The organism is Pseudomonas baetica (assembly GCF_002813455.1).
In the GTDB taxonomy this organism is placed as follows: domain Bacteria; phylum Pseudomonadota; class Gammaproteobacteria; order Pseudomonadales; family Pseudomonadaceae; genus Aquipseudomonas; species Aquipseudomonas baetica.
Genome location: NZ_PHHE01000001.1, coordinates 3,674,044 through 3,786,044 on the forward strand (window position 1 = coordinate 3,674,044; position 112,001 = coordinate 3,786,044).

The following is a 112,001-nucleotide window of genomic DNA, read 5'->3' on the forward strand; positions in this document are numbered from 1 at the left end:
GTCACAGAACCCTCATTCCCGGCCTTATCTGTGTGAAGTGATGCAAGGGTAGCGGCAAACTCAGGATCGTCGCCTAATGCCGCTTTTAACGTCTTGTAGGACACGGCAAGATCGGAAGCCTTGAAGGTTTGACCGTCTTTTGTCATTGAATAAGCATCTTTGCCACTGTGGTGAATGTCGAAGCCAGCAGCATTGGCAAGCATCAAGAATTCAGAAGGATTCAACGCATTATCCAGAATGGCTTTTAATTCTTTCTTAAAGGTTTTTTTGTACTCATCTTCGTCTTTTGGCTTGCGATGTTCATTGTAAAGCCCATATTTCAATTCAAGCTTTTTGATGATCGGATTGTAATCAATCATCTTGTTATTGACCTTTTTGGTTTCGAGATCGGTCAAGTGGATCATGGCGTGAACGTGATGGTGCTCGGTGTTTCTTTCCACAACAAAAAGATAATGGCGATTATCGTTTAGGCTGTTTTTAACCCCATTCTTTAAATAGACTTCTTTCGCCATTTGGATCATTTGTGCATCGGTGAATTTGTCGCCTTCACTTGGGTGAAGCGACAGCATATTAAACTGATATAGATTTTTTTGATTGTGAACGCGGTCGCCTTCAAAAACATTTTTTATTCTTGTGGCGTATTCCATATTTGATTCACCTTCCAAACGGGGGATGGTGCAATCTATTGCGTCACCTTCTGGGTTAAGTTTTAAAAGGTAGTTGGCTGATGATCTGGTTCTATTTCCGCCTCCTTTTCTATACATCATTTTATTGATCATGGCTTACACCCCCTTTTTTTTCTTGGCCTTAATAACATCTTTGAGGGTCAAGTCTGTCAAACGCTTTACGTTTTCTTCGTAAAAGCAGTAACCTTTAACTGCACGATCTAGATTTGCAGAAAACGAAACTATGGCGTTTAAATTCTTTCCATCATCCTTTTCTAGGTAGTTGATCAGAGTTTGAAACTTTTCAGGCTTTTTTTGAATATGGTCTATGCCTTTCTTGATGTTGCTTCCAAGATCCTTGGCTTTTGATAAAACGGTACTGTATTTCTCGACCTCGCTCACTAAGACGATCCCGGAATTATTTATTGAATTTAGTACGAGTTCGACAACTGATTTTGAGTTGGTCGCAGCCATTGCGGCTAGTAAAAAATCTTTTTCTTCTTGCGTAACGCGGAGTGTAAAACGTTTGTCTCTGTTTCTTACTCTTGGTTTTTTATCATTACTCATGGTTCTCCTGATCGATGTGTTTTATTTGGTGAACAAAGGCCGGGGCCTGTTGTTCATAGTCTTCCTTCTGCTAAGTCAATGATAAAAATTGCCAGCATCTTTATGTCTAGTCTGTCTTGTCCGTGTATCTTGTGATCATGGTTGTTTTCAGCAGCAGACAACGCAATTGATTGTATATCGCTAGCGAGTCGGCAAATAATATCACCTAGTTTCTTGCTTCCATCTGGATAGCTATCTAAAAAGTCCTGCAAAATCACATTTTCATACCAATCCATCTCATCTGTTTTCTCATGATACCCCCTGACGAAATTTACAATTGGTTCCAATTCTTTTAGACGCTGTTCATCCTTCTGTTTTTTTTGTGCTCTCATTTCAAGCATGAAGCCTTTCGAGAACACGCCGCGTTTTATGTAATCCAGTTCTTTTGGGGTAAGTGCTGGTTTTGCAGGTAAGTCATCTCCGAAATCAAAGTCATCGAATAAGTCATCTATATTGTCTGTCATAATTTCCTTCTATTGTTAATTTTGTGAACAAAGGCCGAGGCCTATTGTTCGTGTTTGTTACACTATTCTTAAATCATTGCGAAGGCTTGCAGCAAGAAACATCTGAAACAACATCACGTAAAGCATGGTTTGGTGATTGTCAATTTTCTGAGAGCCTAACGCCAACATTGTCACTTCGTTAAATACTTTCATCGCTTGGGCATTATCACCACTGAAAACTAATTCGTGATCTATTTTTACCCTGGCCTTTAAATCTTTTTCAATGCCACTTGTAAACTCGTAAACCCTTTGCATCGCGTAATTGAGAGTTAAATCCATATTACCTAAATTTGAGCTGACGTAATTTACTATTTCTTGTAGTTCTTCAATACTCTTCATAATTATCCTCATGATATGTTTTTTGTTTTTCTGTAATGTCGAAGCATTACAGTGACCGGCTTTTGATTTTCTGTAATGTCCAAAGACATTGCAGCAACCGGCTTTTGACTTTCTGTAATATCCGAAGGTATTACAGCAACCGGCTTTTGACTTTGCTTTTGCCTTTGATCTTGATTTTAGTTTTCAAACGAAGTGCGAAAACCAAGCGGCCCGTCCCGAAGGGTGGACAGACATACCGTCAGGTATGGCAGTCCAAGGGCCTTGCTTGCAAAGTCTTGAAAGCTTACTAATACAATTACCATATTATAATGTGCTGTCAAATTAGTGGACTGCCAACTTTGTAAAAATATGGACTGCCAATTTAGGACTGCCAAAAAAAAGGCCATCCAAATTTGGACAGCCATTTTATTAAACGTTTGATGGTTAGACTTATATAACTGCGTTCATGTGTGCGTTCAAATTATCAATACCGAATTCTTTCAATGGATTGTGAAGCGTGAATTTTTTTCCTACCCGATAGATCTCTGCATCTTTTTTATCCCGAACGACCATGAATACTGTTCGAGTTTTGGCTTCATAGTTAAAAACGAACTTGAGGCCATTCGATTTAAAGAAGTGATTGAGCTTCAAACGGCCTTCATCAGTGCTGTATAACTCGATAATGTCCTTATAAGAATAGATTTCAAGGCTGCTTTCAGCGGTGTCTATCTGAGCACTTAAAGCATCTATATCAGCTTTTGCATTCTCATATGCTAGCTCTGCATCTGCCATTTGTTGAATGAAGAATGAAGGGATGCGGCCATCTTTATACTGTGAAAAAGATGCGGTCATGTTCTCATAAATTGATTTCGCTTTCGCAAGTTCATTTTCCGCTTCATAAAATTCCACTTTTATCGCTTCTGTTGCTGTTGATTTACTAAACAATGATAAAAATTGGTTTTCAAAGTTTTCCATGTCAATTTCATCATCTTCCATGTTGCTTTTGTAATCCGCTGGCATTTCATTCGCCCATGGATGAACGTCAAAGTCGTCGTCTTCACAGGTTAATTGCCTGACTAGCTGCAATAGAGTGCCGAAAGCAAAATCAAATCGAAAGCGGGGAACGTCGCAATGACTTAATGTCTCTTTTCGTGTGTAACAATGAAAATAACCGTATTTAATACCTTTTTGATTTATTGATTTTTCAAACATAAGGCTTTGACCACATGCGGCACATTTCACGCAATGCTTGAAAATGTTAAGATAGCCTTCTGTATTCCGTCCATAGTCTTTGACTTTTCCACGTTGCTTCATTGCTTGCAAAGCGTCTTGAAATTCTTTGTGCGTTAAGATTGCGGGATAATAGTTTTCAATATAACGCTCAAAAACCTTCTTTTTACCTTCTCGTTTTTGCGACATTAGCGATCCGATGGGGTAGCGACTAGTCAGCATTAAATGAACGGTTTTACGTGACCATTTTCTTTTTGATGTAAGATTTACTTTTTTAAGAGTGTTGGACACGCCTTCGTATTTCAAGCCTTCAAAGATTTGTTTAATTTCTTTGGCTTCTTCTTCTACGATTTCAAAGCCGTTGGTTTCGATGTTATGCCGTAGACCATATGGAAGGTTATGAGCATTGAAAGGCACACCGTCTGTTGCTTTGGTCTTGGCTTTATTCCAAGCGGAACGCCGACGCTTTGACTTGATTTCGCTTTCTTCGTTTGCACGTTTAGCAATGAGACTGATCATCAAAAGATTTTCAAAGTCTTTATCAGGGTCTTCATATGAATAGATTTTGTTGTCGGTGGTGGTGTAGAGCTTCACACCTTTTTTCAAGATTCCGTCTTGGATCAATGCCACACCGTCAAGCACACGCATGCGGGTTATTCGGTCGATACTCTCAACGACCAAAAAATCACCTTTCCTGATTTCCCCGGATTCGATCCGATCAAGAATGCCTTTGAGCTTCCCTACTTTTGAGTTTTCCCCTGTGAACGCTGATCGACCGGGATCAATGATGGTTTCAACGACTGGGACACCTGTGGACGATGTGAAGAACTCCAACGGGCTTGTCTGCCGGTCATAACTGTCTTTGTCGTCACCACCCTGCACGGTGCTAGACCAACGGACGTAGGCGATTGCCAGAGGCTTGGTTCGGTCGATTTTCAGGGTTTCCATGTGTCCTAGTCCTGATGTTCAAAAGTGCATGATACGTCTATCCGTTCTCCAGCGGCTCGCGCAGCACCTCCAGCACCTTGCGATCAAACTCCGGCAGTTCATCGAGAAACAGCACGCCGTGGTGGGCGAGGGTGATTTCGCCGGGTTGCGGTTTTGAGCTGCCACCCACAAGCGCCGGGCCGGATGCGGAATGGTGCGGCTGGCGAAACGGCCGCTGTGGCCAATGGGTCAATGGCACGCCGCTGGCGACAGATTGAATCGCCGCAACCTCAAGGGCTTCGCATTCAGACAGCGGCGGGAGCAACCCCGGCAATCGACTGGCCAACAATGTCTTGCCCGTTCCCGGTGGCCCGCTGAACAACAAGTTGTGTGATAATGCACCGCATATTATTTCAAGTTGATTAGCCATGACGTCCAAGCCCAAGGCATACAGCTATATTCGCTTTTCCAGTCCAGAACAGGCTCGTGGTGACAGTCGTCGGCGGCAGTCAGTGGCGGCCGTTGAGTACGCAAAAGAACACGGTTTGGAGCTCGTCAAGGACGCTGAATACGCTTTCGCTGACCTTGGCGTGAGTGCGTACAGGGGTGACCACGTAAATCGCTTGTCGAGCAATCTAGGGCGATTCTATGAGTACGTAAAAGCGGGCAAAATCGAACCTGGGTCTTACCTCCTTGTGGAATCGTTGGATCGGCTTAGCCGTGAACAAGTCCCAGAGGCACTAAGCCGGTTTTTACTATTGTTGAATGCGGACATTATCGTCGTAACATTCGGAGATGGCACGGTCTACAAGAAGTCATCCGATTCAATTCAGTTAATTATGTCCATCATTCATATGGGTAGGGCACATCAGGAATCGCACTGGAAAGGAAGTCGTGTCTCTGATGCATGGCAAGAAAAACAAGCATTGGCACGTTCCGAGGGTAAACCGATAGGTGCCGCATGTCCCCAATGGTTGAAGTTCGACGGTGAAAAATACCAAGTGATCCCGGAAAGGGTGGAAGTGGTAAAGCGCGTTTTTGCGTTGACCATACAGGGCTATGGGCAGCGGGCAATTGTTAAATTGTTTAATCATGAGGGCGTTCCTGTATTCGGAACCAAGAACAGGAACAAATCCGGGCTTTGGGGTAATAGCTCAATAGCAAAAATATTGGGCAATAGATCTGTTTTGGGTGAATACCAACCAAATATTTGGAAGAATAATAAACGTTCGCCGTCTGGCAATGTGATTGAAGGTTACTATCCGAGCATCGTTGATCAAGATGTGTTCTATGCCGCGTGGAATGAAAGGAAAGTCAGAGATGTTTCCAAAGTAACGAATCAATCCACGAACTTCAACTTGTGGTCAAAAATCGCAATCTGCTCGTATTGTGGGTCAGCGATGCATCTTGTTGATAAAGGTAGGCCGCCGAAGGGTCAAAAATACCTTCGTTGTTCTAAATCCTCCAAAGGCGCCTGTGATAATAAGTCGATTCGTCTTGATCAATCTGAACTGATCTTCAAAGAAATGCTTGCCAAGATTAATTTGATCGGGGTAGTAAAGAATGATGTGGTGGCGCTGCGAAACAACATTACAGAGTTGAGCGGTCGTATCAGTGCCACTAGTTTAAAGTTGCAAGATTTGAATGAGCTGATCAAGGAGTATCCATCAGCTTCTCTGGCTCAGTCGATAAAAGAAGTTGATTTACAGATCCAGAATTATATCAGCGAGCGTGATAGGTTGACTGGCTTGGTCGCCGCGCAACATGTAATTGATAAAGCCCGGTTTATGGCGGATTTGGACTTAAATACATATGAAGGTCGATATTTAGCTAATCAGCAGGTTCGGAGGCAGCAGATCAAGGTTCGTATGAAGCGTGACGAAGTGCGAATCCAATTCAATGTCCAATCGGATAGTATCCCCAAGCTTGCGTTCGTCTGGGATCATGGTAAAGATTGGATTATTGTACCCCTATCGAGAGAGTCTCTGCGCGCCAGCATTCGTCAGAATGATATGGCTAAAACAGCGTTAGTTGAGAGGCTTCCGAAATTGATGGAGGCAGTAAGGCTGGATGAAAGCATGCAGCCATACATAGAAATTCTATCGTCCGAAGGTGAACGGTATAAAGCCGATTACAAACTTTCTGTAAGAGACGTGCAGCGGGTGCAAGCAGCCACCGATAGATGGTTGGCAACACTTAATGAGAATTCTCCGACATCAGAGAATGATGAAGCGTTACTTATTGGGTGCGAAGACCCGAAGCTGGCTTAGTCGATGGTACCGACGGAGTCCCTTAAAATTACTGCACCCCCGCCATAGGGGTGGGTCAGCCGGTGGAAGTTTTTTTGATTCGATAGACCGTTGCAACACCAACCTCTGCAAGTTTTGCAATATCATTCGCAGACATCGTTGGGTGTTTGGCCATCAACAATTTTACTTTTGCCCATTTTTCGATGTTCTTGCCTTTTCCAACTGGCGTCCACTTCGGGTCTGCAAGGCGCTTGTTCTCCAAGCCTTGTCTGATTCGCTCAACACGTTTTTCTTGATCAAGGCGTGCCATCGTAGCCATGAGATCCAGCAGCATACTATTGATTACTGCCATGATCTGGCCGGTCATCCCCTTGTCGTCAATCAACATGTGAGTAGTAGGTAAATCTGCAATCACAAGGCGTAAGCCCTTTGCTTTGATCTTGGCTTTCAATGTTTCCCAATCCAATTGGGACAGACGGCTTAGACGGTCAACACTTTCACACACAATGCATTCACCGGGTTGGGCAGCATCCAGCAATCGCATTAGCTCTGGACGATCTAGCGTTGTCCCGCTGACGTGCTCCGAATAAACACCGAGAACGACAAGACCTTTGTCTTTAACGAATGCATCCAAGCTAGCTTTCGCTCTGAGTGCGTCTTGATCTTTGGTACTGGCTCTAAGGTACAGATGTGCGTTCAATTTTTTATCCTTTGTAGTTGTGTTTGATAGATCTATGATAAATCGATCATATATCTATCTGCAATAGGTTTTTGATAGGGGGGAGGTGACGCTTATCGAACTACCAGAAAAGTAGACTCTTTTGATAGTGTCAAAGGCTGCTGATCGAGCAGCAGTCGCACCTAGAAGCGAATGGCCACCATTCAACAGCAATAGCTAACTCGGTATCCTGCGCACCTCAGCAAATGACACGGAACACAGGGAGCGTTCAGCAGGTATTTGGGATTTATCCTACAGCCAGTGTCTGGGCTTCCCGGTAACGTCATCCTGCCCCAGCCTCAGGTTGGAATTCCCCAAGGACGAAAGGAAACCCATGTCTGGCTATGTACCCAACCCACCCAAGGGCTACCGCTACAGCGGCGTTGAGCCTGTTGACATCCATGCCCAGCGTTGGACGGAATACCCAGAACTCCCCACCGAAGAAGAAGCTAAGGCGAATAGCTCGGGCTGTGTGTTCGCCAAGAGCTGCGACCTCCCAAACGGCGTTATTGACCACATCAAAACAGCCGGATTCGTTCCCGTTGAAAAGGTGGGCAACTACGGTGAGTTTTCCATTCTCGGTGGCCGTGAAACGGATGCAGCCGGGAACATTCCCCTCAAGAAGATCAGTGGTAACTCGTTACCCGCTGCACTGGGCACCCTTCTATTAGGTGGTGCTGCTACGGCTGCTGGTGTGTCATGTGGTGGGTTATGCACTGCTGGCGCTGTAGCTGGTGGGAGCGTTGCAACCGGTGCAAGTGCTGGGGCCACTACTGGTGGAGTGGTTACGGCTGGTGTTGCTGCTGGGGCACTGGCCGGTGTCGTTGCATTGCTGTGGCCTTCCAGTTTGGGCGATAGCAGCCTGTACACAGAACAACAGCTTAAATCCCTTGAGAAAGCCCGTACACGTGTTCGAATCCACGTCGAACAGCAGGCGGATGGCACCTTAAAGGGATACGGATACAACACCCAGAAGCGCACCGACTGGGAGATGATTTCGGTGGTGCAATTCGTTGAACAAGGCTCTCAGCAAGTGGCGGACTTCGGCGACGGATGTAGTGGTCAACTAATCCCGGACACGACGTTAAGTTTTTTCTCGGCCTGAGCTGGGGCCAGTCCGTTGTTGAATTGGTGCGGTCTAATCCAGTTGTACCGATGCATCAGGTAATGACTGATGTCGCGGTGCGCTTCTTGAGCTGTCATGTAGCCCACGGTCGGTATCCATTCAGTTTTCAAGCTGCGAAACACACGCTCCATCGGCGCGTTATCCCAGCAGTTTCCACGACGGCTCATGCTTTGGCGCATGCGGTAACGCCAGAGCCGTTGGCGAAACTGGCGACTGCCATATTGCGAGCCCTGATCCGAGTGAAACAGAAGCCCTTGAGGCCTGCCACGCTGTTCGTAAGCCATGTCCAACGCCTTGATGACCAGATCCGCATCCGGCTTGTTCGACAGCGCCCAGCCCACCACTCGGCGCGCGTAAAGATCCATAACGACAGCCAGGTAATGCCATTTCCCTTGAGCCCAGATGTAGGTGATGTCGCCACACCAGACCTGATTCGGCGCCGGCACATCAAACTCTCGATTCAATATGTTCGGAATGTCAGGCCGCTCAACCGTCGCTTGTTTGTAGGCATGTGATCCAGGTTGTTTACTGACCAACTCCAGTTCCCGCATCAGGCCTCGCACCTTGAACCGCCCAATTTGCTCGCCGTCTTCCTGCATCATCGACACGATGCTGCGGCTACCGGCGGCGCTTCGACTTTGCGTAAACAGTTCGTTAACCCGGCTGCGCAACCGAAGCCGCTCAACGTCTGGAGTTCGGCGCCTGAGACGATGGGCGTAGTAACACGAACGAGTGACGTCAAAGACTGCGCAAAGCCAATCAACCGGCTCTTGGGGGCTCAGTTGATCAATCAGCGCGTGCGCTCGTGCTCTTCCGACATCAAGAGCGCGGTAGCCTTTTTTAAAATGGATTTCTCCCGCTCAAGTCGAGCGATTCGAGCTTCCAATTCCTGGATTTTCTGTTGCTCTGGCGTCAGCGCTTTACTCTGCGGAGTAACGCCAGTGCGCTCCTGCTGAAGCTGATTAACCCAGCGGCGCAACGCGGACTCAACCACACCAAGCGAGCGGCTGGCTTCGATATGGCTATAGCCTTGATCGAGCACGAGGCCTGCGGCCTCGCGTTTGAATTCAGCGGAAAAAGAACGACGTTGTTTGGTCATCAGACACCTCTATCTGGCGAGCATTCTCGCCTAAATGGGTGTCCGGTTTCATTAGACCACTACAGGAGTTACCCTGATATGGACACCAGCCGTTGACCCGTCCAGTACGTCAGGGATCCCACCGTTAGAGGGTGCACCCCAAGCTCCACAGATATGGATTTATCCGCCTACCGAACAAGCGGATAACATGATCGTCAGCCCTATCTACCCTGACGAATACAAGGATTTCATTCTTGTATTCCCGGCTGATTCTGGCATTCAGCCGCTGTACATCGTGATGAATGTCCGGCTTGATCCCGGCACCGTTACGGGACAGGGAAAGGATGTGACGGGCATTTGGCTCGCTGGGGCAACTTCTGGACTCGGTGCACCTATACCTACAGAGATTGCAGACCAACTCAGGGGCAAGAGCTTCGGCACCTTCGATAGTTTCAGGCGGGCACTCTGGAAAGCTGTAGGTGGTAGCGGATTGGTGGAGCAATTCACAGACAATAATGTTGATCGAATGCGTGAGGGTAAGGCGCCAAAGGCACGTTACAGGGACAGAGCAGGTAAACGCAGTTCGTTCGAGCTTCACCACGCGGACGAAGTTGCCAAAGGCGGGAAAGTCTACGATGTCGATAACCTGAACGTCGTTACTCCCAAACACCACATCGACATACACAGAAACGGATGACGCCAACAATGAAGACCGATATCACCGATTACACCGAAGACGAATTCATCAGCTTCATGCACAAGCTGTTAGCTGAAAACAAGGCAGCAACCGACGACGTGCTAGATGTCCTCCTAGACCAATTCTGCGAGTTGACTGGCCACCCAGATGGCACCGACCTCATCTACTACCCAGAGGGAGGCTCGAACGGATCAGCAGAGGACGTGACACGTGTTGTGAAGGCTTGGCGTGCTGCTCAGGGCTTACCGGGGTTCAAAGGCGACTAATCAAGTGCCTGGGAGGGAGTGTGCCGACTGAGGGTAGTGGGTTTCGGATGCGAACCTCGTTTTTCGGATACTTGTAGCTCGCCCACACCAATGGACTGTCATCCTGCACAAATTCGGGCGTGGGCGAGTGATCCAGATTCTACCAGTTGCCAAGCTGGCATGAATCGAGGGACGTTTCATTCTGGCTATTCCTGACGCAGTACCCGTATTGCGCTCGCAATCCCTTCAGCATTCAAATCGAGTGTTTGCAGCGCTGTGACAGCGTTATCGGCAACGTCTACCGAACCTCGTTCGGCGACCCATTTGGCAAGCTCTTCAATGGCAGCACCGATTCCGTTCTGATTCATCATCAGCAGCTCGATGGCGTTGGCTAGAGCTTCATCACGATCTGACATGGCAGGGTTCTTCATTGATGGGGTTAAATCATCCTAGCCGGAAAAAAGGACATCAGCTGATCAGCATCGAATTGATTCCAAATGAGTACAGATCTACCCATCTGAAATGAGATGTGGTTCATTTGTCGACAAATATAAGCCCCAAAATATGGGGCTTATATCATTTCACAAGCTGTAACGCAGGTCGTGATATCACTTGCGTTTGCTCTTCAGTACCAAATTTTACGGGCAGTATCTCTGATAGAAATTCGGTTGTTACACCTAGATGTTCCGCTAGCGCGTGATTCGTGATGCCATGATGTTCATAAAGCACCTTGAGTGCTGCGATGATCATTTCTGGTTGTTCACGAACGCAATAAGGATCCTCTTTTTCGACTATGCCCTCACCTTGGTTTTTCAAATAGATGACTGCCCCCCGATACTGGTAGTCGTCTATCAGCCCTAAAGACTTTGCACGGTAGATAATCGCCGCCTTGCTGACTTGAAAATCCATTTTCATCTTACTAATCCCTATCCAGTCCAAACGACTGCCGCGACGGGGAAAGGCTTTCAAAAATGTAGATCTTGGAATCAAGAATGCGGAAGCAAAGCGGTTGGCTTCAGATTCTGTTTTGCGATCACCAGTGACTTGCCCTTCATGCAGTACTAGATGGCCTAACTCATGAGCAATGTCAAACCGAAGTCTAAATGGGCTCTGTTTTGCTTCGTTTCGCACAATAACGGGTCTGCGAGACGTAATTGACAGGGCATCTACTTCTGTAGACGTGTCTTGAAATAGGGTGACAACCGCCCCGGCACGCTCGACAACTCTGACCATATGGGAAATCGGCCCGAAGCCTAACCCCCAGTATGAGCGCAGTCGTTCAGCGGCTTGTTCAATTTCCTCTGTAGTTTCAGCCCCAGATTCATCTGGAAAATCGACCGCAGGCAAGCGAACCTTAGTGTCGATGAACTCTACCAACTGGTCAAAAACCGTGCCTCTGGCTAACACTTTTTGTTTCATGCTGGCCTTGGTGGTTGCCAGCTTGCGGAAGTGTGCCTGTTCCTCAGATAACGAAACCCCGACGGGTTTGAAGAAAAACGTCGGGGCCACGTGAAGGGAGCACGCTAAATCCTGTGTTGTTGGGTCATCTTGTTTCAACTTCCCCTTGCCATTTTCTAATTGCGAAACATATTGGCGAGTTTTGCCAATATCTTCCGCTATATCGTTGAGGGTCTTGCCCCAGTAGTGGCGGGCCAGGCGTAGCTGACTACCCTTAAATACCCCGTCCATTTCTATCAACGGCTTCATCATCTTTACCTTCGGCCGTATCTTCGTCTATCGGAGACAGTTCAATTGGTTCTAGTTCCGCAGCAACCGGAATTATATTGTCCGCTGCCGCAAGAGTCCTGACGCGTTCGGCGTTGTATCGCCATTGCGCAATCAAAGTGCCATCGCGTTCTGCATGTGCTTCATACCCCACGAAATAGACTTGATGCTCATCTTCGTCGGTGATCGCTCGTTCGATGATGAACCGCCATAGGTATTCCGAATGGGCATCTTCCTCAAACAACTGCAATTGTCGGGCTTCAGAGCTCGTAGGATTTAGCACGCGCATTTTCTTTGGATTTTCGTGATCGTCAAGGAAAAAACGTACGGTTTCGCTACCGATGCCTATCAATAGGTCGTTCCCGGCATGCTTAATGGTCAGCCAAGAATGATCCCCCGATTGTGCAAGCTGGAGGAGCGCGTTTTTGATACGCGCCCACGACAAGGTTCCACGACTGTAGGAGCAGTCAAGGTCAGTACTGGCGGTACGCAAAGCATCATCGAGCACGTCGAGAATACGCTCTGCAATGATACTGAGACGACTGGATGTCAAGCTTGAGGAGATTTCCGATGGTTTGTTCATGCGCCCGCCATACTGTTCTTATGCCGTGATTTGTAAAGCATGATTGTGCCGAAACGAAAATTTGTCAAGCGCTAGGGGCATGTGTTGCTTTGTTCTTAAGTCTTTCTCTGTCGGGCATTGATGCATGGGCTTGGATCGGAGACCTTAACGCGCTTGTTCCCTCGCCTCTGAAGCACGGAATCTGCACGTTACGGGGTTTTTGCATCACTTTAGCTTGCGAATATCATCTGAAAATTCTTGGATCAATTCGACTAGCTCACATCGCAGCACGATGCACAGATCGTTTATCTGGATTATATCCAGTCGTCGAACCCCTCGCTCGACGTCACTCATGAACGACTGAGGTCTACCCAGTGCCCTCGAGCACTCAGCTTGCGTTAGTCCGGCTTTGACTCGGCGGGCTTTCAGCAGGGTCAAAAATACATCGTATTCACTTCGATAAATGGCCTTTGGCATGAGGGCTGTCCAGTATGAGCAGCCCTGAAACCTATATCTGATTTTCGGATATCTGAATTTCAGATATCCTGTTGATGTGCGCGCCGACTCACCCCGTCGAGCGTTTATTGACTAAGGGAATAGATATGAAGCTTTACCTTTCACTGTTTCTCGCAGCACTCTGTATGCCAGTCGCCAGTCTCGCAGGAATTTTTGCCATGGAGCTTGGATATGTCCTGAGCTTCCGCCAAGCGATTGGTGTCGGCGTTCTTGTCGGCTCTGTGATTCTTATCCTCGCCATCATCATGTTCGTGCTAAGCGTCCCATCAACCATGCAGCGTTCGCGCGCCCCATCGTGCCGCAGCAATTAAAGTCAAGGATGACGATGAAAAAGCTCTCAAAGCTTCCGTTGTTGCTGGTTGCTGCCATTGCAAGTGCATCGAGCCCGGTGATGGCAAGTCAACCAAACAACGCGAACTCAATGGCATCTAGCTTTTACAATGAACGTCTACAAGAAATGTTAACTACCACTGGCTGGCATTTTGAATCTGCTACGGATACCAAGCAGATCGCCAGAGAGTTCCGGGCGAATCAAGCAAGGGCAAAGATTCAATTCAGTAAGCCGGGCATTTACCATGGTCGGATCAGCAAAGTTGTAGTGGATGGTCTCGGCACAAATTTTATCGTTGACCAAGGTCTAGACACCGCTGTCACGGTGCTTTTGGACAAGTATCAAGCGTGGCCATGGAAAAACACCGCATCCAAAGCTGAAGTCGGTGGAGTTCAATCAGCCCTAGAGTTCGCGGCGAATTTCAATCCGAATCAGGAAATGTATTTCCAATGCCGTCGAGTGGAATTTGGATTGGGAATATACCTATCCAACTGCCTCGCCTTCCCGGCATCGATAACCGCAACTAAGCTTGCACCTGAATTGCCACGTAACATTTATGCAGCCGCAAACTTCGAAGAATTGATCAAAGCCAGAGCCTCGGAAGGTTGGGCGCATCCATTGTCGACACAAAGCAACATGTCCGTAACGTTGGAAATTTTTATCGACGTGGACGGGGCTATCGCCTCGGTCAACATTTCCAGATCAAGTGGTAATAAAGCTTACGATAATTCTGTGGTTGCAGCGATCAACAATATTGGTGCCTTACCCGAGATACAAGGTATCAACTCAAGTAATGAAAAATATCACTCATTCAAAATTTCGCTTACACCATCCGACTTGGCTTTATGATTGATACCATGGTAGATTGATGCAAGGTAGAACACCCCTCCATACATTGCTTCAGCTTAACGTCCTGGAGCCTTTCTGGGCGCAGTTAAGTTGCAGGCGCTACCATCGCACTACTAGCGAATCTAAATTCGTTCTGCGTGCTAATAGATGGCTTCCCGGGCATTCAAAAGCATTAGGCTGCCATCATTTCCTCCAGAACTGTTGATTCCTTACATTTGGCGAGTAATTTCGAAAAACCGAATCGCCGATGCGACTCGCCAGTACCAAATTGCTTATCCCGGATTTTCGCGAGATAACTCAGATGATGAAAACAGTTCGCGAAAGCGTTGTGGTCACCTCGCGTCAATCGATGCTGCTTCGTAAAGTGAACGGTACCACCTGTAAGTTCAATCCAGCGATTTTCAAGCAGCCTCCATACGCCGGAATGCCCATCACCCGAAATCAGTCCCAAATTGCGCTGCAAGGTCTGGAATGCGAAAAATAAATGGTAATGGGGCTTGCCAAATTCACCAACTTCCTTGACCCAGCCGTGAACAAATCGTTTATGGTTGCCCCATGAGTTTGAACCAAGATCAGCTTTGCATTTTTTGATGTATCGACTGAGCTTTGAATTTTCCAGCTTATTGTTGTTAACGTGCCCTTCCGGAAAATGCAGATCCAGCCGCACCACCGTAACGCGAGAATGGTATTCTTGCAGATTGGCAATTTGGGTGTACATCCGATCAAGAATTACTGGATACAGTCCGTAACCCTTGTCTTTATCGGCGTTTACTTTAATTCCTTTGAACGTATCACTGAAGCTTATTTTCATTTTCATCTTTCGTTTTAATTCCCGTTTACCTTGATTGTTTGTATGATGATCGCAATATATAAAATGTTATTCGCTGTTTCATTGGTGTTACTGATTGATATTAAAATGGTGCACGCAGCCGTATGCGCTCCAAGCATTGCTGTTGGTGGGGTTCAGAAGGGATTGCGGTCTGACAAAAGAGGTCGCGTCTTGTCGCTGTCCTCATAGAATAACGCGAGCAAGGCTGATTCTAAACATTGAAGCAAAAAATGTTCGGGTTTGATTCTGGTTCGCTGCGAGCAACATCGCCGGGAGGCGCAGTTTCAGCGGCCGGAAGGCCTGTCCTGATATGTTTATACCCTTGGAATGCGTTTACTGGGTTGTGGGTGGGATGTAGTAAAAATGATTGCTTTTTGCGTATTGCATTTGAAGGATACTAGAGGGCTTTTGTAAGTCATAAGCCATTCGGGTAAGCAGTCCGCCACCAAGATATCCTATACCAAACTCATCCCCCATTGACATTGTTAACGCCTTACCCTTTATATGGATATTCTCAACATCAACTCTTCTAGGGGGTGTAGTTAAGGTTATCATGCTAGGGTATATGCTGTTTGATAGGTCTAAAAATTTTTCAATATCCAAGCAGGCGACCATGATGATATCGCCTTTGAATATTTCGATCACAAACTCTGTCGGCATGTCTAGAGAGACAAGGGGTCTTGAAAGTGCGTCGTGAAAGCTGTCAGTTAGATTGTAAATTTTTGACTTGCATTCAATCATGGACATCCATGAGTTAAAGCCAACGTATGCCATTTCAAGGGTTTTGTACATTCCTACGTATAAGCAGTTATCGATTACTGTTATCGCATAATTTCCGTTTTCTTCAAGTCTTTTGCGACAGTCCATCAACTCATTGATGTAGAACGTTGGTGTTACTTTGGTTTCTTCGATCTTGAGGTTTAATCCTGTGAGCGAATCTTTTCCTAAGTTGCTACGCAAAGTGCTAGATAGGTTGTTGTTTCGTTCGATTTGATTTTTTGTTCGTTTCAGTTGTTGTTTGTCTTTGTTGTCAAAGTCGCGTGTTAAGATTTCGTTCGCAATCGCGCAGTTTAAGTTTTGTGCGATTTGTGCGGTTCGTGTAATTGATGTTCCTTTTTTACCACTCTTTAACTCAATAAAAACTACGCCCGAAGGTGATCGTTTAACAATGTCGCCATGATGAACAAATGTTGTGATATCACTCAATATAGCTATTGTTAAAGGGCATTCATTATATTCATCGATGGTGGGTCTAGCATCCTCTATATTTTTGATTGAAAGGTTATCGCCGGTGTTTTTAATCGGAAGTCTGCGTATCGTAGAGTGCTCGTTGTCCAGTATGCCCCAAACAATAGAATCGACGAATCTTCTAAAGATCAAGTTTTCTAACTTAAGTTTGCTTATTGTTTTTACTGTGTCTGCTTTTTCTGTCGGAAGGCGCATTTGATGTAAGCGAATTTTTTCTTTTTCTAATGCTTCAATTTCTCTTAAGTTGTGAATGAGCTTTTCGATTATTAAGTTTTGTGCAAGCTTCCAGCCGTCGTGCACCGCGCCTAAGAATCTTATATTGTTTGATTTGTCATCTTTTGAAGGTTTTACCTTGTAAATCCCATGTCCTCTGATCAAATGAATAAGCTTTACAGCCAACTCTCTTGAATCATCCCCGATGATAAGACCTAGACGGAAAAAGCGTTCAATACCAAGAGGCTGTTTATCACCTTTATTTTGTGTGCCCGTGCCCATACTGGTTCCCCTCCGAATGTTCGGTCAGCGTAGCAGAATGAATCAGGTGAACGACTGTGGTGTATTGTTGCACGACATCAGCAGGTTGTGCGCGCCTGCCGCCGCAATCAGCAAAGCGCGTTTGGCTGCCATTTGCCCTTGCACTTCGTTGAGGTCGGGATAGGGTCTGGCGGCATGGATCAAACCATCCGACACGTAGGGTTCCACTGGCGTATGCCCATTGAAATGCGCCACTGCTTCCAGCAGATGATCCACCGCAAACACCTTCAACCCTGAAGCCAGACACGCCTCCTCGGCATTCGCCCGAGGCACCACCAGCGCACGCCCGGCCTTGCGCGCCGCCAGTGCCGCCGGCAACACCCCGCGCACCGGCCGCACGGCACCGGACAACGCCAGCTCACCTAGGCATTCCACCTCATCCAGCGTCAGACACGGCACCTGCACACTCGCCGACAGAATCCCCAAGGCAATCGCCAGATCAAACCGCCCGCCATCCTTGGGCAGATCCGCCGGCGCCAGATTCAAAGTGATCCGCCGCGCCGGAAACTGCAGCCCGGAATTGATGATCGCACTGCGCACCCGATCCTTGCTCTCTTTCACCGCCGCCTCGGGCAGACCGACCATAGTCAGCGAAGGCAGGCCGTTGGCCAGATGGACTTCGACAGTAACGGCGGGAGCATCCACGCCAATCTGGGCGCGACTGTGGACGATGGAGAGAGACATGGTCGTTCCTTGAGCTGAATCGGGGAGCCGCTTCCTGCGGGTTTTTTAAGGGTAGTTGGGAGAACGAATGCAGGTGACACGGACGCGAGGGTAAACCGGGGGTGTCAGAAATTTTGTGTTCGGGCATAACATGAGTAAGAGGTGCATGTATGCCAACCAAAAAGAAACCCCTGCGTGACCTACCAAAAATCCCCAAGGAGCTGCTCGAAGAGTTCGGTGAGGGGCTGATTACCGCAGAGGCTATTGAAGACGCTTCTGCGGCCTTCAAGAAGGCCTTGATTGAGCGAGCATTGAGTGCCGAGCTCGGTCACCACCTGGGGTATCCGCCGGGCGCGCAGCGCCCAGAGGATGAAACCAACCAGCGCAATGGCAAAACGGGCAAGACGATTTTGACGGGGGATGGCCCGCTGCGGCTGGAGATTCCCCGTGATCGGGATGGCAGTTTTGCCCCCATTCTGATCCCCAAGCATGAGCGGCGTTACACCGGTTTTGATGACAAGATCATCGCCATGTATGCCCGAGGCATGACCGTTCGAGAAATCCGCGCTTTCCTCTCTGAGCAATACGGGACGGACGTTTCCCATGACTTCATCAGCTCAGTCACGCACGAGGTGATGGAGGAAATTGGTGCGTGGCAACAGCGACCGCTTGAGCCGATGTACCCAGTCATTTTCTTCGATGCGCTGCGGGTCAAGATCCGAGAAGAAGGCCTTGTCCGCAACAAGGCGATTTACTTGGCGCTGGGTGTTTTACCCGATGGAACGCGCGATATTCTTGGTATCTGGATCGAAAACACCGAGGGTGCGAAGTTCTGGATGAAGGTCTTCAACGACCTCAAGACCCGCGGCGTAGAGGACGTGCTGATCGCCGTGACTGACGGTCTCAAAGGCATGCCAGAGGCGCTAAGCGCAGTATTTCCGGCAACAACGCTGCAAACATGCATCGTCCACTTGATCCGCAACAGCCTCGATTACGCGGCGTGGGACAAGCGCCGTGAGCTGGCCAAGGCGCTAAAACCGATCTATCAAGCCATCAACGCAGAAGCGGCTGAGGAAGCACTGGATGCCTTTGAAAATGGCCCTTGGGGTAAGCAATACCCAACGGTGGTGGCGGCCTGGAGACGAGCCTGGGATCGAGTGATTCCATTTTTTGTCTTCCCGCCTGCCATTCGAAAAGTGATCTATACGACCAACGCTATCGAAAGCATCAACGCTCAGCTACGCAAGATCATCAAGACCCGGGGCCACTTCCCGACGGATGACGCAGCGACCAAGCTGATCTGGCTTGGGCTGCGTAACATCACGGCAAACTGGGGCTCGGCGGCTCATGACTGGAAGAGTGCGATGAACCAATTTGCGATTCTGTACGGAGATCGATTTATCAGGCCGACCTGGTAAAACCCGGCCTGCCTGACGGCAGGCCATTACCGGCCCGCACACAAAAAATCTGACACTCTCGGTAAACCTTCACTGGATGTTGCCAAGGTGCCCTCCCAAGTTCAGTAGAGGCGCCACATTAGTTTTCTTGTTTGGGATTTTTTATTTGGCTTCCTCCCCCGGCCAGCCAACCATCCGGTTCGAGTTCTTTGCCGTACTTGGCCGCTACCTCAATAAAACGACGCTGATTGGCTGAAATACCTCCGGCTAACCGAAGTGCTTCAGCGTGATATCCAACAATCTGTTCTAGCTTTGCCCTTCTCTTTTTGTCTTTCATTGAGGCCTCGTTTTTTGGGTGACAGATGCTTGGTTGGCCACCGTAGTACAAGGAGGAAGAGTCGCCTAATCAGGCGCAGACGCTGATTTTTGTAGGGCCATGCCCTAATGGTTGTAGGACGCCGGCGAAAGGGTTTCGACGGTCTTGTATCGCGGAGTCGGATGCTCCAGTTTGCCCGCTCAATGCAGTCTCTGAAGACGAGAAATGAACCGCAATGGTATGCGCCCGATTCATCCGGGCGAGGTTCTGAATAAGGAATTCATGGAGCCGTTGGGCATGACTGTCATGGATCTGGCCATGCCCATGAACTGGCCGGAAAGTGAGATCGAAAAGCTTGTGAAGTGCCAGCTGAGGATCTGCGCAGATCTGGCAATCAGACTTGCTGTTCATCTCAAGACTACGCCTGAGTTCTGGATGAATCTTCAGTCGACTTATGATTTGCGCAGGGCCCAGCTCAGGCAGGCGGGCTTATAGCGACTGCAGCATCCGCGAAGCTCTTTTCCACCAAGGCCCCGTTATTGGGCGCTTTGGCTCTTCACGTTCCACCACCATCAACGGCACATCCTGCAACCGTATCCACGGCTGGTTATTCCAGTGCAATAAACTCAACGTCATGTCCGGCCAATTGAGCAGGCTCAGGTGTGGGCGTTCGGTTGTGGTGGGGTGTTGGGCGTCGCGCAGGGTGGGGATGACTTGGTGGGTGAGCCATTCGCGCAGGGCTCGGTATTCGGGGCAGTAGTGGTAGACGAGGAGGGCATAGATGCCGGATTCGCTGATCAGCAGGGTGTTTTCGATCTGGTTGTGGATGAGGGTTTTGCGGGTTTGGTATTGGTCTGAGTCGAGTTTTCGCAGCATGCGTTCGTTGAGGTAGATGTGCAGCAGGCGACTCAGGTCTCGGGCGCAGAACCAGGGTTGGTTCTGGATCAGGAGGGCGTGGAGGGGGAGTTTGTGGCGGGTGAAGATGTGCGGGGTCAGATAAGTCTCTTCTTGATTCATTGAGCAGTTCCTCTTGCTTAAGGGGCTGCCCTCAATCGTCGCCAAACGATTGGGTGGCAGTTGTACGCGGGTTGGCGAACGGGGGTGTCAGAAATTTTGTGTTCGGGCATAACATGAGTAAGAGGTGCATGTATGCCAACCAAAAAGAAACCCCTGCGTGACCTACCAAAAATCCCCAAGGAGCTGCTCGAAGAGTTCGGTGAGGGGCTGATTACCGCAGAGGCTATTGAAGACGCTTCTGCGGCCTTCAAGAAGGCCTTGATTGAGCGAGCATTGAGTGCCGAGCTCGGTCACCACCTGGGGTATCCGCCGGGCGCGCAGCGCCCAGAGGATGAAACCAACCAGCGCAATGGCAAAACGGGCAAGACGATTTTGACGGGGGATGGCCCGCTGCGGCTGGAGATTCCCCGTGATCGGGATGGCAGTTTTGCCCCCATTCTGATCCCCAAGCATGAGCGGCGTTACACCGGTTTTGATGACAAGATCATCGCCATGTATGCCCGAGGCATGACCGTTCGAGAAATCCGCGCTTTCCTCTCTGAGCAATACGGGACGGACGTTTCCCATGACTTCATCAGCTCAGTCACGCACGAGGTGATGGAGGAAATTGGTGCGTGGCAACAGCGACCGCTTGAGCCGATGTACCCAGTCATTTTCTTCGATGCGCTGCGGGTCAAGATCCGAGAAGAAGGCCTTGTCCGCAACAAGGCGATTTACTTGGCGCTGGGTGTTTTACCCGATGGAACGCGCGATATTCTTGGTATCTGGATCGAAAACACCGAGGGTGCGAAGTTCTGGATGAAGGTCTTCAACGACCTCAAGACCCGCGGCGTAGAGGACGTGCTGATCGCCGTGACTGACGGTCTCAAAGGCATGCCAGAGGCGCTAAGCGCAGTATTTCCGGCAACAACGCTGCAAACATGCATCGTCCACTTGATCCGCAACAGCCTCGATTACGCGGCGTGGGACAAGCGCCGTGAGCTGGCCAAGGCGCTAAAACCGATCTATCAAGCCATCAACGCAGAAGCGGCTGAGGAAGCACTGGATGCCTTTGAAAATGGCCCTTGGGGTAAGCAATACCCAACGGTGGTGGCGGCCTGGAGACGAGCCTGGGATCGAGTGATTCCATTTTTTGTCTTCCCGCCTGCCATTCGAAAAGTGATCTATACGACCAACGCTATCGAAAGCATCAACGCTCAGCTACGCAAGATCATCAAGACCCGGGGCCACTTCCCGACGGATGACGCAGCGACCAAGCTGATCTGGCTTGGGCTGCGTAACATCACGGCAAACTGGGGCTCGGCGGCTCATGACTGGAAGAGTGCGATGAACCAATTTGCGATTCTGTACGGAGATCGATTTATCAGGCCGACCTGGTAAAACCCGGCCTGCCTGACGGCAGGCCATTACCGGCCCGCACACAAAAAATCTGACACTCTCTGGCGAACCGGAGCAAAAGGAACCCGGCAGACCCGAAGGCCTCCCACGCACAACCGCCATGAAACGATGTGGCGGTAAATGTAGCCGCCATCATGGTTGTCGTGCGCCTTAAGCTGCTCGGGTCGCCAAACCCGGTGCTGAACATTCAGCATCGGGTGAGCTTAGAAACCTGGACTTTTCGGCGCAATCGGACGGCGGTGGTGCAGGTTGTAGGACGTTGCCGGGATGGTTGAAGGGCTGGAGATCAAAAGATCGCAGCCTTCGGCAGCTCCTACAGGGGGGGCGGATTATTCAGCGGGCGGTGTCAGCTTTGCTTCCATCTCGGCCACTTTCGCTTCGAGGCTTTCGAGGCGAGCGCGAGTGCGGGCCAGCACGACCATCTGACTATCGAACTCTTCACGGCTGACCAGATCGAGTTTGCTGAAGGCGCTCTGCAGCAGCATCTTGAACTGGCTTTCGATTTCGGCTTTCGGCAGCGGGGTGTCGCCGCTGAACAGGCGGGAGGCGGTGCCGCTCAGGGCGTCGAGGAAGTCTTTGGGCGCGAGCATGGGAAGTGTCCTGTAAACAATGGCCGGCAGTGTATCACGCAGTGTCTATAGTCAATCTCGCAGGCAGGGATGCACGCTTTTCGCGCAGGCGGACGGACGGCGACGCACCGTTGTTGTGCGTATCCGCGACGCCTTTTGCACGGGAGCGCCTGCGGCAGCGGCCAAGGGATTGAAATCAGTGGGTTTTGGCGAGATGGCAAGGTTTCTGCTTAGTCACCTGTGACCCATGCACTGATGCAGTCGCTGTGACGAATGCAGTGCGGCAGGCGGAACGGGGAGTTTCGTCTGATGCGGTTAGCTGGCGTCAGTCGGGCGGTCAAGGCCGACGATGCGTTACAAAGCCAGGCACTGCGCTTAGACTTGAGTCGGGTTTGTTTTCCTGGGGCAAGTCCACCAATTCGGGAGAGAGTTTCATGAAGCTAGTCACTGCCATCATCAAGCCGTTCAAGTTGGACGACGTGCGCGAGTCGCTGTCCGAAATCGGCGTGCAGGGCATTACCGTTACTGAAGTCAAAGGCTTCGGCCGGCAGAAGGGTCACACCGAGCTGTATCGCGGCGCGGAATATGTGGTCGATTTTCTGCCCAAGGTGAAAATCGACGTGGCCATCGACGACAAGGATCTGGATCGGGTGATCGAGGCGATCACCAAGGCGGCCAACACCGGCAAGATCGGTGACGGCAAGATCTTCGTGGTCAATCTGGAACAGGCGATTCGCATCCGTACCGGCGAAACCGATACCGACGCGATTTAACGCCGCCACAAACCCCAACGCCCCAGGAGAAAACAATATGACTCTGCGTAAATTCGCAGGGCTAGGAGCCCTGTTGTCCATCGTAATGCCAAGCCTTGCAATGGCGGCAGACGAAGTGGCGGCCCCAGTCCTCAATTCCGGCGACACTGCCTGGATGCTCACCTCGACAGCCCTCGTGCTGTTCATGACCATCCCGGGCCTGGCGCTGTTCTACGGCGGCATGGTTCGCTCGAAAAACATTCTTTCCGTGATGATGCAGTGCTTCGCCATTACCGGTCTGATCAGCATCCTGTGGGTCATTTATGGCTACAGCATTGCGTTCGACACCACCGGCATGGAGCAGGGCGTCGTCAACTTCAACTCGTTCTTCGGCGGCATGGGCAAGGCGTTCCTCGCCGGTGTCACGCCTTCGAGCGTGACTGGCCCGGCCGCGTTGTTCCCTGAGGCGGTGTTCATCACCTTCCAGATGACCTTCGCGATCATCACCCCGGCGCTGATCGTCGGTGCGTTCGCCGAGCGGATGAAGTTCTCCGCGATGCTGATCTTCATGGGCATCTGGTTCACCCTGGTTTACGCACCGATTGCGCACATGGTCTGGTCCGGCAACGGCGGCCTGATGTGGGACTGGGGCGTGCTCGACTTCGCGGGCGGCACCGTGGTGCACATCAACGCCGGTGTGGCCGGTCTGATTGCCTGCCTGGTATTGGGCAAGCGCAAAGGCTTCCCGACCACCCCGATGGCCCCGCACAACCTCGGCTATACCCTGATGGGCGCGGCGATGCTGTGGGTCGGCTGGTTCGGCTTCAACGCTGGCTCCGCTGCGGCGGCCAACGGCACTGCCGGTATGGCGATGCTGGTCACTCAGATTGCTACTGCCGCCGCCGCGCTGGGCTGGATGTTCGCGGAGTGGGTCACCCACGGCAAACCAAGCGCTCTGGGCATCGCCTCGGGTGTGGTTGCCGGTCTGGTGGCGATCACTCCGGCTGCCGGTACCGTGGGCCCGATGGGCGCACTGGTGATCGGTCTGGCGGCGGGCGTGGTGTGCTTCTTCTGCGCCACCACCCTGAAACGCAAACTCGGTTATGACGACTCCCTCGACGCATTTGGCGTACACGGTATCGGCGGTATCCTCGGCGCAATCCTCACCGGTGTGTTCGCTGCACCTGCTTTGGGTGGTTTCGGCACCGTTACCGATATCGGCGCGCAAGTCTGGATTCAGGTCAAAGGCGTTGGCTTCACGGTGATCTACACCGCGATCGTCACCTTCATCATCCTCAAGGTTCTGGACGCCGTCATGGGTCTGCGTGTAACCGAGGAAGAAGAGTCGGTGGGCCTGGATCTGGCACAACACAACGAACGCGGCTACAACCTGTAAGTACGCGCACTAAAAAACTTGCCCGGTTCGCCGGGCATTTTTTTGTCTGGAATTTGTCATTCAAGACACTGCTGAAAGGATTTTTCGTACGCCTTTAGTCGCGTTTACGACGGGTGTTTTTCTGCGGGCAATGGCTTACATCATTGCAGGAATATTAGGGCCTTTGTTTTTTCCCAGAGCGCGCTAGAATGCGCCCCGAACGTGCGGAGAACTGTATGTGGCAACAGACTCTGATAACCCTGCGGGCAAGGCCCCGGGGCTTTCATCTGGTAACGGACGAGTTACTCGCCGGCCTGCCTGAACTCAAGGCATGTCGGGTCGGTCTGTTGCATTTGTGGCTGCAGCACACCTCGGCATCGTTGACCATCAACGAGAACGCCGATCCGGCGGTCCGTCGCGACTTCGAACGATTTTTCAATCGTCTGATCCCACAAGGAGCAGACGGCTATGAGCATAACGACGAAGGCCTGGACGACCTCCCGGCGCACTTCAAGGCCAGCGTGCTTGGCTGCCAGATCAGTCTGCCGGTTTCGGCAGGTCGATTGGCACTGGGTACCTGGCAAGGTGTTTATCTGGGCGAGCACCGTGATCACGGCGGTGCTCGTAAAGTCCTCGCCACCTTGCACGGTGAAGGGGCATAGCCGCTGGTCAGCAGCGGCGAACGATTTTTTAACGGCGACTTCGACAGTTGCCAAAGCTGGTCTATAACTAATCTGCTTTTCGCAAGTCATGAGGTAGAACATGAGCGACGATGATCTGGAAAACGACGACCTCGAAGTAGGCGACGAAGACGAGGCCGAGGAAGGCCTGGAAGCAGCAGCGGAAGACGTTGCTGACGACGATGGCGGCGAAGATACGCCGGCCCCGGCTGCCAAAGGCAAAGCCAAGGCTGCGGTGTCGGTAGACGATTTGCCGAGCATTGAAGCCAAGAACAAGGAGCGCGACGCCCTGGCCAAGGCCATGGAAGAGTTCCTGTCGCGCGGCGGCAAGGTGCAGGAAGTGGAGGCCAATGTGGTCGCCGATCCGCCCAAGAAGCCGGACAACAAGTACGGCAGCCGCCCTATCTGAGGCGTGCCGCTTGCTTGCTGAAAAAGCCCGCCGTCGCTGCGGGCTTTTTCATGTCTGAAATAAAGCAACTGAAGTAAATGCAATTCCCTTGTGGGAGCGAGCCTGCTCGCGAAAGCGGTGGGTCAGTCAACATCAGTATTGAATGACAGAATGCCTTCGCGAGCAGGCTCGCTCCCACAGGGGGTAGTAGATCAGTTCGAGGGGGCATTCCAGCGTGCGAGCACCGCTGGCAGGTCGCTCAGGCTGCGGATTTCGGCATCCGGTAGGCGATCCGCCTCCCAGACCTTGCCCGCCGGGTTGAACCAGATCGCCCGCATACCCGCTTGCTGCGCCCCGGCAATGTCATCGCCCGGATGATCACCGATGTGTACGGCGGTTTCGGCCGTGGCGCCACCGCGCTGCAAGGCTTCGTGGAACAACCGGGCATCCGGTTTGGCGATGCCGATATCTTCCGCGCACAACGCAAACTTGAAGTAGTCCGCCAGGCCCAATCGACGCACATCGGCATTGCCATTGGTGACTACGCCAAGCGAGTAGTGATTGGCAAGAGTCTCCAGCACCGGCTCGACTTCAGGGAACACTTCGATCTGATGCCGCGCATGCAGAAACACTTCAAAGCTCTTGTCCGCCAGTTCCGACGCCTCGTCATGGCTGTAACCAGCCTCTTCCAGCGCATGGAACAACACCCGCCGACGCAACGCGCTGATGCGGTGCTTGAGGCCCGGCTCATTGGCCAGCACTCGCTCGCGGATTCCCCACAAATGCTCGACCGGCACTGCGCCCAGATTCGGTGCATGTTCGCTCAGCCATTCACGCAAAATCGCTTCGGCGCTGACGATGACCGGGGCGGTGTCCCACAGGGTGTCGTCGAGGTCGAAGGTGATCAACTGGATGCTCATGAATCGTCGCCTTTCATGCGTTTGGCCCGTGGGTGGGCGCTGTCGTAGACCGCCGCCAGGTGCTGGAAGTCCAGGTGGGTGTAGATCTGCGTGGTCTTGATGTCCGAGTGGCCGAGCAATTCCTGCACGGCACGCAGGTCTTGCGAGGACTCCAGCAAGTGGCTGGCGAAGGAGTGGCGCAGCATGTGCGGGTGCAGGTTCTGCCCCAGTTCACGCTCACCGGCCAGTTTGACCCTTACCTGAATCGCCCGTGGCCCGAGACGCCGACCTTGCTGGCTGACGAATACGGCGTCGTCCGCCGGGTTGGTCATGGCCCGCAGCGGCAGCCACTGTTCAAGGGCTTCGCGGGCTTTTTTGCCGACCGGCAGCAGGCGGGTCTTGCTGCCCTTGCCGAGCACCTGCACCATGCCGTCGGCCAGATCGAGCTGATCGAGATTGAGTCCGGTCAGCTCCGACAAGCGCAGGCCGGAGGAGTAGAACAACTCCAGAATCGCCTGATCACGCCGCGCCAGAAAGTCATCCTCGACCGCACCTTCAAGCAGTTGCAGTGCGCGGTCGGTATCAAGGGTTTTCGGCAGGCGCCGTTCGCCTTTCGGTGGTGCCAGCCCGGTGGCCGGATCGTGATCGCAGAGGCCTTCGCGATTGAGATAGTGATAGAGCCCGCGCACTGCCGAGAGCAACCGGGCGAGGCTGCGCGAGGACTGGCCCTGAGCATGCAGGCGGGCGATCAGGCTGCGCAGGCGCTGGATGTCCAGCGCGGCCCAACTGCCAATGTTCTGTTTGACGCACCAGCCGAGCACTTTATCGAGGTCGCGGCGGTAGGCCGACAGCGTGTGCGGCGACACCTGTCGCTCACTGCGCAAGTGTTCGCAGTAAGCGTCCAGTTGTCGTTCCATGTTCAGCGTACCGAGCGCAGGGAGCTGTTGACCCGTGGCAGCACGCGGCCCATGACTTCGGCGATATAGCTTAAGAACAGCGTACCGACCGAACTCTTGTAGTGCTGCGGATCACGGCTGGCGATCGCCAGAATGCCGTGGATGCCTTGATGGCTGACCGCAACCACGGCGGTAGAGCCGATTTGCTTGCGCTGTTCTTCGCCGAAGAGGAAGTCCAGTTCATGCTCGCGCAGGCTGCCGCTGACGCTTTTGCCTTCGGTGAGCAAGCCGCCGATGGCGACTTGGGCGTCAGCGTGGGTAACCCAGCGACCGACCGGTGCCGGGTTGTCACCGAGCAGGATCAGGCTGACAAAAGGCACCTGAAAATCCTGACGCAGACTGTCTTCGACGCTGATCACCACGTCTTCCAGGCTGGAGGCGTCCATCAGGGCGAGGATCAGGCGACGAGTCTTGTCGAACAGGCGATCGTTGTCGCGGGCGACGTCCATCAAATGCGAGAGGCGGTGACGCATCTCGATGTTGCGGTCGCGCAGGATAGTCATCTGCCGCTCGACCAGCGAAACGGTGTCACCGCGCTGGTGAGGAATGCGCAAGGCGGGCAGCAGTTCTTCATGCTCGACGAAGAAGTCCGGATGAGCCTCAAGGTATGCGGCAACCGCTGCCGCCTCCAGGCTTTCGGACGCAGATTCGTCGGACTGTCGGGCGGGTACCTGAGGCTTATCGGTCATGGTTTCTGCTCACTCAAAGACGTACTTGTCCTTCGTATACACGCACTGCCGGGCCGGTCATCAACACCGGTTGGCCAGGGCCTGCCCATTCAATGGACAGACGCCCGCCGGGCAGGTCGATCAACAGCGGCGAATCCATCCACCCCTGACTGATGGCCGCAACCGCCGCCGCACAAGCGCCGGTGCCGCAGGCCTGGGTTTCCCCGGCGCCGCGTTCCCACACGCGCAATTGCGCGCGGTGGCGGTCGATGACCTGGAGGAAACCGACATTGACCCGCGCCGGGAAGCGCGGGTGATGTTCGATTTTCGGCCCCAGTTCATGCACTGGGGCGCTGTTGATGTCCTGCACGCGCAGCACGGCGTGTGGGTTGCCCATCGACACGGCAGCCAGTTCGACCGTGGTGCCGTCGACTTCCAGCTGATAGCTGGTGGCCTGCGCCGGTGCTTCGAACGGAATGTCCGCCGGCACCAGGCGCGGAGCGCCCATGTTCACGCCGATCTGGCCGTCGTTACGCACGTCCAGTTCGATGATGCCGCCCTTGGTCTCGACGCGAATCTGCCGCTTGGCGGTCAGACGCTTGTCGAGCACGAAACGCGCGAAGCAGCGTGCACCGTTGCCGCACTGCTCAACTTCGGAACCGTCGGAGTTGAAGATCCGATAACGGAAATCCACCTCCGGGTTGCTCGGCGCTTCGACGATCAGCAACTGGTCGAAACCGATGCCTGTGTGCCGATCACCCCATTGCTTGGCGTGTTTGGGTTGAATATGCGCGTGCTGGCTGACCAGGTCGAGAACCATGAAGTCGTTGCCCAGGCCGTGCATTTTGGTAAAACGCAGCAGCATGGGTTACTCCGGCAGCAGGCTTTCGCCGGCAAACAGCTCGGCCACGGTTTCGCGGCGACGCACTTCAAAGACCTGATCACCGTCCACCAGCACCTCGGCGGCACGGCCGCGGGTGTTGTAGTTGGAAGCCATCACGAAACCGTAGGCGCCGGCCGAATGCACCGCCAGCAAGTCGCCTTCTTCCAGCGCAAGCTCACGGTCCTTGGCGAGGAAGTCGCCGGTTTCGCAGATCGGGCCGACCACGTCGTATTTACGCGCAGCGGTGTCGCGCGGTTTGACCGCGGTGACGTCCATCCATGCCTGATACAGCGCCGGACGGATCAGGTCGTTCATCGCCGCGTCGACGATGGCGAAATCCTTGTGTTCGGTGTGCTTGAGGTACTCGACTTGCGTCAGCAGCACGCCAGCGTTGGCGACGATGAAGCGGCCCGGCTCGAACACCAGCGCCAGATCGCGACCGTCCAGACGCTCGCGCACGGCTTTGATGTAGTCGGCGGCCAATGGCGGCTCTTCATCGCGATAACGCACACCCAAACCACCACCGAGATCGATGTGGCGCAGGTGAATGCCGCAATCGCCGAGACGGTCGACCAGATCCAGCAGGCGGTCGAGGGCGTCGATGAACGGCGGTAATGTAGTCAGTTGCGAACCGATGTGGCAATCGACACCGATCACTTCCAGATTCGGCAGGTGCGCGGCGCGCACGTACACGTCTTCGGCGTCGGCAATGGCGATGCCGAACTTGTTCTCTTTGAGACCGGTGGAAATGTACGGGTGGGTGCCAGCATCGACGTCGGGGTTGACGCGCAGCGAGACCGGCGCGCGAACGCCCAGCTCGGCGGCCACCACTTGCAGGCGCTCCAGCTCGTCGCTGGACTCGACGTTGAAGCAGTGCACGCCGACTTCCAAAGCGCGACGCATGTCATCACGGGTCTTGCCGACACCGGAGAACACGATCTTGTCGGCGCTGCCGCCAGCGGCCAGCACGCGTTCCAGTTCACCACGGGACACGATGTCGAAACCGGCGCCGAGACGGGCCAGGACATTCAGCACGCCGAGGTTGGAGTTGGCTTTGACCGCGAAGCAGACCAGATGCGGCATGCCGGCCAGCGCATCGGCGTAGGCCAGATACTGGGCTTGGATGTGCGCGCGCGAGTAAACATAGGTGGGCGTGCCGAAACGGTCGGCGATGGCGGACAGCGCCACACCTTCCGCGAACAGCTCCCCGCCACGGTAGTTAAAAGCGTCCATGGCGATCCCTTATTGGTAGACGTCGTGCTTGTGTGCTTTGGACGGCTGCTTTTGCGAAGACTGGGCTTGTTCGGCCGGGTCCTGATCGTCATCGGGCAGGTACAGCGGGCCTTTTTGACCGCAGGCCGAAACAAGGCAGGCAACCGCGACGAGCGCAGCAAGGGAAGAGATCAGGCGCTTCATGGCGAAATCCTTGAAAATGCGTTAATTGCGCCGGAGTATACCGGCCACCCGGCAGCTTGCCTATGTGATGGCCCACCCGTCCGGCGGGGCTCCCGAGAAGCGCATGATTCCCTGTGGGAGATTCTATGGTTGAGGGGAAGCCCTCAACTGACTTTTGTCTGATATTCGCTTTGCCCTTTCAGCAAGGCGAATACCACCCGAGCAAGTTTGCGAGCCAGCATCACCAACGCCTGCGTGGTGCTGAAACCCCGTGCTCTCTGGGCTTCGTAAAACCCTTTCCAGGCTATCGTACGGCTAGCCGACATCGCTGCGTTGTGCAAAAGTCGGCGGGCCTCGGGGTCTCCGCGCTTGGTCAAGCTGCGGCGACCGTCCTTTTGCCCTGATTTCGATACCCGTAAATCCATGCCCAGGAAGGCGATAAACGCATCCGCGTTGCTAAATTCTCCCCGCTGAAACGCCGTGAGCAGGCGCGCTCCGGTCAGAAATCCAATGCCCTCAACTTTCAGGCAACGCTTCAATTGGCCGAGCAAACCGGCTTGTTTGAGCTGATCGTTGATCGTCTTTTCGATCATCGTTTCAAGCCGCTGCATGGATTTTATTTGTTCAGCAAAAGCTGCCTTCAACAGCGGCTCATTCGACCAGCTCTGCACCAGGCCGACCCTTGCCTGGACCAAAGCCGCGCGGCGGCGGAAAAGGCTCAGGAGCTGGCGGTACAGCGGTGATGGCGGGGTCCAGGGGTGCAACTCCTCGGCTTCGTTCTTCAGGTAACGGGCCAGCAGCTTGGCGTCCAAGGCGTCGGTTTTGGCGCGGATCTTCACGCCTTCGCGGTAGTGTTTGAGTTCATAGCCGCCCACCATGTAAATCGTGCAACCGGCCGCATAGGCCAAATCAGCGAATTCCAGGTGGTAGATGTTGGTTGCCTCAATGGCAATAGACACGGGGACGAGCAAGGCCTTCAGCCACTGCTTGATGGATGTTTTGGTATTGGGAATCGCTTCAAGCAGATCGCTATCGGCCTGATAAATCACCAGTTCATTTTTGGCGACATCCACGCCAACGATCGGATTTGATAGAGCGACTGGCATTGCCACAGGATTTCCTCCGGGATAAGGTTTGAGCACTTGAAGGGTTCACCCAGAGGCGCAGGCTTGTTCCTATCGTCGGTCTAGCCTGTAGTGGTCAACTAATCCCGGACACGACGTTAAGTTTTTTCTCGGCCTGAGCTGGGGCCAGTCCGTTGTTGAATTGGTGCGGTCTAATCCAGTTGTACCGATGCATCAGGTAATGACTGATGTCGCGGTGCGCTTCTTGAGCTGTCATGTAGCCCACGGTCGGTATCCATTCAGTTTTCAAGCTGCGAAACACACGCTCCATCGGCGCGTTATCCCAGCAGTTTCCACGACGGCTCATGCTTTGGCGCATGCGGTAACGCCAGAGCCGTTGGCGAAACTGGCGACTGCCATATTGCGAGCCCTGATCCGAGTGAAACAGAAGCCCTTGAGGCCTGCCACGCTGTTCGTAAGCCATGTCCAACGCCTTGATGACCAGATCCGCATCCGGCTTGTTCGACAGCGCCCAGCCCACCACTCGGCGCGCGTAAAGATCCATAACGACAGCCAGGTAATGCCATTTCCCTTGAGCCCAGATGTAGGTGATGTCGCCACACCAGACCTGATTCGGCGCCGGCACATCAAACTCTCGATTCAATATGTTCGGAATGTCAGGCCGCTCAACCGTCGCTTGTTTGTAGGCATGTGATCCAGGTTGTTTACTGACCAACTCCAGTTCCCGCATCAGGCCTCGCACCTTGAACCGCCCAATTTGCTCGCCGTCTTCCTGCATCATCGACACGATGCTGCGGCTACCGGCGGCGCTTCGACTTTGCGTAAACAGTTCGTTAACCAGGCTGCGCAACCGAAGCCGCTCAACGTCTGGAGTTCGGCGCCTGAGACGATGGGCGTAGTAACACGAACGAGTGACGTCAAAGACTGCGCAAAGCCAATCAACCGGCTCTTGGGGGCTCAGTTGATCAATCAGCGCGTGCGCTCGTGCTCTTCCGACATCAAGAGCGCGGTAGCCTTTTTTAAAATGGATTTCTCCCGCTCAAGTCGAGCGATTCGAGCTTCCAATTCCTGGATTTTCTGTTGCTCTGGCGTCAGCGCTTTACTCTGCGGAGTAACGCCAGTGCGCTCCTGCTGAAGCTGATTAACCCAGCGGCGCAACGCGGACTCAACCACACCAAGCGAGCGGCTGGCTTCGATATGGCTATAGCCTTGATCGAGCACGAGGCCTGCGGCCTCGCGTTTGAATTCAGCGGAAAAAGAACGACGTTGTTTGGTCATCAGACACCTCTATCTGGCGAGCATTCTCGCCTAAATGGGTGTCCGGTTTCATTAGACCACTACAGCCAGATGCATTCTTTATCGGCGCTTGGGTGAAAGGAGGAGGGGCGAAATCTCCCACGGTCTGTGCTGCGTCAACAGTCAGAATCGAGCCTTGTCCCTCCTCCTCCCTTCAAGTCCTACCATACAAGCGAGCCTGCTCGCGAATGCGGTGTGTCAGCCAGCAATAGTGTTGAATGTGCCGGCCATTCGCGAGCAGGCTCGCTCCCACAGGGTTCGGCGTTGTATGGGCCAACGGGTCCTTGGTCGTTAATCTTTGCAATCGGCCGGAAGCGTCCGTATCTTTCGGCGCTTGAGCCTGATCAGACATTTTTTGAGGTTGCCGCAATGAGTTTGTCCGAAGCCCGTTTCCACGATCTGGTCGATGAAACCCAGGAAAAACTGGAAGACATCTTTGACGAGAGCGACCTGGACATCGATCTGGAAAGTTCGGCCGGCGTGCTGACCGTCAAGTTCGAAAACGGCTCGCAGCTGATCTTCAGCCGTCAGGAACCATTGCGTCAGCTGTGGCTGGCGGCGGTGTCCGGTGGTTTCCACTTCGACTACGACGAAGAAAGCGAACGCTGGATGTGCGACAAGAGCGAAGAGCAACTGGGTGAAATGCTCGAGCGCATCGTCAAGCAACAGGCCGGCGCCGAATTCGATTTCGAAGGTCTGTGATTCCGTGACTGACACCGCTCCCGTTCGTCCGCCCAAGCCGCTTTACAGCAACGTCAGCCCGGCGGTGCCTTCGCCGTGCAGCGGCGTGTGCCGGCTGGATGAACACAAGGTCTGCCTCGGCTGTTTCCGGCATGTCGAAGACATTCGTGAGTGGCGCTCGGCGGACGATGAGCGGCGGCGGGTGATCGTTACCCAGGCACAGCAACGCGGTGCCAACAGGGCGTGACTTGTATATTTTTTGAGCTGTGATAGTGTCCGAACACGCCTCAACCCACCGAGGCTCGGTGAAAACCCCGTCTTTTTTGGCGGGGTTTTGCTTTTTTAGTGTGCAGAAGAAAGGAGTCTGCCCGGATCATGACCGCACCTTCCATCACCCTTACCCGTCTGGACGTGCAACGTCTGGAACGCCTGATTGACAGCCTGGATGACACGCTGCCGGGTGTTATTGCGCTGCAAACCGAACTGGACCGCGCCGATACAGTGGTCGGCCACGATGAAGTGCCCGCCGATGTCGTGACGATGAATTCCCGTGTGCACTGCCGCGAAGAAGGCAGTGGCAAGGATTACCACCTGACGCTGGTGTATCCCAAGGATGCCAACGCCGACGAAGGCAAGATTTCCATTCTGGCACCGGTCGGCAGTGCGCTGCTGGGCCTGAAGGTCGGTCAGCACATCGACTGGCCGGCACCGGGCGGCAAGACCCTGAAACTGACTTTGCTGGAAGTCGAATCGCAGCCAGCCAACGGCGGTGAATTTCGCGAGTAACCCCGCCTTAGACCTGGTCGAGCGCCGCGTTCAGGGCGCGCTCCAGATCCGCCTTGTAGCGCAGATACAGATTGCTTGAACTTTGCCCGTCACCGAGCAGGCCCGAGAGGTCCAGGTCGGTGATGTAGCAGCGATAACGTTCGGTTTCGCGGCGCTGCTCGACGATCTCCCGGGCGACCACGCTGAACAGCTGGTCGCCATGTTCCAGCTCGCTGAATTCCCGTTGATTGCAATACAGGGTGACCTGCACTTCCCCCGGTGCGGCTTTGCCGACAATCGCCTGCACGTCGTAGAAAGGTTTGTTGACCGGCGTCTGCGGCGCTGGCCGGGCTTCGACCCGTCGCGCCCGTCCCGGGCCCGAGGGCAACAACTGGTAATACAAAGTTTCGAGACGGGCCGAGGGGGCGGCATCCATCGGTAGCAACGCTTCGCGCCGGTACTGGATCGATTGCAGGAAGCGCTGTAGCGGTACCAGCAGACTTTGCTCGTCGTGATACGGCAAGTGCTGTTGCCACAACGCGTTGAATTCATCGAGCACGTACAGTTCGGCCTGCTGCTCGGTAATCCGGTAGAACACCTGAATGCAGTCCGGCTGGCCCATCGGCAGGATCAGCGCGAGGTCGTGATCCTCCAGCGCCATCGGGTCAAGATGCAGCGGGCTGTAGCGCGCCAGTTCTTCGCCGAGGTAATCGAGCAATGCCGGCAGGGTGGCGAGGGCAACATGGTTGACCTGGCCCGGTACCAATTCCAGCACGTGATAGTGCTGTTGCACCTGGATCAGATAGCGATGATTCAAATCGCTGAGCAGCAAATTCTGCGCAGTGTCGACCACCTCTTCGACACGCCGGGCGATGAATTGCGCACGGTTGTGGCAGAAGCAGCGCACCTTCAGCGAAGGTTGCAGCGCCCCGCGAGGCAAGTTGTTGAGGTAATCGCGCAGGCAATCGAGCAGGGCGTGGGGGCCGTCGAAGCGGTTGACCAGTACTTCGTTCCAACTGTTGAGCGTGACCTGATCCAGCGTCAGCACCAGATTTTCGCGCACACCGGCGTAGCTCAGCGAATCGGTGCGCTCGGTGGTCATCAGGATGTTCAGGTCGCGGTGATGCTTGAGCGGGTCGACACCGACATTGACCAGCATCAGCACCTCGCTCGGCACCGCAGCGCGCAGCAACGGCTCTTCGGCAACGGTGGGCAAGGGCAGGGCGATGCTTTGTTGCAGGCTGCCGAGCAGGTTGAACAGTTCGAACTCGCTCAAGTCGCTGTTGCCAGGATGCAGGGCCAGGCGGGTGCTGCTGTCGATCACACCGTTGCGATGGCACCAGGTCAGCAGTTCGAGCAACTCGCGGCTGCGTTTGATCGGCGCGAAATGTTCCCACTCCAGTGCCGTCAGGCTGCCGTTGTACAGGCCCCACTGGGTTTGCCCCGGCTCCTTCTTGTTGCGCGACTGCACCAGGGTCAGGGTGTCTTCGGCCAGATCCGGGGCGATGCCGGGGTTGATGAACTCGACCTTGTCAGCCTTGCGTTCGAACGCGGCATAAAGCCTGCGACCGAGGACGTTGAGGTCACGTTTGTTGATCAGGCTGACGGTCTGTTCGGTGCGGGCAAATTGGGCCAGGAAGCGATAGCTGTAGTTCAGCTCATTGACCAGCGCGCGGCGTTCGGCGCTGACCTGGCGGACTTTCCACTGGCTGCGGCTGTCGAGCAGCGCCAGTTGCCGCTGATCCCAATGCCATTCATTGGCCAAACGTTCGAGCAGCGAGCGCTGCCAGCCTTGGCTGCGACTGCTGCCGGTGAGCTTGCGGTTGACCTTCAAATACAGTGCGCGGCGCACCAGCTCCAGGCGCTCCGGCTCCTTACGCGCAGTGAGGTATTCCTCGATGCGCCGATACACGACCATGTACGGGTCAAGTTCATCCAGATCGAGCTGGTTGGCGAACACCGCTTGCTTGTAGCGCAGGCTCAGGCACTGCACTGTCGGGTGCTCGCTGGCGTAGACCTCGGTCAGCAGCAGCTTGAGCACCGATTTGTAGGGTGACTCGATGCCCTTGAACAACTGCCATAGTCCGGCACCGATGAACTCGCCCGGCGGAATCGTCGCCAGATGTCCGAGGTCGAGGGTTTCGTCCGCGCGGATGAAACGTTTGGACAGCAGCGTGTGGGTGTAAAGGTCGTAGGCGTTTTCTTCGTAGACCGGCACCAGCCACCAGATTGGCGTGCGCCCGGCCAGCCAGATCGCGGTGCGGTAGAACTCGTCCAGCAGTAGATAGTGCTGGGTGGTGCCGCAGTTTTCCGAACTGAGTTGGCTGTCACGTTCGCCTTTGACGAAACGCACCGGATCGATCAGAAAGAAATGCGCCTCGGCGCCCTGGCTCGCCGCCCAGGTTTCGAGCAACTGGCATTTCTTGTGCAATTCAGCGAGTTCACTTTCGCTCAGGTCCGGCGCGTGGCAAACCCACACGTCCATATCGCTTTGATCAGCTTGAGCCAGCGTGCCGAGGCTGCCCATCAGGAACAGACCGTGAATCGGTCGTGGCGGATTGCTGCCGTGGCGTGGCTTGTAGGAGAACGAGCGGGTCAGACGCTGGGCTTCGGCAAGGGCATTGGCATCCGGCTCGTAATTCGACAGACCGGCCGGCGTACTGCCCGAGACATAACCTGGCAACAGTGGATGATTGACGTGAAAGAACAGTGGCAGCAGCGTCAGCACGCCTTGTTGGCGCGTCGACAAGCCTTCCAGTGCTCGGCCCAGTCGACCTTCATTGAGTTTGAGAAAACGCGCGCGCAGTTGGCTGAGTACCTTGCGGTCGACTCCCTCGTCCAGGTCGGGGCGGATTTCGTGGGTGCGCGTCATGTCAGCTCAAACCGGCTCGCAGGCTCGGAGGTGAAGGGTCTCGGATTGTCGGCAGTTTAGCCTCTGCGCACCGGGACTTTTAAGCTGAATTTGTTTTTTGACGTCAGGTTTCTATCGCTGGGTGTCAGAGTGGGCCCGCGGAAATCCCGTGGCAGGAGTTCCCGTGGGCAAAGTCGAGGAGGATCAGGCTGTTTCTTGCTCTTTCAGAATGGTCAGCACCGTTTGCACATTTTGCGCGGCATCACGACCCAGGCTGGTCAGATAACCGCCATCGGGCTGATCGGTGAGTTCTTTTTCAAAGAGGCGTTGGGCGGCAGCAATGTGCTTCGGGGCAGCGGTCTGATGAATTTTCAAACCTTCCTGGGAACTGTCCAGGGGAAAGAGTGCAAGGACTTCCAGTTCGGCAACCAACTCAGGGGTAAGCGACATAAGGACTCCAGACTTTCTAGGAATTGGACGACAGCGCCCCTAAGGTGAACCTGCCGGCGCGGACTGTCCAGTGTGCGCGTCAGGGTTTTTGTCCGGGGGCGGATTCCAGTGTAGTCAGGGTCTGGCGGAAGGCTGGATGGATGGGTGACAAATTGTGTGGGAGCAGGCCCGCTCCCACGGTTAGCTGCGCGGTTACTGCTTTTCGGGTGGCAACTCAGGCAGCGCACGCAATGCGGTTTCATACCATTGGGTATCAAACGCACGGTCTTCATCGAGCATCGCGTCAATCTCGAAAGCCAACACATGGGCCATCAGATTGAGGATCTCTTCGCGCTCGACCCCCACCAGAGTGAGCTTATTGAACGTGGCTTTAGCCGCTGGCGGGTTGTCGCTTTCGATCTGGTTCTCGATCGCTTCGATCAGCGTGCTCTCGGTGAACTCTTCTTCGTCGTTGTCGATGTCTGTCGGCTCGCTCATGGCAGGCTCCTCAAGGAAAGGCGCCAGTTTACCTGCATTCAGCGGCGTGATGCTGCTGGCGGGAATCGGCCGTCCGATCTATAAAAAGACACTGCCCACCCCGCACGGCCTGGAGGCTATGTGATGCTCAAGCTCTACGGATTTTCTGTCAGCAACTACTACAACATGGTCAAACTGGCGCTGCTGGAAAAAGGCCTGCCGTTCGAAGAGGTCACGTTCTATCCCGCGCAGACCCCGGATTCGCTGGCGATCAGCCCGCGCGGCAAGGTGCCGGTGCTGGGCGTCGATGCCGGGTTCATCAACGAGACTGCGATCATCCTCGAATACCTCGAACAGACCCAGAAAGGTACACCGCTGCTGCCACGCGACCCGTTCGAACGGGCGCAGGTGTTGGCGATTGCCAAGGAAATCGAGTTGTATATCGAGCTGCCAGGGCGCGCCTGTTATGGCGAAGCGTTTTTCGGCATGACGTTGCCGGAGGCGATCAAGGAAAAGACCAAAACCGAATTGCTATTGGGCTTTGCGGCGCTCGGCCGCCACGGCAAATTCGCCCCGTATGTGGCGGGCGACAGTCTGAGCATCGCGGATTTGTACTTCCTTTACAGCGTGCCGCTGGCCTGTGCGGTCGGGCAGAAGCTGTTCGGGATTGATTTTCTGGCAGAGTTGCCGCAGGCGAAGGCGCTGCTGGAGCGGCTTGAACAGAATCCGCATGTGCAGAAGATTGCGGCGGACAAGGAGGCGGCGATGCCGGCGTTTTTGGCGATGATCGCTGCCAAGAAGTAAGATTTGTAGTGTTGTGAAGGACGCTTTCGCGAGCAAGCCCGCTCCCACATTTGGATTTATGTTGTACACAGAATCTGTGACCGACATAAATCCCCTGTGGGAGCGGGCTTGCTCGCGAAGCTTTTGCTGTTAGCGGCTGGCGATCAGCGCCTGACCGCGAACGACCGCTGCCCTGACCTGCGCCGGCGCAGTTCCGCCGATATGGTCACGGGCATTCACCGAGCCTTCCAGGGTCAGTACGGCAAACACGTCCTGTTCGATCTGGTCGCTGAACTGACGCAGTTCTTCCAGGCTCATTTCCGCCAGATCCTTGCCAGTGTCCACGCCGTACTTCACCGCGTGGCCAACGATTTCGTGGCAGTCACGGAACGGCAGACCACGACGCACCAGATAATCCGCCAGGTCAGTCGCGGTGGAGAAACCGCGCAGGGCCGCTTCACGCATGATCGCGTGTTTCGGCTTGATCGCCGGGATCATGTCGGCGAACGCACGCAGTGAATCACGCAGGGTGTCAGCGGCGTCGAACAGCGGCTCTTTATCTTCCTGGTTGTCCTTGTTGTAGGCCAGCGGCTGGCCTTTCATCAGGGTCAGCAGGCCCATCAGCGCGCCGAATACACGGCCGGTCTTGCCGCGCACCAGCTCAGGCACGTCGGGGTTTTTCTTTTGCGGCATGATCGAGCTGCCGGTGCAGAAGCGATCCGGCAGATCGATGAACTGGAATTGCGCGCTGGTCCACAGCACCAGCTCTTCGGAGAAACGCGACAGGTGCATCATCGCGATGCTCGCGGCCGAGCAGAATTCGATGGCGAAGTCGCGATCGGAAACGTTGTCCAGCGAGTTGCCGCCCACGGCATCGAAGCCCAGCAGTTGCGCGGTGTATTCGCGGTCGATCGGGTAGGTGGTGCCAGCGAGTGCGGCGCTGCCCAGCGGCATGCGGTTGGTGCGCTTGCGGCAGTCGACCAGACGTTCGTAGTCGCGGCTGAGCATTTCGAACCAAGCCAGCATGTGGTGCCCGAACGTCACTGGCTGCGCGGTCTGCAAGTGCGTGAAGCCCGGCATGATGCTGGCGGCTTCGCGCTCGGCTTGCTCCAGCAGGCCTTTCTGCAGGCGGGTGATCTCGGCCAGGATCAGGTCGATCTCGTCACGCAGCCACAGGCGGATATCAGTGGCCACCTGGTCGTTACGGCTACGCCCTGTGTGCAGCTTTTTGCCGGTGACACCGATGCGGTCGGTCAGGCGCGCTTCGATGTTCATGTGCACGTCTTCGAGGTCGATGCGCCAGTCGAACTGGCCGGCCTCGATTTCGCCCTGAATGGTCTTCAGGCCATCGATGATGGTGTCGCGCTCGGCATCGGTCAGCACGCCGACCTTGGCCAGCATGGTGGCGTGGGCGATCGAGCCCATGATGTCGTGGCGATACAGGCGCTGGTCGAAAGTGACGGAGGCGGTGAAGCGGGCGACGAAGGCGTCGACGGGTTCACTGAAGCGGCCGCCCCAGGACTGATTGGTCTTGTCAGTGCTCATGAATTCGCTCGTATCGGCTTGAAGAAAAAAGGCGTGAAACGCTGGCGCGGATAATAACAGGGTTGCCAATCCTGTCGCTGACACCGGTCGATACGTTTTTTTCTCATCGCGTCATGCATAGTCGGCGCGTTCTCCCGGGAATTTGCGCAACGATATTTTTCGATTGAGCAATATCGGCCCGACGAGCGTCTACAGTTGGACATAAGGGTTGGCGCAAGTCAGATCGCGCAAAGGTCTGGCTGCCGACTATAAGAAGAGGGGGTGGGTGTATTGTCCTTGGGCAAACACCGCGCAAAGCGCAGGAAACAGCGGGCATCGAGCAGTACGACCCGGGCACTGGCAAATATTGCTGGCCGACGTACGGCACTTTTTGGCGCTCGGGCTAGTCTTAGCGTGGATCGCGGTGACGGACGTCACTTCACCTGTCTACGCTATCCTTGTGCGAGACTCACGCAGGAATCCAGCGCAATATGAATGTCCTGATCGTTGATGACGAACCACTGGCTCGCGAGCGCCTCAGCCGAATGGTGAGCGAGCTCGAGGGTTATACAGTCCTGGAGCCCAGCGCCACGAATGGCGAAGAGGCGTTGGCACTGATCGACAGCCACAAGCCGGATATCGTGCTGCTCGATATCCGCATGCCGGGCCTCGATGGCCTGCAGGTTGCTGCCCGACTGTGCGAACGCGAAACGCCGCCCGCCGTGGTGTTTTGCACCAGCCCCGATGAATTTGCCGTGGAAGCCCTGCAGGCCAGCGCCGTGGGCTATGTGGTGAAACCCGTGCGAACCGAACATCTGCATGACGCCTTGAGAAAGGCTGAACGCCCCAATCGGGCGCAACTCTCGGCCCTGACCCGTCCCGCTGCCGAAAGCGGCACCGGCCCGCGCAGTCACATCAGTGCCCGCACCCGCAAAGGCATCGAACTGATCCCGCTGGATCAGGTGGTCTACTTTATCGCCGACCACAAATACGTGACCCTGCGCCACGAGGCCGGTGAAGTGCTGCTGGACGAACCGCTCAAGGCCCTCGAAGACGAATTCGGCGAGCGCTTCGTACGTATCCACCGCAACGCGCTGGTCGCCCGCGACCGCATCGAGCGCCTGCAACGCACACCGCTGGGGCATTTCCAGCTGTTCCTCAAAGGACTCAATGGTGACGCGCTGATTGTCAGCCGCCGGCATGTGGCGGGTGTGCGCAAAATGATGCAGGGCCTTTAACCCGGTCATTCCGGGTGGTTTTCACTTCTCGTTACCAGGCGTTGCAGGCCAGGGAGGCCACGCCGTTCTGATTCAAGTCAAAGTGGATTTGGCTGAGCTGTTATTATCCGCCGTATCTATTCAGTACGGATTGATCCATGTCCTCTCGCGAAATCCGCATCGCCACCCGTAAAAGTGCGCTGGCCCTCTGGCAGGCCGAATACGTCAAAGCCCGTCTGGAAGCGGCCCATCCGGATCTGCTGGTGACGCTGGTGCCCATGGTCAGTCGCGGCGACAAGTTGCTTGATTCACCGCTGTCGAAAATCGGCGGCAAGGGCCTGTTCGTCAAGGAACTGGAAACCGCGCTGCTGGAAAACGAAGCTGATATCGCCGTGCACTCGATGAAAGACGTGCCGATGGACTTCCCCGAAGGCCTCGGTCTGTTCTGCATCTGCGAGCGCGAAGACCCGCGTGATGCCTTCGTTTCCAATACCTACGCAAGCCTTGAGGCGTTGCCGGCCGGCAGCATCGTCGGCACTTCCAGCCTGCGTCGTCAGGCGCAGTTGTTGACCCGCCGTCCTGATCTGCAAATCCGCTTTCTGCGCGGCAACGTCAACACCCGTCTGGCCAAGCTTGATGCCGGTGAGTACGACGCGATCATCCTCGCCGCGGCCGGTTTGATCCGTCTCGGTTTCGAAGACCGTATCACTTCGGCCATCAGCGTCGACGACAGTCTGCCGGCCGGCGGTCAAGGTGCAGTCGGTATCGAATGTCGCAGCGTCGACACAGAAATCCACGCCTTGCTGGCGCCGTTGCACCATGCCGATACCTCCTCGCGCGTCACCGCTGAACGCGCCCTCAACAAGCATTTGAATGGCGGCTGCCAAGTGCCGATCGCCTGCTATGCCGTGCTCGAAGGCGAGCAATTGTGGCTGCGAGGTCTGGTGGGCGAGCCGAGTGGCGGCAGGCTGATCAGCGCCGAAGCCCGGGCACCACGCGGCGATGCCGAAGCGTTGGGGGTGAAGGTCGCCGAAGACTTGCTTGGCCAGGGCGCGGAGGAAATTCTCAAGGCAGTTTACGGCGAGGCAGGTCACGAGTGACTGCCTGGCGCCTGCTGCTGACGCGCCCTGCGGATGACTGTGCGGCGCTCGCCGAAAACCTGGCCGGGCAGGGGATTTTTAGCAGTTGCCTGCCGCTTTTGGAAATTGCGCCGTTACCGGTTTCTGAGAAGATCGCCCGGGCGATAGGGCAATTGTCGGGTTGCAGCGCGGTGATCGTGGTCAGCAAACCGGCAGCGCGTATTGCGCTGCAACTGCTCGATGCCTATGGGCCGCAGTCACCGGCGATGCCATGGTTCAGCGTCGGTGCGGCGACGGCGCAGATTCTCAAGGATCACGGCCTCGACGTGAGCTTCCCGGTCGATGGCGATGACAGCGAAGCATTGCTGCAATTGCCGCGTCTGCGTGAGGCCGTGACCCGGCCCGGTGCGCAGGTGTTGATTCTGCGCGGCGAGGGTGGTCGTGAGTTGCTCGCCGAGCGCCTGCGCGAGCTAGGTGCTAGTGTCGAGTATCTGGAATTGTATCGACGTGACCTGCCAGCCTATGCGCCGCAAACACTGCCGCGGCGGATCGAAGCGGAACGCTTGAACGGGCTGGTGGTCAGCAGTGGACAGGGTTTCGAGCACTTGCGCCAGATGGCCGGCGATGGCTGGCCGACGATTGCGCGGTTGCCGTTGTTTGTTCCAAGCCCAAGGGTCGCCGAGCTGGCACGTGCCGCCGGGGCCCAAACAGTTGTGGATTGCCGCGGCGCGAGTGCCGCGGCTTTGCTGACGGCGTTACGGGAGCATCCCGTGCCCGTTCTCTAATGCAAAGGATGGATACGTGAGCGAAACAGCCTTGCCAAAAGATGACGTCCAACCAGTGATTGATGCGCCGGTTGAAACTCCACCGCCGGCCAAAGAGCCACGCCGAGGCAATGGCCTGGCCATCGTCGCCCTGTTGCTCGGCGCTGCCGGTGTCGCGATCGGTGGCTGGGGAGTCTGGCAGGTGCGTCACCTGCAAACCAATACTCAGCAACAGTCGGGTCAGGTTCAGGCGTTGAACGATCAGGCGCAGAGTCTGAAACTCAACGAACAGCGCCTGACCGAGCGCCTTGCGCAGTTGCCAGGTGCCGACGAACTCGCCGAGCGCCAGCGTCTGGTCGCGCAGCTTCAAGGCGATCAGCAACGCCTCAATCAGCGTCTGGAAACCGTCCTTGGCGCCAGCCGCAAGGATTGGCGTCTGGCCGAGGCCGAGCACCTGCTGCGGCTTGCCAGCCTGCGTCTGTCGGCGTTGCAGGACATCAGCAGTGCTCAGGCCCTGGTGCAGGGTGCTGACGAAATCCTCCGTGAACAGAACGATCCCGGTTCGTTTGCTGCCCGTGAGCAAGTGGCCAAAACCCTGGTCGCGTTGCGCAGCACCGAGCAGCCAGATCGCACCGGGTTGTTCCTGCGTCTGGGGGCGCTGCGTGATCAGGTCATCGACCTCACCGAGCTGGCGCCGGAGTACAAGGATCGCGGTGAATCGCTGCTCGGCCTGACCGCCGATGGTGATGGCGCCAGTCGCTGGGCGCAGTGGTGGGATAAGGTCTCGCGCTACATCCGTATCGATTTCGACGCAGACAAGAATGTGAAGCCGCTGTTGGCCGGGCAAAGTCTGAGTCAGGTGCGTCTGGCCCTGAGCCTGGCGCTGGAGCAGGCGCAGTGGGCAGCCCTCAATGGTCAGGCGCCGGTGTACACCCAGGCACTGGCCGAGGCGCGCGACGTTCTCAAAGGCAACTTCAATCCGGACAATGCGCAAAGCAAAGTGATGCTGGAACAGGTTGGCGAGCTGAGCAAGGAGCCGGTCACCGTTAATACGCCGGATCTGACCGGCACCCTGAGTGCGGTCCAGGCTTATCTCGAGCGGCGTAACGTCAACGCCCAAGAGTCGGTGAAACCCTTCGCCAAGCCTGCCGCCAGCACCGCGCAGGAGGCCACGCCATGAAACGCCTCTATGTGATCGTGTTTCTGGTGATCGCGGCGACGGCGGCGCTGGGCCTGGCGATTGCCGAGCATTCCGGTTACGTGCTGGTCGCTTACAAGAGCTTCCGTTACGAGTCGAGTCTGTGGGCGACGTTGGCGCTGATCGCGGTGTTGTGGTTGTTGATCTGGGGCATCAAGGCCCTGGTCGAGTTGGTCATGACGTCCAGTGGCGTGGTCAATCCATGGTCCCGGCGTAACCGCAGCCGTCGTGTGCAGGTGGCGATCGAGCACGGTCAACTGGATCTGGCCGAAGGTCGCTGGGCCAGCGCCCAGCGTCATCTGTATCGAGCCGCTGAAGCCGAACGCCAACCGCTGCTGTATTACCTCGGCGCTGCCCGCGCGGCGAACGAGCAAGGCAATTACGAGGAGTCCGATCGTCTGCTTGAGCGCGCTCTGGAGCGTCAGCCCCAAGCGGAACTGGCGATTGCCTTGAGCCACGCACAGTTGCAGACCGATCGTGGCGACACCGACGGTGCGCTGGTGACCTTGCAGGCAATGCACGAGCGCCATCCACACAACGTACAGACGCTGCGTCAGTTGCAGCGTCTGTATCAGCAGCGCGGCGAATGGTCGGCGGTGATTCGCCTGCTGCCGGAACTGCGCAAGGACAAAGTCCTGCCGCCCACCGAACTGGCGGAGCTGGAGCGCCGTGCCTGGGGCGAAAACCTGTCGCTGGCAGCACAACGTGAGGAGGACGGCACGGTGGGTCTGCAGTCACTCAATCGCGCCTGGCAGCAGTTGACCTCGGCGCAGCGTCAGGAACCGCCACTGGTACTGGCTTACGCCGAGCAACTGCGTCAGCTGGGTGCTCAGGTCGAAGCAGAGGAGGTGCTGCGCACGGCCCTCAAGCGCAAGTACGACAGTCATCTGGCGCGGCTTTACGGTCTGGTGCGTGGCAGCGATCCGGCGCGTCAACTGCAAACTGCTGAAGGTTGGCTCAAGGATCATCCGGGCGATCCGAGCTTGCTGTTGACTCTGGGTCGGTTATGTCTGCAATCGAGTCTGTGGGGCAAGGCTCGCGACTATCTTGAAAGCAGCCTGCGTGTGCAGCGTAATCCGGAGGCCTGTGCAGAACTGGCACGCCTGCTTGCGCAACTCGGCGACACAGGGCGCAGCAACCAACTGTTCCAGGAAGGCCTGGGCTTGCTGGATGAACGCCTGCTTGCCGCGCCTTTGCCGGCACCGGCTAACGTGTGAAACGACGAGGGAGTTCGCTCCCTCGTATCTGTTTCGCGAGCGAATATTTACCCATTTTCAGCGGCTCGGACAAAGTCCTACAAGGGGCTACACCGATTCCTCGTCAACCTGTCGGGATTTCCCTACACCTCTGGTGAAGTGTCGGCAGGCACTCGCCTTGAAAGGCTGACACGCTTTCCTCTACCGTAACTGTCTGTCTCTACTGTTACGGATAAGCCATGTCGTTGGCCTGCTCACGCTCCTTGTTTTTCATGGCTTTCACCGCAGGGGCTCTGGCCCTGGGAGCTTCCTATTATCTTGAATACGCGATCGGGCTGACACCGTGCAGCCTGTGTCTGGTGCAGCGGTTTTTCATGGTGTTGCTGACGGTCTGCTGCGGGCTGGCTGCGGTGCATGGTCCCGGGCGTGTCGGTCTGTCGGTGTACTGGGTCGCAGCCTTTGGCGCGAGCCTGGGAGGCACCACGGCGGCCTGGCGGCAGGTGTTGCTTCAGGGCGATACATTGTCGCAACTGGCCAGCTGTGCTCCGGACTCCGAAGCCTTGTTCAGCAGCCTGCCCTGGCTGTGCGCGACCGCGCGGATGTTTAAAGGCAGTGCCGACTGCGTTGAGATCTCCTGGACGCTGTTCGATTTGAGCATCCCGGAGTGGAGCCTGCTGTTCTTTGTCGCGATGTCGATTTTTGCGGTTTATCAATTGCTGCGTCTGGTCTGGAGCGCTCTGCAACGACCGCTCAGCGGCGAAGCGTCGCACCGGGTGCTGGTCGAGGATTAAACACTTGTATGAACTTTTACTCCTGCGTACCTTGAAGCCATAAGCGTGCGGGCATAATCTGGCCCGCACGTGTCATTGGATTTATGTTGCTCGATGACGCTCTGCCCGACCGTCCCCCAGGCCAAAACCAAAAGCGGGACGCGGGTGTAGAGCAGCATGACCCACAAGGGAAGAGAGATTGCCATGCTCGAAAGTTGTCAGAATGCTCAGGAACGTTGGGGTGGGGTTCATCTGCTGATCGACCGCTGGTTGCAAGAGCGTGAAGATCTGATCGGTGCCTACGACAAACTCGGCGCGGAGCCTCAGACGTTGTCCGAGAACCGCAAGCCCTTGCAGGAGTTCTGCGGTGTGCTGGTCGATTACGTCTCGGCCGGGCACTTCGAAATCTACGAACAGCTGACCGGTGAGGCCAAGGCGTTCAACGACAAGCGTGGCTTGGAGCTCGCCGAGACGATCTATCCGCGCATCGATGTCATCACCGAAAAGCTTCTCGCGTTCAACGACCTTTGCGATGAAGGCAAATGCGTCGCGGAGAAATTCAAGGAGCTTGGCGGCCTGCTTCACGAACGATTCGAACTGGAAGACTGCTTGATTGAAGTGCTGCACACGGCACACAAGGAAGAAGATTCAGTTCAGGTCTGACTGACGCTTTGAACAAAAAACGGTGCGCTCAGGCGCACCGTTTTTTTTTGCCCGATCAGCTCGTCGCACCACGCAATTCGACTTCAAAAACCAGCGGTGTGAACGGCGCGATCAGGTCGCCGGCACCGTCTGCGCCATAGGCCTGATCGGATGGAATCACCAGTCGCCATTTCGCACCCACCGGCATGTTTTGCAACGCGGTGCGCCAACCCGCGATTACGCTGTCGAGGTTGAACCACTGCGGCTGACTGTTCTGGTCGAACACGGTGCCATCCGGCAGGCGCCCGATATACAACACCTGGACTTGTCCATCGGGACCGGCTTTCGCGCCAGTGCCTGGCGTCAGCTCGGTCAGCAAGATGCCGTCGGCCAGTTCCTTCACGCCCGGTCGGGCTTTTTCCGCCGTCAGGAAACGCTGCTCGTTTTCCATCGCGGCATCGCTCGAAGGCTGCGCATTGTGTTCGGCATTCTGTGATTCGTGATCGGCCAGAATCTGCTCAATGCGCGCTTCGCTCAGCGCCAGCGGCTTGCCTTGATAAGCCTGCTGCAACCCATCGATCAATGCCTGAATCTGCAATTGCGGGACTTCCTGACGCAGCCGTTCGCCCAGGCTTGCACCGAGGCTGTAGGCCAGATCATGAGCGTCATTCGCCGTGGTTTTTTCGTCTGCGTGGGTAACTGAAAAAATCATGCAGAGGGATAAAAAAAAGTAGCGCGACATCGGCACTCTCCGTCCTGAGGTGCGGTGGATTATGCCAGCGTGAACGTCTGCAACGGTGAACTGCTTTTGACTTCATGCAGAACATTTTCAGTTCGGTGCAACGCAACGCAATTGATACTGTCAAGATGACCTAGCGGCGGTAGCAGCAGAGGTCTAGTATGAGCCGCACTCACGTCAGCCAGGAGGTAAACCATGTCGGCCACCAAGAAGCCTGTAAACACTCCGTTGCACTTACTCCAACAACTCTCGGGCAGCTTGCTCGAGCATCTGGAAAACGCTTGCTCCCAAGCCTTGGCTGATGCTGAAAAACTGCTCGCCAAACTGGAAAAGCAACGCGGCAAGGCGCAAGAAAAACTGCACAAATCCCGCACCAAATTGCAGGACGCAGCTGCCGCCGGTAAGGCCAAGGCGCAGACCAAAGCCAAAGGCGCAGTGAAAGAACTCGAAGACCTGCTCGATGCCCTGAAGGATCGTCAGTCCGATACCCGCAGCTACATTCTGCAACTCAAGCGCGATGCTCAGGAAAGTCTGAAATTGGCCCAGGGCGTGGGCCGCGTGCAAGAAGCAGTGGGCAAAGTGTTGTCCTCGCGTTCGGCCAAACCTGCTGCTGCGCCAGCTAAGAAAGCGGCAGCCAAGCCTGCTGCAAGCAAGGCACCGGCGAAAACTGCGGCTGCCAGACCAGCTGTAAAAGCCAGCGCAAAACCTGCTGCAAAAGTCGCTGCCAAAGCTCCGGTGAAAGCGGCGGCAAAACCGGCGGCGAAAAAACCGGCTGCGGCGAGCGCTGCGAAACCTGCGGCTAAAACCACTGCTGCGAAACCTGCGGCCGCTAAACCTGCTGCTGCCAAACCAGTCACAAAAACAGCTGCGACCAAAGCAACTCCGGCGAAAACCGCAGCAGCCAAACCGGCCGCTAAACCGGCTGCCAGAACTGCGTCCAAAACTGCCGCTGCAAAACCTGCAGCCAAGGCGCCCGCCAAACCTGTTGCCGCCAAAGTTGCAGCGAAACCGGCTGCTAAAGTTGCAGTAAAACCCGCTGCAAAACCTGCTGCGAAACCAGCCGCCAAGCCTGCAGTGAAAGCCGCCGCCAAGCCAGCTGCGGCTAAGCCGGCTGCCAAGCCAGCCGCCAAACCAGTTGCGAAAAAACCGGTGGCGGCTAAACCTGCCGCAGCCAAACCGGCGACTGCTCCAACTGCCAAGCCTGCCGCACCGGCAACCCCGGCTTCGCCAGCAGCCTCTGCGCCAGCCGCTTCCACCTCGACCACCACGACTGCGCCAACGCCAGCCGCTTCATCGAGCGTCAGCAACAATCCAACCAGCGCCTCCTAAGTGCCGGTTGCCGCGACGCGCAGCACTTGCAGCGCGTCGCGGCTCAGGCTGTCCGCCGGACCGGCCAACGCCTCCAGCCAGATCTCCGCCCCGGCTTCATTTCGCTCCCACACCTGAGCAACACCCTCCAGTCGCGACAACAACGCGCGCTCGGCTTCAAGCTCCAGCGCTTTGACTTGCTCACGCATGCCTTTCAACACTGGATCATCAACCGCCCGGGTTTTCCATTGCATGCGCAACGTTCGCAACGGTTGCACAACCTCGATATCCCATGACTCGGTCAATGCCTGAAGCGGCTGCACGCGCTGTTGATCGCAGGCCACACCACGTTGTTCCAGCCATAAACCGCACAACAGCAGGCACACATTGGCCCCTGCCGTTTGCAGTTGCAGGCAGGCGTCTTCCACGCCCGGACGGGCGTAGGTGGCAAGGGAAAAGCTCCACAGGTCAGAGGACATCGTGCTACTCGCGCCAGTTGTGAGCGAAGCTGGTAGACTCCGCCGCCATTATGATCCGACTTCAGAACCTGACTTTACAGCGTGGCCCGCAACGTCTGCTAGAAGACGCCGAGCTGACCCTGCACGCCGGCCACAAAGCTGGCCTCATCGGTGCCAACGGCGCCGGCAAATCCAGCCTGTTTGCCTTGCTGCGCGGCGAGTTGCACCCGGATTCGGGCGATTGCCTGCTGCCGGCCGACTGGCGAATCGCGCACATGCGCCAGGAGGTCGACACCCTCGAGCGCCTGGCGGTCGACTATGTGCTCGATGGCGACCTGCGTCTACGTGAGGTGCAGCGTGATCTCGCCGCAGCCGAAGCGGCCCATGACGGTGTCGCTCTGGCCCGCCTGCACGCCGAACTCGACAGCGCCGACGGCTACACCGCCGACGCCCGCGCCCGCAAATTGCTGGCTGGCCTGGGGTTCACCAACGAACAGATGGATCGTCAGGTCGGCGATTTCTCCGGTGGCTGGCGGATGCGCCTGAACCTGGCGCAGGCCCTGATGTGCCCATCGGACTTGTTGCTGCTCGACGAACCGACCAACCACTTGGACCTCGACGCCATCATCTGGCTCGAAGAGTGGCTCAAAAGCTACCCGGGTACCCTACTGCTGATTTCCCACGACCGCGATTTCCTCGATGAAGTCGTCGACCATGTGGCCCACGTCGATCAGCGCAAAATCACCCTCTACCGTGGCGGCTACACCGCGTTCGAGCGTGCCCGTGCCGAGCGTCTGGCCCAGCAGCAACAGGCCTACGAGAAGCAGCAGGCGCAGCGTGCGCACATGGAAAGCTACATCGCCCGCTTCAAGGCCCAGGCCACCAAGGCCCGTCAGGCGCAGAGCCGGATCAAGGCACTGGAGCGGATGGAGGAGCTGTCGGCAGCCCACGTCGATTCGCCGTTTGACTTCGTGTTCCGCGAGTCGACCAAGATCTCCAGCACGCTGATCGATCTGTCCGATGCGAACCTGGGCTACGGCGACCGCACCGTGCTGGAGAAGGTCAAGCTGCAACTGACCCCTGGCGCGCGGATCGGTCTGCTCGGGCCCAACGGCGCGGGTAAATCGACGCTGATCAAGAACCTCGCCGGTGAGTTGCAACCGCTGGCCGGGCGTCTGACCCGTGGCGAGAATACCGTGGTCGGCTACTTCGCTCAGCATCAACTCGACTCACTGGACTCCAAGGCCAGCCCGTTGCTGCACTTGCAGCGCCTGGCGCCGACCGAGCGTGAGCAGACCCTGCGTGACTTCCTCGGTGGTTTCGACTTCCGCGGTGCGCGGCTTGATGAGCCGGTACTGAATTTCTCCGGCGGCGAAAAGGCCCGTCTGGCCCTGGCGTTGATCGCTTGGGAACGGCCGAACCTGTTGCTGCTCGACGAACCGACCAACCACCTCGACCTGGAAATGCGCCTGGCGCTGACTATGGCGCTGCAGGAATTCAGCGGCGCGGTGCTGGTGGTTTCCCACGATCGTCATCTGCTCAAGAGCACCACCGATAACTTCTACCTGGTGGCCGACGGCAAGGTCGAAGAGTTCGATGGCGATCTCGAAGACTACGCGCGCTGGCTGGTGGAATACCGTCAGCGCAATGCGCCGGTCAGCAATACTCCGGTAAACCCGGACAAGACCGACAAGAAAGCCCAGCGTCAGGCTGCTGCTGCGTTGCGTCAGCAACTGGCGCCGCACAAGCGTGAAGCCGATAAGCTTGAAGCCGAACTGGGCAAGCTCCACGAGAAACTCGCCAAGGTCGATGCCAGCCTCGGCGACAGCGACATCTACGAGCCGGCACGCAAGAACGAATTGCGTGATCTGCTGGCTGAACAAGCCAGGCTGAAAGTGCGCGAAGCCGAGCTTGAAGAAGCGTGGATGGAAGCCCTGGAGACGCTGGAAAGCATGCAGGCGGAGCTGGAGGCGCTGTCCTGATGGAAGCGTTCAAGCTGCCGCTGCCAGCGATGTGGGTCGAGCCGATCTGGCTCGGCGTGCAGATTCTGCTGATTCTGCTGGCCGGTTACATTGCCCAGCGCTTTGTCGCCAAATGCCTGACCCGTCTGGGTGAGCGCTACCCGTTCCCGCCGCAGCTGTTGATGCCGCTGCGTGGCGTGCTGCGCTGGCTGATCATGGGCAGTGCGGTGATTTTCGTCCTGGAGCGCCTCGGCGTGTCGGCCACAGTGTTGTGGACGGCACTCTCGGGTTTTGTCGCGGTGGCGGCGGTGGCGTTCTTCGCGATGTGGAGCGTGCTGTCGAATCTGCTCTGCGCGATTCTGATTTTCACTGTCGGGCCGTTTCGTTTGGGTGATGTGGTCGAACTGGTGGACACCACGGATAAACCCGGCGTCAAAGGTCGGGTGGTGGCGATCAATCTGCTCTACACCACGTTGATCGAGGCTGAAGAACTGGGCACCGGCAGCGCGATGGTGCAGGTGCCGAACAGCTTGTTCTTCCAGCGTTCGGTACGGCGTTGGCGTGGGACTGATGTGTTCCCGTCGAGCGGCTTCGAGAAGTAATTTCTATGTCGTCTGTTCCGACGCCTTCGCGAGCAGGCTCGCTCCCACAGTAGACCGCGATCAAATGTGGGAGCGAGCCTGCTCGCGAAGGGGCCCTCAGCTTCCCGCAATATTTAGCAAAAAACTGGTAGTCATCCATTCAAACCCGCATTAGCTTAGGCATTTGTCACGAGCATGAGCCGAGGTGTGCGATGGAGCTACAAACATGGCTGGCGTTTTTCGCCGCCTGCTGGGTGATCAGTCTTTCCCCGGGCGCCGGCGCCATTGCGTCGATGTCCAGCGGTCTGCAATACGGTTTCTGGCGCGGCTACTGGAATGCCCTGGGCCTGCAAATCGGCCTGGCCGTGCAGATTGCGATTGTCGGCGCCGGTGTCGGCGCAATTCTCACTGCTTCGGCCACCGCGTTCCACGCGATCAAATGGTTCGGTGTGGCGTATCTGGTGTATCTGGCGATCAAGCAATGGCGCGCCCTGCCCATGGACATGAGCGATGACGCGGCGGTGCGGCCGATCGGCAAGCCGCTGGCGCTGGTGTTCCGCGGTTTTCTGGTGAACATCAGCAACCCCAAGGCATTGGTGTTCATGCTGGCGGTGCTGCCGCAGTTCATCAATCCTCACGCGCCGCTGCTGATCCAGTATCTGGTGATCGGCGCGACCATGATCTGCGTCGACCTGATCGTCATGGCCGGCTACACCGGTCTGGCGTCGAAAGTGCTTCGCTTGCTGCGCACGCCAACGCAGCAGAAACGCATGAACCGTACGTTTGCCGGGCTGTTCATCGGCGCCGCGGCGTTCATGGCGACGTTGCGTAAAGCAGCGGCGTAAAGCGCGCGGGCACAAAAAAGGCGACCTGATGAGGTCGCCTTTTTTATTCGCGGCATTCCCACGCAGAGCGTGAGAACGATGCTTAGTGCAGGATTACCGGCGCGGTATCACGCGGCAGATTGTTGCGTTGCGGCGCTTCGCGCGGCTGCTCGTAACTGCCACCACCGAGCTGCTGGCTCAGCTGCCCGGCGACGTCCTCGCCCAGCGCCTTCGACACCTCGCGCACCACCCGTGGGCGGTTCAGCGAGATCTTGATGTCACGGCCGTTCACCAGTTTGGTGTCCTGCGCTTCACCCATCGCCGTGAAGGCCGAGGTGATTTCGAAGGTCTTGGTGTTGATCAGGCTGAAATCCGCCACCAGCGTCAGGCCCAGCACCGCCGAATAGCTGTCGGTGTGCGCCAGGTCGTTCACGTCTTGGGTGAAGTCGATGTCCGACACGGTGCCGAACAGCACATAGTCGGCGCCCTTGAAGTTGCCGGCCTTGATGCGCTTGATCACGTCGTAGACATCACCCTTGGACGACGCGGTGTACGGCGTGCCTTGCACCAGCTGGAACATGCCGGTGCGCAGAATTTCACCCTTGATGTCGCCGGTGAATTTGCGCAGTTCGCCCTGTTCGATGTAACTGGTGGTGGCTTCGATCTCGTTGTAGCTCGAAGAACCGCTGGCGCTGTAGTAACTCTCGCGGTGGTTGCTCTGCGCCGAAACGATGTGGATGTATTGCTCCACACGCTCCTGATACGCCAGATCCGTCACCGCGACTTTCGGGGCCGCTTGCGCGCCGAACGCGCAAGCCAGGGCCATCATGCCAATCCATGCACGCATCGATTAACGCTCCGTGGTTTTGCGAATCTCTTTTTCGTCCATCCACTCGGCCAGACCGCTTTCAACGTCGATCAATTGCAGGCTGAATTTGTAGAAGACGTCCTTGTAATCGCTGCTGCGCTTGACGATCGAGCTGATCGAGCCTTCGATGCGGTACTTGGCAGCCACCATGTTGCCGGTCTTGGCCACGGTGCTCTTCTTGTACAGACCGCTCTGGTTTTGCAGCTTGAGCTGGTCAACCTGGCTTTGCATCGCGTTGTTGTCGCTGGCGAAGCGGGCAACACCGGTTTTCATCAGCTGAGTCTTGATGCTGGTGGTGATTTCGCGGGTATCGATGTACTCGCTGGTCTTGTTCTTCACGTCGTAGACCTGAACCACCGGGCGGCCCTGCAGAATGCCGGACTGGGCCAGGGAGCGGGTCATCGACTCGGCGATCATTTGCAGGTCGGTCGAACCGAATTCGTTGGTGACGGTTTCAACGGCCTTGGTGTCGCCGTAGCTGATGTTCTTGCTGCCCAGGGTCGGCGAGGTGTTGGCGCAACCGGAAGCGAGCAGGGCGATAACGGCGATGCAGGAAAAGCGTACAAACATGACAGTGCTCTCTAAAACAGGAATAGGGGAGGCGGACTTAAGGCGTCTTGATTTCCAGACGGAAATCCACGGCTTTCGGCGTCGGGGCGATAGCCTGGACGAAGCTGGTCTGCGCGCCGTACATCATCTGGCTTTTCCAGACCTCTTCTTCGGCGACCGGGAAACCTTCCGGGCCAAGCCAGGCGAAGCGGTAGTAGAAAATCTTGTTGCTGTTGAGGGTGTTGCTCAACTGCACGTTGACCGTCATGAAGCCGTTTTCGCGAGCGACGCGCATGGCGCCGACGACGATGTGCTTTTGCGGGCCCATGGCCACGACTTTGCTCGCGGCGCTGCCCGGCTCAGGAGGTGGCGGGGTGGCGCAGCCGCTGGCCAACAAGGCGAGGGCGGCGACGGCGATGAGTTTGAAGCGCATGCAAAGACTCCGTTCTTAAGGTTGTTTGAGGCTGGCGACGTTGGTCGCAGCGGCGCTCGGGATCACGTGGGCGGCGAGACCGCCAGCAAACACCTGATTGCCCACGGCACGCAGGCTGATCACCTGATAACGCTGATCGACGGTGACCTTGACCACCGAACCGCCCACGGCGCTCGGCAGGGTGACTTGGTGTTCACCTTTCTTCAAGCGCAGACGCACCACCTGGGTGTTGTCCGGCAGGGTGCGCCACGTACGGGTATCGGCACCTTCGAGCACAGCTGAAGAGATACCCACGGCCAGACCGGCCAGTGGGTTGGTTTCGTTAATCTGCTTCTGCGCCACGCCTTTGCTGATCGCGCGCACGGTGGTGCGCAAGATAATCCCCGGCATGTCGTCGCGCAGGGCGCGGCGGGACATGGCAGTGGTGCTGTTGAGGGCGGTCAGATTGACTTGCTGGCCGTCGACACCGATCTGCGCGAACGGCGCGGTGGAGGTGTCCGGCTTGATGATCGGGAACGACAGCGGGGTGATCACCACGTTGTTGGAGATCGGCAATGGCAACGGTACGCGGATCGAATCGCGCGACGGCGCCAGGCCGCTTTGCACCACGATCAGGATGTCGCTGTCATCGCTCTTGGTCGGCTTGTCGAGGTTGACCAGCGCCTGTTCCAGCAGCGGCGTGTTCGGGCGCAGTTCGGCGGCCTTGCGGTAGCCCGGTGCAGCCAGATCTTTTTCGCCGAGGGCTTCATAGACGAAACCGGCCAGGTAATGGCTGAACGCACTCTGGTAGCTGTTCTTCAGACCGACCACTTCCGGCGCGTCGAGGCTGGCGACCGGATAACCCTGCAGGTCTTTGTACTGAGTCTTGATGCCTTCTTTCTCGGCCTCTTCCTCGCTCTTGAGGTACTCCTTGTCGCGCAGGTCGGCAATTACCGCTTCACGTTCGTGAGTCTTCTTGATCGCCGTGCGCGCGCCGTCGAAGTCGTTGACCGCCAGCAGATTGAGGGCCATCTGCGTGGTCAGCATGACCTTTTCGTAGTCGTAGCCTTCGTAGCGGCGGACTTTGTCGTTAACGATGAAGCTACCGAACTGGGCCAGGTACTTGCCGGTGTCGAGTTTGACCGCATCTTCCCACTGACCGACCACCTGGTCGGCGCTGGTCCAGGCGTTCTGGCTGCCAGACAGGTCGCCCTTGGCGCGCAGCAGTTCACCTTTCTCGAAGTAATAGAGCAGGTCTTTGTCGGGGCCGGTGTTGTTCTTTTCCAGCAGGGTCAGCGCGGCATCGACGTTGCCGGAAGCCAGTTGCTGGTTGGTCTGGGCCAATTCGGAATCGTAGTTGCGAAACGCCGAACAACCGGACAGCAGAGTGACGGCGCTGAGCGCAATCAGAGTGGGGGCGCGGAATGCCATGGGGGGTACTTCTTCCCTGGAGTAACTACAGCCGCGGATGCTGGTCGGGCTGGTGTGACCCATCGACAGTGGCGCTGGCCTCCTGCCAATTCCTCATAACCAGAGGAGCTTTTATGCCGCATCGCGATAGCGAGGGCGCGGCATTATAAGCGGGGGCTGATGGCTATGTAATAGCTTTTTAATTGCACCAGTTAGTTAGGTGCCATTACCGCCCGGGACTGCCAACGGCAGCAGGCTCTGATACTTCGGGTAGCACCAGCGCAGACCCCACGTAGTGGTTCATGCCCATGAATACCCGCAGGTTGAACACCTGATGGTTCTGGTCGACACGCACGGTGAACCCGTCCGCTGCACGCAAGTATGGGAAGCTCACGCGATGCAGGCCTTTTTTCAGGCGAAGCCGGGCGACCAGGGTTTTGTCCGGCAGGGTGCGCCAGGTGCGCGTATCCGCTTCTTCGAAAGGATCGTGTTCAGTAACCACCAGCGAAGCCTTGGCCGGATCGCGTTCATTCTTTTGAGCCTGACTGATGGCGGCCATGTTGGCGCGGAACATGGCGCGCGAGATGATCGCCGGCATGTCATCGCGCAAGGTGCGCATGGCCATGTCAGTAACGCTGTTGATCATCGTCAACGGGTATTGTTTTCCGTCGACGAGCACACTCGGTACAGGCGGTGTGAGGGTGTCGGGCACCATCACCGGAAACGAGATCGGCGCGACAATCGTCAGGTTTTCGTTCAGCCGCACCGGGATGGGTACTTGCACCGAACTGCGCGCCGGAGCAAAACCGGCCTGGACAACGACTAGGACTTCGCTTTCATCGGCGGCGGGCGCCGGCTTGTCCAGATTGCGCAAGGCTTTCTCGAGAAACGGTACGCCTGGGCGCAACTCAATGGCCTGGCGATAACCCGGTGCCGCGAGCGTGCGTTCGCCCAAAGCCTCATAGGTGAAACCTGCCAGGTAATGGCTGAACGCACTCTGGTAGCCGTTCTTCAGTTCAATCACTTGCGGGGCGTCGAGGACGGTGACCGGATAGCCTTGCAGATCCTTGTAGTGCAGGGTGACTCCCTGACTTTTGGCCTGCTCTTGAGCCTCTTCGTATTGTCGCTCCCGCTGGCGGGCAATCAGGGTTTCGCGCTCGTGGGTCTTCTTGATGTCGGCACGAGCACCGTCGAAATCGCTTTCCGCCAGTTGGTTGAGGGCCATCTCTGTGGTCAGCATGACTTTTTCGTAATCGTAACCTTCGTAGCGCAACAGCTTGTCGTTGACCAGCATGGTGCCCATTTCATTGCCGAACCGGGCCAGCAGCTTCATGCCTGCGGAGGGATCGGCTTCTTCGCGCTGGACAATCATCCGGTCAGCCGTGCGCCAGGCTTCCTGACTTTTTGGCAGGGCCGTGCCGGCACTGAGAATGGCGCCTCTTTCCAGGTAATACAGCAGATCCTTGTCTTCCCAGGGATTATTCAGCTCCATCAGATAGAGCGCTTCGTTGAGGTTGCCCGCCGCCATCTGATCGATGGTCTGCTGCATCTCTGCATCGTAATCGCGGTAAGCGGCGCAACCGCTCACCTGAATGATGGCGCTGAACAAGATGCAAAACGGCAGGCAACGGCGCATGGAGTCAGGTTCTTCCTTGAACGGCAAGGGCGGGAGGTGAGGCAGTATAGGGGCTGTTTGTCTCGGCATGTCGCCTTCACGGTGCGGGCGTTCGTCCAGTTCATGCAGGGACACTACCGAGCATCGGCGGCACCGTTACACTGAAAAAACGACCGCCGCGCCGACAAAGCTTGAGGGAATCTCACTGGAAGTGAACAATGTGTTACTTCGTATTACCAATTGAGATTCGTTCATGACTGCGCCGTCCCGTTTTCTGGCCTGGCTGTTGTTCCCGTTGTGCGCCCTGAGTTGCTCGAACCTGCTGGCCGATGCGGTCGAAGGCGCGCCGCAAGCGCTGCACATGCTCGATTACATCAGTGCCGACTACCCGCCGACTGTGGAAGCGGGCAAGGTCGTCGACGACTCCGAATACCGCGAGCAACTGGAGTTCATTCAGGTGTTGCAGGGGCTGATCGCGGATTTGCCAGCCAAACCGGAAAAGGCCGGACTGGAGCAGGGTGTGGTCGCCTTGCGCACGGCGGTCACCGCCCGACAGGACGGCGCGGAAGTTGCCCGTCAGGCCCGGCAACTGGGGGCGAAACTGGCTGTGGCCTATGAAGTCAGCCAGGCGCCGATCATCACCCCGGATCCGGCGCGAGCCGCGCCACTCTTCGCCCAGCACTGCTCGGTGTGCCACGGTGACACGGGCGCTGGCGATGGCCCGGCCGGCGTCGGCCTGACGCCGCCACCCGCCAACCTGCGCGATGCTGCGCGTCTGGATCACCTGAGCCTCTACGCGATCTACAGCACCCTCGGTCAAGGCGTCGAAGGCACCGACATGCCGTCCTTTGCCGATCAACTGGATGATCGCCAGCGTTGGGACATGGCCACTTATGTCGCCGGGCTCAGCGCCGATGCCTCGGCCGCCAAGTCCGAGCAGACTTACAACATCGCCGATCTGGCCCGCCAGACTCCGGCCGAAGTGCAAATGGCCGAAGGCCCGCAAGCCGCCGCGACGTTCCGCGCCCAGCGTGCGCAACCGCCGCAGGTCAAGCGCGGCCCGGCGCAGTTGCTCGACTACACCGCCGCGACCCTGGACAAGAGCCTCGCGGCCTACCGTGCAGGCGAACACGATCAGGCCTACGACCTGTCGGTGGCGGCGTATCTGGAAGGCTTTGAACTGGTAGAGAGCTCGCTGGATAACGTCGACGCCAATGTGCGCAAAGACACGGAAAAATCCCTGATGGCTTATCGGCAGTCGTTGCAGGACGGCTTACCGGTGGCCCAGGCCGAGCAGCGTCTGGATGCGGCCAAGGCCAAACTCAAGGAATCCGCCGGTCTGCTCGGCAGTGATGGCTTGAGCTGGTCGCTGAGCTTTATCTCGGGCCTGCTGATTCTGCTGCGCGAAGGCCTGGAAGCGATTCTGGTGCTGGCGGCAATCCTCGCGTTCCTGCGCAACACCGGTCAGCAATCGGCGGTGCGCAGCGTCAACGTCGGTTGGGGGCTGGCGCTGCTGGCCGGCCTGGCGACCTGGGCGCTGGCGGCGTATGTGATCGATGTCAGCGGTTCGCAGCGTGAACTGCTCGAAGGCGCTACGGCGCTGTTCGCCAGTGTGATGGTGTTGTGGCTCGGTGTGTGGATGCACGATCGTCGCCACGCAGCGGCCTGGCAGGATTACATCAAGAGCAGTCTGGTCGGCGGTGGCGGGCGTTTTGGCTTCGCGATCCTGGCGTTCTTCTCGGTGTATCGCGAGTTGTTCGAAGTGATCCTGTTCTACGAAACCCTGTGGTTGCAGGCCGGTCCAGCCGGACACAACGCGGTGCTGGCAGGCGGCGCGACGGCGCTGGTGCTGCTGGTCGGTCTGGCGTGGGTCATCCTGCGCGGTTCGGCGAAACTGCCGCTGACGCTGTTCTTCAGCATCAACGCCGCGCTGCTGTGTGCGCTGTCGGTGGTGTTTGCCGGGCATGGCGTGAAGGCGTTGCAGGAAGCCGGGATCTTCGGCACGCGGCCGGTGGCGTTCTTTGATTTCGACTGGCTGGGCATTCATGCCGATGCCTATTCGCTGACGGCGCAGGCAGTGGCGATTGTGGCGATCATCGTGCTGTATAGCCGTAGTCGGTTGGCTGAGAAGAAGCGGGTCGCGGCTTAAAGGCATTCGCTGCGCTCATAATCGCGAGCAGGCTCGCTCCCACATGGATGGCTATATCCTGTGGGAGCGAGCCTGCTCGCGAATTTTTTGGAGGTTGAAAATGCGTGTATGGATCGATGCCGACGCCTGCCCACGGGCGGCGAAGGATCTGGTGGTGAAATTCGCGCTCAAGCGCCAGTTCGAAGTGGTGCTGGTGGCCGGGCAGCCGCAGACCAAACCGGGGCTGGCCATCGTCAAACTGATCGTGGTGCCAAGCGGCCCGGATGCAGCGGACGATTATCTGGTCGAGCACGCCGTGCCCGGTGAACTGGTGATCTGCAGCGATATTCCGCTGGCCGATCGGCTGGTGAAAAAGGGCGTGTCAGCGCTGGATCCGCGAGGCAAAGAGTTCGACGCGCAGAACATGGGCGAGCGCCTGGCGGTGCGCAACCTGTTCACCGATCTGCGTGAGCAGGGCCAGATGAGCGGCGGCCCGGCGCCATTTGGTGATCGCGAGAAGCAGGCGTTTGCCAATGCGCTGGACCGGATCCTCACACGGCTGACCCGTAAACCCTGAAAATTACAAAAAGCCCTTGTGGGAGCGGGCTTGCTCGCGAAGGCGGTGTGTCAGTCAACGAAGAGTTGTCTGACCTGACGTCTTCGCGAGCAAGCCCGCTCCCACATTGGTTTTGTATTCGGCCAGGAAATCAGGCGTCGTTTTCGTGGGTCAGTTCGAGCACGCGGTCGACCAGTTTATTGATCCCCGAAGCCGCTTCACTGATGTTTTGCGCCAGCATGTAAGCCGGAGTCGTCACCAGTTTGCGCGCCTTGTCTTCGACGATGTCGCTGACCGCGCAGTCTTCGTGGGTGGCGCCCATCTTGTTCATCGCCGTGGCGGTGTCGGCATCGTTGCCGATGGTGCAGATCACGCCCGGGCCGTAGATCTTCGCCGCGAGTGCCGGCGAGATGCAGATCAGTCCCACCGGTTTGCCCGCCTCGGCAAAGGCCTCGGCCAAGGCCAGAACATCTGGCTGCACGGTGCAGCCAGCGCCTTCGATGGCGAAGTTCGACAGGTTCTTCGCGGCGCCAAAACCACCCGGCACGATCAGCGCATCGAAGTCTTCGACGTCGGCGTCGCGGATGTCCTTTATGTTGCCCCGGGCAATGCGCGCCGACTCCACCAGCACGTTGCGCGACTCGGGCATTTCTTCGCCGGTCAGGTGATTGATCACGTGCAATTGTGCGATGTTCGGGGCGAAGCACTGTACCTGCGCACCGCGTTGATCAAGGCGGAGCAGGGTGATGACGCTTTCCTGGATTTCGGCGCCGTCGTACACGCCACTGCCGGACAGGATCACTGCAACTTTTTTGCTCATGGGTTTCTCTCCAGATTCATGGCGCTAAATGTCCACTAAATTGTCGCGCGTTGCCATAGGGTAAATTCGCCGCAGGCCTACGATCTGCTGCATGGGACAGGCCTGGGACACGTCATGAACTTCATTCTGTATGCGGTGCCGTTTTTCTTCGTTCTGATCGTCGTCGAACTGATCGCCGACCGTTGGCGCGGGGTCAGCCACTATCGCCTGGCCGATGCGGTGAACAGCATCAGCACCGGCGTACTGTCGACGACTACCGGGCTGCTGACCAAAGGCGTCGGGCTGGTGACCTATGCCTTTGCCCTGGAACATCTCGCGTTGCTCAGGCTGCCGGCGCAAAGCCTCTGGGTCTGGGTGTTTGCCTTCGTCCTCTATGACTTCTGCTACTACTGGCTGCACCGCATGGGTCATGAGCGCAACATCCTCTGGGCGGCGCATTCGGTGCACCACCAGAGCGAGGACTACAACCTCTCGACGGCGTTGCGCCAGACCAGCACCGGTTTTCTGCTGAGCTGGATCTTCTACCTGCCGATGGCGGTGCTCGGCGTGCCGCTGCTGGTGTTCGTCAGCGTTGCGGCGCTGAATCTGCTTTATCAATTCTGGGTGCACACCCAACACATCCCCAAGCTTGGCTGGTTCGAGTGGTTCTTTGTCACGCCGTCCAATCATCGGGCTCACCATGCACAGAACGCTCTCTACATGGATCGCAATTACGGCGGGGTGTTCATTATTTGGGATCGGCTGTTCGGTACGTTCCAGGAAGAGGACGACAACGAACCAGTGATTTTCGGCGTGACCACGCCACTGGCGAGCTGGAATCCGCTGTGGGCCAACCTGCAGTTTTATGCGCAGCTATGGGACGACGCACGCCGTGCGCAAAGCAAATGGGACAAGCTGCGGATCTGGTTCATGCGCACCGGTTGGCGGCCGGCAGACGTCGCCGCGAAGCACCCGATGAACAAGCCGGACCTGAGCCGGTTCCGCAAGTTCGAAGTAGTGCTCGATAGTCGTCAGCAGTGGTATGTCGCGGCGCAGTTCTGCGTATACATCGCGCTGGGCAGCTATCTGATGAATCTGGAGCAGGGTCTGCCGACCGCCGCGCTGGTGCTCGGCTGGAGTGCGGTGGCGTTCGGTCTGTTTGCGTTGGGCGTAACCCTGGAGAATCGCCCTTGGGCGCTGAAGGTGGAACTGCTGCGGCTGGCATCGAATGTGCCACTGGTGTGGCTGGCGCCGGTGGTCGGGCTATGGCCGGCCAGCCCGGTGGCATGGGCTGGCTTGCTCGGTTACAGCCTGCTCAGTGGTATCGGGCTGTATGGCGTTCGCCAGCGAATTACTCGTTTGGCGTCTTAGGGGCGACGACGACTTTGGCCTGTTCGGCCTGATGTAACTGCGCGGCTTTTGCGGCTTGCTCGTCGGCGTAGACCTGCTTCGCCAGACGCGCATTCTTGAAGCGGCGGCGCAGCCACAGGCCAACGCCCAGTACCAGCAACGCGCCGAGTACCCACAACTCGTATTTCTTGATGCTGCCGAGCATGCCTTCCAGCACCGCGCCGAAATGGTAAGCGGCAGCGGCCAGCGCAGTGGCCCAGATCGCGGCGCCAATGCCGTTCAGCAGCAGGTAACGTCCCGGTGGATAACCCGACAGGCCGATCGCCACCGGCATTACCGTGCGCAAGCCATACACGAAGCGGAAGCTCAGGACCCAGATGTCCGGATGCTTGCGAATGTGCTCCAGTGCCCGGTCGCCCATTAGTTGCCAGCGCGGTTTGCGTGCGAGCAATTTGCGCCCGTGCTTGCGCCCCATGAAGTACCACAACTGATCGCCGGCATAGCTGCCGAAGAACGCCACGACCACCACCAGGTTGATATCCATGTATCCACGAAACGCGAGGAAGCCCGCGAGCACCAGGATGGTTTCGCCTTCGAAGAACGTGCCGAGGAACAAGGCAAAGTAGCCGAAGTCATGCAGAAATTGTTGGAGCATTGTCTGGGTGCTGGCGAAATGAACGCGCAGCCTAACCCTTCGGACACATTCATGAAAGTGTCGAAATGTGTCTCGACGTGAACAATTCCTACACTGAGAATGGAATGCGGCTACGTGACACAGGTCTCACACAACTGTCATCTGTTGGTCATAATGGCCGTCTATAACTGTCACGCTCGCCCGTTTGCGCGGGCTCAGGAGTCCGCCGTGAGCTTTACCCCCGCCAACCGTCTGTTCCCTGCCACGCGCCTGCGCCGCAATCGTCGTGACGATTTTTCGCGCCGTCTGGTGCGGGAAAATGTGCTGACAGTCGATGACCTGATCCTGCCGGTATTCGTGCTCGACGGTGAAAACCGCCGCGAAGCTGTTGCTTCGATGCCCGGTGTAGAGCGCTTGACTATCGATCTGCTGCTTGAAGAAGCGGCGCACTGGGTCGAGCTGGGGATTCCGGCATTGGCGCTGTTCCCGGTCACTCCCGCAGAACGCAAATCCCTCGACGCCGCCGAGGCCTGGAACCCTGAAGGCATCGCCCAGCGTGCCACTCGCGCCCTGCGTGAGCGCTTCCCGGAGCTGGGCGTCATCACCGACGTCGCGCTCGACCCGTTCACCACCCACGGTCAGGACGGCATTCTCGACGAAGATGGCTACGTGCAGAACGACATCACCGTCGACGCACTCGTCCGCCAGGCGCTGTCCCACGCCGAGGCTGGCGCTCAGGTCGTTGCCCCGTCGGACATGATGGACGGGCGCATTCAGGCGATCCGCGAAGCGCTGGAAATCGCCGGTCACGTCAATGTGCGGATCATGGCCTACTCGGCCAAGTACGCCAGCGCCTATTACGGGCCGTTCCGCGATGCGGTGGGTTCGGCTTCGAACCTCGGCAAGGCGAACAAGGCTTCTTATCAGATGGACCCGGCCAACAGCGATGAAGCGCTGCACGAAGTCGGCGCCGACTTGTCTGAAGGCGCGGACATGGTCATGGTCAAGCCGGGCATGCCGTATCTGGACATTCTTTTCCGGGTAAAAGATGCCTTCAAGGTGCCGACCTTCGTCTATCAGGTTAGCGGCGAATACGCCATGCACATGGCGGCGATCCAGAATGGCTGGTTGAGCGAGGCGGTGATTCTCGAATCACTGACCGCCTTTAAACGTGCCGGCGCTGATGGCATCCTGACTTACTTTGCTGTCCGCGCCGCTCAATTGTTACGAGAGCAGAAATAGCCCTCCCAGGAACATTCAATGAATACCGAAGGACTCACTGAAGTTGCAGTAAAAGAAGCTCAGCCGGTGGTGGAACAAATCACCGAAACCCCGCCGGAACTGGAGCCTGCGCCACCTGCGCCGGTCACCGAACCTGCTGCGGCGGCGCCGGTGATTGCGATTCCGGGCCTGGATGACAGCAGCCTGTACATCCATCGCGAGCTCTCGCAACTGCAGTTCAACATCCGCGTGCTGGAACAGGCGCTGGACGAGTCCTATCCGTTGCTGGAGCGGTTGAAGTTCCTGCTGATCTTCTCCAGCAACCTCGACGAATTCTTCGAGATCCGCGTCGCCGGCCTGAAAAAGCAGATCACCTTCGCCCGTGAACAAGCCGGTGCCGATGGCCTGCAACCGCATCAAGCCTTGGCGCGGATCAGCGAACTGGTCCACGGTCACGTTGATCGCCAGTACGCGATCCTCAACGATATCCTGCTGCCAGAGCTGGAAAAGCATCAGGTGCGTTTCATCCGTCGCCGTAACTGGACGACCAAGCTCAAGACCTGGGTGCGCCGTTATTTCCGCGACGAGATCGCGCCGATCATCACCCCGATCGGCCTCGACCCGACGCACCCGTTCCCGTTGCTGGTGAACAAGAGCCTGAACTTCATCGTCGAGCTCGAAGGCATCGACGCCTTCGGTCGTGACTCCGGTCTGGCGATCATCCCGGCGCCGCGTCTGCTGCCACGGATCATCAAGGTGCCGGAAGAAGTCGGCGGTGCTGGCGACAACTATGTGTTCCTGTCTTCGATGATCCACGCTCACGCTGATGACCTGTTTCAGGGCATGAAGGTCAAGGGCTGCTACCAGTTCCGTCTGACCCGAAACGCCGACCTGGCGCTCGATTCCGAAGACGTCGAAGACTTGGCCCGCGCCCTGCGTGGCGAGTTGTTCTCCCGTCGTTACGGTGACGCGGTGCGTCTGGAAGTCGCCGACACCTGCCCGAAACACCTATCGGACTACCTGCTCAAGCAGTTCAACCTGAGCGAAACCGAGCTGTATCAGGTCAACGGCCCGGTCAACCTGACGCGTCTGTTCAGCATCACCGGTCTGGACAGTCATCCGGAGCTGCAATACACGCCGTTCACCCCGCAGATCCCGAAACTGCTGCAAAACAGCGAGAACATTTTCAGCGTGGTCAGCAAGCAGGATATTTTGCTGCTGCACCCGTTCGAGTCGTTCACTCCGGTGGTCGATCTGCTGCGCCAGGCCGCCAAGGATCCGCATGTTCTGGCGGTGCGCCAGACCCTGTACCGCTCCGGCGCCAACTCGGAAATCGTCGATGCGCTGGTCGATGCCGCGCGCAACGGTAAGGAAGTGACTGCGGTCATCGAGCTGCGAGCGCGTTTCGACGAAGAATCCAACCTGCAACTGGCCAGCCGTCTGCAAGCGGCCGGTGCGGTGGTGATCTACGGCGTGGTCGGCTTCAAGACCCACGCCAAGATGATGCTGATCCTGCGTCGTGAGGCCGGCGAAATCGTGCGTTACGCGCACCTCGGCACCGGCAACTACCACGCCGGTAACGCCAAGCTTTACACCGACTACAGCCTGCTGACCTCCGACGACGCCTTGTGCGAAGACGTCGGCAAACTGTTCAGCCAGTTGATCGGCATGGGCAAAACGCTGCGCATGAAGAAGCTGCTGCACGCGCCGTTCACCCTGAAGAAGGGCATGCTCGACATGATTGCCCGCGAGACCCAGTTCGCCGTCGAAGGCAAACCGGCGCACATCATCGCCAAGTTCAACTCGCTGACCGATCCGAAGATCATCCGCGCGCTGTACAAGGCCAGCCAGTCGGGCGTGCGTATCGATCTGGTGGTGCGTGGCATGTGCTGCCTGCGGCCGGGCATTGCCGGGGTTTCGCACAACATCCATGTGCGTTCGATCATCGGCCGCTTCCTTGAACACACCCGGGTGTTCTACTTCCTCAACGGCGGCGAGGAGCAGATGTTCCTCTCCAGTGCCGACTGGATGGAGCGCAATCTCGACAAGCGCGTCGAGACTTGCTTCCCGGTGGAAGGCAAGAAACTGCTGACCCGGGTGAAGAAAGAGCTGGAGCTGTACCTGACCGACAACACCCACAGCTGGAGCCTGCAATCGGATGGCCGTTACATCCGCAACACGCCAACCGGCAACCAGAACCCGCGCAGTGCGCAGGCGACGTTGCTGGAACGGTTGGGCAGCCCGATTTTGCCGGTGAGCAGCTGATCTTCAGCCCAATAATAAAGGCGATCCCACGGGATCGCCTTTTTTGTACCTGATACACCGACCTGTGCGGCAGCTCCTACAGGGCGATTTGCGGTGTATTAGTGGACGGTTAGAACGATGCCAACCCGCGTCAACCAATCCGCCTCAAGCCCGAAATCCGCCTGAGTCAGTTGGTTCTCATCCAGCCAGTTTTCCGGGAATTCCACATCCAGAGTGTTGCCCTTGGCGTGCAGCACCACCTGCGGCATCGCCTGGGTGCCACGGATGTGGTGGAACAGGATCGCAAAGCGCAGCAACACACACAGGCGGATCAGCTTGTCGCCGTCCTCGCCAAAATCGGCGAATTTGTCCTTGGGAATGTTGCGGCGGTGGCCACGTACCAGCAGGGCGAGCATTTGCTGGTCTTCGCGGGAGAAGCCGGCCAGATCCGAGTGCTCGATCAGGTAGGCGCCATGCTTGTGGTAGTGATAGTGGGCGATATCGAGACCGACTTCGTGCACTTTCGCTGCCCAGCCAAGGAGTTCGCGCCAGATGCCGTCATCCAGCTCCCAGTCCGCAGCGACTTGGTCAAAGGCATGCAGGGCTTTGCGTTCAACCCGCGCGGCCTGTTCCAGGTCGACGTGGTAACGCTCCATCAGCGAGGTCAGGGTACGTTCGCGCACATCTTCATGGTGATGGCGGCCGAGCAGGTCGTACAGCACACCTTCACGTAGCGCACCGTCGCAGTGGTCCATGCGTTGCAGTTCGAGGGCGTCGAAGATGGCTTCGAGAATCGCCAGACCCGCCGGGAAAATCGTCCGGCGGTCAGGTTTGATGCCGTCGAAATCGATCTTGTCGACGTCGCCGAGCTTGAACAGTCGACGCTTGAGCCAGGCCAGGCCTTCGGCGTTCACTTCACCGGTGCCGTGGCCGCCGGCCTTCAGCGCCAGACCGATGGCGCGGATGGTGCCCGAAGAGCCGATGGCCTCATCCCAGGTCAGGCGATGCAGGGCGTGTTCGATGCTCATGATTTCCAGCCGCGCCGCGGTGTACGCCTGGGCGTAACGGGCCGGGGTGATCTTGCCGTCCTTGAAGTAGCGCTGGGTGAAGCTGACGCAGCCCATTTGCAGGCTTTCGCGCAGCAACGGCTCGAAGCGCTGGCCGATGATGAACTCGGTACTGCCGCCGCCGATGTCGGCGACCAGGCGTTTGCCCGGGGTGTCGGCGAGGGTGTGCGACACGCCCAGATAAATCAGACGGGCCTCTTCGCGGCCGGAAATGACTTCCACCGGGTGGCCGAGGATTTCTTCGGCGCGATGGATGAACTCCAGACGATTGCGCGCTTCACGCAGGGCGTTGGTGCCGACGATGCGCACGGCGCCCAGCGGCATACCGTTGATCAGTTGGGCAAAACGTTTGAGGCAATCAAGGCCACGTTGCATCGATTCTTCGTTGAGCTGGCGCGCGTCGTCGATGCCGGCGGCCAGTTGTACCTTCTCGCCGAGGCGCTCGAGAATGCGGATTTCGCCGTTCTGGGCCTTGGCCACGACCATGTGAAAGCTGTTCGAGCCCAGGTCGATTGCGGCGATCAGGGACAGATTCTTGGCTTGGGATTGCGGCATGGTCAGGGGGTCTCGGTCGATAACCCCGACATCGTGCCACGATCAAACGCTGACGCCAACGCGCATGGTTCAAACGCTTGATTCAGCGCATAAAAGCTTGAGACCGTGGCGCGGCCATTCGCGAGCAAGCCCGCTCCCACAGGTGACCGCGTTCCAATGTGGGAGCGGGCTTGCTCGCGAAGAGTGCATCACAGGCAATGAGGATCCATCAGGCAGTCGCTTCGACGGAACCAATGAAGTTCGCCAATTCCGCCGTCTGCGGGTTGGCAAACAACACCCTCGGATCGCCCACCTCATGCACCTTGCCGTGATGCATGAATACCAACTTATCCCCAACCTCGCGGGCAAAACGCATTTCGTGGGTGACCATGATCAGCGTCATGCCTTCCTTCGCCAGTTGGCGCACCACGCTGAGCACTTCGTTGACCAACTCCGGATCGAGCGCCGAGGTGATCTCGTCGCACAGCAGCACCTTCGGCGACATTGCCAGGGCACGGGCAATCGCCACCCGTTGCTGCTGCCCACCGGACAGCCGATCCGGGAACGCATCAAACTTTTCCCCCAGGCCTACGCGCTCGAGCATCTTGCGCGCCAGCTCCGCCGCCTTGGCTTTCGGCACTTTCTGCACCACTTGCGGTGCGAGCATCACGTTTTCGCCGACCGTCAGGTGCGGGAACAGGTTGAACTGCTGGAACACCATGCCGACCTTCTGCCGCAGGCTACGCAAGTCGGCGCGGGCGGCATCAAGGTATTCGCCGTCGACTTCGATCACGCCGTCGTTGATCGACTCCAGACCATTGAGGGTACGCAGCAGGGTCGATTTGCCCGAACCACTGCGGCCGATGATTGCCACGACCTGGCCTTCCTCGACGCTGAGGTCGATGCCTTTGAGCACGTGGTGATCGCCGTAGTATTTATGCAGGGCGGAAATTCTAAGCAGAGGCATGCAGTCTCCTTTCCAGGTAGCGCGCACTGAGGGACAAGGGGTAGCAGAGCAGGAAATAGCCGAGGGCGACGAGGCCGTAGACCATGAACGGTTCAAACGTGGCGTTGGCGAGCATGCCGCCGGTCTTGGTCAGCTCGGTGAAGCCGATGATCGAGGTCACGGCGGTGCCTTTGACCACTTGCACCGAGAAGCCCACGGTCGGTGCCACGGCGATGCGCAGGGCCTGCGGCAGGATCACGTAGCGCAATTGCTCCAAAGGATTGAGCGCCAGGCTCGACGAAGCTTCCCACTGACCGTTGGGTATCGCCTCGACGCAGCCGCGCCAGATCTCCGCCAGATAAGCGCTGGTGAACAGCGTCAGGGCAATCGCCGCCGCCATCCACGGCGAGATTTCGATTCCGGCCAGCGCCACGCCGAAGAACACCAGAAACAACTGCATCAACAGCGGCGTGCCTTGGAACAGCTCGATCCAGGTGCGGGCGATGTTGCTCGACAGAGGGTTTTTCGAAATGCGCATGATCAGGATCAGCAGCCCGACGAGCCCGCCGCCGATAAATGCCACCAGCGATAGCGCCAGTGTCCATTGCAGGCCGATCAGCAGGTTGCGCAGGATGTCCCAGAACGTGAAGTCGCTCATTGGCTGCTCCTGGAAATGTAGCGGCGCCCGAACCAGTTGAGCAGTTGGCGAATCAGCAGCGCCATGCACAGGTAGATCAGCGTGGTCAGTGCGTAGGTTTCAAAGGCGCGGAAGTTGCGTGACTGAATGAAGTTGGCGGCGAAGCTCAACTCTTCGGTGGCAATTTGCGAACACACCGCCGAGCCGAGCATGACGATGATGATCTGGCTGCTCAGGGCCGGCCAGACCTTGCCCAGTGCCGGCAGCAACACCACGTGGCGGAACGCCTCGAAGCGACTCATCGCCAGCGCCGCAGCGGCCTCCAGTTGCCCTTTTGGAATCGCCTGAATGCCGGCGCGGATGATCTCGGTCGAATACGCGCCGAGATTGATCACCATCGCCAGCACCGCCGCCTGCCACTCGGAAATCTGCACGCCAAGCGACGGCAGGCCGAAGAAGATGAAGAACAGTTGCACCAGAAACGGTGTGTTGCGGATCAACTCGACGTAGACGCCGAAGATCGCCGAGAACGGACGGATGTTCCACGCCCGCACCAACGCCCCGACGATCCCCACGCCCACCCCGAGCACCGCGCCGATGGCCGTCAGCTCAAGGGTGAACAGCGCCCCGCGCAACAGCAGGTCGGTGTTCTGCACCACCGGCATGAAATCGAACTGATAAGCCATGAAGGTCTCCCGCGCAGTCGATCAGAGATCGGCCGGCAGCGGCTCTTTCAGCCAGGTCTGCGAGTTCTTTTCCAGTGCGCCGTCGGCCTTGGCGGTGGTCAGGATGTCGTTGACCTTGGCCAGCAGCGCCGCTTCGTTCTTGTTCACGCCGACGTAGACTGGCGAATCCTTGAGCTTCACTTTCAGCGCCGGCACACGCTTCGGGTTCTTCTCGCTGATCGCAACCATGACCACGTTGCCGCTGGCGATCAGGTCAACCTGGCCGGCGAGGTAGGCGGCGATGGTCGAGTTGTTGTCTTCGAAGCGCTTGATGGTCACGCCTTCGGGGGCGACTTTGCTCAGCTCAATGTCTTCGATGGCGCCACGGGTGACGCTGATGGTTTTGCCCTTGAGGTCATCGAGGCTGGTGATCGCCGCGTCAGGTGGGCCGAACACAGCCAGATAGAAAGGCGCGTAGGCGCGGGAGAAGTCTATGACCTTCTCGCGCTCGGGGTTTTTGCCGAGGCTGGAAATCACCAGGTCGACCTTGCCGGTGGTCAGGAACGGGATGCGGTTGGTGCTGTTGACCGGGGTCAGTTCGAGTTTGACCTTCAATTGATCAGCCAGCAGTTTCGCCGTGTCGATGTCCAGGCCACGGGGCTTCATATCCGGGCCGACCGAGCCGAACGGCGGGAAGTCCTGAGGCACGGCGACTTTCAGCGTGCCGCGTTTGACCACGTCGTCCAGACCGTCGGCGTGGGCGGGGGCCTGGCACAACAGCAGGCCGGCAAACAGGGAAGCGAGGAGGGCGCTGTAACGCTGGGTCATGGACAATCTCCGGATCGGCGGGAAGTGATTTCTGCGATCGGACAGAGCATGGGCCGTGCCAATACCCGGGTTTTGCCTCGGCAGGCCGCGGTTTCAGTGGTTTTGTTCGGTCTTACTGGTCTGAACAGTCAGGTTGTTTTTCGCACTGCGATGGCGCATCGCAAGGGAACATCGAACCCCGCTGGGGCACGACTTGCCGGACTCGGCGAATAGCTTTACAACTAGCCGCACATTGGCCTGACGCGTCTGGAAAAACATGAATTCGATTTCCCGCGCGGTACCCGAAGTGGCACTGCAAGCGATCCGCAAACTGATTACCGAACAGGGTTTCGGCGCGGGCGATGCCTTGCCGTCGCAACGGGATCTGGCGTTGCAGCTGGGCGTCAGCCGGGCTTCACTGCGTGAAGCGCTGTCGTCGCTGAGTGCGCTTGGGGTGGTCAGCATTCAGCCGGGCAAGGGCGTTTTCGTCCAGTCGCCAGTGGAATTGTCGCGAGGTGAGAACGCGCCAGGCTGGTCGTTCGCGGCGCAGGCGTCGCCACTGGATATCTTTCAGCTGCGCTATGCGCTGGAAGGCTTTGCGGCGGGGCTGGCGGCGGTCACGTTGAGCACGTTCGATCTGGATGCGCTGGAAGACAACGTCGCGGCGATGCGCGAGCAACTGAAGGCCGGCGACTTCGAGGCGGCGGCGAAGCTGGACTTCGACTTCCACCGGCGAATCCTGCTGGCCAGCGGCAATCAGGCGATGCTGAGCATCCTCACCGCCAGTGCCGAGATCTTTCTCGAGAGCCAGAAACTACCGTTCATCCGTGCCGAGCGGGCCATGGAAACCTGGCAGGAACACCGCAAGATCCTCCGTGCGCTGGCTCGCCGTGCCTCGGGTGCCGCGCAAAAAGCCATGCAGGAGCATGTGCGCAACGCCGCGCTGCGCACCGGGATTGCCTTCATCGCCCCCGCCACGGCGTGACTTGAGCTATACCCAGACTCATGGGGCACCATAGCAAGACTCAATCATCTGCGGCTTCCTGAACCGGAGCGGGGCGGATATGATGGGCCACGTTTTTTTGCTTACAACCTGGAGAATTCCATGAGCAGCGATCTTATCAAACACGTTAGCGACGCTAGCTTCGAAGCCGACGTACTCAAGGCCGAAGGCGCTGTACTGGTCGACTACTGGGCTGAATGGTGCGGCCCTTGCAAAATGATCGCTCCGGTTCTGGACGAGATTGCCGAGACCTACAAAGGCAAGCTGACCGTTGCCAAACTGAACATCGACGAGAACCAGGAAACCCCGGCCAAGCACGGCGTGCGTGGTATTCCGACGCTGATGCTGTTCAAGAACGGCAACGTTGAAGCGACCAAAGTCGGCGCGCTGTCGAAGTCGCAACTGGCTGCTTTCCTCGACGCCAACATCTAAGCGTCGCAGTAAAGTGCCTGAAAAAAAGCCCCGCAATTAGCGGGGCTTTTTGCGTATTCAGGGCTAGACGCTCCGAAACTCAGGTGGTACATTCGGCCCCGCACTGGTTTCTCCATTGCCCCCTGCTAGCCGTCGCCGACGCACTCCTTTTCGAATTAGTTCGCGATCCTGTCGCCTTCTCCGCGGCGCGGCCTCATTAAGCCAAAAGCTTAATTTCCCCCCCTCCATAAATGATTACGTCATTCCTATATGAATCTGACTGAACTCAAGCAAAAGCCGATTACCGAACTGCTCGAATTGGCCGAACAGATGGGCATAGAAAATATGGCCCGTTCGCGCAAGCAGGACGTGATTTTCTCCCTGCTCAAAAAGCACGCCAAAAGCGGCGAGGAAATCTCCGGTGATGGCGTGCTGGAGATTCTCCAGGACGGCTTCGGCTTCCTGCGCTCCGCTGACGCTTCCTACCTGGCCGGCCCGGACGATATCTACGTCTCGCCAAGCCAGATCCGCCGTTTCAACTTGCGCACCGGTGACACCATCGTTGGCAAGATCCGCCCTCCAAAGGAAGGCGAGCGGTATTTCGCCCTGCTCAAGGTCGACACGATCAACTTCGATCGTCCTGAGAACGCGAAAAACAAGATTCTCTTCGAGAACCTGACCCCGCTGTTCCCGACTGTGCGCATGAAGATGGAAGCCGGTAACGGTTCCACCGAAGACTTGACCGGTCGTGTGATCGACCTGTGCGCCCCGATCGGCAAAGGCCAGCGTGGTCTGATCGTTGCTCCGCCGAAAGCCGGTAAAACGATCATGCTGCAAAACATCGCAGCGAACATCGCCCGTAACAACCCTGAAGTTCACCTGATCGTATTGCTGATCGACGAACGTCCGGAAGAAGTGACCGAAATGCAGCGCACCGTGCGCGGCGAAGTGGTTGCCTCGACCTTCGACGAGCCGCCGACCCGTCACGTCCAGGTGGCCGAAATGGTGATCGAGAAGGCCAAGCGCCTGGTCGAACACAAGAAAGACGTGGTGATCCTGCTCGACTCCATCACCCGTCTGGCCCGTGCCTACAACACCGTGATCCCGAGCTCCGGCAAGGTGCTGACCGGTGGTGTTGACGCCCACGCCCTGGAGAAACCAAAGCGTTTCTTCGGTGCTGCGCGCAACATCGAAGAGGGCGGCTCGCTGACCATTATCGCCACCGCGCTGGTTGAAACCGGCTCGAAAATGGACGAAGTGATCTACGAAGAGTTCAAGGGTACCGGCAACATGGAGCTGCCTCTGGATCGCAAGATCGCCGAGAAGCGTGTGTTCCCGGCCATCAACATCAACCGTTCCGGCACCCGCCGCGAAGAGTTGCTGACTGCCGACGACGAACTGCAGCGTATGTGGATTCTGCGCAAGCTGCTGCACCCGATGGACGAAGTTGCCGCCATCGAGTTCCTGATCGACAAGCTGAAAACGACCAAGACCAACGACGAGTTCTTCCTGTCGATGAAACGCAAGTAACATCGCCAGTTGAGCTCAGAGAAATGGCGTCCCGTCAGGGGCGCCATTTTTTTTGCCGGTTTTTCGTGCGAAGAATGGGAGATTCGCGATCTGGTAAGGTCTGTGAGTTGGCAAAACAACAGGCAGCGTTCGTGACTCTCGCATCAAACGTGGCGACGCTGTACAAAAAACAACCTAATGATTTGGCACTAACGATTTATGAGCACACTTGCTTATCGAAGGGATATCGACGGCTTGCGAGCAGTCGCGGTCATTGCCGTGGTGCTGTTCCACTTCGGTGTCCCGGGGTTCACCGGCGGTTTTGTCGGCGTGGACGTGTTCTTCGTGATCTCCGGCTACCTCATCACTTCGATCATCTGGAACCAGCGTCAGGCCGGCCGTTTCAGTTTCGTCGAGTTCTGGGCGCGGCGTGCACGGCGAATTCTGCCGGCGCTGTTTGTGATGATCATCGCGGTGCTGGCGGTGGGCTGGTTCCTGCTGGCACCGAAGGATTACGAAGAGCTCGGCCGCTCGGTGCGCTACCAGGTGCTGTTCGTCTCGAACATCCTGTTCATGCGCCAGGACGGCTATTTCGACGTCGCCTCCGATCTCAAGCCGATGCTGCACACTTGGTCGCTGGCGGTAGAAGAACAGTTCTACATCATCTTCCCGTTGCTGCTGACATTGTTGTCGAGCCGCCTGAAACACTGGCGGATGGCGCTGTTCGGCGTCTTGCTGGTGTCTTTCGGTCTGAGCGTGTGGGCAGTCAGTCACCACCCGGAAAAAGCATTCTTCCTGCTGCCAATGCGTGCCTGGGAGTTACTGGCCGGCGCGATGTTGGCGGTCGCGCCCAAGCAGGCCTGGCGCTTGAAGCCGATGGCCGCGCAACTGCTCAGCCTGCTCGGCATGGGAATGATCCTGCTCGCGGTGTTCGGCTACAACAAATCCACGCCATTCCCCGGTGCGGCGGCGCTGCTGCCGGTGCTCGGTGTGGTGTTGCTGATTTTCGCCAACGGCCATCGCGAGACCGTTGTTGGTCAATTTTTGAGCAGTCGGCTCATGGTCGGTTTCGGCCTGATCTCTTATTCGTGGTACCTGTGGCACTGGCCAGTGTTCGTGTTTTCCAGCTACGCCCGCGTCGAAGAGCCGAGTGCGCTCGACAGTGCCGGGCTGATTCTGCTGACGCTGGTGCTGGGTTATCTGTCGTGGAAATTCGTCGAAACGCCGTTGCGCGAGCGTCGTCTGCTCGCCGGTCGTCGGCCGATTTTGCTGGCCGGGGCCTTGGGTGTGCTGGTGCTGGCGCTGGCCGGACAAACCCTGCGCTGGACCGATGGCTTGCCGTGGCGCTTGTCCGATCAGGCACTGCAATACGCCAAGGGCCGCGAGTGGCGTCCCGAGCTGATGGCATGTCTGGCCGATGACAAGACACCGGACGACAAACTGTTCTGCCATTACGGCGTGGAAAAAATGCCCCGCCAGGCAATGGTCTGGGGTGACAGCCACGCTACAGCATTGATCCCGGTGTTCGATGACGGTGCCAAAGCCCACGGCGTCAGCGTGATCCTCGCCAGTTCTCCCGGTTGCATACCGGTCGAAGGTCTGGAACATGATGCGCGCTGTGCACGCTTCAATCGGCGGGTCGAGGCGGGTCTTGGCGAGCAATCGGTCAGCGATGTGGTGCTGGTCGCGCGCTGGAGTTTGTACCTGTATGGCGACGTCAAAGGTGATCTGGGCCATGTATTGAGAACGCCAGACGGGCAATACGACCGTGCTGCCGCCGAACAGCGTCTTGCCGAGGGCTTGCGCGCCCGTGTTGCGCAACTGCGTGCCGGCGGGCATCGCGTGTGGTTGGTGAAAGAGGTGCCGCTGCAAACCTTTAGTCCGCCGTATCGCCTGACGCGTCTGGCGATGCTTGACCGTCCGGTCGACGATGTCGGATTGGCGGTCGCCGAACACCACAAGCGTCAGGTCTTCATTAGCCAGTTGTTCGCGCAATTGGCCAAAGACCCGGCGGTGCGGGTAGTCGATCCGGCGCCGAAACTCTGTGATGAAAACGGTTTTTGCCGCGCTGAACTGGGCGGCTACTCGCTCTACACGGACGACAATCACCTCTCGGAAGTCGGTGCGCGTTTTGTGGCGCCGATCCTCGAACCCCTGTTTATTGGTCTGCAAGACCGGCAAAACTCTGGGAAAGGCCAGACGAATGCAGCCAAGTAAGCCGCGACGTGCTGCCACAGGGCTGCATAGCAGGTAGGATGTACGCCTATTTTGAGGGTGCCATCGTCAATGAAATTCAAGGATCTTCGGGATTTCGTGCAGCAGCTTGAGCAGCGCGGAGAGTTGAAACGCATCCAGATTCCCGTCTCGCCGGTGCTGGAGATGACCGAGGTGTGCGACCGCACGCTGCGGGCCAAGGGCCCCGCGCTGCTGTTCGAGAAGCCGACCGGCTACGACATCCCGGTGCTCGGTAACCTGTTCGGCACCCCTGAGCGGGTGGCGATGGGCATGGGCGCCGAGTCGGTCAGCGAACTGCGCGAAATCGGCAAGCTGCTGGCCTTCCTCAAGGAACCGGAGCCGCCGAAGGGCTTGAAAGACGCGTGGTCGAAGCTGCCGATCTTCCGCAAGATCATCTCGATGGCGCCGAAAGTCGTCAAAGACGCGGTGTGCCAGGAAGTGGTCATCGAAGGCGACGACGTCGACCTGGCCATGCTGCCCGTGCAGACCTGCTGGCCCGGCGACGTCGGCCCGCTGATCACCTGGGGCCTGACCGTCACCAAAGGCCCGAACAAGGACCGCCAGAACCTCGGTATCTACCGCCAGCAAGTGATCGGCCGCAACAAGGTGATCATGCGCTGGCTCAGCCACCGTGGCGGCGCGCTCGACTTCCGTGAGTGGTGCGAGAAGCACCCGGGTCAGCCGTTCCCTGTCTCTGTAGCCCTCGGCGCCGACCCGGCGACCATCCTCGGCGCCGTAACGCCAGTCCCGGACAGCCTCTCCGAATACGCTTTCGCCGGTCTCTTGCGCGGTAACCGCACCGAACTGGTGAAGTGCCGCGGCAACGACCTGCAAGTGCCGGCCACCGCCGAGATCATCCTCGAAGGCGTAATCCATCCGGGCGAAATGGCCGATGAAGGCCCCTACGGCGACCACACCGGTTACTACAACGAAGTCGACAGCTTCCCGGTGTTCACCGTCGAGCGCATCACCCATCGGATCAAACCGATCTACCACAGCACCTACACCGGCCGTCCGCCGGATGAGCCGGCGATCCTCGGCGTGGCGCTGAACGAAGTGTTCGTGCCGATTCTGCAGAAGCAGTTCCCGGAGATCACCGACTTCTACCTGCCGCCGGAAGGCTGCTCGTATCGCATGGCCATCGTGACCATGAAAAAGTCGTATCCGGGGCACGCCAAGCGCGTGATGCTGGGTGTCTGGTCGTTTTTGCGACAGTTCATGTACACCAAGTTCGTTATCGTCTGTGACGACGATATCAACGCCCGCGACTGGAACGACGTGATCTGGGCCATCACCACGCGCATGGACCCCAAGCGCGACACGGTGATGATCGATAACACGCCGATCGACTACCTCGACTTCGCCTCGCCGGTCTCCGGCCTGGGGTCGAAAATGGGCCTGGATGCCACCCACAAGTGGCCGGGCGAAACCACTCGCGAGTGGGGCCGCGTGATCGTCAAGGACGACGCCGTCACCCAGCGGATCGATGCCATCTGGAATCAGTTAGGAATAGATTGATGCGTGTAACCCTGCAGCCCTCCGGAGCGGTGCTCGAGATACAGCCCGGTGAGCGGATTCTCGATGGTGCGCGGCGCCTGGGCTACGACTGCCCGCAAAGCTGCCGCAATGGCAATTGCCACGTGTGTGCGGCGCTACTGGTCGAAGGCCGGGTCGAACAGGCCGGCAAGGTGCACGACCACGGCGAGTTCTACACTTGCATAGCCGAGCCGCTGGAAGACTGCATCCTGCTGTGGGATGGCGTGCTCGCGTTGGGAGAACTGCCGGTGCGCAGCCTGTCGTGCCAGGTCATCGAATGCCGGGACGTCGGCGGCGACACCTGGCGTGTGCGTTTGCGTGCTCCGGCTGGCAAGCCGCCGCGCTATCACGCCGGGCAGTATTTGATGATCGAGCGCGAGAGCGGCGAGAAATCGGCGTTCTCCATGGCCTCGGCCCCGCACGGTGGGCGCGACCTGGAAATCCATGTTTTGGCGCGCGAAGCCAGTGCGTTGAGCCTGATCGAACAGCTGCAACGCAACGCGCTGGTGCGCGTCGAACTGCCGTTCGGCGACACCCACCTTGCTGAACTGCCTGACGGACCGCTGGTGCTGATCGCCGCCGGCACCGGTATGGGCCAGATTCACAGCCTGATCGAGCATTGCCGCGCCAACGGCTTCAAACACCCGGTGCATCTGTATTGGGGGGTGCGCCGTCCCGAAGATTTCTATGACATCGAACACTGGGACGAATGGTTGAAACTGCCCAATCTGTTCCTTCACAAAGTCGTCAGCGACCAATGCGGCTGGGAAGGGCGTTGCGGGATGCTGCACGAGGCGGTCTGCGAGGACTTCCCTGATCTCAAGCCCCTGCATGTCTACGCCAGCGGTTCACCGGCCATGGTCTACGGCACGCTGGACGCGCTGGTGGAATCGGGGATGGATGCTCATCAAATGCGGGCGGATGTATTCGCTTACGCCCCCCGTTCCTGAATTCGTTATAACTCTCTATATAGCCGATCGATATTTATGTAACGGCATAAATATCGGTAGATTATATATCCATCAGGCAATTTATTAAGAACTGTGCCATGGCACTTAAATTGCCTTAAAACATATGTGCCTTATTGTTACAGCGGTGCGTTCTATTAAGTAATTCTTCACCCGCGGGGAGCTGAACGCTATTCGCCATGAGCGCCATTGAAAACGCTTTTCTGAATCTGAATTACCCTCCGCGGCTCGATCTTGGGCCGCAGCTGACGCACGAACAACTTCTCGCCTCGATGCAATCGACCATGGCGCGCCACAAGGGCGGGCCGGTGTGGCTGTTTGCCTACGGTTCGTTGATCTGGCGCCCGGAATGCTCGGCGGTGGAGCGAGTACGTGGACGCGTGCATGGCTACCATCGCGGTTTGTACCTGTGGTCGCACGAGCACCGGGGTACGCCGGAATTGCCGGGGCTGGTGTTTGGTCTGGATCGTGGCGGTTCGTGCAGCGGCTTCGCCTACCGGTTACCGGAAGACAATCTCGATAGCGCGCTGTATGCCCTGTGGAAACGCGAGATGCCGGTGCCGTCGTATCGGCCGCACTGGCTCAATTGCCGGCTCGAAGACGGCACGCAGGTACAGGCATTGGGATTTGTTCTGGAGCGACACCTGCCCAGCTATGCCGGCAACCTGCCGGATCATGTGCTGAGCCAGGTGTTCGAAAGCGCCTGCGGGCGTTACGGCACCACTCGCGATTATGTCGAGCAGACCGCCCACGCCCTGCGTAGCCACGCCATGCCGGATCGAAATCTGGAGGCGCGGCTCAAGCGCTGCCAATCAAAAGCCGATCAGGCGATGGCTTCGCGGCTCTGACTGATGGCTTTCTTGTGCCACAAGGTGGGAGCCAGGCAAACCATTGCCATGATGCAGCCGCCCACCAGCAGCACGAAACCACCGTCCCAACCGAAATGGTCCACGGTGTAGCCCATCGCTGCACTGGCTGCGACCGAACCACCCAGATAACCAAACAGACCGGTGAAGCCTGCCGCAGTGCCGGCGGCTTTCTTCGGAGCCAGTTCCAGCGCCTGCAAGCCGGTCAGCATGACCGGCCCATAGATCAGAAAGCCGATGGAAAACAGCGCGATCATGTCGATGGTCGGGTTGCCAGGCGGGTTGAGCCAGTAGACCAGCGTCGCCACGGTGACAAGCGCCATGAACACCATGCCGGTCAGGCCACGGTTGCCACGGAAGAGCTTGTCCGACATCCAGCCGCACAGCAGCGTGCCTGGAATACCGGCCCACTCGTAGAAGAAGTACGCCCACGACGTGGTGTCCACGGTGAAGTGTTTAGCTTCTTTCAGATACGTCGGAGCCCAGTCCAGTACGCCATAACGCAGCAGGTAGACGAAGACGTTCGCCATGGCGACGTACCAGAGCATTTTGTTGCGCAGCACGTACTTGACGAAAATCTCCTTGGCGCTGAATTCGTCTTCGTGGCTGGCATCGTAGCCTTCCGGGTAATCATTCTTGTATTGCTCGATCGGTGGCAGACCAACCGACTGCGGGGTGTCGCGCATGGTGATGAAAGCAAACGCCGCCACACCCAAAGCCACTGCCGCGGGCACGTAGAAGGCCGCGTGCCAATCGTTGAACAGCCCCATACCGAGCAGGAACAACGGGCCGATCAGGCCGCCGCCAACGTTATGCGCCACGTTCCACACCGACACCACGCCGCCACGTTCCTTCTGCGACCACCAGTGCACCATGGTCCGGCCGCTTGGCGGCCAGCCCATGCCCTGAGCCCAGCCGTTGATGAACAGCAAGATGAACATCATCGTCACGCTGGACGTCGCCCACGGCGCGAAGCCGAAAACGAACATCACGCCCGCTGAAATCAGCAAGCCGAACGGCAAGAAGTAACGCGGGTTGGATCGATCAGACACCAGGCCCATCAAGAACTTCGACAAACCATAAGCGATCGCGATTGCCGACATTGCCAGGCCCAACTGACCGCGGGTATATCCCTCGTCGATCAGGTACGGCATGGCCAGGGAGAAGTTTTTGCGCAGCAGGTAGTAACCCGCGTAGCCAAAGAAGATACCGGCGAAGATCTGCCAACGCAGGCGCCGATAAGTGCTGTCTATTTTTTCTTCAGGCAATGGAGCCTGATGTGTGGCAGGACGAAAGAAAGCAAACATTCAAGAGCTCCAAATTTCTTGTTTTGACTGCGGATGCGAATGTTACAGTTTCGTTACCGAAAATAGCACCGGTTCTCATCGGCCAAATAGCGGAAAATGTTGGAATTCGCGTGTTCTTTTACGAACCTGTCGCTCAGCTGTAAGAACAGGGCGTTTTCAACACTTATGAACAGGGGGTGACTTAGACTCGCGGCCACTAGTCCAGACTGATTGCGCAGAGTTGAATGATGACCCTGAAAGTTCGCAGGTTGGTGCCCAGATTGGTGGTGGCGATCGTATTGACCGTTTCAGTGATGGCGCTGAGTGTTGCGCAGAGCAATACCGGGCAGGGATTGCGCAATGTCACCGTGCTGATCATTCGCCACGCGGAAAAGCCTGATGTCGGTAGAGAGCTCAACGCCCGCGGAGAGCAGCGTGCCGTGGCCTACGCCGATTATTTCGACCCGTTGAAGCTGGCGGGCCAGACACTCACTCCCCAGCGCCTGATTGCCGCTGGCGACAGCCCTGAGAGTGTTCGTTCGCGGTTGACCCTGACCCCGCTGGCCGAGCGTCTGCGCTTGCCCATCGAGCAGCCCTACGACAATGGCGACTTCCAGCAAGTCGTCAAAACACTGCGCAGGAGCAATCAGGCGCAAACGGTGCTGATCGCCTGGCACCACAGTCACATCAACAAGCTGATCACGGCGTTCGGTGGCGATGGCCCAGCGCTCACCGGCCAGCAGAAGTGGCCGGATAACGTCTATGACTGGCTCATCGTGCTGCGTTTCGATGGCAAGGGGCGACTGATCCAGTCGCACAGTCAGAAGGTTCAGGAGCACCTGCTGCCGGGTGATGTGGCCGACACCAGCGGTGGCTAAGAGTCCGTCAGAAAAGTTACCTCTGGACATTCGCCCAGTGCTTTTGACTGGTTTCCGTCTCGGTTTGGGAAATGTCCTGCATCCAAAGGCGAAGCGGCGCCATTCAGTTCAAAGCCATTGTTCCGTAACCTTTGTGCTGTTGCCGGGAAGGGCGAATCACTAAGGAAGGGGGGATCATGCGCTGGTTTTTTGCTTGGCTTTTGTTGGTGTTCGTAGGTTCTACGCTGGCCTCCGAGAAGTTTTTGATCCCGGAAAACAATCCCAAACCTGTCTATCCTCGAATGCTGCAACGGGCGGGCATCACGGGGGAGGTGAAGGTCAGTTTTATCGCCAGGGCGGATGGCTCGGTCAGCGACATCAGAATTCGGGAAAGCACTCACCCTGACTTGGCCGAAGCGGTTCGAGTCGCGATAGCGCAGTGGCGGTTCAAACCTTGGGTGGTTGAAGGGGATAAACCTGAAGAGCAGGAAATCGTCGCGCCAATGATTTTTCGCCTCGAAGACCACCCGCTTCATATCAACCAATGGCTGAAAACAGTTAAATGCCGGGCCGTTAACGAAAACCTTCGAAATATGAGTGAGTTCGATTGGGTCGACTCAAGCGTATTTGCGTATACGCGGGCCTATCTTTCAAATTCACTCACCAGGCATCAATTATCGGATGAACAGCGTTTGGCGATGATTGCGAAGATGAACAGAAAAGTCCCGGCAATTGTCAGGAACTGCCGGGACAATCCGACACGTAAATATATGAGTTTTTTGCCCTTGGAGATTCGGGAGTTGCTTTGATCTGAAACTAAACAGCGCCACAGTTTGTGACGCTGTTTCATTGTATTACTCTGGTTTAAAGCCAGGTTTACCGTTTGCTTTGCGCCATTCTTTAATTTCTTCGAGCGCCCCTTCTGGACTATCTTCGCGCCCTATTGGACGAGTTAAAACAAGCCGTTTCCTTGGATGTTCTGTTACTTTCTCAAAATGCCGCATCCGCTTAGAGGAGTATTCGCTATAGGCTTCGCCCGAAAGACCACTGTCATTCTCGAAAAAACCTTTTAAAAAAGTTAAGAATTCTGCCTCTGTGTAATCCTCTAACCTGTCTTTTAGATTCATTGTTGAGTGCCTTTTTTATGCAGTTCTATATGGGCCTTTGGCGTTAGGATACTCAGGTTTTCCAGATCGTATACATCTCCGCCATCAGCGATTCGTTGCTTGTGGTGTATTTCAATTTTCTCTCTGCCGCCAACGGTGTCCAAAGGCTCCGCATAAGGTGCTGCGCCATTGGCCATCTGCTCTAAATCGACCTTACCAAACTGCCGCCGTAGCGATCCATCCACAGCTACCGCTTTCCAGAAACTTTCCCTGAATCTATCAAAGTTTCTGAAATCCTGACCACGCAACTGATCCGCAATCTGTGCAGGAACCGGCGAGCCACTTGGTTGTGTCGCGCTACCCAACCAATTTTCGCCAACCACCTGCCCTGTGCCTGCCACCGTACCCGGTTCATAACGCGGGCCGCCGCGAGTGGCCATCATGTAGATGGATTGTAAGCGTATGGGGAATACGCCTTGCGTAGATCAGCCAGGCATCCATTGATGCGGCAGTAGATGCTCGATCTCACTGGCTTTCTGCGTCGGCAATCGCGTCAGTACATCCTTGAGATACGCGTACGGATCATGCCCGTTCATGCGTGCCGACTGGATCAAACTCATGATCGCTGCCGCTCGTTTGCCACTGCGCAGAGACCCTGCGAACAACCAATTGGAGCGCCCAAGCGCCCATGGCCTGATCGTGTTCTCCACCGGGTTGTTGTCGATGGGCACGGCACCATCATCCAGGTAGCGCGTCAGCGCTACCCAGCGTTTCAAGCTGTAATCCAGAGCCTTGGTCGTGGCCGAGCCCTCGGGCACGAGGTCGCGCTGAGCCAGCATCCACTCATGTAATTTCTGTGCAATGGGCACCGCTATTTCTTGGCGTAATCGCCATCGTTCTTCATCACTTATGTCTTTGGCCTGCCGTTCAACTTCGTACAGCCCGCCGATTGAGTGCAGCGCTTGCTCGGCCAACTGGCTTTTGTTCGTCACATGCAGGTCGAAGAACTTACGGCGGGCATGCGCCATGCAGCCGATTTCGGTGATGCCCAGCTCGAAGCTGGCCTTGTAACCCGCGAAGTCATCACAGACCAGCTTGCCGTTCCACGTGCCAAGGAAGTTCCGTGCATGTTCGCCAGCACGGCTGGGGCTGAAGTCGTAGACAACGGCCTTCAGTGCCGAGAACGGCGTGGTGCAATAAGCCCAGACATAAGCTCGGTGCGTTTTCTTCTCGCCGGGCGCCAGCATCTGCACCGGCGTTTCATCGGCATGCACGACTCGCTGAGCCAGCACCGCTTCGCGCAGTGCATCCACCAGCGGTTGTAGCTGTACGCCAGTTTGGCCCACCCACTGAGCCAGCGTTGAACGCGGGATCGCCAGGCCTGCACGGCCAAAGATCTTTTCTTGCCGGTACAGCGGCAGATGATCAGCGAATTTGGCCACCATCACATGCGCCAGCAGGCCTGCGGTCGGGATGCCCTTGTCGATCACCTGGGCCGGCACCGGTGCTTGGATCAGTGTTTCGCACTGGCGGCAGGCCCACTTTCCACGTACATGCTGCTCAACGGTAAACACGCCCGGCGTGTAATCCAGCTTCTCGCTGACGTCTTCGCCGATGCGCTGAAGCTGACACCCGCAGACACACTGGGTGTTCTCTGGCTCGTGACGAATGACGGTACGTGGGAACTGCGGCGGCAGCGGCGCGCGCTTGGGTTTTTGGCGGGTTTCGTCCGACGTTGGGGCGGGACGAAGCGCGTTCAGTTCTGCCTCGATAGCCTCAAGGTCAGTGGTGAGCAGGTCATCGAGCAAGTTGCCTTGCGCCAGGCTGATCTGTTCGCTGCGCTTGGCGAACTTGTGCCGCTTGAGGATGGCAATCTCGTGAGAGAGCTGCTCGATGATCGTCTCGTCACGATGGATTTTTCGGCCCATGGTGTCGACCTTCGACAGCAACTGCGCAGCGAGTGCGCGCAGTTGTTCGGGTGTCATTTGGTCGAGATTGGGAGAGGAAGTCATGCCGTGGATTTTACCAAAGCGATCCACCTGCCACAGCTGAAAAGCAAGGCTAAATCATTGTGATTGCGCCGTTAGCGCCAACTCGCTGCCATGGCAAACCGAGCACCAGCGCTTGAAGTTGTTCAGCGTCGAGCCCGACTTCCAAACCGCGATGAGTGCCAGGCCAGTGAAACTTGCCTTGGTTCAAACGCCGTGCGGCAAGCCAGATGCCCACGCCATCGTGCACCAGCACCTTCATCCGGTTGGCCCGGCGGTTGGCGAACAGATAAGCGCAGTGCGGCTTCGCCGCACCGAACACGGCGACCACGCGGGCCAACGCAGTTTCGGTGCCGGCGCGCATGTCCATGGGCTCAGTGGCGAGCCAGATGGCGTCGATGCGTATCATTGCGAGAGGCTGCGGATAAAACGTGCGCAGCCGTCCGGGTCGGTGATGGGCCATTTGACCGTGATGGCTTTGTCGCCCAGCGGCAGTGCGATCACCACCGCTTCATCAGCGTGCCGTTTAGGCATTGGTTGCAGCGGTACAAACGCGGGAAGTGGCGCGACAGGTTTATCACGGTAAATCGGCAGCCACTTGCGAATCACGTTGGCATTGATGCCGTGGCTGATGGCGACGCTGGAAACTGAGGCACCGGGTTTCAGGCATTCCTGCACAACCTGGGCCTTGAAGGGTTTGGGATAGGAGCTTCGTTGGCGCATGGAAATCCTGGCGATAAGGGTGATCGCGTCCGCTTAAAAATAGGCGGACACCATCGCCCTTAATTCCGGATTTCTGAAGGTGTGTTCGCTGGCCGCTTACGATGGATTCGATCCCCGACTCTATCGGAAACTCCAGGATGTAATCATCAGGATTGTCAAAGTCGCAGGAGGGGTGTTCGTCTACTCGCCCCTCGATTAGTGTGACTCTCGCTCCGGGATAAATTCGGATACCGGGGTCGGTAGCCGGCAGGTCGGTGCTGTTCAATAATTCACCACCTGGCGGTGAATCAGGAGTCCAGGTCAGCGTAATCGGGATCAAGCCTTCGGTAGTGAACGTGTAAAGTTTTGTTTGGGGGTCAAAACGGGCTTGCCTGACCCTCACGCCAAAGCTGTTTTTGGGCGACTCAAGATAAAGTCGTGTGTGTCCTTCTCGGGCGGATGCCACTACGCGGTGCCGCAGCCAGTAGAGGAGAACAGGTGTTCGAGATGGGGAGTATTTACGCTCTGGGTAAAACTGAGACTGTAGTGGTCAACTAATCCCGGACACGACGTTAAGTTTTTTCTCGGCCTGAGCTGGGGCCAGTCCGTTGTTGAATTGGTGCGGTCTAATCCAGTTGTACCGATGCATCAGGTAATGACTGATGTCGCGGTGCGCTTCTTGAGCTGTCATGTAGCCCACGGTCGGTATCCATTCAGTTTTCAAGCTGCGAAACACACGCTCCATCGGCGCGTTATCCCAGCAGTTTCCACGACGGCTCATGCTTTGGCGCATGCGGTAACGCCAGAGCCGTTGGCGAAACTGGCGACTGCCATATTGCGAGCCCTGATCCGAGTGAAACAGAAGCCCTTGAGGCCTGCCACGCTGTTCGTAAGCCATGTCCAACGCCTTGATGACCAGATCCGCATCCGGCTTGTTCGACAGCGCCCAGCCCACCACTCGGCGCGCGTAAAGATCCATAACGACAGCCAGGTAATGCCATTTCCCTTGAGCCCAGATGTAGGTGATGTCGCCACACCAGACCTGATTCGGCGCCGGCACATCAAACTCTCGATTCAATATGTTCGGAATGTCAGGCCGCTCAACCGTCGCTTGTTTGTAGGCATGTGATCCAGGTTGTTTACTGACCAACTCCAGTTCCCGCATCAGGCCTCGCACCTTGAACCGCCCAATTTGCTCGCCGTCTTCCTGCATCATCGACACGATGCTGCGGCTACCGGCGGCGCTTCGACTTTGCGTAAACAGTTCGTTAACCAGGCTGCGCAACCGAAGCCGCTCAACGTCTGGAGTTCGGCGCCTGAGACGATGGGCGTAGTAACACGAACGAGTGACGTCAAAGACTGCGCAAAGCCAATCAACCGGCTCTTGGGGGCTCAGTTGATCAATCAGCGCGTGCGCTCGTGCTCTTCCGACATCAAGAGCGCGGTAGCCTTTTTTAAAATGGATTTCTCCCGCTCAAGTCGAGCGATTCGAGCTTCCAATTCCTGGATTTTCTGTTGCTCTGGCGTCAGCGCTTTACTCTGCGGAGTAACGCCAGTGCGCTCCTGCTGAAGCTGATTAACTCAGCGGCGCAACGCGGACTCAACCACACCAAGCGAGCGGCTGGCTTCGATATGGCTATAGCCTTGATCGAGCACGAGGCCTGCGGCCTCGCGTTTGAATTCAGCGGAAAAAGAACGACGTTGTTTGGTCATCAGACACCTCTATCTGGCGAGCATTCTCGCCTAAATGGGTGTCCGGTTTCATTAGACCACTACAGACAGCGGTATCGTGACTACCACGGGATTGCGCTGTAGCTCGCCGTTTCCAAGTGTCGGAGTGTAGAAAATTGAAGCTAGAAAGACGCCGATTGGCCCACTGGTGAGGGTTGTGCGAAGGTCATTCAGGGAACCGAGTGCTTTAGCGAGTGAGAAAGGTGAGTCTTCATACCCGGAAATCAAGCCGTCTGCGGTGACGACAAGTGGTCGAACGGCAGTAATTGTGCCGTCAATCAAGGGTATTTGTACTTTATCAATTTTGTATTTCTGGCGAGTTAACGCCTTGATTTCGTCTTGAGCATTATTCAATACGCTCCAACGCTTTTCGCTTCCCGCAGTTTTGTAGCCGCCACCGACCTCTCTTTCCGCTTTGGACACTGCGAGGTATCCGGCATAGAGCGCTTGATAGTGGTCTTTTATCCAACGCAGTTTCTCATCGATACCCTCTGGTTGGTTCTGAGAGAATTGACGCAGCTTCGAATCAAACTCGGTGGCAACGATCGAAGCTACGATCTGTTTTCTTCTCCGCTTGGCTTGTTGTGCTGCTTTACGTTGCCTGGCTTCCTTTTGTCTCGCTTCCCACAGTGCGTCTTCTCTAGCATCCCGTTCAGCTTGCGCGATCTGTGCTGCGACCTTGGCCGCATGCTCGGCTTCGGCCTTTGCTTGCGCAATCTGCGCCGCGACTTTCGCCACATGCTCAGCTTCAGCCTTTGCTCTCGCAGCCTGAGCTTCCTGCTGAGCTGCAATCTGTGCTTGTCGCTGAGCCTCTTGCTGCGCCGCAACACGCGCCCGCTCCTGAGCTTGCAGACTCACGAGATTGGCATCGAGGCTGTTGGATCTGTGGTTCAAAATCTGGATAGCAGTCGTGAGCAGTCGAGCCTTATAAGCCGCTTGGACAGAGTTTGCGTATGTTTTTAATTGGTGGGCTGCCGATTTCTCAAATTGAGCTGGATCTTTTGCAAAGCGGCGTGTTGTAACGTTTATAAGTTCCTGGTGGTTTAACGTCAGCGGCTCACCCCCTGAAAAATTAGTGGCTTGTTGCTGGACTGCTAGCAGTTGTGCATATCTATTCTGGATGAAATGGGTGACGATGGCTTTGTCTCGATTTAACGTTTGAATCGTTTTTGCGATGCCTTCGTTTGAGTGCCCAGCAACTATCAGCTCTGATTTAATGTCCGTTTCGATAGTTTGTAATGTGTTTTTATATTTAGCGTCGAGGTGGTCGCGGACTTTGTCGTATTGAGTCGGTAATGCATTTATCATCATGCGTTTGAAAGTGTTCGCCATGGCGAGGTCCGCATTATCAATGGGGCGGAAAGTGCCTGTTTCTCGATATCCTCCTCCATTGCCAAACTCGGAATAAGTTTGTTTTTCATGCGGGTTCACTTCAGTGAGGGCTATTGGAAGAGGCTGGCCGGGGCGCCAGCTTTGATTGCTCATACAGTTACTCCTTGTGTCTGTATGTGCTCAAGCTAACGTAGTTTTCTTTTGGTATTGCGGTAGATAGTTACCGCCACAACTTGGAAAGTTGTGACTGAAGGGAAGCAGTAAATGTAGGAATAAAAAACGCCAGAATCGATTCTCAGCGATTCTGGCGTATTGAACGTCGTCAAAAAACTCAGCGCACCTGCACCACAACCTTCCCGACAGCCTTGCGCTGCCCAAGATCATTGATCGCCTGCGCTGCATTGTTCAGCGGATAGACCTGCGACACCAGCGGTTTCAACTTGCCCTCGGCAAACCAGCCGAACAACTGCTGGAAGTTCGCTGCATTGTCTTGCGGCTGGCGCTGGGCGAAGGAACCCCAGAACACGCCGAGCACTGCCGCGCCTTTGAGCAGGGCGAGGTTGACCGGCAGTTCCGGAATACGCCCGCTGGCGAAGCCGACGACCAGCAAGCGGCCGTTCCAGGCGATGGCACGGATGGCTTGATCAAAGAGGTCGCCGCCAACCGGATCGTAGATCACGTCGGCGCCCTGGCCATCGGTGAGTCGTTTGATTTCGTCCTTGAGGCTGGACTCGCTGTAGTTGATCAGCTCATCGGCGCCGGCCGCCTTGGCCACGGCGAGTTTTTCCGCGCTGCTGGCAGCGGCGATGACCCGCGCGCCCATGGCTTTGCCGATTTCCACCGCTGCCAGACCGACACCGCCGGAGGCACCGAGCACCAGCAGGGTTTCACCCGGTTGCAGGTTGCCGCGTTGCTTGAGCGCGTGCATCGAGGTGCCGTAGGTCATGCTGAACGCGGCGGCAGTGTTGAAGTCCATCGATGGCGGAATCGGCAGGACGTTATAGCCCGGCACTGCGACTTGTTCGGCGAAGCTGCCCCAGCCGGTCAGGGCCATGACCCGGTCGCCGATTTTCAGATGGCTGACTTTCTCGCCCACGGCGCTGACCACACCAGACGCTTCTCCCCCCGGAGAGAACGGGAAGGGCGGCTTGAACTGGTATTTGCCCTCGATGATCAGCGTGTCCGGGAAGTTGACCCCGGCGGCGTGCACGTCCAGCAGGATTTCGTTCTTCTTCGCAACAGGACTGGCGACGTCTTCCAGCACCAGCGATTCGGCAGGGCCGAAGGCTTTGCACAGCACGGCTTTCATCAGGGCTATTCCTTTGGGAGTGATGGCCGATAAGTGTAGGTGTGTCAGTCAACGGGTCAACGAGCATGCCCGACCCTGATAGTCAGCCATAAGCTTGTGCTTGCGCGGCGGGTCGCTATGCTAGGCCGCAAACCGGATAAGGAGCGAATTGTGAAAGCGTGGATCATGTTGTTGCTGGCCCTGTCTCTGCCTGTGGCAGCGCAGGCCGAAGAAGCCAAAGAGGGCGAGGCGCCGAAGGTCAACTACATCACCCTGAGCCCGCCTTTCGTGGGCAATTACGGGTTGGACGGCACGCCGAAACTGAAGGTCTACAAGGCCGACGTGGCGCTGCGTGTGACGGGCGATGAGGCGACCAAACTGGTCAAGGCCAACGAGCCGCTGATCCGCAATCAACTGGTGGCGCTGTTTACCCAGCAGACCACCGAGGCGATGGGCAGCATCGAGGGCAAGGAAAAGCTGCGTCAGGAAGCCTTGAAGCAGACCCAGCAAGTGATGAATGACGAGACCGGCAAGCCGGTGGTTGAAGACCTGTTGTTCAACAACCTGATCATTCAGTAAGCATGCTGGCCGCTGTTCAGGACGCCAGGCTTTTGCGAAAGCGTGCCAGCGCGATGAGGAAGAACAGCAGGCCGATGGCCGTCAGCGCCAGCAAGTCCGGCCAGACCACGCTCAGCCCGGCGTCGCGAAACAGAATCGCGGCGCTGAGGCTGACGAAGTGCGTGGAGGGCGAGCCCTGCATGACCCACTGCAGCCACTGCGGCATGCTGTCCAATGGCGTGCTGCCGCCGGACAGCAGCAGCATCGGGATGATCACCGGGATCGCCAGCAGGCCGAACTGTGGTGTCGAGCGCGCCAGCGTCGCCAGAAAAATCCCCAGCGCGGTACTGGCAAACAGATAAACCGCAGTCACCAGCAAAAACAGGCTCATCGAGCCAGACAGTGGCACCCCGAGTGCGCCTTTGACCACCACTTCCAGCGACAGCCAGGTGCACAGCACCACCACCAGCAGGTTGCTCCAGATTTTCGCCAGCATGATTTCCAGCGCCGTCAGTGGCAGCACCAGCAAATGGTCGAGCGTGCCGTGTTCGCGTTCGCGCAGCAGGGCCGTGCCAGTGAGGATGATCGCCAGAATGGTGATGTTGTTGACGATCTGAATCACCGCCAGAAACCAGCCCCCCTCCAGATTGGTGTTGAACAGGGCGCGGGTAGTCAGTTGCACGGGCGCCTTGGCCGCGGCTTCGCCCTGGCCGGCATAGTCCTGCAGTTCACGTTGGAAGATCCGGCCGATATAGCCGGCCCCCATGAACGCCTGGCTCATGGCCGTGGCATCGACGTTGACTTGAATAGCCGGTTGCCGCGCAGCGAGCAGGTCGGTTTGAAAGCGTGCCGGGATGTTGATGACGAAGGTGTACTGGCCGTTGTCCATGACCTGATCGAGTTGCGCATAAGGCAACAGCACCGGCGTCTGAAACTCCGGCGGTTGCAGGGCCTGGGCCAACTGGCGGGAGAGGGCGCTGTGGTCTTCGTCGACGATCGCCACACTGGCGTTGTGCACGCCGATCACCGAGCCGGCGGCGGGCATATAGATCGCCACGGTGAAGGCGTAGAACAGGAACAGCAGCAACACGCTGTCATGGCGCAGGCTGGTCAGTTCCTTGAGTCCCAGGCGCAGGATGTGCGCGAACTTGTGCATCAGGCCTCCTGCTTTTTCAGCATGACCAGGCTCACCCCGGTGAACCCGACAAAGAACCCGAACAGCGCCAGGCACTGCGGCCACAGCTGACGCACGTCCAGCGCTTTGGTGAACGTACCTACGGCAATGTCGAGGAAGTGCCCCGCCGGAAACAGCATGCCCATCACCGCTGCGGCGCCTTCCAGAGATGAGCGCGGCACGATCAGCCCGGAGAACTGGATGGTTGGCAGGCTGGTGATGATCATCGTGCCGAGGATCGCGGCGATTTGCGTACGAGTGAAGGCCGAGATCAGCAAGCCCATGCTGGTGGTCGCCAACACATACAGCGTACCGCCGAATGCCAGGGTCAGCAGGCTGCCCTTGAACGGCACGCCGAACAGCCAGCGGTTCATCGCCACCAGCAGCGCAAGGTTGATCAGACTGACCAGCAGGTACGGCGCCTGCTTACCCAGCAGAAACTCCAGGCGGGTCAGGGGCGTGGCGTAGAAATTGGTGATCGAGCCCAATTCCTTTTCGCGCACGATGCCGAGCGCCGTGAGCATCGCCGGAATGAAGGCGAGGATCAGTGCCATGACCCCGGGACCGATGGCGTTAACGCTGACGACATCCTGGTTGTAGCGAAAACGGGTTTCCAGGCTGGCGGCCGCCGGGGGGGCCAGTGCAGGGCTGCTCTGCTCGGCCAACTGTTGAAGATTGGCCAAATGGACGGCTTCAACATAGTTGCGACTGGTTTCGGCGCGAAACGGCATGCCGCCATCGAGCCACGCCGCCACGGCGGGTTGGCGCCCGGCGTACAGATCGCGGCCGAATCCGGGGGGAATTTCCAGCGCCAGTTTGATTTCCGAGCGTTGCAGGCGCCGGTGCAGTTCCTGTGCGTCATTAATGGCCGGCTGTTCATCGAAGTATCGCGAGCCGCGAAAGGCCTCCAGATAAGCCCGGCTCTGCGGCGTCTGATCCTGGTCGTACACGGCGAACGCGAGGTTTTCCACATCCAGGGAAATCCCGTAGCCGAAAATCACCATCATGAAAATCGCCCCGGCCAGGGCAAACGCCATGCGCACTTTGTCGCGCAACAGCTCCTTGCCTTCGCGACTGGCCACGGCCAACAGGCGACCGAGGCTGAAACCGTGACGGGGCACCGGTGTTGCCGATGCAGTCGGCGATGCCATCTGCGGCTCGGCCACAGCAGCTGCCTGCTGAGTGCCCTGAGCCTGTTCCAGGCATGTCACGAAAGCCGCTTCCAGCGTCTCTCCGGCGAACTGGCGTTGCAGCGCCGCCGGTGTATCGCACGCCAACACTTTGCCGGCGTGCATCAGCGAGATGCGATCGCAGCGCTGGGCTTCGTTCATGAAATGCGTGGAGAGGAAAATCGTCACGCCTTGTTCGCGGGACAGTTCGATCAACAGCCGCCAGAAGTCATCGCGGGCTGCCGGGTCGACGCCGGAAGTCGGCTCATCAAGGATCAGCACTTCCGGGCGATGCAAGACCGCCACTGCCAGCGACAGGCGTTGGCGCAGCCCGAGAGGCAGGGCACCGGAAGGCTGATCGGCAACGCTGAGCAGATTGAAGCGCTCAATCAATGCATCGATACGTTGCGCGCTCTCGGTTTTGGGCAGGTCGAACAGTCGGGCGTGCAGCTCAAGGTTCTGCCGCACACTGAGTTCGCCATACAGCGAAAAACTCTGCGACATGAAACCGACCCGCTTGCGCGTGGCCAGATCCTTGGCGTTTACCGGGTTACCCAGCAGCGTCGCACTGCCTTCGCTGGCTGGCATCAGCCCGGTCAGGACTTTCATGGTGGTGGTTTTGCCGCAGCCGTTGGAACCGAGAAAGCCGAAAATCTCGCCGCGACCGATGGCAAAACTGACGTGATCCACTGCGGTGAAATCGCCGAAGCGCAGCGTCAGGTCGTGGGCTTCGATGGCAATGTCGCTGCTGTTGCCGGTGCGGGGTGGAATCACCAGCGGTTGAGCGTTGTGAAGACTGTCCCCCTGGAAATGGGTGAAGGCGTCATCGAGTTTGCCGCTGGGGGTGATGGCCGCCAGCTCGCGGCTCAGGCCGCTGGCAATCAACTTGCCGGTGTCGAGCATCAAGCAATGCTCGAACTGTTCGGCTTCCTCCATATACGCCGTGGCAACCAGCAGCGTCAGTTGCGGTCGCTGGCGCCGCACGTCGTCGATCAACTCCCAGAAGCGGCGGCGCGAGAGCGGGTCGACGCCGGTGGTCGGTTCATCGAGGATCAGCAGATCCGGTTCATGGATCAGCGCGCAGCACAGCCCCAGTTTCTGCTTCATGCCGCCGGACAACTTGCCGGCGGGGCGCTCGGCGAACTTCAGCAGATCCGTGGCGAGCAGCAGGTTGTGCATCCGTTGCTCGCTTTCAGCCTTTGACAGGCCGAACAGCGTCGAAAAGAACTGGATGTTCTCGCGGATCGACAGTTCGGGGTACAGGTTGCCGCCCAGTCCCTGTGGCATGAAGGCGATGCGCGCATAGAGTGTGTCGCGATGACGGCGATCCTGGATCGCGCCACCCAGCACGTCCAGTTGCCCTTGCTGCAGGGTCTTCACGCCGGCAATCAACCCCAGCAGGCTGGACTTGCCCGCGCCATCGGGGCCAATCAGCCCGCAGCGGGTGCCGGCGGGCAGGCTGAAAGCGATCTCGCTCAGCGCTTGCTGATTGCCGTAGCGGTGCGCGATACCCTTCGCCTGAACCGCGAGGCTGCTCATTGCAGATTGGCCGGCCATTCGACAGGCGCGATCCGCACATAGCCGGCCCCCGGCATGCCGGGCTTGGCTTGTGGTACGGCGCTGGGTTGCAGCAGGCGCAGCTTGACGCGGAACACCAGTTTTTGCCGCTCGTCGCGGGTCTCGACCTCTTTGGGGGTGAACTGCGATTTGGCCGCGACGAAGCTGATTTTTGCCGGCAGCGGTTTATCGGGCAAAGCATCAAGCAGGACTCGCGCCTCGTCGCCTACCGCCAGACGCCCGGCCACCGAGGCTGACAGATAGAGGTTCATGTACTGGTCATTGGGGTCGATCAGCAGCAATACCCGGCCACCGGCACCCAGCACTTCGCCGGGTTCGGCCATGCGCAACTGGATCACGCCATCGATGGGTGCGCGCAACAGGCTGTCGTCGATTTCGCTGGTCAGCTGCGCCACCTGCGCCTGTGCCGCGCCGATCGCCGCGCTGACGGCGGACACTTGTGCCCGGGCAGCCGCCACGGCCGCGTTACCGGTGCCGATACGTGACTGCAATTGATCGATCACCTGGGCGCTGACGAAGCCGTGCTTGAACAGCGATTGCGAGCGGCCCAGTTCCTGCTGGGCCAGCAATAGTTCACTCTGGCGCAATTGCACATTGGCCTGGGCGGCATTGAGATTTTCCCGGGTACGCAAGACTTCGGCTTCGGCCTGGTTGCGCTGGGCTTCAAGGGTGCGGGTGTCCATGCGCGCCAGCAGTTGCCCTTGGCTGACCTTGTCGCCTTCATCGACCAGCACCTCGGCGAGGCGCCCGGGTGTTTTGCTGGCGATCTGCACTTCGGTGGCTTCAAGGCGTCCGTTGCCCATCGACAGCCCTTCGACCAGACGGCTGCTGATCGACATCCAGTAACCCAATCCGCCAGCGGCGGCGAGTAACACCAGGAGCGAACCGGCGTATAAAAGTGAAGAGCGGCTGTGCGTCGACATGGGGGGCATCCTGCGGCTGTGGCGTCCAGTCTGACGGTTCAAGCGTTCGAGTCGCTTGATGTCAATCAAATGAGCGCCAAGCCTAGCCCCTTTTGCCGGTAAAAAATCGTGACCGGGGAGTTCTCAGCGCAATCCGAGCACGACGCCCCATTGTTCGGCTGTCACGGGCATGACTGAAAGGCGGCTGCCTTTTTGCACCAGCGGCATCTCGGCCAGCGCGGTCTGCTGTTTCAGGTAGTCCAGCTTCAATATCCGGGCAAACGTCTCGACATGCGCAACATCGATCGCACTCCAGGCGTTTTTCTCAGCAGTGGCCTTCGGATCGAAGTAATGGCTCTCTGGCTCCAGTGCGGTGGGATCCGGGTACGCCGCCTCGATTATTTTTCCAATCCCGGCAATTCCCGGCTCCGGGCAGCTGGAATGGTAGAAAAAGAACTCATCCCCGACCGCCATCGCTCGCAGGAAGTTGCGCGCCTGATAGTTGCGAACCCCGTCCCAGCGCGCTCTGCCGAGTTTCTCCAGGCCTTTGATCGAGAGTTCGTCGGGCTCGGATTTCATCAGCCAATAGGCCATGGTTTTTGCTCCTGAAACGTTCTTTGGGCAAGTTGTCGGGCAATTTTATGACAAACCGACAGTCGGTTGACGTCAGCGTTTGCGCGCAGGTTCACGTTGTCGCAAAATGCCGGCCTTTAAAGCTTGACGCTGCTGCACGGCCTACGAACGGAAACCGCTGCTGTCATCGTGATGATGTGCCTTGAGGGGGGCAATCGATGAAACGCAAACCGGATTTGCTATGGACTTTGGTTATTTTGTTTGGCCTTGGCGTCGTGACCACGGGTTATGCGCAAAGCCTGTGGTCCAACAAGACCGACGCACCGATTGAAGTGGCGCAACAGGTTCAACAGTCGACAGCCTTCAAGCGCTGAAACTGCCTTTTCGACGCCGCTGATCTGCGCGGCGTCTATCCCGCGAAATACCAGGCCTTGTCAGTGACCGTGCCTTGTAACGGTACATCCCAGCTCGCCTGCGCCAAGCGTTCGACCTTCTGACATTCATGGGCAAGACCCAATAGCGTCGGCTTGCGCCAGTTCTTGCGCCGCGCCAGATACGCCAGGCTGCGATCATAGAATCCACCGCCCATCCCCAGCCGTCCGCCGACGTCGTCAAAACCCACCAACGGCAACAACACCAGATCCAGCGTCCAGATCTTGCGCTGGCGGGCCAGACTGGCGCGCGGCTCAAGAATGCGAAAACGGTTGGGTTTGAGTTTTTCGCCGGGACGAAGGCGCTGAAAGACCATTTTGGTTCGCGGCCAGGCGCTCAGCACCGGCAGGTACGTGGCCTTGCCTCGGCGCTGCGCTTCACGCAGCAGCAGGCGCGGATCGATTTCACCGTCGGTGGGCAGGTACAGGGAAATATGTTTTGCCCGGCGAAAGTGCGGGTCTTGCGCCAATTGCCGGAACAGCCCTTTGGCGGCCTGGCGTTGCTCACCGGGAGTCAGTGAACGGCGCGCCTTGCGCAGCAGGCGGCGGAGTTGCGGGCGGGGTAGCAGCGCGGGTTCGGTCATGGTTCGGCTTCGGCAGGATGGGTGCAAAAACGTACGCATAAAAAATCCGATGGCGGTTTTCACCGCCATCGGATTCGAATCAGGCTCCCCGGATGAACCGCTGTCAACTTAGCCCTTGAACCCGAAAGTTCAAGGTGGAAGATGCAGTAGACTTTAAGGCTTTCCGTCTGGCGGACATGCACACCAGCCCAACGTGCAACTTCCAGGGTAGTGCGAATCGGCTCAGGGACATCGTCAACTGGCAAGCACCCCAGGGAGTGCCGCGAGTATACCTCAAGCGACCTGGCGAATCAGCCCTTGCTGATGTCCGGATCGTCGGCGAGGACCAGATCGACACGATCGAGCAAGTCGCGCACCTGTTCACGGGTCGAGCCGCTGGCCTGGACGTCCGGGCGCTCTTCTTTGTGCAAGAGGTCGTGGGTGATGTTCAGCGCGGCCATTACGGCAATCCGGTCGGCGCCGATGACTTTGCCGCTGCTGCGGATCTCGCGCATCTTGCCGTCCAGGTAGCGCGCGGCACTAACCAGATTGCTGCGTTCTTCCTGCGGGCAGATGATCGAATATTCTTTGTCGAGGATCTGCACGGTAACGCTATTGCTTGAACTCATGAGTCTTGCTCCAGGGCCTTGAGGCGCGAAATCATCGATTCGACCTTACGCCGGGCGATTTCGTTTTTTTCAATGAGGTGCGCGCGTTCCTCGCGCCAGGTCTTTTCCTGAGCTAGTAAGAGTGCGTTTTGACTCTTTAGTTGCTCGACTCGACCAATCAGCAGTTCGAGTCTGGCCATCAGCGCTTGCAGGTCGTTGTCTTCCATTGGGTTCACTGTCTGATGGGTTAGCTGGCGGACAGCCTTTAATAGTCTTGGCGAGTCTGTCGATGTAGGATACAAGGCCTTCATTCTAGACATAGCGCCGTCTGGCGCCTAGCTGCCCATGACCATTGCGAATTCCCCGTACCAAGCCTTTGCCACCCTGCTGACTTCCAGCGGCCACAACGTCTCGCCTGCCGAACTGCATGGCCAGTTGCTCGGACGCAGTTGCGCCGGTGCCGGCTTCGATAACGAAGGCTGGTTGATCGACGCCGCCGAACTGCTCGAAGGCGACATCCAGGACAACGTCCGCAACGCCCTGATCGGCCTGCAAGAGATGGTCAAAGGCGAGCTGACCGGCGACGACGTCACCGTTGTCCTGCTGCTGCCAACCGATGACGCGCCTCTCGCTGACCGCGCTGCTGCACTGGGCGAGTGGTGCCAGGGCTTCCTCAGCGGGTTCGGCCTGAACTGCCGCGACAGCAGCATGCTCAGCACCGAAGCCACCGAAGTGTTGCAGGATCTGGCCGCCATTTCTCAGGTGCAAGATGCCCTGGAAGAATCCGAAGACGGCGAAACCGACTACATGGAAGTCATGGAATACCTGCGCGTCGCGCCGCTGCTGCTGTTCTCGGAAACCAAGAAAGCCGACGTGCCGCCAGCCGCCAGGCCGTCGCTGCATTAATCGCGACCCAGGGAAAGCCATCAGCCCATGACCCATATCCCGAAAGCGGAATACAGCCGTCGCCGCAAGGCCCTGATGGCGCAGATGGAACCCAACAGCATCGCGATCCTGCCCGCCGCCGCGGTTGCCATCCGCAACCGCGACGTCGAGCACGTCTACCGTCAGGACAGCGATTTTCAGTACCTTTCCGGATTCCCCGAGCCGCAAGCCGTCATCGTCTTGATGCCCGGCCGCGAGCATGGCGAATACGTGCTGTTCTGCCGTGAACGCAATGCCGAACGCGAATTGTGGGACGGCTTGCGTGCCGGCCAGGAAGGCGCGATCCGCGACTTCGGCGCCGACGACGCCTTCCCCATCACCGACATCGACGACATCCTCCCGGGCCTGATCGAAGGCCGCGACCGGGTGTATTCGGCGATGGGCAGTAACCCGGAATTCGATCGGCACCTGATGGACTGGATCAACGTGATCCGCTCCAAAGCGCATCTCGGCGCCCAGCCGCCGAATGAATTCGTTGCTTTGGATCATCTGCTGCACGACATGCGCCTGTATAAATCGGCGGCAGAAGTGAAGGTGATGCGCGAAGCCGCACGGATCTCGACCCAGGCCCATATTCGCGCGATGCAGGCCAGTCGCGCCGGGCTCTACGAATACAGTCTGGAAGCGGAGCTCGACTATGAGTTCCGCAAGGGCGGCGCGAAAATGCCGGCCTACGGCTCGATCGTCGCTGCCGGGCGCAACAGCTGCATCCTGCATTACCAGCAGAATGACGCGTTGCTCAAGGACGGTGATCTGGTGCTGATCGATGCTGGCTGTGAGATCGACTGCTACGCCAGCGACATCACTCGCACCTGGCCGGTCAACGGCAAGTTTTCACCCGAGCAGAAAGCGATTTACGAATTGGTACTCGCCTCGCAGGAAGCCGCGTTTGCTGAAATCGCCCCGAACAAGCACTGGAATCAGGCGCACGAAGCCACGGTTCGAGTCATCACCGCAGGTTTGGTGAAGCTGGGTCTGTTGCAGGGCGACGTCGACGAATTGATCGCGACTGAGGCTTATAAAGCCTTTTACATGCACCGCGCCGGCCACTGGCTGGGCATGGATGTACACGACGTCGGCGAGTACAAGGTGGGCGGCGAATGGCGTGTGCTCGAAGTCGGCATGGCGCTGACCGTGGAGCCGGGCATCTACATTGCCCCGGACAATCAGAACGTAGCGAAAAAATGGCGCGGCATTGGCGTGCGCATCGAGGACGACGTGGTAGTGACCAAGACCGGCTGTGAAATCCTCACCAACGGCGTACCGAAAACCGTCGCTGACATCGAGGCGCTGATGGCGCAAGCACGGACACACGCAGCATGAGTCGAGTCAATCTGGCAATCATCGGTGGCGGTCTGGTTGGCGCGAGTTTGGCGTTGGCCCTGCAGGCCGAGGCCAAGGCCCGTGGCTGGAAAATCGTCCTGATCGAACCGTTCGCCCCCGGCGACAGTTGGCAGCCGAGCTATGACGCTCGCTCGTCGGCGCTGTCCTTTGGCTCGCGACAGATCTACCAACGGCTGGGCGTGTGGCAGGAAATCTCCCGCCGTGCCGAGCCGATCAAACAGATTCATGTGTCTGACCGTGGCCGCTTCTCCACCGCGCGTTTGTCGGCGATGGAAGAGGGCGTGCCGGCACTGGGTTACGTGGTGGAAAACGCCTGGCTCGGCCAGTGCCTGTGGCAGCACATCGACAAAGACGTGATCAGTTGGCGGTGCCCGGCAGAAGTCACGCGCATGGAGCCACTGCCCGGCGGCTACCGCCTGACGCTTAATGATGAAGCCACGATTGAATGCGACCTTGCGGTGCTCGCCGATGGTGGCCGTTCGGGGCTGCGCGAGCAGTTGGGCATCAACGTGCGCAAGCGTCCGTACAACCAGAGCGCGCTGATCGCCAACATCACCCCGAGCGAAGCGCACAACGGCATGGCTTTCGAGCGCTTCACCGACGAAGGCCCGATGGCCCTGCTGCCGCTGCCGGAGAACCGTTGCGCGCTGGTCTGGACCCGTTTGGGCATGGACGCGCAGCGTCTGGCCGACTTGAGTGAGCGCGATTTCCTCAGCGAATTGCAGGGCGTGTTCGGTTACCGTCTCGGCACGCTGAAACAGGTCGGTGCGCGACATCTGTATCCGTTGACGCTGGTCGAAGCCGAAGAACAGGTGCGCTCGCATCTGGCCGTGCTCGGCAACGCGGCGCACAGTCTGCACCCGATTGCCGGGCAGGGGTTCAACCTGTCCCTGCGCGATGCCGATGCCCTCGCCGCTGCGCTGCTCGCCAGCGACAAGCCGCTGGGCGACTTCGCCACGTTGCAGGCTTATCGCGAGCGTCAGCGCCTTGATCAAGACCTCACCGTGGGCTTCTCCGATCAGGTGACGCGCCTGTTCGGCAGCACCCAGCCGCTGGTTTCGCTGGGGCGCAACATCGGCCTGCTCGGTCTTGATCTGCTGCCACCGGCCAAGCGCTGGTTTGCCCGTCAGGCCATGGGCCTGGGAACGCGCCCGGATGCGTAACTGGCTGATCCGTTCGTTCGGCAAGGCGCGGTTGATGCGCTGGGTGATGACGTTCTACCCGCCGTACCTCGGCGCCGGTGTTCGGGTGCGGCACATCAGCGACGACTTTCGCGATGTTCAGGTGTCGATGGGACTGGGCTGGTACAACCGCAATTACGTTGGCACGCAGTTCGGTGGCAGTCTGTACTCGATGGTCGATCCGTTCTTAATGCTGATGCTGATGCTGATGGAAAACCTCGGCTCGCGGTACATCGTCTGGGACAAGGCCGCCGACATCGATTTCATTGCACCGGGTAAAGGCCCGGTGTTCGCCCGGTTCAACATCGACGAGACCTTGCTCGACGAGATCCGCCGGCAGACCGCCACTGGCGAGAAATACCTGCCGCAGTTGCAGGTCGACATTCATGACGGCGCCGGCAACCTTGTCGCGCGGGTCGGTAAAACCCTTTACGTGCGGCTCAAGCCGCAAGCGAGACAGGCTTAAAGCATGGAAATGCGCGCAGATCTGCTGATTGTCGGAGCCGGAATGGTCGGCAGCGCCCTGGCGCTGGCGTTGCAGGACAGCGGGCTGGAAGTCCTGCTGCTCGACGGCAGCCCGTTGAGCGTCAAACCGTTCGATGCTCAAGCGCCGTTTGAGCCGCGTGTCAGTGCGCTGTCGGCCGCCAGCCAACGAATTCTCGAACGCCTCGGCGTGTGGGACGGCATCGCCCAGCGGCGCAGCAGTCCTTACACCGATATGCACGTCTGGGACGGCAGCGGCACCGGGCAGATTCACTTCTCGGCGGGCAGTGTGCATGCCGAAGTCCTCGGCCATATCGTCGAAAACCGCGTGGTGCAGGATGCCTTACTCGAACGTTTGCATGATTGCGATCTGGGCATGCTGGCCAACGCGCGACTGGAGCAGATGCGCCGTTCCGGTGACGACTGGCTGCTGACCCTGGCCGATGGTCGCCAATTGCGCGCGCCGCTGGTGATCGCGGCGGATGGCGCCAACTCGGCAGTGCGTCGCCTGACCGGCGTGGCGACCCGTGAGTGGGATTACCTGCATCACGCCATCGTCACCAGCGTGCGCAGCAGCAAGCCGCACCAGTCGACCGCATGGCAGCGCTTTACCGATCACGGGCCGTTGGCGTTTTTGCCGCTGGAACGCGACGGGCAGCAGGATTGGTGTTCGATCGTCTGGTCGACCACCCCGAGCGAAGCCGAGCGTTTGATGAAGCTGGATGAGGCGGACTTCTGCCGCGAGCTGGAGCGTGCCTTTGAGGGTCGCCTCGGCGAAGTAATTAGTGCTGATCCGCGCCTGTGCGTGCCGCTGCGTCAGCGCCACGCCAAGCGTTATGTCGCCGAGGGTTTGGCGCTGATTGGCGATGCCGCGCACACCATTCATCCACTGGCCGGGCAGGGCGTGAACCTTGGTTTCCTTGATGCCGCCGTGTTGGCTGAAGTGTTGCTGCAAGCCGCTGAACGCGGCGAGCGGCTGGCGGATGTGAAAGTGCTGAGTCGGTACGAGCGTCGACGCATGCCGCACAATCTGGCGTTGATGGCCGCGATGGAGGGCTTCGAGCGTTTGTTCCAGGCTAACCCGTTGCCGGTGCGCTGGTTGCGCAATGCCGGTTTGAAGCTGGTGGAGCAGATGCCGGAGGCGAAGGCTTTGTTTGTGCGGGAGGCCCTCGGGTTGACGGGTGATCTTCCGGCTCTCGCCAAAGCCTGACATCTTCATTAAGGCTGATGCCCTCTTCGCGAGCAGGCTCGCTCCCACATTTGAAATGCATTCCAATGTGGGAGCGAGCCTGCTCGCGAAGGGGCCAGAACAGCCACCACAAATTTCAGGCTGTGCAACATCTGGTAACTCCTTCAAAAAGAGTTCGATTGAGGTGGTAAATGTGAGTCCTTATCATTTGGCCTACATTTCCCGACCGAGAGACCACTCCCATGTTGGCACCCAAGCGTCTTCTGACCGCACTGGCCTTGACCCTGATCGGCAGCACCACTGCCCAGGCCGCCGATGAGGTGGTGGTTTACTCGTCGCGTATCGATGAACTGATCAAACCGGTATTCGATGCCTACACCGCGAAAACCGGGGTGAAGATCAAGTTCATCACCGACAAGGAAGCGCCGCTGATGCAGCGCATCAAGGCCGAAGGCGAAAACGCCACAGCCGACCTGCTGCTGACCGTCGATGCCGGCAACCTCTGGCAGGCCGAGCAGATGGGCATTCTTCAGCCGTTCACCTCGAAAACCATCGATACCAATATTCCTGCGCAATACCGCTCGTCCACTCACGCCTGGACTGGCTTGAGCCTGCGCGCGCGGACCATCGCCTATTCCACTGATCGGGTGAAGCCGGGCGAGTTGACCACCTACGAAGCGCTGGCCGACAAGAACTGGGAAGGGCGTCTGTGCCTGCGCACGGCGAAGAAGGTCTATAACCAGTCGCTGACCGCGACCATGATTGAAGTGCATGGCGCCGAGAAGACCGAAAAGATCCTCAAAGGCTGGGTCAACAACCTGTCCACCGACGTGTTCTCCGACGACGTCGCGGTGCTGGAAGCGATCAACGCCGGGCAATGCGACGTCGGCATCGTCAACACGTACTACTACGGTCGCCTGCACAAGCAGAAGCCGGATCTGCCGGTGAAACTGTTCTGGCCGAATCAGGCCGATCGCGGCGTACACGTCAACCTGTCGGGCATCGGCCTGACCCAACATGCACCGCACCCGGAAGCGGCCAAGGCCTTGGTCGAGTGGATGACCACGCCTGAGGCGCAGAAGATTTTTGCTGACGTGAACCAGGAATTCCCGGCCAACCCGGCGGTGGCGCCTTCGGAAGAAGTGGCGGCGTGGGGCAAGTTCATTGCCGACACCTTGCCGGTGGAAGTGGCGGGCAAGCGTCAGGCTGAAGCGATCCGGATGATGGATCGGGCGGGTTGGAACTGAGGCTTTTCTGAGTGTTTTGATCGTTCCCACGCTCCGCGTGGGAATGCATCCCTCGACGCTCCGCGTCGATTCGCTGAAACCGTGACGCAGAGCGTCATTTAGTCCCCCCAGAGACCCAAAAGTGGCCCACCCCGCCCAACGCCGCTGGTACCCCATCGTCTTCGCCATCGCCGCGCTGGTGCTGTTGCCCCTGAGCGTTCTGCTGCTCTCATGGCAGACCATCGATCAACAGATCTGGTCGCACCTGTGGGAAACCCAGATGCCGCGCCTATTGGGCAACACTCTGACGCTGGTACTCGGCGTCGGCATCGGTGTGACGCTGCTCGGTGTCAGCCTCGCCTGGCTCACCAGCCTCTGCGAATTCCCCGGCCGACGCTGGCTCGACTGGGCGCTGATGCTGCCGTTCGCCATCCCTGCTTACGTGCTGGCGTTTGTCTTCGTCGGCCTGCTGGATTTCGCCGGCCCGGTGCAAACCCTGCTGCGTGAATGGTTTGGCACCGGCCTGCGCCTGCCGCGCGTGCGCTCCACCGGTGGGGTGATTGTGGTACTGGTGCTGGTTTTCTATCCCTACGTCTACCTGCTGGCGCGCACTGCATTTCTTGCTCAGGGCAAAGGCCTGATGGAAGCCGCGCGGGTGCTCGGCCAGTCACCGTGGCAAGCGTTCTGGCGCGTGGCGTTGCCGATGGCGCGGCCGGCGATCGGGGCCGGTGTAGCGCTGGCGCTGATGGAAACCCTCGCGGATTTCGGTGCGGTCTCGGTGTTCAACTTCGACACCTTCACCACGGCGATCTACAAGACCTGGTACGGCTTTTTCAGCCTGTCGAGCGCCGCGCAACTGGCCAGCCTGTTGCTGCTGGTGGTGATGCTGGTGCTCTACGGCGAGCGCCGCGCCCGTGGCGCCAATCGGGCAAGCAACGAGCGGCCGCGGGTCAAGGCGCTGTATCACCTGCGCGGGCTCAAGGCGTTCGCGGCAATGAGCTGGTGCGGATTGGTGTTCGCCTGCGCCTTCGTCATTCCGCTGCTGCAACTGATCGTCTGGTTCTGGCAGCGCGGGCGCTTTGATCTGGATGAGCGTTACGCCGGGCTGATCCTCCACACTCTGTACCTGGGCGCAATGGCGGCGTTGATCACCGTCAGCGTCGCGTTGCTGCTGGCATTCGCCCGACGGTTGGCGCCGACCCGGGCGATCCGCTCGGGCGTCAGTCTGGCCAACCTTGGCTACGCCTTGCCCGGCTCGGTGCTGGCAGTGTCGATCATGTTGGCGTTCAGTTATCTGGATCGCGAGCTGGTCATCCCGCTCTCCGGCTGGCTCGGGGGCGCAGGCAAGCCGCTGCTGCTCGGCAGTCTGGCGGCATTGCTGATGGCGTATCTGGTGCGCTTTATCGCCGTCGCTTATGGCCCGCTGGAAAACAGTCTGGCGCGTATACGGCCATCTTTGCCCGAAGCGGCACGAAGCCTGGGTGTCAGTGGGCCGCGACTGTTTTTCAAAGTGTATCTTCCGCTGTTGCTGCCCGGCACCTTGAGCGCGGCGTTGCTGGTGTTCGTCGATGTGCTCAAGGAAATGCCCGCGACACTGCTGATGCGCCCGTTTGGCTGGGACACGCTGGCCGTGCGCATCTTTGAAATGACCAGCGAAGGTGAGTGGGCAAGGGCTTCGCTGCCGGCATTGACGCTGGTATTGGTCGGGCTATTGCCGGTCATTGGCCTGATCCGTCGTTCCGCGCACAGAAACACTTAGTCGTCAGTCCTGAATCATGCGGCTACAATGCGCGGCATTCGGTGCGGTTCGTCTGACAGATCTGTTCGCTGAGATTGGCTGAAAGCCTTCTATTACAGGGCTTTCACGCTGTACAGCGGCTGTCCGCACCTTCGCCACGCCCGGAAGGAGAAACCCATGGGACAGCGTACGCCTCTGTATGACCTGCATCTCGCCCTTGGCGCGAAGATGGTCGATTTTGGCGGTTGGGACATGCCACTGCATTACGGCTCGCAGGTCGAGGAGCACCACGAAGTGCGCCGCGATTGCGGGGTGTTCGATGTTTCCCATATGACCGTTATCGACGTTGATGGCCCTCAGGCCAAAGCCTGGCTCCAGCATTTGCTGGCCAACGACGTCGAACGCCTGCACCGCCCCGGCCGTGCTCTGTACAGCACCATGCTCAACGAGCGCGGCGGCATCGTCGACGACATGATCGTCTACCGCCTCGACGACGGTTATCGCCTGGTGGTCAACGCCTCCACCCGCGATCAGGATCTGGCCTGGATGCAGGCACAACTCGGCGGTTTCGAGGTGCGATTGCACGAGCGCTCGGAGCTGGCGATGCTCGCCATCCAGGGCCCGCAGGCCCGGCACAAGATTGCCGAACTGGTGACCCAGTCCCGCGCCATGCTGATCCAGCACCTCAAACCTTTCGAAGCCTACGTCGACGGCGACTGGTTCATTGCCCGTACCGGTTACACCGGTGAAGACGGTCTGGAAATCGCCCTGCCGGCGGATCAGGCCCCGGCGTTCTTCAACGATCTGGTGGGTGCCGGGATTTCTCCGATCGGCCTCGGCGCTCGCGACACGCTGCGGGTTGAAGCCGGCATGAACCTCTACGGTCAGGACATTCATCAAGACGTTTCGCCGCTGGCTTCGAACATGGCCTGGAGCATTGCCTGGGAGCCGACTACGCGTCAGTTCATCGGCCGCGCGGCACTTGAGGCTGAAAAAGCCGCTGGTGTGGCGCACAAACTGGTCGGTCTGGTGCTGGAAGAACGCGGCGTTTTACGCGCTCATCAGGTGGTTCGCATCGCCGATGTTGGCGAAGGGGAGATCACCAGTGGTAGTTTCTCTCCTACGCTAAGCAAATCGATTGCTCTGGCGCGTGTTCCGATGGCCACCGCCGACCGCGCCGAAGTGGAAATCCGTGGCAAGTGGTATCCAGTGCGAGTGGTCAAACCGACCTTCGTACGCCATGGCAAAACTTTGATCTAACCTTTTCCGGCGGGCAGACCGCTGACAATTTCTCGAGGACACCGAAGATGAGCGATATCCCTGCCGAACTGCGTTTTGCCGAAAGTCACGAATGGGCACGTCTGGAAGCTGACGGCACCGTCACTGTGGGCATCAGCGATCACGCGCAGGAAGCGCTGGGTGATGTCGTGTTCGTCGAGCTGACCGAAGCGGGCAAAGTGTTTGCTGCGCAAGATCAGGCCGGTGTGGTCGAGTCGGTGAAAGCCGCTTCCGATATCTACTCGCCAATCGCCGGTGAAGTCATTGCCGTCAATGAAGAGCTGAGCGGCTCGCCGGAACTGCTGAACTCCGACCCGTACGGTGCGTGGATCTTCAAACTGAAGCCAAGCAACACCACTGATCTGGAAAAACTGCTCGACGCCGCTGCCTACAAGGCTGCCATCGGCGAGTAAGCTTCAAGCAATACCCCCAAAGCCCCGACTCGTCGGGGCTTTTTCATGGGCGATGATTTTCCCCTGTGGGAGCGAGCCTGCTCGCGAATGCGGTCTGTCAGAACCATTTGAATTGACTGACACACCGCATTCGCGAGCAGGCTCGCTCCCACAAGGGGAAAGGGGTTGCTCTGAAAATTGGCGGCGATGTGGGCTGCTATGCTGGTTTGACCGTGTTGCATTGACGCCGAGCGCCAGCCAAGAGAGAGCCCGTCATGTCCCAGTTGCCGTCCCTGAGCCAGTTACGCGATCCCGATGCTTTCCTGCGCCGCCACTTGGGCCCTGATGCTGCCGAACAACAGGCGATGCTCGACAGCCTCGGCCTCGGCAGCCGGGCCGAGCTGATTGAACAAACGGTGCCGCCGGGCATCCGCCTCAATCGCGCACTGGATCTGCCGCCAGCGCAGGATGAGCAAGCCGCGCTGGCGAAACTGCGCGGGTATGCCGAGCAGAATCAGGTCTGGACCAGCCTGATCGGTATGGGCTACCACGGCACCCTCACGCCGACCGTTATCCTGCGCAACATGCTGGAAAATCCCGGTTGGTACACCGCGTACACGCCGTATCAACCGGAAATCGCCCAGGGCCGGCTCGAAGCGTTGCTCAATTTCCAGCAACTGACCATCGACCTCACCGGCCTCGAACTGGCCAATGCCTCGCTGCTCGACGAAGCCACTGCCGCTGCAGAGGCCATGGCGTTGGCCAAGCGCGTGGCGAAGTCGAAGAGCAATCTGTTTTTCGTCGACGAGAACTGCCATCCACAGACCATTTCCGTGGTGCAGACCCGCGCCGAAGGCTTCGGTTTCGAGGTGATCGTCGACGCTGTGGATAACTTGAGGCAGCACCCGGTGTTCGGCGCGCTGCTGCAATACCCCGACAGCCATGGCGAGATCCGCGATTTGCGGCCCGTGATCGGTCATCTGCATGCGCAGCAGGCGCTGGCCTGCGTCGCCACCGATTTACTGAGTTTGCTGTTGCTGACGCCACCGGGCGAACTGGGCGCCGATGTGGTGTTCGGTTCATCCCAGCGTTTTGGTGTGCCGATGGGTTACGGCGGCCCGCATGCGGCGTTTTTTGCCAGTCGCGAGGAATACAAACGGGCAATTCCGGGGCGGATCATCGGCGTGTCGAAAGACGCTCGCGGCAACGTGGCGCTGCGTATGGCGCTGCAAACCCGCGAGCAACATATCCGCCGCGAGAAGGCCAATTCGAACATCTGCACCGCGCAGGTTTTGCTGGCCAATATCGCCAGTTTCTACGCGGTGTATCACGGGCCGGAAGGTTTGAAGCGGATCGCCCAGCGCGTGCATCGGCTGACCTGCATTCTTGCGGCAGGCCTTGAGCGCCATGGCATCAAGCGGGTCAACGAGCAGTTTTTCGATACGCTGACGCTGGAGGTTGGCGGTGCGCAAACCGCGATCATCGAAAGTGCCCAAGCCGCGCAGATCAATCTGAGGATTCTCGGTCGTGGTCGAGTCGGCCTGAGCCTCGATGAAGCCTGTGATGAAAGCACTGTGGCGAAACTCTTTGATGTGCTGCTCGGTGCCGATCATGGGTTGATTGTCGATGATCTTGACGCTGAAGTGCTGGTTTCAGGCATTCCCGCCAATCTCCAGCGCAAGACTCCTTATCTGCGTCATCCGGTATTCAACGCTCATCACAGCGAAACCGAGATGCTGCGTTACCTCAAGCAACTGGAGAACAAGGATCTGGCACTCAACCAGTCGATGATCCCGCTGGGCTCTTGCACCATGAAACTCAATGCCACCAGCGAGATGATCCCGATCACCTGGCCGCAGTTCGCCAATCTGCATCCGTTTGCGCCGCGAGAGCAGGCGGTCGGTTACACCTTGATGATCGAAGAACTGGAGCGCTGGCTGTGCGCGATCACCGGGTTCGATGCGATTTGCATGCAGCCCAACTCCGGCGCGCAGGGTGAGTACGCCGGGCTGCTGGCGATCCGCAAATATCACGAGAGTCGCCAACAGGGCGCGCGGGATATCTGCCTGATTCCATCGTCAGCGCACGGCACCAATCCGGCCTCGGCGCAGATGGCCGGGATGCGTGTGGTGATCGTCGAGTGCGATGACGCGGGCAACGTTGATCTGGCGGATTTGAAGGCGAAAGCCGCTGAGGCCGGTGCCAGGTTGTCGTGCCTGATGGCGACCTATCCATCGACCCACGGCGTGTACGAGGAGGGCATCAGCGAAATCTGCGAGGTTATCCACAAGCACGGCGGTCAGGTCTACATGGACGGCGCCAACCTTAACGCGCAGGTCGGGCTGGCGCGGCCGGCGGACATCGGCGCCGACGTATCGCACATGAACCTGCACAAGACTTTCTGCATCCCCCATGGCGGGGGTGGGCCGGGCATGGGGCCGATCGGCATTCGCGCGCATCTCGCACCGTTCGTCGCTAATCATCCGGTGGTGCCGATCGATGGACCGCTGGCGCAGAACGGCGCGGTCAGCGCAGCGCCCTGGGGCAGCGCAAGTATTCTGCCGATCAGTTGGATGTACATCGCCATGATGGGCCCGCAACTGGCGGACGCCAGCGAAGTGGCCATTCTGGCGGCGAACTACCTGGCGCAGCATTTATCCGGCGCGTTTCCCGTGTTGTATACCGGGCGCAACGGGCGGGTGGCGCATGAATGCATTCTTGATCTGCGGCCACTGAAGGCGCAGACCGGCATCAGCGAAGAGGACGTCGCCAAGCGTCTGATGGATTACGGCTTCCATGCGCCGACCATGTCCTTCCCGGTGCCGGGGACATTGATGGTCGAACCGACCGAGAGCGAATCCAAGGCTGAGCTGGACCGGTTTATCGGCGCGATGCTGAGTATTCGTGCGGAAATCACCGAGGTGCAGAACGGCAACTGGCCGGCGGAAGACAATCCGCTAAAACGCGCGCCGCATACGTTGGCGGATGTCACTGGGGTTTGGGAGCGGCCATACAGCATCGAACAGGGCATTACCCCGGATGCGCACACCAAGGCGCACAAGTATTGGCCGGCGGTGAATCGGGTGGATAACGTTTACGGGGATCGCAATCTGTTTTGCGCTTGTGTGCCGGTGGACGATTACCGCTGATTTCCCTGGATACACACAGTCCAAATGTGGGAGCGGGCTTGCTCGCGAAGGCGGTGTGTCAGATACATTGATGTTGGCTGATACGACGCCTTCGCGAGCAAGCCCGCTCCCACAGGGGTTAGGTGTTGAGGCGGAAATCCGGGCAAAAAAATGCCGCTCGTTTGAGCGGCATTTTTTGTTACTCGGAAGCCACGGCGTTCTTCGCCAGAATCGCGTTCGCCAGTTCCATATCTGTGGCTTGCAGGCCCGGGTTGTCGGCGCGGACTTTCTGCATAGCGGCTTCCAGATACGGCCCACGAATGCCGCCATCGCTGGCCACGAAGCTGCCGGCATCATCCTGCGCAGCGACGATCAGCTTGTGATCCTTGAAGGTCAGGTAAGTCGAGCCAGTGGTAGCGCCGGACGAAATGACGTTACGCCAAAAGCTGTCGGCCATCGCTGAACCAACAGGAAGGGACAGCAAGGCCAGGGTGGCGACAGCAAGTTTGAGACGCATGATTTAGGTGACTCCTGGGGGTTAACTACGGCGTTGGATCGTCATTTAGCGATCCGGTTCCATGCACACTAATCAGCACGCTCCACCAGGAATATCACGCCTTGTTGTTCCGTTACGCGAACGCGCTCGCCGACCGGTGTGTCAGGCCCCCGGGCAATCCAGACGCCATCTGCAACCTTGATTTTGCCGCGGCCGTCGATGATCGCCTCGCTGACCACGAACACTTTGCCGATCAACTCCTGGCCCCGCACATTCAGATTTGGTTGATCGCTACGGCGCACCGCGGTGCGCTGGCGTCGCCACCAGTACAGCGCGCAGAGGATCGAAAACAGCGCAAACAGCACCAGCTGGATTTCCCACGGCAGACTCGGCAAGACAAACGTCGTCACGCCAACTGCAGCGGCGGCCATGCCGATCCACAACAGGTAACCGCCAGCCCCGAACACTTCAAGAATGAGCAACACAGTGCCCAGCCCCAGCCAGCTCCAGAAGGTGAACAGTTCAACTGGCATGGCTCAGGCCTTCTTGCCGTCGAAGGTCGCTTTGACGATCTCGCCGATGCCACCCACTGCACCGATCATCGAGCTCGCTTCCAGCGGCATCAGAATGACTTTGCTGTTGTTGGCCGAAGCCAGCTTGCCCAGCGCGTCGATGTATTTCTGCGCGACGAAATAGTTGACCGCCTGCACGTTGCCGCCAGCAATGGCTTCGGACACCACTTTGGTCGCCTGGGCTTCGGCTTCGGCCTGACGCTCCCGTGCTTCGGATTCAAGAAACGCGGCCTGCCGGCTACCTTCGGCTTCCAGAATCTGTGCCTGCTTTTT

General features: G+C 57.8%; 112 protein-coding genes, 1 other RNA gene and 6 pseudogenes (2 of these 119 only partly in view). 54 read left to right on the forward strand and 65 right to left on the reverse strand.

Annotation, left to right across the window (positions count from 1 at the left end; all coding sequences use genetic code 11):
* From ATI02_RS16685 to ATI02_RS16710, 6 genes and pseudogenes are all read right to left on the reverse strand, one after another.
* A protein-coding gene (locus tag ATI02_RS16685) for a relaxase/mobilization nuclease domain-containing protein (RefSeq protein WP_238156310.1) crosses the window boundary here: on the reverse strand, positions 1-779 show its 5' portion. Its footprint begins 919 nt before the window's first position; only the first 779 of its 1,698 coding nucleotides appear in the window; it begins with the start codon at positions 777-779; its stop codon lies off the left edge, out of view.
* A gap of 3 nt (positions 780-782) precedes the next feature.
* Positions 783-1,232: a hypothetical protein gene (locus ATI02_RS16690; RefSeq protein WP_100846835.1), complete on the reverse strand. Its 450-nt coding sequence runs from the start codon at positions 1,230-1,232 to the stop codon at positions 783-785.
* A 53-nt stretch (positions 1,233-1,285) separates the two neighbouring features.
* Complete coding sequence (locus ATI02_RS16695) at positions 1,286-1,735, reverse strand: hypothetical protein (RefSeq protein WP_100846836.1); 450 nt, start codon at positions 1,733-1,735, stop codon at positions 1,286-1,288.
* Between the two features lie 57 nt (positions 1,736-1,792).
* A complete protein-coding gene (locus ATI02_RS16700) occupies positions 1,793-2,113 on the reverse strand; it encodes a hypothetical protein (protein ID WP_100846837.1) in 321 nt (106 codons plus the stop codon).
* Positions 2,114-2,542: 429 nt separating this feature from the next.
* Positions 2,543-4,270 (reverse strand): recombinase family protein, encoded by a 1,728-nt coding sequence (locus ATI02_RS16705; RefSeq protein WP_100846838.1) that lies wholly within the window; start codon positions 4,268-4,270, stop codon positions 2,543-2,545.
* Between the two features lie 40 nt (positions 4,271-4,310).
* Positions 4,311-4,649: pseudogene (locus ATI02_RS16710) on the reverse strand (ATP-binding protein); the annotation flags it as partial.
* 28 nt (positions 4,650-4,677) lie between these two features.
* Between ATI02_RS16710 and ATI02_RS16715 the strand changes: the two are divergent.
* On the forward strand, positions 4,678-6,519 hold the full coding sequence (locus tag ATI02_RS16715; RefSeq protein WP_100846839.1) for a recombinase family protein: 1,842 nt from the start codon (positions 4,678-4,680) through the stop codon (positions 6,517-6,519).
* A 55-nt stretch (positions 6,520-6,574) separates the two neighbouring features.
* On the opposite strand, the gene ATI02_RS16720 is transcribed toward ATI02_RS16715, so the two are convergent.
* Entirely contained in the window at positions 6,575-7,198 is a 624-nt protein-coding gene (locus ATI02_RS16720; protein ID WP_100846840.1) for a recombinase family protein, read from the reverse strand.
* A gap of 352 nt (positions 7,199-7,550) precedes the next feature.
* Between ATI02_RS16720 and ATI02_RS16725 the strand changes: the two are divergent.
* A pseudogene (locus ATI02_RS16725) lies at positions 7,551-8,270 on the forward strand (S-type pyocin domain-containing protein); the annotation flags it as partial.
* A gap of 8 nt (positions 8,271-8,278) precedes the next feature.
* Here the strand turns inward: ATI02_RS16725 and ATI02_RS16730 are convergent.
* Positions 8,279-9,441 (reverse strand): IS3 family transposase gene (locus tag ATI02_RS16730; protein ID WP_095191983.1). Its coding sequence is split into 2 segments (ribosomal slippage): positions 8,279-9,186 and positions 9,186-9,441, totalling 1,164 coding nucleotides; the frame shifts between segments, so codons are not numbered across the junction.
* A gap of 64 nt (positions 9,442-9,505) precedes the next feature.
* On the opposite strand from ATI02_RS16730, the pseudogene ATI02_RS16735 reads away from it, so the two are divergent.
* Together ATI02_RS16735 and ATI02_RS16740 are read left to right on the forward strand one after the other, a co-directional pair.
* A pseudogene (locus tag ATI02_RS16735) lies at positions 9,506-10,117 on the forward strand (S-type pyocin domain-containing protein); the annotation flags it as partial.
* Positions 10,118-10,125: 8 nt separating this feature from the next.
* Positions 10,126-10,383 (forward strand): bacteriocin immunity protein, encoded by a 258-nt coding sequence (locus ATI02_RS16740; RefSeq protein ID WP_167394878.1) that lies wholly within the window; start codon positions 10,126-10,128, stop codon positions 10,381-10,383.
* 185 nt (positions 10,384-10,568) lie between these two features.
* Here the strand turns inward: ATI02_RS16740 and ATI02_RS16745 are convergent, their stop codons facing one another.
* The 4 genes from ATI02_RS16745 to ATI02_RS16760 all read right to left on the reverse strand — a co-directional run bounded on the left by ATI02_RS16745 (position 10,569) and on the right by ATI02_RS16760 (position 13,126).
* Positions 10,569-10,778, reverse strand: coding sequence for a hypothetical protein (locus ATI02_RS16745; protein WP_100846842.1), 210 nt, complete (start codon positions 10,776-10,778; stop codon positions 10,569-10,571).
* Between the two features lie 160 nt (positions 10,779-10,938).
* Complete coding sequence (locus ATI02_RS16750; protein ID WP_202864029.1) at positions 10,939-12,069, reverse strand: XRE family transcriptional regulator; 1,131 nt, start codon at positions 12,067-12,069, stop codon at positions 10,939-10,941.
* On the reverse strand, positions 12,035-12,670 hold the full coding sequence (locus tag ATI02_RS16755; protein WP_100846843.1) for a hypothetical protein: 636 nt from the start codon (positions 12,668-12,670) through the stop codon (positions 12,035-12,037). Before ATI02_RS16755 ends, ATI02_RS16750 begins: the two co-directional genes overlap by 35 nt.
* A 204-nt stretch (positions 12,671-12,874) precedes the next feature.
* Positions 12,875-13,126 carry a helix-turn-helix domain-containing protein gene (locus ATI02_RS16760; protein ID WP_100846844.1) on the reverse strand — a complete coding sequence of 84 codons (252 nt, stop codon included), beginning with the start codon at positions 13,124-13,126 and terminating at the stop codon, positions 12,875-12,877.
* Between the two features lie 125 nt (positions 13,127-13,251).
* Here ATI02_RS16760 and ATI02_RS16765 point away from each other — a divergent pair, with 125 nt between their 5' ends.
* Positions 13,252-13,476 carry a hypothetical protein gene (locus ATI02_RS16765; RefSeq protein ID WP_100846845.1) on the forward strand — a complete coding sequence of 75 codons (225 nt, stop codon included), beginning with the start codon at positions 13,252-13,254 and terminating at the stop codon, positions 13,474-13,476.
* Positions 13,477-13,490: 14 nt separating this feature from the next.
* On the forward strand, positions 13,491-14,345 hold the full coding sequence (locus ATI02_RS16770) for an energy transducer TonB (protein ID WP_157815140.1): 855 nt from the start codon (positions 13,491-13,493) through the stop codon (positions 14,343-14,345).
* 172 nt (positions 14,346-14,517) lie between these two features.
* Here ATI02_RS16770 and ATI02_RS16775 read toward each other — a convergent pair whose 3' ends face one another.
* The 3 genes and pseudogenes from ATI02_RS16775 to ATI02_RS16785 form a co-directional block, all read right to left on the reverse strand.
* Positions 14,518-15,156 (reverse strand): YagK/YfjJ domain-containing protein, encoded by a 639-nt coding sequence (locus ATI02_RS16775; RefSeq protein ID WP_157815141.1) that lies wholly within the window; start codon positions 15,154-15,156, stop codon positions 14,518-14,520.
* A gap of 351 nt (positions 15,157-15,507) precedes the next feature.
* Complete coding sequence (locus ATI02_RS16780; protein ID WP_100846848.1) at positions 15,508-16,917, reverse strand: hypothetical protein; 1,410 nt, start codon at positions 16,915-16,917, stop codon at positions 15,508-15,510.
* A gap of 72 nt (positions 16,918-16,989) precedes the next feature.
* A pseudogene (locus ATI02_RS16785) lies at positions 16,990-17,640 on the reverse strand (magnesium chelatase domain-containing protein); the annotation flags it as partial.
* A 149-nt stretch (positions 17,641-17,789) separates the two neighbouring features.
* On the opposite strand from ATI02_RS16785, the gene ATI02_RS16790 reads away from it, so the two are divergent.
* Positions 17,790-19,037 (forward strand): IS256 family transposase, encoded by a 1,248-nt coding sequence (locus ATI02_RS16790; protein ID WP_095191982.1) that lies wholly within the window; start codon positions 17,790-17,792, stop codon positions 19,035-19,037.
* A gap of 118 nt (positions 19,038-19,155) precedes the next feature.
* On the opposite strand, the gene ATI02_RS16795 is transcribed toward ATI02_RS16790, so the two are convergent.
* Complete coding sequence (locus ATI02_RS16795; RefSeq protein ID WP_100846849.1) at positions 19,156-19,353, reverse strand: hypothetical protein; 198 nt, start codon at positions 19,351-19,353, stop codon at positions 19,156-19,158.
* Between the two features lie 204 nt (positions 19,354-19,557).
* Between ATI02_RS16795 and ATI02_RS16800 the strand changes: the two genes are divergently transcribed.
* A complete protein-coding gene (locus ATI02_RS16800; RefSeq protein WP_100846850.1) occupies positions 19,558-19,827 on the forward strand; it encodes a HigA family addiction module antitoxin in 270 nt (89 codons plus the stop codon).
* Here the strand turns inward: ATI02_RS16800 and ATI02_RS16805 are convergent.
* Complete coding sequence (locus tag ATI02_RS16805) at positions 19,822-20,349, reverse strand: BRO-N domain-containing protein (RefSeq protein WP_100846851.1); 528 nt, start codon at positions 20,347-20,349, stop codon at positions 19,822-19,824. The two genes, ATI02_RS16800 and ATI02_RS16805, sit on opposite strands and share 6 nt — an antisense overlap.
* Positions 20,350-20,481: 132 nt before the next feature.
* Here ATI02_RS16805 and ATI02_RS16810 point away from each other — a divergent pair, with 132 nt between their 5' ends.
* Entirely contained in the window at positions 20,482-21,729 is a 1,248-nt protein-coding gene (locus tag ATI02_RS16810) for an IS256 family transposase (protein ID WP_095191982.1), read from the forward strand.
* A 347-nt stretch (positions 21,730-22,076) separates the two neighbouring features.
* Here the strand turns inward: ATI02_RS16810 and ATI02_RS16815 are convergent, their stop codons facing one another.
* Positions 22,077-22,337 (reverse strand): accessory factor UbiK family protein, encoded by a 261-nt coding sequence (locus ATI02_RS16815; protein ID WP_007920416.1) that lies wholly within the window; start codon positions 22,335-22,337, stop codon positions 22,077-22,079.
* A gap of 413 nt (positions 22,338-22,750) precedes the next feature.
* Here ATI02_RS16815 and glnK point away from each other — a divergent pair, with 413 nt between their 5' ends.
* The 4 genes from glnK to sutA all read left to right on the forward strand — a co-directional run bounded on the left by glnK (position 22,751) and on the right by sutA (position 25,532).
* Positions 22,751-23,089: a P-II family nitrogen regulator gene (gene glnK, locus ATI02_RS16820; RefSeq protein ID WP_002555808.1), complete on the forward strand. Its 339-nt coding sequence runs from the start codon at positions 22,751-22,753 to the stop codon at positions 23,087-23,089.
* Positions 23,090-23,126: 37 nt separating this feature from the next.
* Positions 23,127-24,464 (forward strand): ammonium transporter, encoded by a 1,338-nt coding sequence (locus ATI02_RS16825; RefSeq protein WP_100846852.1) that lies wholly within the window; start codon positions 23,127-23,129, stop codon positions 24,462-24,464.
* 215 nt (positions 24,465-24,679) lie between these two features.
* Positions 24,680-25,105 carry a secondary thiamine-phosphate synthase enzyme YjbQ gene (locus ATI02_RS16830; RefSeq protein ID WP_100846853.1) on the forward strand — a complete coding sequence of 142 codons (426 nt, stop codon included), beginning with the start codon at positions 24,680-24,682 and terminating at the stop codon, positions 25,103-25,105.
* 100 nt (positions 25,106-25,205) lie between these two features.
* Positions 25,206-25,532 (forward strand): dormancy-specific transcriptional regulator SutA, encoded by a 327-nt coding sequence (gene sutA, locus ATI02_RS16835; RefSeq protein WP_042561721.1) that lies wholly within the window; start codon positions 25,206-25,208, stop codon positions 25,530-25,532.
* 191 nt (positions 25,533-25,723) lie between these two features.
* Here sutA and ATI02_RS16840 read toward each other — a convergent pair whose 3' ends face one another.
* From ATI02_RS16840 to ATI02_RS16875, 8 genes are all read right to left on the reverse strand, one after another.
* Positions 25,724-26,431 carry an HAD family hydrolase gene (locus ATI02_RS16840; RefSeq protein ID WP_100846854.1) on the reverse strand — a complete coding sequence of 236 codons (708 nt, stop codon included), beginning with the start codon at positions 26,429-26,431 and terminating at the stop codon, positions 25,724-25,726.
* Positions 26,428-27,327: a tyrosine recombinase XerC gene (gene xerC, locus ATI02_RS16845; protein ID WP_007950060.1), complete on the reverse strand. Its 900-nt coding sequence runs from the start codon at positions 27,325-27,327 to the stop codon at positions 26,428-26,430. The genes ATI02_RS16840 and xerC overlap by 4 nt, the downstream gene beginning before the upstream one ends.
* A 2-nt stretch (positions 27,328-27,329) precedes the next feature.
* Positions 27,330-28,055, reverse strand: a complete 726-nt coding sequence (locus tag ATI02_RS16850) for a DUF484 family protein (protein WP_095187952.1) — start codon at positions 28,053-28,055, stop codon at positions 27,330-27,332.
* 13 nt (positions 28,056-28,068) lie between these two features.
* Positions 28,069-28,899 (reverse strand): diaminopimelate epimerase, encoded by an 831-nt coding sequence (gene dapF, locus ATI02_RS16855; RefSeq protein WP_095187953.1) that lies wholly within the window; start codon positions 28,897-28,899, stop codon positions 28,069-28,071.
* A 3-nt stretch (positions 28,900-28,902) separates the two neighbouring features.
* Positions 28,903-30,150: a diaminopimelate decarboxylase gene (gene lysA / locus ATI02_RS16860; protein WP_100846855.1), complete on the reverse strand. Its 1,248-nt coding sequence runs from the start codon at positions 30,148-30,150 to the stop codon at positions 28,903-28,905.
* A gap of 9 nt (positions 30,151-30,159) precedes the next feature.
* Positions 30,160-30,333, reverse strand: coding sequence for an LPS translocon maturation chaperone LptM (lptM, locus tag ATI02_RS16865; RefSeq protein WP_007911098.1), 174 nt, complete (start codon positions 30,331-30,333; stop codon positions 30,160-30,162).
* Between the two features lie 143 nt (positions 30,334-30,476).
* Positions 30,477-31,418: an IS110 family transposase gene (locus tag ATI02_RS16870; RefSeq protein WP_100846149.1), complete on the reverse strand. Its 942-nt coding sequence runs from the start codon at positions 31,416-31,418 to the stop codon at positions 30,477-30,479.
* A gap of 94 nt (positions 31,419-31,512) precedes the next feature.
* Positions 31,513-32,675 (reverse strand): IS3 family transposase gene (locus tag ATI02_RS16875; protein WP_100846148.1). Its coding sequence is split into 2 segments (ribosomal slippage): positions 31,513-32,420 and positions 32,420-32,675, totalling 1,164 coding nucleotides; the frame shifts between segments, so codons are not numbered across the junction.
* A 387-nt stretch (positions 32,676-33,062) separates the two neighbouring features.
* On the opposite strand from ATI02_RS16875, the gene cyaY reads away from it, so the two are divergent.
* The 3 genes from cyaY (at position 33,063) to rnk (ending at position 34,160) form a co-directional block, all read left to right on the forward strand.
* Positions 33,063-33,395 carry an iron donor protein CyaY gene (gene cyaY, locus ATI02_RS16880; protein WP_077575013.1) on the forward strand — a complete coding sequence of 111 codons (333 nt, stop codon included), beginning with the start codon at positions 33,063-33,065 and terminating at the stop codon, positions 33,393-33,395.
* A gap of 4 nt (positions 33,396-33,399) precedes the next feature.
* Positions 33,400-33,621 (forward strand): DUF1289 domain-containing protein, encoded by a 222-nt coding sequence (locus ATI02_RS16885; protein ID WP_095187955.1) that lies wholly within the window; start codon positions 33,400-33,402, stop codon positions 33,619-33,621.
* A 128-nt stretch (positions 33,622-33,749) separates the two neighbouring features.
* Positions 33,750-34,160: a nucleoside diphosphate kinase regulator gene (rnk, locus tag ATI02_RS16890; protein WP_027610444.1), complete on the forward strand. Its 411-nt coding sequence runs from the start codon at positions 33,750-33,752 to the stop codon at positions 34,158-34,160.
* Between the two features lie 7 nt (positions 34,161-34,167).
* Here rnk and ATI02_RS16895 read toward each other — a convergent pair whose 3' ends face one another.
* The 3 genes from ATI02_RS16895 to ATI02_RS16905 form a co-directional block, all read right to left on the reverse strand.
* A complete protein-coding gene (locus ATI02_RS16895; protein WP_100846856.1) occupies positions 34,168-37,011 on the reverse strand; it encodes a class I adenylate cyclase in 2,844 nt (947 codons plus the stop codon).
* A gap of 183 nt (positions 37,012-37,194) precedes the next feature.
* Positions 37,195-37,440 (reverse strand): TIGR02647 family protein, encoded by a 246-nt coding sequence (locus tag ATI02_RS16900; protein ID WP_095187958.1) that lies wholly within the window; start codon positions 37,438-37,440, stop codon positions 37,195-37,197.
* A gap of 192 nt (positions 37,441-37,632) precedes the next feature.
* On the reverse strand, positions 37,633-37,917 hold the full coding sequence (locus tag ATI02_RS16905; RefSeq protein ID WP_095187959.1) for a hypothetical protein: 285 nt from the start codon (positions 37,915-37,917) through the stop codon (positions 37,633-37,635).
* A gap of 123 nt (positions 37,918-38,040) precedes the next feature.
* Here ATI02_RS16905 and ATI02_RS16910 point away from each other — a divergent pair, with 123 nt between their 5' ends.
* On the forward strand, positions 38,041-38,700 hold the full coding sequence (locus ATI02_RS16910; RefSeq protein ID WP_100846857.1) for a glutathione S-transferase family protein: 660 nt from the start codon (positions 38,041-38,043) through the stop codon (positions 38,698-38,700).
* 129 nt (positions 38,701-38,829) lie between these two features.
* On the opposite strand, the gene argH is transcribed toward ATI02_RS16910, so the two are convergent.
* A complete protein-coding gene (argH, locus tag ATI02_RS16915; protein ID WP_100846858.1) occupies positions 38,830-40,224 on the reverse strand; it encodes an argininosuccinate lyase in 1,395 nt (464 codons plus the stop codon).
* A gap of 470 nt (positions 40,225-40,694) precedes the next feature.
* On the opposite strand from argH, the gene ATI02_RS16925 reads away from it, so the two are divergent.
* The 7 genes from ATI02_RS16925 to rsd all read left to right on the forward strand — a co-directional run bounded on the left by ATI02_RS16925 (position 40,695) and on the right by rsd (position 47,090).
* The gene (locus ATI02_RS16925; RefSeq protein ID WP_095187962.1) at positions 40,695-41,441 is read left to right on the forward strand and encodes a LytR/AlgR family response regulator transcription factor; all 747 of its coding nucleotides are present in this window, start codon (positions 40,695-40,697) and stop codon (positions 41,439-41,441) included.
* Positions 41,442-41,578: 137 nt separating this feature from the next.
* Positions 41,579-42,520: a hydroxymethylbilane synthase gene (gene hemC, locus ATI02_RS16930; protein ID WP_100846859.1), complete on the forward strand. Its 942-nt coding sequence runs from the start codon at positions 41,579-41,581 to the stop codon at positions 42,518-42,520.
* Complete coding sequence (locus ATI02_RS16935; protein ID WP_100846860.1) at positions 42,517-43,284, forward strand: uroporphyrinogen-III synthase; 768 nt, start codon at positions 42,517-42,519, stop codon at positions 43,282-43,284. The genes hemC and ATI02_RS16935 overlap by 4 nt, the downstream gene beginning before the upstream one ends.
* A gap of 16 nt (positions 43,285-43,300) precedes the next feature.
* Entirely contained in the window at positions 43,301-44,443 is a 1,143-nt protein-coding gene (locus ATI02_RS16940) for a uroporphyrinogen-III C-methyltransferase (RefSeq protein ID WP_100846861.1), read from the forward strand.
* Positions 44,440-45,678 (forward strand): heme biosynthesis protein HemY, encoded by a 1,239-nt coding sequence (locus ATI02_RS16945; RefSeq protein WP_095187966.1) that lies wholly within the window; start codon positions 44,440-44,442, stop codon positions 45,676-45,678. Before ATI02_RS16940 ends, ATI02_RS16945 begins: the two co-directional genes overlap by 4 nt.
* Positions 45,679-45,896: 218 nt before the next feature.
* A complete protein-coding gene (locus tag ATI02_RS16950) occupies positions 45,897-46,448 on the forward strand; it encodes a disulfide bond formation protein B (protein WP_095187967.1) in 552 nt (183 codons plus the stop codon).
* Between the two features lie 183 nt (positions 46,449-46,631).
* Positions 46,632-47,090, forward strand: coding sequence for a sigma D regulator (gene rsd / locus ATI02_RS16955; RefSeq protein ID WP_095187968.1), 459 nt, complete (start codon positions 46,632-46,634; stop codon positions 47,088-47,090).
* Between the two features lie 55 nt (positions 47,091-47,145).
* On the opposite strand, the gene ATI02_RS16960 is transcribed toward rsd, so the two are convergent.
* Entirely contained in the window at positions 47,146-47,811 is a 666-nt protein-coding gene (locus ATI02_RS16960; protein ID WP_095187969.1) for an FKBP-type peptidyl-prolyl cis-trans isomerase, read from the reverse strand.
* A gap of 192 nt (positions 47,812-48,003) precedes the next feature.
* Here ATI02_RS16960 and ATI02_RS16965 point away from each other — a divergent pair, with 192 nt between their 5' ends.
* Positions 48,004-49,137: an AlgP family protein gene (locus ATI02_RS16965; RefSeq protein ID WP_100846862.1), complete on the forward strand. Its 1,134-nt coding sequence runs from the start codon at positions 48,004-48,006 to the stop codon at positions 49,135-49,137.
* Here the strand turns inward: ATI02_RS16965 and ATI02_RS16970 are convergent.
* On the reverse strand, positions 49,134-49,595 hold the full coding sequence (locus tag ATI02_RS16970) for a TIGR02444 family protein (RefSeq protein ID WP_100846863.1): 462 nt from the start codon (positions 49,593-49,595) through the stop codon (positions 49,134-49,136). The two genes, ATI02_RS16965 and ATI02_RS16970, sit on opposite strands and share 4 nt — an antisense overlap.
* Positions 49,596-49,645: 50 nt before the next feature.
* On the opposite strand from ATI02_RS16970, the gene ATI02_RS16975 reads away from it, so the two are divergent.
* The 3 genes from ATI02_RS16975 (at position 49,646) to ATI02_RS16985 (ending at position 52,961) form a co-directional block, all read left to right on the forward strand.
* Entirely contained in the window at positions 49,646-51,556 is a 1,911-nt protein-coding gene (locus tag ATI02_RS16975; RefSeq protein ID WP_100846864.1) for an ATP-binding cassette domain-containing protein, read from the forward strand.
* Positions 51,556-52,137 carry a mechanosensitive ion channel family protein gene (locus tag ATI02_RS16980; RefSeq protein ID WP_095187974.1) on the forward strand — a complete coding sequence of 194 codons (582 nt, stop codon included), beginning with the start codon at positions 51,556-51,558 and terminating at the stop codon, positions 52,135-52,137. Before ATI02_RS16975 ends, ATI02_RS16980 begins: the two co-directional genes overlap by 1 nt.
* Positions 52,138-52,328: 191 nt before the next feature.
* Positions 52,329-52,961 carry a LysE family transporter gene (locus ATI02_RS16985; RefSeq protein WP_095187975.1) on the forward strand — a complete coding sequence of 211 codons (633 nt, stop codon included), beginning with the start codon at positions 52,329-52,331 and terminating at the stop codon, positions 52,959-52,961.
* Positions 52,962-53,043: 82 nt separating this feature from the next.
* Here ATI02_RS16985 and ATI02_RS16990 read toward each other — a convergent pair whose 3' ends face one another.
* From ATI02_RS16990 to ATI02_RS17010, 5 genes are all read right to left on the reverse strand, one after another.
* A complete protein-coding gene (locus tag ATI02_RS16990; RefSeq protein WP_100846865.1) occupies positions 53,044-53,787 on the reverse strand; it encodes a penicillin-binding protein activator LpoB in 744 nt (247 codons plus the stop codon).
* Positions 53,788-53,790: 3 nt separating this feature from the next.
* Positions 53,791-54,378 (reverse strand): penicillin-binding protein activator LpoB, encoded by a 588-nt coding sequence (gene lpoB / locus ATI02_RS16995; RefSeq protein WP_007911129.1) that lies wholly within the window; start codon positions 54,376-54,378, stop codon positions 53,791-53,793.
* A 37-nt stretch (positions 54,379-54,415) separates the two neighbouring features.
* Complete coding sequence (locus ATI02_RS17000) at positions 54,416-54,790, reverse strand: YcfL family putative periplasmic lipoprotein (RefSeq protein ID WP_100846866.1); 375 nt, start codon at positions 54,788-54,790, stop codon at positions 54,416-54,418.
* Between the two features lie 15 nt (positions 54,791-54,805).
* Positions 54,806-56,200, reverse strand: coding sequence for a COG3014 family protein (locus ATI02_RS17005; RefSeq protein WP_095186867.1), 1,395 nt, complete (start codon positions 56,198-56,200; stop codon positions 54,806-54,808).
* A 205-nt stretch (positions 56,201-56,405) separates the two neighbouring features.
* Positions 56,406-57,815, reverse strand: coding sequence for a COG3014 family protein (locus tag ATI02_RS17010; protein WP_100846867.1), 1,410 nt, complete (start codon positions 57,813-57,815; stop codon positions 56,406-56,408).
* A gap of 232 nt (positions 57,816-58,047) precedes the next feature.
* Here ATI02_RS17010 and ATI02_RS17015 point away from each other — a divergent pair, with 232 nt between their 5' ends.
* Positions 58,048-59,943 carry a cytochrome c/FTR1 family iron permease gene (locus ATI02_RS17015; RefSeq protein ID WP_100846868.1) on the forward strand — a complete coding sequence of 632 codons (1,896 nt, stop codon included), beginning with the start codon at positions 58,048-58,050 and terminating at the stop codon, positions 59,941-59,943.
* 100 nt (positions 59,944-60,043) lie between these two features.
* Positions 60,044-60,499 (forward strand): YaiI/YqxD family protein, encoded by a 456-nt coding sequence (locus ATI02_RS17020; RefSeq protein ID WP_095186870.1) that lies wholly within the window; start codon positions 60,044-60,046, stop codon positions 60,497-60,499.
* A gap of 130 nt (positions 60,500-60,629) precedes the next feature.
* Here ATI02_RS17020 and elbB read toward each other — a convergent pair whose 3' ends face one another.
* Complete coding sequence (gene elbB / locus ATI02_RS17025; RefSeq protein WP_095186871.1) at positions 60,630-61,298, reverse strand: isoprenoid biosynthesis glyoxalase ElbB; 669 nt, start codon at positions 61,296-61,298, stop codon at positions 60,630-60,632.
* Between the two features lie 114 nt (positions 61,299-61,412).
* Between elbB and ATI02_RS17030 the strand changes: the two genes are divergently transcribed.
* Positions 61,413-62,648, forward strand: coding sequence for a sterol desaturase family protein (locus ATI02_RS17030; RefSeq protein WP_100846869.1), 1,236 nt, complete (start codon positions 61,413-61,415; stop codon positions 62,646-62,648).
* On the opposite strand, the gene ATI02_RS17035 is transcribed toward ATI02_RS17030, so the two are convergent.
* Positions 62,629-63,282: a DedA family protein gene (locus ATI02_RS17035; protein WP_095186873.1), complete on the reverse strand. Its 654-nt coding sequence runs from the start codon at positions 63,280-63,282 to the stop codon at positions 62,629-62,631. The genes ATI02_RS17030 and ATI02_RS17035 overlap by 20 nt on opposite strands.
* A gap of 207 nt (positions 63,283-63,489) precedes the next feature.
* Here ATI02_RS17035 and hemB point away from each other — a divergent pair, with 207 nt between their 5' ends.
* Positions 63,490-64,503 carry a porphobilinogen synthase gene (hemB, locus tag ATI02_RS17040; RefSeq protein WP_095186874.1) on the forward strand — a complete coding sequence of 338 codons (1,014 nt, stop codon included), beginning with the start codon at positions 63,490-63,492 and terminating at the stop codon, positions 64,501-64,503.
* A gap of 18 nt (positions 64,504-64,521) precedes the next feature.
* Positions 64,522-66,747: a polyphosphate kinase 1 gene (gene ppk1, locus ATI02_RS17045; protein ID WP_095186875.1), complete on the forward strand. Its 2,226-nt coding sequence runs from the start codon at positions 64,522-64,524 to the stop codon at positions 66,745-66,747.
* Between the two features lie 98 nt (positions 66,748-66,845).
* Here the strand turns inward: ppk1 and ppx are convergent, their stop codons facing one another.
* From ppx to ATI02_RS17070, 5 genes are all read right to left on the reverse strand, one after another.
* On the reverse strand, positions 66,846-68,348 hold the full coding sequence (gene ppx, locus ATI02_RS17050) for an exopolyphosphatase (RefSeq protein WP_095186876.1): 1,503 nt from the start codon (positions 68,346-68,348) through the stop codon (positions 66,846-66,848).
* A 208-nt stretch (positions 68,349-68,556) separates the two neighbouring features.
* A complete protein-coding gene (locus ATI02_RS17055) occupies positions 68,557-69,294 on the reverse strand; it encodes an amino acid ABC transporter ATP-binding protein (RefSeq protein ID WP_100846870.1) in 738 nt (245 codons plus the stop codon).
* Positions 69,281-69,931: an amino acid ABC transporter permease gene (locus tag ATI02_RS17060; RefSeq protein ID WP_095186878.1), complete on the reverse strand. Its 651-nt coding sequence runs from the start codon at positions 69,929-69,931 to the stop codon at positions 69,281-69,283. Before ATI02_RS17060 ends, ATI02_RS17055 begins: the two co-directional genes overlap by 14 nt.
* Positions 69,928-70,596, reverse strand: a complete 669-nt coding sequence (locus tag ATI02_RS17065) for an amino acid ABC transporter permease (RefSeq protein WP_100846871.1) — start codon at positions 70,594-70,596, stop codon at positions 69,928-69,930. The genes ATI02_RS17060 and ATI02_RS17065 overlap by 4 nt, the downstream gene beginning before the upstream one ends.
* A 21-nt stretch (positions 70,597-70,617) precedes the next feature.
* Positions 70,618-71,403: a transporter substrate-binding domain-containing protein gene (locus ATI02_RS17070; protein WP_083353795.1), complete on the reverse strand. Its 786-nt coding sequence runs from the start codon at positions 71,401-71,403 to the stop codon at positions 70,618-70,620.
* A 256-nt stretch (positions 71,404-71,659) separates the two neighbouring features.
* Between ATI02_RS17070 and ATI02_RS17075 the strand changes: the two genes are divergently transcribed.
* The 7 genes from ATI02_RS17075 (at position 71,660) to ATI02_RS17105 (ending at position 79,892) form a co-directional block, all read left to right on the forward strand.
* Entirely contained in the window at positions 71,660-72,367 is a 708-nt protein-coding gene (locus tag ATI02_RS17075; RefSeq protein WP_100846872.1) for a FadR/GntR family transcriptional regulator, read from the forward strand.
* Between the two features lie 120 nt (positions 72,368-72,487).
* Positions 72,488-72,817, forward strand: coding sequence for a thioredoxin TrxA (gene trxA, locus ATI02_RS17080; protein ID WP_003206727.1), 330 nt, complete (start codon positions 72,488-72,490; stop codon positions 72,815-72,817).
* 249 nt (positions 72,818-73,066) lie between these two features.
* Entirely contained in the window at positions 73,067-74,326 is a 1,260-nt protein-coding gene (gene rho / locus ATI02_RS17085; protein WP_042561678.1) for a transcription termination factor Rho, read from the forward strand.
* 198 nt (positions 74,327-74,524) lie between these two features.
* Positions 74,525-76,522, forward strand: coding sequence for an acyltransferase family protein (locus ATI02_RS17090; protein ID WP_100846873.1), 1,998 nt, complete (start codon positions 74,525-74,527; stop codon positions 76,520-76,522).
* 69 nt (positions 76,523-76,591) lie between these two features.
* Positions 76,592-78,058 carry a 4-hydroxy-3-polyprenylbenzoate decarboxylase gene (ubiD, locus tag ATI02_RS17095; RefSeq protein ID WP_095186882.1) on the forward strand — a complete coding sequence of 489 codons (1,467 nt, stop codon included), beginning with the start codon at positions 76,592-76,594 and terminating at the stop codon, positions 78,056-78,058.
* Positions 78,058-79,026, forward strand: coding sequence for a CDP-6-deoxy-delta-3,4-glucoseen reductase (locus ATI02_RS17100; protein ID WP_100846874.1), 969 nt, complete (start codon positions 78,058-78,060; stop codon positions 79,024-79,026). The genes ubiD and ATI02_RS17100 overlap by 1 nt, the downstream gene beginning before the upstream one ends.
* Positions 79,027-79,223: 197 nt before the next feature.
* Complete coding sequence (locus ATI02_RS17105; RefSeq protein WP_095186884.1) at positions 79,224-79,892, forward strand: gamma-glutamylcyclotransferase; 669 nt, start codon at positions 79,224-79,226, stop codon at positions 79,890-79,892.
* On the opposite strand, the gene glpT is transcribed toward ATI02_RS17105, so the two are convergent.
* Positions 79,868-81,217, reverse strand: coding sequence for a glycerol-3-phosphate transporter (gene glpT, locus ATI02_RS17110; protein WP_095186885.1), 1,350 nt, complete (start codon positions 81,215-81,217; stop codon positions 79,868-79,870). The genes ATI02_RS17105 and glpT overlap by 25 nt on opposite strands.
* Positions 81,218-81,444: 227 nt before the next feature.
* On the opposite strand from glpT, the gene ATI02_RS17115 reads away from it, so the two are divergent.
* Positions 81,445-82,074 carry a flagellar basal body-associated protein FliL gene (locus ATI02_RS17115; RefSeq protein WP_095186886.1) on the forward strand — a complete coding sequence of 210 codons (630 nt, stop codon included), beginning with the start codon at positions 81,445-81,447 and terminating at the stop codon, positions 82,072-82,074.
* A gap of 176 nt (positions 82,075-82,250) precedes the next feature.
* A complete protein-coding gene (locus tag ATI02_RS17120; RefSeq protein WP_100846875.1) occupies positions 82,251-82,862 on the forward strand; it encodes an energy transducer TonB in 612 nt (203 codons plus the stop codon).
* Between the two features lie 45 nt (positions 82,863-82,907).
* On the opposite strand, the gene ATI02_RS17125 is transcribed toward ATI02_RS17120, so the two are convergent.
* The 9 genes and pseudogenes from ATI02_RS17125 to ATI02_RS17165 all read right to left on the reverse strand — a co-directional run bounded on the left by ATI02_RS17125 (position 82,908) and on the right by ATI02_RS17165 (position 90,221).
* Positions 82,908-83,180, reverse strand: a complete 273-nt coding sequence (locus tag ATI02_RS17125; protein ID WP_095186887.1) for a bacteriocin immunity protein — start codon at positions 83,178-83,180, stop codon at positions 82,908-82,910.
* On the reverse strand, positions 83,177-83,602 hold the full coding sequence (locus tag ATI02_RS17130) for an HNH endonuclease signature motif containing protein (protein WP_100846876.1): 426 nt from the start codon (positions 83,600-83,602) through the stop codon (positions 83,177-83,179). The genes ATI02_RS17125 and ATI02_RS17130 overlap by 4 nt, the downstream gene beginning before the upstream one ends.
* Positions 83,603-83,644: 42 nt before the next feature.
* Positions 83,645-85,171, reverse strand: a complete 1,527-nt coding sequence (tnpC, locus tag ATI02_RS17135) for an IS66 family transposase (RefSeq protein WP_095188477.1) — start codon at positions 85,169-85,171, stop codon at positions 83,645-83,647.
* Between the two features lie 49 nt (positions 85,172-85,220).
* Positions 85,221-85,556: an IS66 family insertion sequence element accessory protein TnpB gene (gene tnpB, locus ATI02_RS32725; protein WP_157815118.1), complete on the reverse strand. Its 336-nt coding sequence runs from the start codon at positions 85,554-85,556 to the stop codon at positions 85,221-85,223.
* Positions 85,553-85,870, reverse strand: a complete 318-nt coding sequence (gene tnpA, locus ATI02_RS32730; protein WP_095188479.1) for an IS66-like element accessory protein TnpA — start codon at positions 85,868-85,870, stop codon at positions 85,553-85,555. The genes tnpB and tnpA overlap by 4 nt, the downstream gene beginning before the upstream one ends.
* A gap of 112 nt (positions 85,871-85,982) precedes the next feature.
* Positions 85,983-86,315 (reverse strand): annotated as a pseudogene (locus tag ATI02_RS33325) (S-type pyocin domain-containing protein); the annotation flags it as partial.
* Positions 86,316-86,399: 84 nt separating this feature from the next.
* Positions 86,400-87,562 (reverse strand): annotated as a pseudogene (locus tag ATI02_RS17155) (IS3 family transposase).
* A gap of 51 nt (positions 87,563-87,613) precedes the next feature.
* Positions 87,614-89,065 (reverse strand): hypothetical protein, encoded by a 1,452-nt coding sequence (locus ATI02_RS17160; RefSeq protein WP_100846878.1) that lies wholly within the window; start codon positions 89,063-89,065, stop codon positions 87,614-87,616.
* A 178-nt stretch (positions 89,066-89,243) separates the two neighbouring features.
* The gene (locus ATI02_RS17165) at positions 89,244-90,221 is read right to left on the reverse strand and encodes an NADPH:quinone oxidoreductase family protein (protein WP_100846879.1); all 978 of its coding nucleotides are present in this window, start codon (positions 90,219-90,221) and stop codon (positions 89,244-89,246) included.
* A 150-nt stretch (positions 90,222-90,371) separates the two neighbouring features.
* Between ATI02_RS17165 and ATI02_RS17170 the strand changes: the two genes are divergently transcribed.
* Positions 90,372-90,779: a flagellar basal body-associated protein FliL gene (locus tag ATI02_RS17170; protein WP_095186890.1), complete on the forward strand. Its 408-nt coding sequence runs from the start codon at positions 90,372-90,374 to the stop codon at positions 90,777-90,779.
* 16 nt (positions 90,780-90,795) lie between these two features.
* Here the strand turns inward: ATI02_RS17170 and ATI02_RS17175 are convergent, their stop codons facing one another.
* The 4 genes from ATI02_RS17175 to ATI02_RS17190 all read right to left on the reverse strand — a co-directional run bounded on the left by ATI02_RS17175 (position 90,796) and on the right by ATI02_RS17190 (position 96,175).
* A complete protein-coding gene (locus ATI02_RS17175) occupies positions 90,796-91,914 on the reverse strand; it encodes an ABC transporter permease (RefSeq protein ID WP_100846880.1) in 1,119 nt (372 codons plus the stop codon).
* A complete protein-coding gene (gene rbbA, locus ATI02_RS17180) occupies positions 91,914-94,640 on the reverse strand; it encodes a ribosome-associated ATPase/putative transporter RbbA (RefSeq protein WP_100846881.1) in 2,727 nt (908 codons plus the stop codon). The genes ATI02_RS17175 and rbbA overlap by 1 nt, the downstream gene beginning before the upstream one ends.
* A complete protein-coding gene (locus tag ATI02_RS17185) occupies positions 94,637-95,602 on the reverse strand; it encodes an HlyD family secretion protein (protein ID WP_100846882.1) in 966 nt (321 codons plus the stop codon). The genes rbbA and ATI02_RS17185 overlap by 4 nt, the downstream gene beginning before the upstream one ends.
* Before the next feature lie 123 nt (positions 95,603-95,725).
* Positions 95,726-96,175, reverse strand: a complete 450-nt coding sequence (locus ATI02_RS17190) for an EVE domain-containing protein (RefSeq protein WP_100846883.1) — start codon at positions 96,173-96,175, stop codon at positions 95,726-95,728.
* A 197-nt stretch (positions 96,176-96,372) separates the two neighbouring features.
* On the opposite strand from ATI02_RS17190, the gene ATI02_RS32300 reads away from it, so the two are divergent.
* Positions 96,373-96,528, forward strand: coding sequence for a hypothetical protein (locus ATI02_RS32300; RefSeq protein WP_095186895.1), 156 nt, complete (start codon positions 96,373-96,375; stop codon positions 96,526-96,528).
* Between the two features lie 35 nt (positions 96,529-96,563).
* Here the strand turns inward: ATI02_RS32300 and ATI02_RS17195 are convergent, their stop codons facing one another.
* The 4 genes from ATI02_RS17195 to ATI02_RS17210 all read right to left on the reverse strand — a co-directional run bounded on the left by ATI02_RS17195 (position 96,564) and on the right by ATI02_RS17210 (position 97,983).
* Complete coding sequence (locus tag ATI02_RS17195; RefSeq protein WP_095187137.1) at positions 96,564-97,169, reverse strand: 5-formyltetrahydrofolate cyclo-ligase; 606 nt, start codon at positions 97,167-97,169, stop codon at positions 96,564-96,566.
* Between the two features lie 81 nt (positions 97,170-97,250).
* Positions 97,251-97,429: non-coding RNA, 6S RNA (gene ssrS, locus ATI02_RS17200), on the reverse strand.
* Positions 97,430-97,459: 30 nt separating this feature from the next.
* The gene (locus tag ATI02_RS17205; protein ID WP_003229305.1) at positions 97,460-97,777 is read right to left on the reverse strand and encodes a cell division protein ZapA; all 318 of its coding nucleotides are present in this window, start codon (positions 97,775-97,777) and stop codon (positions 97,460-97,462) included.
* Positions 97,774-97,983: a TIGR02449 family protein gene (locus tag ATI02_RS17210; RefSeq protein WP_016985919.1), complete on the reverse strand. Its 210-nt coding sequence runs from the start codon at positions 97,981-97,983 to the stop codon at positions 97,774-97,776. Before ATI02_RS17210 ends, ATI02_RS17205 begins: the two co-directional genes overlap by 4 nt.
* 118 nt (positions 97,984-98,101) lie before the next feature.
* Here ATI02_RS17210 and ATI02_RS17215 point away from each other — a divergent pair, with 118 nt between their 5' ends.
* From ATI02_RS17215 to gcvP, 10 genes are all read left to right on the forward strand, one after another.
* Entirely contained in the window at positions 98,102-98,662 is a 561-nt protein-coding gene (locus ATI02_RS17215) for a YecA/YgfB family protein (protein WP_100846884.1), read from the forward strand.
* Positions 98,663-98,689: 27 nt separating this feature from the next.
* Positions 98,690-100,024 carry a Xaa-Pro aminopeptidase gene (gene pepP / locus ATI02_RS17220; RefSeq protein WP_100846885.1) on the forward strand — a complete coding sequence of 445 codons (1,335 nt, stop codon included), beginning with the start codon at positions 98,690-98,692 and terminating at the stop codon, positions 100,022-100,024.
* Positions 100,021-101,208 (forward strand): 2-octaprenyl-6-methoxyphenyl hydroxylase, encoded by a 1,188-nt coding sequence (ubiH, locus tag ATI02_RS17225; RefSeq protein ID WP_100846886.1) that lies wholly within the window; start codon positions 100,021-100,023, stop codon positions 101,206-101,208. The genes pepP and ubiH overlap by 4 nt, the downstream gene beginning before the upstream one ends.
* Positions 101,201-101,692 (forward strand): DUF4442 domain-containing protein, encoded by a 492-nt coding sequence (locus ATI02_RS17230; RefSeq protein WP_100846887.1) that lies wholly within the window; start codon positions 101,201-101,203, stop codon positions 101,690-101,692. Before ubiH ends, ATI02_RS17230 begins: the two co-directional genes overlap by 8 nt.
* A 9-nt stretch (positions 101,693-101,701) precedes the next feature.
* A complete protein-coding gene (locus ATI02_RS17235; RefSeq protein ID WP_167394913.1) occupies positions 101,702-102,919 on the forward strand; it encodes a 2-octaprenyl-3-methyl-6-methoxy-1,4-benzoquinol hydroxylase in 1,218 nt (405 codons plus the stop codon).
* A 221-nt stretch (positions 102,920-103,140) separates the two neighbouring features.
* Positions 103,141-104,145, forward strand: coding sequence for an extracellular solute-binding protein (locus ATI02_RS17240; protein WP_095186901.1), 1,005 nt, complete (start codon positions 103,141-103,143; stop codon positions 104,143-104,145).
* Positions 104,146-104,266: 121 nt separating this feature from the next.
* A complete protein-coding gene (locus ATI02_RS17245; RefSeq protein WP_100846888.1) occupies positions 104,267-105,883 on the forward strand; it encodes an ABC transporter permease in 1,617 nt (538 codons plus the stop codon).
* Between the two features lie 156 nt (positions 105,884-106,039).
* Positions 106,040-107,122 carry a glycine cleavage system aminomethyltransferase GcvT gene (gene gcvT / locus ATI02_RS17250; RefSeq protein WP_100846889.1) on the forward strand — a complete coding sequence of 361 codons (1,083 nt, stop codon included), beginning with the start codon at positions 106,040-106,042 and terminating at the stop codon, positions 107,120-107,122.
* Positions 107,123-107,169: 47 nt separating this feature from the next.
* Positions 107,170-107,553, forward strand: a complete 384-nt coding sequence (gene gcvH, locus ATI02_RS17255) for a glycine cleavage system protein GcvH (RefSeq protein ID WP_095186904.1) — start codon at positions 107,170-107,172, stop codon at positions 107,551-107,553.
* Between the two features lie 254 nt (positions 107,554-107,807).
* Positions 107,808-110,681, forward strand: a complete 2,874-nt coding sequence (gene gcvP / locus ATI02_RS17260) for an aminomethyl-transferring glycine dehydrogenase (protein ID WP_100846890.1) — start codon at positions 107,808-107,810, stop codon at positions 110,679-110,681.
* 178 nt (positions 110,682-110,859) lie between these two features.
* Here gcvP and ATI02_RS17265 read toward each other — a convergent pair whose 3' ends face one another.
* The 3 genes from ATI02_RS17265 to ATI02_RS17275 form a co-directional block, all read right to left on the reverse strand.
* Positions 110,860-111,180: a DUF2388 domain-containing protein gene (locus ATI02_RS17265; protein WP_169843014.1), complete on the reverse strand. Its 321-nt coding sequence runs from the start codon at positions 111,178-111,180 to the stop codon at positions 110,860-110,862.
* Between the two features lie 65 nt (positions 111,181-111,245).
* The gene (locus tag ATI02_RS17270) at positions 111,246-111,689 is read right to left on the reverse strand and encodes an NfeD family protein (RefSeq protein ID WP_095186906.1); all 444 of its coding nucleotides are present in this window, start codon (positions 111,687-111,689) and stop codon (positions 111,246-111,248) included.
* A gap of 3 nt (positions 111,690-111,692) precedes the next feature.
* On the reverse strand, positions 111,693-112,001 hold the end of the coding sequence (locus tag ATI02_RS17275) for an SPFH domain-containing protein (protein ID WP_064116343.1). It continues 612 nt past the right edge of the window; the window shows 309 of its 921 coding nt (coding positions 613-921); its start codon lies off the right edge, out of view; it ends in the stop codon at positions 111,693-111,695.

Coding starts and splice junctions, on each gene's coding strand:
- ATI02_RS16690 (WP_100846835.1), bottom strand. CDS start 1,232: ATGAGTAATGATAAAAAACCAAGAGTAAGAAACAGAGACAAACGTTTT.
- ATI02_RS16695 (WP_100846836.1), bottom strand. CDS start 1,735: ATGACAGACAATATAGATGACTTATTCGATGACTTTGATTTCGGAGAT.
- ATI02_RS16700 (WP_100846837.1), bottom strand. CDS start 2,113: ATGAAGAGTATTGAAGAACTACAAGAAATAGTAAATTACGTCAGCTCA.
- ATI02_RS16705 (WP_100846838.1), bottom strand. CDS start 4,270: ATGGAAACCCTGAAAATCGACCGAACCAAGCCTCTGGCAATCGCCTAC.
- ATI02_RS16715 (WP_100846839.1), top strand. CDS start 4,678: ATGACGTCCAAGCCCAAGGCATACAGCTATATTCGCTTTTCCAGTCCA.
- ATI02_RS16740 (WP_167394878.1), top strand. CDS start 10,126: ATGAAGACCGATATCACCGATTACACCGAAGACGAATTCATCAGCTTC.
- ATI02_RS16745 (WP_100846842.1), bottom strand. CDS start 10,778: ATGTCAGATCGTGATGAAGCTCTAGCCAACGCCATCGAGCTGCTGATG.
- ATI02_RS16750 (WP_202864029.1), bottom strand. CDS start 12,069: ATGAAGCCGTTGATAGAAATGGACGGGGTATTTAAGGGTAGTCAGCTA.
- ATI02_RS16755 (WP_100846843.1), bottom strand. CDS start 12,670: ATGAACAAACCATCGGAAATCTCCTCAAGCTTGACATCCAGTCGTCTC.
- ATI02_RS16760 (WP_100846844.1), bottom strand. CDS start 13,126: ATGCCAAAGGCCATTTATCGAAGTGAATACGATGTATTTTTGACCCTG.
- ATI02_RS16765 (WP_100846845.1), top strand. CDS start 13,252: ATGAAGCTTTACCTTTCACTGTTTCTCGCAGCACTCTGTATGCCAGTC.
- ATI02_RS16770 (WP_157815140.1), top strand. CDS start 13,491: ATGAAAAAGCTCTCAAAGCTTCCGTTGTTGCTGGTTGCTGCCATTGCA.
- ATI02_RS16775 (WP_157815141.1), bottom strand. CDS start 15,156: ATGAAAATAAGCTTCAGTGATACGTTCAAAGGAATTAAAGTAAACGCC.
- ATI02_RS16780 (WP_100846848.1), bottom strand. CDS start 16,917: ATGGGCACGGGCACACAAAATAAAGGTGATAAACAGCCTCTTGGTATT.
- ATI02_RS16790 (WP_095191982.1), top strand. CDS start 17,790: ATGCCAACCAAAAAGAAACCCCTGCGTGACCTACCAAAAATCCCCAAG.
- ATI02_RS16795 (WP_100846849.1), bottom strand. CDS start 19,353: ATGAAAGACAAAAAGAGAAGGGCAAAGCTAGAACAGATTGTTGGATAT.
- ATI02_RS16800 (WP_100846850.1), top strand. CDS start 19,558: ATGAACCGCAATGGTATGCGCCCGATTCATCCGGGCGAGGTTCTGAAT.
- ATI02_RS16805 (WP_100846851.1), bottom strand. CDS start 20,349: ATGAATCAAGAAGAGACTTATCTGACCCCGCACATCTTCACCCGCCAC.
- ATI02_RS16810 (WP_095191982.1), top strand. CDS start 20,482: ATGCCAACCAAAAAGAAACCCCTGCGTGACCTACCAAAAATCCCCAAG.
- ATI02_RS16815 (WP_007920416.1), bottom strand. CDS start 22,337: ATGCTCGCGCCCAAAGACTTCCTCGACGCCCTGAGCGGCACCGCCTCC.
- glnK (WP_002555808.1), top strand. CDS start 22,751: ATGAAGCTAGTCACTGCCATCATCAAGCCGTTCAAGTTGGACGACGTG.
- ATI02_RS16825 (WP_100846852.1), top strand. CDS start 23,127: ATGACTCTGCGTAAATTCGCAGGGCTAGGAGCCCTGTTGTCCATCGTA.
- ATI02_RS16830 (WP_100846853.1), top strand. CDS start 24,680: ATGTGGCAACAGACTCTGATAACCCTGCGGGCAAGGCCCCGGGGCTTT.
- sutA (WP_042561721.1), top strand. CDS start 25,206: ATGAGCGACGATGATCTGGAAAACGACGACCTCGAAGTAGGCGACGAA.
- ATI02_RS16840 (WP_100846854.1), bottom strand. CDS start 26,431: ATGAGCATCCAGTTGATCACCTTCGACCTCGACGACACCCTGTGGGAC.
- xerC (WP_007950060.1), bottom strand. CDS start 27,327: ATGGAACGACAACTGGACGCTTACTGCGAACACTTGCGCAGTGAGCGA.
- ATI02_RS16850 (WP_095187952.1), bottom strand. CDS start 28,055: ATGACCGATAAGCCTCAGGTACCCGCCCGACAGTCCGACGAATCTGCG.
- dapF (WP_095187953.1), bottom strand. CDS start 28,899: ATGCTGCTGCGTTTTACCAAAATGCACGGCCTGGGCAACGACTTCATG.
- lysA (WP_100846855.1), bottom strand. CDS start 30,150: ATGGACGCTTTTAACTACCGTGGCGGGGAGCTGTTCGCGGAAGGTGTG.
- lptM (WP_007911098.1), bottom strand. CDS start 30,333: ATGAAGCGCCTGATCTCTTCCCTTGCTGCGCTCGTCGCGGTTGCCTGC.
- ATI02_RS16870 (WP_100846149.1), bottom strand. CDS start 31,418: ATGCCAGTCGCTCTATCAAATCCGATCGTTGGCGTGGATGTCGCCAAA.
- cyaY (WP_077575013.1), top strand. CDS start 33,063: ATGAGTTTGTCCGAAGCCCGTTTCCACGATCTGGTCGATGAAACCCAG.
- rnk (WP_027610444.1), top strand. CDS start 33,750: ATGACCGCACCTTCCATCACCCTTACCCGTCTGGACGTGCAACGTCTG.
- ATI02_RS16895 (WP_100846856.1), bottom strand. CDS start 37,011: ATGACGCGCACCCACGAAATCCGCCCCGACCTGGACGAGGGAGTCGAC.
- ATI02_RS16900 (WP_095187958.1), bottom strand. CDS start 37,440: ATGTCGCTTACCCCTGAGTTGGTTGCCGAACTGGAAGTCCTTGCACTC.
- ATI02_RS16905 (WP_095187959.1), bottom strand. CDS start 37,917: ATGAGCGAGCCGACAGACATCGACAACGACGAAGAAGAGTTCACCGAG.
- ATI02_RS16910 (WP_100846857.1), top strand. CDS start 38,041: ATGCTCAAGCTCTACGGATTTTCTGTCAGCAACTACTACAACATGGTC.
- argH (WP_100846858.1), bottom strand. CDS start 40,224: ATGAGCACTGACAAGACCAATCAGTCCTGGGGCGGCCGCTTCAGTGAA.
- ATI02_RS16925 (WP_095187962.1), top strand. CDS start 40,695: ATGAATGTCCTGATCGTTGATGACGAACCACTGGCTCGCGAGCGCCTC.
- hemC (WP_100846859.1), top strand. CDS start 41,579: ATGTCCTCTCGCGAAATCCGCATCGCCACCCGTAAAAGTGCGCTGGCC.
- ATI02_RS16945 (WP_095187966.1), top strand. CDS start 44,440: ATGAAACGCCTCTATGTGATCGTGTTTCTGGTGATCGCGGCGACGGCG.
- ATI02_RS16950 (WP_095187967.1), top strand. CDS start 45,897: ATGTCGTTGGCCTGCTCACGCTCCTTGTTTTTCATGGCTTTCACCGCA.
- rsd (WP_095187968.1), top strand. CDS start 46,632: ATGCTCGAAAGTTGTCAGAATGCTCAGGAACGTTGGGGTGGGGTTCAT.
- ATI02_RS16960 (WP_095187969.1), bottom strand. CDS start 47,811: ATGTCGCGCTACTTTTTTTTATCCCTCTGCATGATTTTTTCAGTTACC.
- ATI02_RS16965 (WP_100846862.1), top strand. CDS start 48,004: ATGTCGGCCACCAAGAAGCCTGTAAACACTCCGTTGCACTTACTCCAA.
- ATI02_RS16970 (WP_100846863.1), bottom strand. CDS start 49,595: ATGTCCTCTGACCTGTGGAGCTTTTCCCTTGCCACCTACGCCCGTCCG.
- ATI02_RS16975 (WP_100846864.1), top strand. CDS start 49,646: ATGATCCGACTTCAGAACCTGACTTTACAGCGTGGCCCGCAACGTCTG.
- ATI02_RS16980 (WP_095187974.1), top strand. CDS start 51,556: ATGGAAGCGTTCAAGCTGCCGCTGCCAGCGATGTGGGTCGAGCCGATC.
- ATI02_RS16985 (WP_095187975.1), top strand. CDS start 52,329: ATGGAGCTACAAACATGGCTGGCGTTTTTCGCCGCCTGCTGGGTGATC.
- ATI02_RS16990 (WP_100846865.1), bottom strand. CDS start 53,787: ATGCGTGCATGGATTGGCATGATGGCCCTGGCTTGCGCGTTCGGCGCG.
- lpoB (WP_007911129.1), bottom strand. CDS start 54,378: ATGTTTGTACGCTTTTCCTGCATCGCCGTTATCGCCCTGCTCGCTTCC.
- ATI02_RS17000 (WP_100846866.1), bottom strand. CDS start 54,790: ATGCGCTTCAAACTCATCGCCGTCGCCGCCCTCGCCTTGTTGGCCAGC.
- ATI02_RS17005 (WP_095186867.1), bottom strand. CDS start 56,200: ATGGCATTCCGCGCCCCCACTCTGATTGCGCTCAGCGCCGTCACTCTG.
- ATI02_RS17010 (WP_100846867.1), bottom strand. CDS start 57,815: ATGCGCCGTTGCCTGCCGTTTTGCATCTTGTTCAGCGCCATCATTCAG.
- ATI02_RS17015 (WP_100846868.1), top strand. CDS start 58,048: ATGACTGCGCCGTCCCGTTTTCTGGCCTGGCTGTTGTTCCCGTTGTGC.
- ATI02_RS17020 (WP_095186870.1), top strand. CDS start 60,044: ATGCGTGTATGGATCGATGCCGACGCCTGCCCACGGGCGGCGAAGGAT.
- elbB (WP_095186871.1), bottom strand. CDS start 61,298: ATGAGCAAAAAAGTTGCAGTGATCCTGTCCGGCAGTGGCGTGTACGAC.
- ATI02_RS17030 (WP_100846869.1), top strand. CDS start 61,413: ATGAACTTCATTCTGTATGCGGTGCCGTTTTTCTTCGTTCTGATCGTC.
- ATI02_RS17035 (WP_095186873.1), bottom strand. CDS start 63,282: ATGCTCCAACAATTTCTGCATGACTTCGGCTACTTTGCCTTGTTCCTC.
- ppk1 (WP_095186875.1), top strand. CDS start 64,522: ATGAATACCGAAGGACTCACTGAAGTTGCAGTAAAAGAAGCTCAGCCG.
- ppx (WP_095186876.1), bottom strand. CDS start 68,348: ATGCCGCAATCCCAAGCCAAGAATCTGTCCCTGATCGCCGCAATCGAC.
- ATI02_RS17055 (WP_100846870.1), bottom strand. CDS start 69,294: ATGCCTCTGCTTAGAATTTCCGCCCTGCATAAATACTACGGCGATCAC.
- ATI02_RS17060 (WP_095186878.1), bottom strand. CDS start 69,931: ATGAGCGACTTCACGTTCTGGGACATCCTGCGCAACCTGCTGATCGGC.
- ATI02_RS17065 (WP_100846871.1), bottom strand. CDS start 70,596: ATGGCTTATCAGTTCGATTTCATGCCGGTGGTGCAGAACACCGACCTG.
- ATI02_RS17070 (WP_083353795.1), bottom strand. CDS start 71,403: ATGACCCAGCGTTACAGCGCCCTCCTCGCTTCCCTGTTTGCCGGCCTG.
- ATI02_RS17075 (WP_100846872.1), top strand. CDS start 71,660: ATGAATTCGATTTCCCGCGCGGTACCCGAAGTGGCACTGCAAGCGATC.
- trxA (WP_003206727.1), top strand. CDS start 72,488: ATGAGCAGCGATCTTATCAAACACGTTAGCGACGCTAGCTTCGAAGCC.
- rho (WP_042561678.1), top strand. CDS start 73,067: ATGAATCTGACTGAACTCAAGCAAAAGCCGATTACCGAACTGCTCGAA.
- ATI02_RS17090 (WP_100846873.1), top strand. CDS start 74,525: ATGAGCACACTTGCTTATCGAAGGGATATCGACGGCTTGCGAGCAGTC.
- ubiD (WP_095186882.1), top strand. CDS start 76,592: ATGAAATTCAAGGATCTTCGGGATTTCGTGCAGCAGCTTGAGCAGCGC.
- ATI02_RS17100 (WP_100846874.1), top strand. CDS start 78,058: ATGCGTGTAACCCTGCAGCCCTCCGGAGCGGTGCTCGAGATACAGCCC.
- ATI02_RS17105 (WP_095186884.1), top strand. CDS start 79,224: ATGAGCGCCATTGAAAACGCTTTTCTGAATCTGAATTACCCTCCGCGG.
- glpT (WP_095186885.1), bottom strand. CDS start 81,217: ATGTTTGCTTTCTTTCGTCCTGCCACACATCAGGCTCCATTGCCTGAA.
- ATI02_RS17115 (WP_095186886.1), top strand. CDS start 81,445: ATGACCCTGAAAGTTCGCAGGTTGGTGCCCAGATTGGTGGTGGCGATC.
- ATI02_RS17120 (WP_100846875.1), top strand. CDS start 82,251: ATGCGCTGGTTTTTTGCTTGGCTTTTGTTGGTGTTCGTAGGTTCTACG.
- ATI02_RS17125 (WP_095186887.1), bottom strand. CDS start 83,180: ATGAATCTAAAAGACAGGTTAGAGGATTACACAGAGGCAGAATTCTTA.
- ATI02_RS17130 (WP_100846876.1), bottom strand. CDS start 83,602: ATGATGGCCACTCGCGGCGGCCCGCGTTATGAACCGGGTACGGTGGCA.
- tnpC (WP_095188477.1), bottom strand. CDS start 85,171: ATGACTTCCTCTCCCAATCTCGACCAAATGACACCCGAACAACTGCGC.
- tnpB (WP_157815118.1), bottom strand. CDS start 85,556: ATGATACGCATCGACGCCATCTGGCTCGCCACTGAGCCCATGGACATG.
- tnpA (WP_095188479.1), bottom strand. CDS start 85,870: ATGCGCCAACGAAGCTCCTATCCCAAACCCTTCAAGGCCCAGGTTGTG.
- ATI02_RS17160 (WP_100846878.1), bottom strand. CDS start 89,065: ATGAGCAATCAAAGCTGGCGCCCCGGCCAGCCTCTTCCAATAGCCCTC.
- ATI02_RS17165 (WP_100846879.1), bottom strand. CDS start 90,221: ATGAAAGCCGTGCTGTGCAAAGCCTTCGGCCCTGCCGAATCGCTGGTG.
- ATI02_RS17175 (WP_100846880.1), bottom strand. CDS start 91,914: ATGCACAAGTTCGCGCACATCCTGCGCCTGGGACTCAAGGAACTGACC.
- rbbA (WP_100846881.1), bottom strand. CDS start 94,640: ATGAGCAGCCTCGCGGTTCAGGCGAAGGGTATCGCGCACCGCTACGGC.
- ATI02_RS17185 (WP_100846882.1), bottom strand. CDS start 95,602: ATGTCGACGCACAGCCGCTCTTCACTTTTATACGCCGGTTCGCTCCTG.
- ATI02_RS17190 (WP_100846883.1), bottom strand. CDS start 96,175: ATGGCCTATTGGCTGATGAAATCCGAGCCCGACGAACTCTCGATCAAA.
- ATI02_RS32300 (WP_095186895.1), top strand. CDS start 96,373: ATGAAACGCAAACCGGATTTGCTATGGACTTTGGTTATTTTGTTTGGC.
- ATI02_RS17195 (WP_095187137.1), bottom strand. CDS start 97,169: ATGACCGAACCCGCGCTGCTACCCCGCCCGCAACTCCGCCGCCTGCTG.
- ATI02_RS17205 (WP_003229305.1), bottom strand. CDS start 97,777: ATGAGTTCAAGCAATAGCGTTACCGTGCAGATCCTCGACAAAGAATAT.
- ATI02_RS17210 (WP_016985919.1), bottom strand. CDS start 97,983: ATGGAAGACAACGACCTGCAAGCGCTGATGGCCAGACTCGAACTGCTG.
- ATI02_RS17215 (WP_100846884.1), top strand. CDS start 98,102: ATGACCATTGCGAATTCCCCGTACCAAGCCTTTGCCACCCTGCTGACT.
- pepP (WP_100846885.1), top strand. CDS start 98,690: ATGACCCATATCCCGAAAGCGGAATACAGCCGTCGCCGCAAGGCCCTG.
- ubiH (WP_100846886.1), top strand. CDS start 100,021: ATGAGTCGAGTCAATCTGGCAATCATCGGTGGCGGTCTGGTTGGCGCG.
- ATI02_RS17230 (WP_100846887.1), top strand. CDS start 101,201: ATGCGTAACTGGCTGATCCGTTCGTTCGGCAAGGCGCGGTTGATGCGC.
- ATI02_RS17235 (WP_167394913.1), top strand. CDS start 101,702: ATGCGCGCAGATCTGCTGATTGTCGGAGCCGGAATGGTCGGCAGCGCC.
- ATI02_RS17240 (WP_095186901.1), top strand. CDS start 103,141: ATGTTGGCACCCAAGCGTCTTCTGACCGCACTGGCCTTGACCCTGATC.
- gcvT (WP_100846889.1), top strand. CDS start 106,040: ATGGGACAGCGTACGCCTCTGTATGACCTGCATCTCGCCCTTGGCGCG.
- gcvH (WP_095186904.1), top strand. CDS start 107,170: ATGAGCGATATCCCTGCCGAACTGCGTTTTGCCGAAAGTCACGAATGG.
- gcvP (WP_100846890.1), top strand. CDS start 107,808: ATGTCCCAGTTGCCGTCCCTGAGCCAGTTACGCGATCCCGATGCTTTC.
- ATI02_RS17270 (WP_095186906.1), bottom strand. CDS start 111,689: ATGCCAGTTGAACTGTTCACCTTCTGGAGCTGGCTGGGGCTGGGCACT.